This window comes from Pantoea sp. X-Soil-YNGN-775, assembly GCF_059730575.1.
Genome location: NZ_AP035945.1, coordinates 3207688 through 3323030, shown reverse-complemented (window position 1 = coordinate 3323030; position 115343 = coordinate 3207688). Strand labels below are relative to the sequence as shown.

Annotated in this window: 99 protein-coding genes and 8 tRNA genes (2 of these 107 only partly in view); 83 read left to right on the top strand and 24 right to left on the bottom strand. The window is 56.7% G+C overall.

Annotated features, from left to right (window positions below; translation table 11 throughout):
• The 3 genes from recJ to lysS form a co-directional block, all read left to right on the top strand.
• Positions 1-216, top strand: the 3' end of a protein-coding gene (gene recJ, locus AC6I8I_RS15440) for a single-stranded-DNA-specific exonuclease RecJ (RefSeq protein WP_497828041.1). 1521 nt of this gene lie to the left of the window's left edge; only the last 216 of its 1737 coding nucleotides appear in the window; its start codon lies off the left edge, out of view; the stop codon is at positions 214-216.
• Between the two features lie 218 nt (positions 217-434).
• Positions 435-1533, top strand: a protein-coding gene (prfB, locus tag AC6I8I_RS15435; RefSeq protein WP_312056019.1) for a peptide chain release factor 2 whose coding sequence is annotated in 2 segments (ribosomal slippage) — positions 435-509 and positions 511-1533 — 1098 coding nt in all. Because the reading frame shifts where the segments join, the coding sequence is not laid out codon by codon here.
• Between the two features lie 9 nt (positions 1534-1542).
• A complete protein-coding gene (gene lysS / locus AC6I8I_RS15430; RefSeq protein ID WP_312056020.1) occupies positions 1543-3063 on the top strand; it encodes a lysine--tRNA ligase in 1521 nt (506 codons plus the stop codon).
• An 81-nt stretch (positions 3064-3144) separates the two neighbouring features.
• On the opposite strand, the gene AC6I8I_RS15425 is transcribed toward lysS, so the two are convergent.
• Positions 3145-3771 carry a serine protease gene (locus tag AC6I8I_RS15425; RefSeq protein WP_312758438.1) on the bottom strand — a complete coding sequence of 209 codons (627 nt, stop codon included), beginning with the start codon at positions 3769-3771 and terminating at the stop codon, positions 3145-3147.
• On the opposite strand from AC6I8I_RS15425, the gene AC6I8I_RS15420 reads away from it, so the two are divergent.
• Positions 3758-4072 (top strand): hypothetical protein, encoded by a 315-nt coding sequence (locus AC6I8I_RS15420; RefSeq protein ID WP_497828040.1) that lies wholly within the window; start codon positions 3758-3760, stop codon positions 4070-4072. The two genes, AC6I8I_RS15425 and AC6I8I_RS15420, sit on opposite strands and share 14 nt — an antisense overlap.
• A gap of 66 nt (positions 4073-4138) precedes the next feature.
• Positions 4139-5302 (top strand): MFS transporter, encoded by a 1164-nt coding sequence (locus AC6I8I_RS15415; RefSeq protein WP_312056022.1) that lies wholly within the window; start codon positions 4139-4141, stop codon positions 5300-5302.
• Here the strand turns inward: AC6I8I_RS15415 and AC6I8I_RS15410 are convergent.
• Positions 5299-6219 (bottom strand): LysR family transcriptional regulator, encoded by a 921-nt coding sequence (locus tag AC6I8I_RS15410; RefSeq protein ID WP_312056023.1) that lies wholly within the window; start codon positions 6217-6219, stop codon positions 5299-5301. The genes AC6I8I_RS15415 and AC6I8I_RS15410 overlap by 4 nt on opposite strands.
• A 102-nt stretch (positions 6220-6321) precedes the next feature.
• On the opposite strand from AC6I8I_RS15410, the gene lysA reads away from it, so the two are divergent.
• Positions 6322-7578, top strand: coding sequence for a diaminopimelate decarboxylase (gene lysA / locus AC6I8I_RS15405; protein WP_497828039.1), 1257 nt, complete (start codon positions 6322-6324; stop codon positions 7576-7578).
• A gap of 8 nt (positions 7579-7586) precedes the next feature.
• Here the strand turns inward: lysA and AC6I8I_RS15400 are convergent, their stop codons facing one another.
• Positions 7587-7919: a PTS lactose/cellobiose transporter subunit IIA gene (locus AC6I8I_RS15400; RefSeq protein WP_312056025.1), complete on the bottom strand. Its 333-nt coding sequence runs from the start codon at positions 7917-7919 to the stop codon at positions 7587-7589.
• Between the two features lie 179 nt (positions 7920-8098).
• Here AC6I8I_RS15400 and AC6I8I_RS15395 point away from each other — a divergent pair, with 179 nt between their 5' ends.
• The 5 genes from AC6I8I_RS15395 to AC6I8I_RS15375 all read left to right on the top strand — a co-directional run bounded on the left by AC6I8I_RS15395 (position 8099) and on the right by AC6I8I_RS15375 (position 12523).
• Complete coding sequence (locus AC6I8I_RS15395) at positions 8099-9448, top strand: PTS sugar transporter subunit IIC (RefSeq protein ID WP_312056026.1); 1350 nt, start codon at positions 8099-8101, stop codon at positions 9446-9448.
• Positions 9445-10872, top strand: coding sequence for a glycoside hydrolase family 1 protein (locus tag AC6I8I_RS15390; protein ID WP_312056027.1), 1428 nt, complete (start codon positions 9445-9447; stop codon positions 10870-10872). Before AC6I8I_RS15395 ends, AC6I8I_RS15390 begins: the two co-directional genes overlap by 4 nt.
• 15 nt (positions 10873-10887) lie before the next feature.
• Positions 10888-11205, top strand: a complete 318-nt coding sequence (locus AC6I8I_RS15385; RefSeq protein ID WP_312056044.1) for a PTS sugar transporter subunit IIB — start codon at positions 10888-10890, stop codon at positions 11203-11205.
• Positions 11206-11300: 95 nt separating this feature from the next.
• On the top strand, positions 11301-12074 hold the full coding sequence (locus AC6I8I_RS15380) for an FCD domain-containing protein (RefSeq protein WP_033733824.1): 774 nt from the start codon (positions 11301-11303) through the stop codon (positions 12072-12074).
• On the top strand, positions 12074-12523 hold the full coding sequence (locus tag AC6I8I_RS15375) for a GNAT family N-acetyltransferase (protein ID WP_312758433.1): 450 nt from the start codon (positions 12074-12076) through the stop codon (positions 12521-12523). Before AC6I8I_RS15380 ends, AC6I8I_RS15375 begins: the two co-directional genes overlap by 1 nt.
• A 40-nt stretch (positions 12524-12563) precedes the next feature.
• On the opposite strand, the gene AC6I8I_RS15370 is transcribed toward AC6I8I_RS15375, so the two are convergent.
• The 4 genes from AC6I8I_RS15370 to mutH form a co-directional block, all read right to left on the bottom strand.
• Positions 12564-13604 carry an NADP(H)-dependent aldo-keto reductase gene (locus AC6I8I_RS15370; RefSeq protein ID WP_312056029.1) on the bottom strand — a complete coding sequence of 347 codons (1041 nt, stop codon included), beginning with the start codon at positions 13602-13604 and terminating at the stop codon, positions 12564-12566.
• 140 nt (positions 13605-13744) lie between these two features.
• A complete protein-coding gene (locus tag AC6I8I_RS15365; protein WP_031376196.1) occupies positions 13745-13963 on the bottom strand; it encodes a YgdI/YgdR family lipoprotein in 219 nt (72 codons plus the stop codon).
• Between the two features lie 118 nt (positions 13964-14081).
• Positions 14082-14792, bottom strand: coding sequence for a TerC family protein (locus AC6I8I_RS15360; RefSeq protein ID WP_031376195.1), 711 nt, complete (start codon positions 14790-14792; stop codon positions 14082-14084).
• A gap of 99 nt (positions 14793-14891) precedes the next feature.
• Positions 14892-15569, bottom strand: coding sequence for a DNA mismatch repair endonuclease MutH (gene mutH / locus AC6I8I_RS15355; RefSeq protein WP_312056030.1), 678 nt, complete (start codon positions 15567-15569; stop codon positions 14892-14894).
• A 684-nt stretch (positions 15570-16253) separates the two neighbouring features.
• On the opposite strand from mutH, the gene rppH reads away from it, so the two are divergent.
• The 12 genes from rppH to recD all read left to right on the top strand — a co-directional run bounded on the left by rppH (position 16254) and on the right by recD (position 34703).
• Positions 16254-16781 (top strand): RNA pyrophosphohydrolase, encoded by a 528-nt coding sequence (gene rppH, locus AC6I8I_RS15350; protein ID WP_031376193.1) that lies wholly within the window; start codon positions 16254-16256, stop codon positions 16779-16781.
• 12 nt (positions 16782-16793) lie between these two features.
• A complete protein-coding gene (ptsP, locus tag AC6I8I_RS15345) occupies positions 16794-19040 on the top strand; it encodes a phosphoenolpyruvate--protein phosphotransferase (protein ID WP_312056031.1) in 2247 nt (748 codons plus the stop codon).
• Between the two features lie 263 nt (positions 19041-19303).
• Entirely contained in the window at positions 19304-20185 is an 882-nt protein-coding gene (gene lgt / locus AC6I8I_RS15340; protein ID WP_312056045.1) for a prolipoprotein diacylglyceryl transferase, read from the top strand.
• Positions 20182-20976, top strand: coding sequence for a thymidylate synthase (thyA, locus tag AC6I8I_RS15335; protein ID WP_069728874.1), 795 nt, complete (start codon positions 20182-20184; stop codon positions 20974-20976). The genes lgt and thyA overlap by 4 nt, the downstream gene beginning before the upstream one ends.
• A 190-nt stretch (positions 20977-21166) precedes the next feature.
• Positions 21167-21637, top strand: coding sequence for a prepilin-type N-terminal cleavage/methylation domain-containing protein (locus AC6I8I_RS15330; RefSeq protein WP_312056032.1), 471 nt, complete (start codon positions 21167-21169; stop codon positions 21635-21637).
• On the top strand, positions 21634-22161 hold the full coding sequence (locus tag AC6I8I_RS15325) for a prepilin peptidase-dependent protein (RefSeq protein ID WP_497828038.1): 528 nt from the start codon (positions 21634-21636) through the stop codon (positions 22159-22161). The genes AC6I8I_RS15330 and AC6I8I_RS15325 overlap by 4 nt, the downstream gene beginning before the upstream one ends.
• The gene (locus tag AC6I8I_RS15320) at positions 22158-22562 is read left to right on the top strand and encodes a DUF2509 family protein (protein WP_312758422.1); all 405 of its coding nucleotides are present in this window, start codon (positions 22158-22160) and stop codon (positions 22560-22562) included. Before AC6I8I_RS15325 ends, AC6I8I_RS15320 begins: the two co-directional genes overlap by 4 nt.
• Positions 22537-22848 (top strand): prepilin-type N-terminal cleavage/methylation domain-containing protein, encoded by a 312-nt coding sequence (locus AC6I8I_RS15315; protein WP_312758419.1) that lies wholly within the window; start codon positions 22537-22539, stop codon positions 22846-22848. The genes AC6I8I_RS15320 and AC6I8I_RS15315 overlap by 26 nt, the downstream gene beginning before the upstream one ends.
• A gap of 103 nt (positions 22849-22951) precedes the next feature.
• A complete protein-coding gene (gene recC, locus AC6I8I_RS15310) occupies positions 22952-26329 on the top strand; it encodes an exodeoxyribonuclease V subunit gamma (RefSeq protein ID WP_497828037.1) in 3378 nt (1125 codons plus the stop codon).
• A gap of 108 nt (positions 26330-26437) precedes the next feature.
• Complete coding sequence (gene ptrA / locus AC6I8I_RS15305) at positions 26438-29329, top strand: pitrilysin (protein WP_497828036.1); 2892 nt, start codon at positions 26438-26440, stop codon at positions 29327-29329.
• On the top strand, positions 29326-32865 hold the full coding sequence (recB, locus tag AC6I8I_RS15300) for an exodeoxyribonuclease V subunit beta (RefSeq protein WP_497828035.1): 3540 nt from the start codon (positions 29326-29328) through the stop codon (positions 32863-32865). Before ptrA ends, recB begins: the two co-directional genes overlap by 4 nt.
• Positions 32862-34703 carry an exodeoxyribonuclease V subunit alpha gene (gene recD, locus AC6I8I_RS15295; RefSeq protein WP_312056039.1) on the top strand — a complete coding sequence of 614 codons (1842 nt, stop codon included), beginning with the start codon at positions 32862-32864 and terminating at the stop codon, positions 34701-34703. The genes recB and recD overlap by 4 nt, the downstream gene beginning before the upstream one ends.
• A gap of 51 nt (positions 34704-34754) precedes the next feature.
• Here the strand turns inward: recD and argA are convergent, their stop codons facing one another.
• Complete coding sequence (argA, locus tag AC6I8I_RS15290) at positions 34755-36095, bottom strand: amino-acid N-acetyltransferase (protein ID WP_312758410.1); 1341 nt, start codon at positions 36093-36095, stop codon at positions 34755-34757.
• Between the two features lie 232 nt (positions 36096-36327).
• Here argA and amiC point away from each other — a divergent pair, with 232 nt between their 5' ends.
• On the top strand, positions 36328-37572 hold the full coding sequence (gene amiC / locus AC6I8I_RS15285) for an N-acetylmuramoyl-L-alanine amidase AmiC (RefSeq protein WP_312758408.1): 1245 nt from the start codon (positions 36328-36330) through the stop codon (positions 37570-37572).
• A gap of 109 nt (positions 37573-37681) precedes the next feature.
• Here amiC and AC6I8I_RS15280 read toward each other — a convergent pair.
• The 3 genes from AC6I8I_RS15280 to AC6I8I_RS15270 form a co-directional block, all read right to left on the bottom strand.
• Positions 37682-37758, bottom strand: a tRNA-Met gene (locus AC6I8I_RS15280).
• Positions 37759-37835: 77 nt separating this feature from the next.
• Positions 37836-37912 (bottom strand) — tRNA-Met (locus AC6I8I_RS15275).
• Positions 37913-37970: 58 nt separating this feature from the next.
• A tRNA-Met gene (locus tag AC6I8I_RS15270) sits at positions 37971-38047 on the bottom strand.
• A 203-nt stretch (positions 38048-38250) separates the two neighbouring features.
• Between AC6I8I_RS15270 and mltA the strand changes: the two genes are divergently transcribed.
• Both mltA and tcdA read left to right on the top strand, forming a co-directional pair.
• The gene (mltA, locus tag AC6I8I_RS15265; RefSeq protein WP_312056309.1) at positions 38251-39399 is read left to right on the top strand and encodes a murein transglycosylase A; all 1149 of its coding nucleotides are present in this window, start codon (positions 38251-38253) and stop codon (positions 39397-39399) included.
• Between the two features lie 48 nt (positions 39400-39447).
• Positions 39448-40248 (top strand): tRNA cyclic N6-threonylcarbamoyladenosine(37) synthase TcdA, encoded by an 801-nt coding sequence (gene tcdA / locus AC6I8I_RS15260; protein ID WP_312760542.1) that lies wholly within the window; start codon positions 39448-39450, stop codon positions 40246-40248.
• Here the strand turns inward: tcdA and csdE are convergent.
• Both csdE and csdA read right to left on the bottom strand, forming a co-directional pair.
• Entirely contained in the window at positions 40239-40694 is a 456-nt protein-coding gene (gene csdE, locus AC6I8I_RS15255; protein ID WP_497828034.1) for a cysteine desulfurase sulfur acceptor subunit CsdE, read from the bottom strand. The two genes, tcdA and csdE, sit on opposite strands and share 10 nt — an antisense overlap.
• 2 nt (positions 40695-40696) lie before the next feature.
• On the bottom strand, positions 40697-41905 hold the full coding sequence (csdA, locus tag AC6I8I_RS15250) for a cysteine desulfurase CsdA (RefSeq protein ID WP_497828033.1): 1209 nt from the start codon (positions 41903-41905) through the stop codon (positions 40697-40699).
• 209 nt (positions 41906-42114) lie between these two features.
• Between csdA and AC6I8I_RS15245 the strand changes: the two genes are divergently transcribed.
• The 4 genes from AC6I8I_RS15245 (at position 42115) to rlmM (ending at position 45130) form a co-directional block, all read left to right on the top strand.
• Positions 42115-42339 (top strand): YgdI/YgdR family lipoprotein, encoded by a 225-nt coding sequence (locus AC6I8I_RS15245; protein WP_031374716.1) that lies wholly within the window; start codon positions 42115-42117, stop codon positions 42337-42339.
• Between the two features lie 334 nt (positions 42340-42673).
• Entirely contained in the window at positions 42674-43591 is a 918-nt protein-coding gene (locus tag AC6I8I_RS15240; RefSeq protein ID WP_031374717.1) for a transcriptional regulator GcvA, read from the top strand.
• Between the two features lie 50 nt (positions 43592-43641).
• Positions 43642-44037 (top strand): DUF423 domain-containing protein, encoded by a 396-nt coding sequence (locus AC6I8I_RS15235; protein ID WP_031374718.1) that lies wholly within the window; start codon positions 43642-43644, stop codon positions 44035-44037.
• The gene (gene rlmM, locus AC6I8I_RS15230) at positions 44030-45130 is read left to right on the top strand and encodes a 23S rRNA (cytidine(2498)-2'-O)-methyltransferase RlmM (protein WP_497828032.1); all 1101 of its coding nucleotides are present in this window, start codon (positions 44030-44032) and stop codon (positions 45128-45130) included. Before AC6I8I_RS15235 ends, rlmM begins: the two co-directional genes overlap by 8 nt.
• A 24-nt stretch (positions 45131-45154) precedes the next feature.
• Here the strand turns inward: rlmM and xni are convergent, their stop codons facing one another.
• The 3 genes from xni to queF form a co-directional block, all read right to left on the bottom strand.
• Entirely contained in the window at positions 45155-45910 is a 756-nt protein-coding gene (gene xni, locus AC6I8I_RS15225) for a flap endonuclease Xni (RefSeq protein ID WP_497828031.1), read from the bottom strand.
• Positions 45911-45944: 34 nt separating this feature from the next.
• A complete protein-coding gene (ppnN, locus tag AC6I8I_RS15220; protein WP_497828030.1) occupies positions 45945-47309 on the bottom strand; it encodes a nucleotide 5'-monophosphate nucleosidase PpnN in 1365 nt (454 codons plus the stop codon).
• Between the two features lie 169 nt (positions 47310-47478).
• A complete protein-coding gene (gene queF, locus AC6I8I_RS15215) occupies positions 47479-48324 on the bottom strand; it encodes an NADPH-dependent 7-cyano-7-deazaguanine reductase QueF (RefSeq protein ID WP_497828029.1) in 846 nt (281 codons plus the stop codon).
• Positions 48325-48386: 62 nt separating this feature from the next.
• Between queF and syd the strand changes: the two genes are divergently transcribed.
• The 4 genes from syd (at position 48387) to AC6I8I_RS15195 (ending at position 51092) form a co-directional block, all read left to right on the top strand.
• Positions 48387-48932, top strand: coding sequence for a SecY-interacting protein (gene syd / locus AC6I8I_RS15210; protein WP_497828028.1), 546 nt, complete (start codon positions 48387-48389; stop codon positions 48930-48932).
• A 592-nt stretch (positions 48933-49524) separates the two neighbouring features.
• Positions 49525-49854 (top strand): YqcC family protein, encoded by a 330-nt coding sequence (locus AC6I8I_RS15205; protein WP_031374723.1) that lies wholly within the window; start codon positions 49525-49527, stop codon positions 49852-49854.
• On the top strand, positions 49854-50633 hold the full coding sequence (gene truC / locus AC6I8I_RS15200; protein WP_497828027.1) for a tRNA pseudouridine(65) synthase TruC: 780 nt from the start codon (positions 49854-49856) through the stop codon (positions 50631-50633). Before AC6I8I_RS15205 ends, truC begins: the two co-directional genes overlap by 1 nt.
• 12 nt (positions 50634-50645) lie before the next feature.
• Entirely contained in the window at positions 50646-51092 is a 447-nt protein-coding gene (locus AC6I8I_RS15195) for a flavodoxin (RefSeq protein WP_497828026.1), read from the top strand.
• Between the two features lie 106 nt (positions 51093-51198).
• On the opposite strand, the gene garD is transcribed toward AC6I8I_RS15195, so the two are convergent.
• Complete coding sequence (garD, locus tag AC6I8I_RS15190; RefSeq protein WP_497828025.1) at positions 51199-52758, bottom strand: galactarate dehydratase; 1560 nt, start codon at positions 52756-52758, stop codon at positions 51199-51201.
• 605 nt (positions 52759-53363) lie between these two features.
• On the opposite strand from garD, the gene AC6I8I_RS15185 reads away from it, so the two are divergent.
• The 6 genes from AC6I8I_RS15185 (at position 53364) to AC6I8I_RS15160 (ending at position 60344) form a co-directional block, all read left to right on the top strand.
• Positions 53364-54710 (top strand): MFS transporter, encoded by a 1347-nt coding sequence (locus AC6I8I_RS15185; RefSeq protein WP_312056295.1) that lies wholly within the window; start codon positions 53364-53366, stop codon positions 54708-54710.
• Positions 54711-54721: 11 nt separating this feature from the next.
• Positions 54722-56068, top strand: a complete 1347-nt coding sequence (locus AC6I8I_RS15180) for an enolase C-terminal domain-like protein (protein ID WP_497820447.1) — start codon at positions 54722-54724, stop codon at positions 56066-56068.
• Positions 56069-56078: 10 nt separating this feature from the next.
• Entirely contained in the window at positions 56079-57410 is a 1332-nt protein-coding gene (gene gudD, locus AC6I8I_RS15175) for a glucarate dehydratase (RefSeq protein ID WP_312056293.1), read from the top strand.
• 44 nt (positions 57411-57454) lie between these two features.
• Complete coding sequence (gene garL / locus AC6I8I_RS15170) at positions 57455-58225, top strand: 2-dehydro-3-deoxyglucarate aldolase (protein WP_031374730.1); 771 nt, start codon at positions 57455-57457, stop codon at positions 58223-58225.
• A gap of 19 nt (positions 58226-58244) precedes the next feature.
• Positions 58245-59129, top strand: a complete 885-nt coding sequence (gene garR, locus AC6I8I_RS15165) for a 2-hydroxy-3-oxopropionate reductase (RefSeq protein WP_497828024.1) — start codon at positions 58245-58247, stop codon at positions 59127-59129.
• Positions 59130-59204: 75 nt separating this feature from the next.
• Entirely contained in the window at positions 59205-60344 is a 1140-nt protein-coding gene (locus tag AC6I8I_RS15160) for a glycerate kinase (protein WP_497828023.1), read from the top strand.
• 110 nt (positions 60345-60454) lie between these two features.
• Here the strand turns inward: AC6I8I_RS15160 and barA are convergent, their stop codons facing one another.
• Positions 60455-63184 carry a two-component sensor histidine kinase BarA gene (gene barA / locus AC6I8I_RS15155; RefSeq protein ID WP_497828022.1) on the bottom strand — a complete coding sequence of 910 codons (2730 nt, stop codon included), beginning with the start codon at positions 63182-63184 and terminating at the stop codon, positions 60455-60457.
• 92 nt (positions 63185-63276) lie between these two features.
• Between barA and rlmD the strand changes: the two genes are divergently transcribed.
• From rlmD to queE, 6 genes are all read left to right on the top strand, one after another.
• Entirely contained in the window at positions 63277-64605 is a 1329-nt protein-coding gene (rlmD, locus tag AC6I8I_RS15150) for a 23S rRNA (uracil(1939)-C(5))-methyltransferase RlmD (RefSeq protein WP_497820443.1), read from the top strand.
• Between the two features lie 20 nt (positions 64606-64625).
• Positions 64626-66857 carry a GTP diphosphokinase gene (gene relA / locus AC6I8I_RS15145; RefSeq protein ID WP_312056286.1) on the top strand — a complete coding sequence of 744 codons (2232 nt, stop codon included), beginning with the start codon at positions 64626-64628 and terminating at the stop codon, positions 66855-66857.
• A 115-nt stretch (positions 66858-66972) separates the two neighbouring features.
• The gene (gene mazG / locus AC6I8I_RS15140) at positions 66973-67761 is read left to right on the top strand and encodes a nucleoside triphosphate pyrophosphohydrolase (RefSeq protein WP_031374735.1); all 789 of its coding nucleotides are present in this window, start codon (positions 66973-66975) and stop codon (positions 67759-67761) included.
• 229 nt (positions 67762-67990) lie between these two features.
• Complete coding sequence (gene pyrG / locus AC6I8I_RS15135) at positions 67991-69628, top strand: glutamine hydrolyzing CTP synthase (RefSeq protein WP_312760557.1); 1638 nt, start codon at positions 67991-67993, stop codon at positions 69626-69628.
• Between the two features lie 76 nt (positions 69629-69704).
• Entirely contained in the window at positions 69705-71000 is a 1296-nt protein-coding gene (gene eno / locus AC6I8I_RS15130) for a phosphopyruvate hydratase (RefSeq protein WP_069728892.1), read from the top strand.
• 417 nt (positions 71001-71417) lie between these two features.
• The gene (gene queE / locus AC6I8I_RS15125; protein WP_497820440.1) at positions 71418-72089 is read left to right on the top strand and encodes a 7-carboxy-7-deazaguanine synthase QueE; all 672 of its coding nucleotides are present in this window, start codon (positions 71418-71420) and stop codon (positions 72087-72089) included.
• A gap of 132 nt (positions 72090-72221) precedes the next feature.
• Here queE and queD read toward each other — a convergent pair whose 3' ends face one another.
• Complete coding sequence (queD, locus tag AC6I8I_RS15120; protein WP_312056283.1) at positions 72222-72581, bottom strand: 6-carboxytetrahydropterin synthase QueD; 360 nt, start codon at positions 72579-72581, stop codon at positions 72222-72224.
• A gap of 299 nt (positions 72582-72880) precedes the next feature.
• Here queD and cysJ point away from each other — a divergent pair, with 299 nt between their 5' ends.
• From cysJ to AC6I8I_RS15105, 3 genes are read left to right on the top strand one after another with little or no spacing between them, the layout of a single operon-like run.
• Positions 72881-74689 (top strand): NADPH-dependent assimilatory sulfite reductase flavoprotein subunit, encoded by a 1809-nt coding sequence (cysJ, locus tag AC6I8I_RS15115; RefSeq protein WP_312760560.1) that lies wholly within the window; start codon positions 72881-72883, stop codon positions 74687-74689.
• On the top strand, positions 74689-76410 hold the full coding sequence (gene cysI / locus AC6I8I_RS15110) for an assimilatory sulfite reductase (NADPH) hemoprotein subunit (protein ID WP_031374741.1): 1722 nt from the start codon (positions 74689-74691) through the stop codon (positions 76408-76410). The genes cysJ and cysI overlap by 1 nt, the downstream gene beginning before the upstream one ends.
• The gene (locus AC6I8I_RS15105; RefSeq protein ID WP_497828021.1) at positions 76407-77141 is read left to right on the top strand and encodes a phosphoadenylyl-sulfate reductase; all 735 of its coding nucleotides are present in this window, start codon (positions 76407-76409) and stop codon (positions 77139-77141) included. Before cysI ends, AC6I8I_RS15105 begins: the two co-directional genes overlap by 4 nt.
• Positions 77142-77192: 51 nt before the next feature.
• Here AC6I8I_RS15105 and AC6I8I_RS15100 read toward each other — a convergent pair whose 3' ends face one another.
• A complete protein-coding gene (locus AC6I8I_RS15100; RefSeq protein WP_312056278.1) occupies positions 77193-77477 on the bottom strand; it encodes a YciI family protein in 285 nt (94 codons plus the stop codon).
• A 9-nt stretch (positions 77478-77486) separates the two neighbouring features.
• A complete protein-coding gene (locus AC6I8I_RS15095; protein ID WP_312056276.1) occupies positions 77487-78500 on the bottom strand; it encodes an aminopeptidase in 1014 nt (337 codons plus the stop codon).
• Positions 78501-78875: 375 nt separating this feature from the next.
• Between AC6I8I_RS15095 and cysG the strand changes: the two genes are divergently transcribed.
• The 13 genes from cysG to rpoS all read left to right on the top strand — a co-directional run bounded on the left by cysG (position 78876) and on the right by rpoS (position 90248).
• Positions 78876-80291, top strand: coding sequence for a siroheme synthase CysG (gene cysG / locus AC6I8I_RS15090; protein WP_046289599.1), 1416 nt, complete (start codon positions 78876-78878; stop codon positions 80289-80291).
• Positions 80292-80300: 9 nt separating this feature from the next.
• The gene (gene cysD / locus AC6I8I_RS15085) at positions 80301-81209 is read left to right on the top strand and encodes a sulfate adenylyltransferase subunit CysD (RefSeq protein ID WP_031374746.1); all 909 of its coding nucleotides are present in this window, start codon (positions 80301-80303) and stop codon (positions 81207-81209) included.
• 11 nt (positions 81210-81220) lie between these two features.
• On the top strand, positions 81221-82648 hold the full coding sequence (gene cysN, locus AC6I8I_RS15080) for a sulfate adenylyltransferase subunit CysN (RefSeq protein ID WP_312056272.1): 1428 nt from the start codon (positions 81221-81223) through the stop codon (positions 82646-82648).
• Positions 82648-83253 (top strand): adenylyl-sulfate kinase, encoded by a 606-nt coding sequence (cysC, locus tag AC6I8I_RS15075; RefSeq protein ID WP_497828020.1) that lies wholly within the window; start codon positions 82648-82650, stop codon positions 83251-83253. Before cysN ends, cysC begins: the two co-directional genes overlap by 1 nt.
• Before the next feature lie 54 nt (positions 83254-83307).
• Entirely contained in the window at positions 83308-83628 is a 321-nt protein-coding gene (locus AC6I8I_RS15070; protein ID WP_031374749.1) for a DUF3561 family protein, read from the top strand.
• A 178-nt stretch (positions 83629-83806) separates the two neighbouring features.
• Positions 83807-84124: a cell division protein FtsB gene (gene ftsB / locus AC6I8I_RS15065; RefSeq protein ID WP_031374750.1), complete on the top strand. Its 318-nt coding sequence runs from the start codon at positions 83807-83809 to the stop codon at positions 84122-84124.
• A 3-nt stretch (positions 84125-84127) separates the two neighbouring features.
• On the top strand, positions 84128-84844 hold the full coding sequence (gene ispD / locus AC6I8I_RS15060) for a 2-C-methyl-D-erythritol 4-phosphate cytidylyltransferase (protein WP_312760567.1): 717 nt from the start codon (positions 84128-84130) through the stop codon (positions 84842-84844).
• Positions 84844-85326: a 2-C-methyl-D-erythritol 2,4-cyclodiphosphate synthase gene (ispF, locus tag AC6I8I_RS15055; protein ID WP_031374752.1), complete on the top strand. Its 483-nt coding sequence runs from the start codon at positions 84844-84846 to the stop codon at positions 85324-85326. Before ispD ends, ispF begins: the two co-directional genes overlap by 1 nt.
• On the top strand, positions 85323-86363 hold the full coding sequence (gene truD / locus AC6I8I_RS15050) for a tRNA pseudouridine(13) synthase TruD (protein WP_497828019.1): 1041 nt from the start codon (positions 85323-85325) through the stop codon (positions 86361-86363). The genes ispF and truD overlap by 4 nt, the downstream gene beginning before the upstream one ends.
• 191 nt (positions 86364-86554) lie before the next feature.
• A complete protein-coding gene (gene surE, locus AC6I8I_RS15045; protein WP_497828018.1) occupies positions 86555-87316 on the top strand; it encodes a 5'/3'-nucleotidase SurE in 762 nt (253 codons plus the stop codon).
• The gene (locus AC6I8I_RS15040; protein ID WP_031374755.1) at positions 87310-87936 is read left to right on the top strand and encodes a protein-L-isoaspartate(D-aspartate) O-methyltransferase; all 627 of its coding nucleotides are present in this window, start codon (positions 87310-87312) and stop codon (positions 87934-87936) included. Before surE ends, AC6I8I_RS15040 begins: the two co-directional genes overlap by 7 nt.
• Positions 87937-88098: 162 nt before the next feature.
• The gene (gene nlpD, locus AC6I8I_RS15035) at positions 88099-89199 is read left to right on the top strand and encodes a murein hydrolase activator NlpD (RefSeq protein ID WP_497820438.1); all 1101 of its coding nucleotides are present in this window, start codon (positions 88099-88101) and stop codon (positions 89197-89199) included.
• 56 nt (positions 89200-89255) lie between these two features.
• Positions 89256-90248 (top strand): RNA polymerase sigma factor RpoS, encoded by a 993-nt coding sequence (gene rpoS, locus AC6I8I_RS15030; RefSeq protein WP_031374757.1) that lies wholly within the window; start codon positions 89256-89258, stop codon positions 90246-90248.
• A gap of 432 nt (positions 90249-90680) precedes the next feature.
• Here the strand turns inward: rpoS and mutS are convergent, their stop codons facing one another.
• Both mutS and narL read right to left on the bottom strand, forming a co-directional pair.
• Positions 90681-93242 (bottom strand): DNA mismatch repair protein MutS, encoded by a 2562-nt coding sequence (gene mutS / locus AC6I8I_RS15025; RefSeq protein WP_312056260.1) that lies wholly within the window; start codon positions 93240-93242, stop codon positions 90681-90683.
• A 301-nt stretch (positions 93243-93543) separates the two neighbouring features.
• The gene (gene narL, locus AC6I8I_RS15020) at positions 93544-94191 is read right to left on the bottom strand and encodes a two-component system response regulator NarL (RefSeq protein ID WP_312056259.1); all 648 of its coding nucleotides are present in this window, start codon (positions 94189-94191) and stop codon (positions 93544-93546) included.
• 319 nt (positions 94192-94510) lie between these two features.
• On the opposite strand from narL, the gene AC6I8I_RS15015 reads away from it, so the two are divergent.
• From AC6I8I_RS15015 to AC6I8I_RS14985, 7 genes are all read left to right on the top strand, one after another.
• Positions 94511-95902, top strand: coding sequence for a NarK family nitrate/nitrite MFS transporter (locus AC6I8I_RS15015; protein ID WP_312056258.1), 1392 nt, complete (start codon positions 94511-94513; stop codon positions 95900-95902).
• A 101-nt stretch (positions 95903-96003) separates the two neighbouring features.
• Positions 96004-99765 (top strand): nitrate reductase subunit alpha, encoded by a 3762-nt coding sequence (locus tag AC6I8I_RS15010; RefSeq protein ID WP_312056257.1) that lies wholly within the window; start codon positions 96004-96006, stop codon positions 99763-99765.
• Complete coding sequence (gene narH / locus AC6I8I_RS15005) at positions 99762-101306, top strand: nitrate reductase subunit beta (protein WP_312056255.1); 1545 nt, start codon at positions 99762-99764, stop codon at positions 101304-101306. Before AC6I8I_RS15010 ends, narH begins: the two co-directional genes overlap by 4 nt.
• Entirely contained in the window at positions 101303-102031 is a 729-nt protein-coding gene (narJ, locus tag AC6I8I_RS15000; RefSeq protein WP_312056254.1) for a nitrate reductase molybdenum cofactor assembly chaperone, read from the top strand. The genes narH and narJ overlap by 4 nt, the downstream gene beginning before the upstream one ends.
• Entirely contained in the window at positions 102028-102705 is a 678-nt protein-coding gene (gene narI, locus AC6I8I_RS14995) for a respiratory nitrate reductase subunit gamma (RefSeq protein WP_312056253.1), read from the top strand. Before narJ ends, narI begins: the two co-directional genes overlap by 4 nt.
• Before the next feature lie 148 nt (positions 102706-102853).
• The gene (gene mltB / locus AC6I8I_RS14990; protein WP_312056252.1) at positions 102854-103936 is read left to right on the top strand and encodes a lytic murein transglycosylase B; all 1083 of its coding nucleotides are present in this window, start codon (positions 102854-102856) and stop codon (positions 103934-103936) included.
• Between the two features lie 78 nt (positions 103937-104014).
• Entirely contained in the window at positions 104015-104350 is a 336-nt protein-coding gene (locus tag AC6I8I_RS14985; RefSeq protein WP_312056251.1) for a zinc ribbon domain-containing protein YjdM, read from the top strand.
• 35 nt (positions 104351-104385) lie between these two features.
• Here the strand turns inward: AC6I8I_RS14985 and AC6I8I_RS14980 are convergent, their stop codons facing one another.
• Entirely contained in the window at positions 104386-105273 is an 888-nt protein-coding gene (locus AC6I8I_RS14980) for a dihydrodipicolinate synthase family protein (protein ID WP_312056250.1), read from the bottom strand.
• A gap of 167 nt (positions 105274-105440) precedes the next feature.
• Between AC6I8I_RS14980 and tam the strand changes: the two genes are divergently transcribed.
• The 14 genes from tam to gshA all read left to right on the top strand — a co-directional run.
• Positions 105441-106217, top strand: coding sequence for a trans-aconitate 2-methyltransferase (gene tam, locus AC6I8I_RS14975; protein ID WP_312056248.1), 777 nt, complete (start codon positions 105441-105443; stop codon positions 106215-106217).
• Positions 106218-106321: 104 nt separating this feature from the next.
• Positions 106322-106816, top strand: coding sequence for a nicotinamide-nucleotide amidase (gene pncC / locus AC6I8I_RS14970; RefSeq protein ID WP_312056247.1), 495 nt, complete (start codon positions 106322-106324; stop codon positions 106814-106816).
• Positions 106817-106912: 96 nt separating this feature from the next.
• On the top strand, positions 106913-107983 hold the full coding sequence (gene recA / locus AC6I8I_RS14965) for a recombinase RecA (RefSeq protein WP_031374767.1): 1071 nt from the start codon (positions 106913-106915) through the stop codon (positions 107981-107983).
• Between the two features lie 125 nt (positions 107984-108108).
• A complete protein-coding gene (locus AC6I8I_RS14960) occupies positions 108109-108627 on the top strand; it encodes a regulatory protein RecX (RefSeq protein ID WP_312760585.1) in 519 nt (172 codons plus the stop codon).
• Between the two features lie 133 nt (positions 108628-108760).
• The gene (gene alaS / locus AC6I8I_RS14955; RefSeq protein ID WP_497828017.1) at positions 108761-111388 is read left to right on the top strand and encodes an alanine--tRNA ligase; all 2628 of its coding nucleotides are present in this window, start codon (positions 108761-108763) and stop codon (positions 111386-111388) included.
• 250 nt (positions 111389-111638) lie between these two features.
• On the top strand, positions 111639-111824 hold the full coding sequence (csrA, locus tag AC6I8I_RS14950) for a carbon storage regulator CsrA (protein ID WP_008927091.1): 186 nt from the start codon (positions 111639-111641) through the stop codon (positions 111822-111824).
• Positions 111825-112109: 285 nt separating this feature from the next.
• A tRNA-Ser gene (locus tag AC6I8I_RS14945) sits at positions 112110-112202 on the top strand.
• Positions 112203-112210: 8 nt separating this feature from the next.
• Positions 112211-112287 (top strand) — tRNA-Arg (locus AC6I8I_RS14940).
• A gap of 215 nt (positions 112288-112502) precedes the next feature.
• Positions 112503-112579: transfer RNA gene (locus tag AC6I8I_RS14935), tRNA-Arg, on the top strand.
• 190 nt (positions 112580-112769) lie between these two features.
• Positions 112770-112846: transfer RNA gene (locus AC6I8I_RS14930), tRNA-Arg, on the top strand.
• 193 nt (positions 112847-113039) lie between these two features.
• Positions 113040-113116 (top strand) — tRNA-Arg (locus AC6I8I_RS14925).
• A 594-nt stretch (positions 113117-113710) separates the two neighbouring features.
• Positions 113711-114277 carry a fructose-1-phosphate/6-phosphogluconate phosphatase gene (gene yqaB / locus AC6I8I_RS14920; protein WP_497828016.1) on the top strand — a complete coding sequence of 189 codons (567 nt, stop codon included), beginning with the start codon at positions 113711-113713 and terminating at the stop codon, positions 114275-114277.
• A complete protein-coding gene (locus tag AC6I8I_RS14915; RefSeq protein ID WP_312057288.1) occupies positions 114274-114702 on the top strand; it encodes a YqaA family protein in 429 nt (142 codons plus the stop codon). Before yqaB ends, AC6I8I_RS14915 begins: the two co-directional genes overlap by 4 nt.
• A gap of 31 nt (positions 114703-114733) precedes the next feature.
• Positions 114734-115343: the start of a glutamate--cysteine ligase gene (gene gshA, locus AC6I8I_RS14910; RefSeq protein ID WP_312057286.1), read on the top strand. 998 nt of this gene lie beyond the right edge of the window; the window shows 610 of its 1608 coding nt (coding positions 1-610); its start codon is at positions 114734-114736; the stop codon falls past the right edge of the window.

The window sequence follows — 115343 nt, the reverse complement described above, 5'->3', positions numbered from 1 at the left end:
CAGCAGCGGCTGGTCGGCGAGCGGCACCTGAAAGTAATGGTGGAACCGCTGGGCGGCGGCCCGCTGATCGATGGCATCGCCTTCAATGTCGACACCACGCTGTGGCCCGACACCAGCGTGCGTCAGGTTGAGCTGGCCTACAAACTGGATATCAATGAGTATCGCGGTAACCGCTCGGTGCAGCTGATCATTGATCATCTCTGGCCAATAAACTGACCACTGGCGGCGGTTGCACATCAGCTGTGTGCGGCCGACCGCCTGGCTCAGGGCCGCCTTCTTTTCTTCACGCCAGTCTCCACGTGAAACACCCCTCGCCACGCGGTTAATCGATCGCCGCGCCACCACCGCATCAGCGCTACAAACTGTCGTCAGTTTCGGGTAAACTTATGCGTTAATTTTCCTGTCCCATCGAACGCTAAAAAGACGCTAAAGCCATGTTTGAAATCAACCCGGTCAAAAACCGTATTCAGGACCTCAGTGAGCGCAGCGACGTTCTTCGGGGGTATCTTTGACTACGATGCCAAGAAAGAACGCCTCGAAGAAGTAAACGCCGAGCTGGAACAGCCAGACGTGTGGAACGAACCGGAACGCGCCCAGGCACTGGGCAAAGAGCGCTCCTCGCTTGAAGCGATTGTTGACACTCTCGATCAGATGACGCAAGGCCTGGAAGATGTCCAGGGTCTGCTGGAGCTGGCAGTCGAAGCGGACGACGAAGAGACGTTCAACGAAGCGGTGGCCGAGCTGGATGTCCTCGAAAGCAAACTGGGCGAGCTCGAATTCCGCCGCATGTTCTCCGGTGAGTACGACAGCGCCGACTGCTATATCGATCTGCAGGCGGGCTCCGGCGGTACCGAAGCGCAGGACTGGGCCAGCATGCTGATGCGTATGTATCTGCGTTGGGCTGAAGCTCGCGGCTTCAAAACTGAAATTATTGAAGAGTCTGAAGGCGAAGTAGCGGGTATTAAATCCGTGACCATTCGCGTGTCAGGCGACTATGCCTTTGGCTGGTTGCGAACCGAAACCGGCGTGCATCGCCTGGTGCGTAAGAGCCCGTTCGACTCCGGCGGTCGTCGTCATACCTCCTTCAGCTCAGCCTTTATCTATCCGGAAGTGGATGACGATATTGATATCGACATCAATCCGGCCGATCTGCGCATTGACGTCTATCGCGCCTCCGGTGCCGGCGGCCAGCACGTTAACCGGACGGAATCCGCGGTACGTATTACCCATATTCCAACCGGTACCGTGACCCAGTGTCAGAACGACCGTTCCCAGCACAAGAACAAAGATCAAGCGATGAAGCAGATGAAGGCGAAGCTGTACGAGCTTGAGATGCAAAAGAAAAATGCTGAGAAACAGGCGCTGGAGGACAACAAGTCCGACATCGGCTGGGGCAGCCAGATTCGTTCTTACGTGCTCGATGATTCGCGCATTAAAGATCTGCGTACCGGTGTGGAAACGCGCAACACCCAGGCGGTGCTGGACGGCGATCTGGATCGATTCATTGAAGCTAGTTTAAAAGCAGGGTTATAAGGAACCGACATGTCTGAACAACAACCGCAGAGCGCTGACGCCGCACTTGAGTTAAACAACGAACTGAAAACGCGTCGCGAAAAGCTGAGCGCGCTGCGTGCAAATGGCGTGGCGTTTCCTAACGATTTCCGTCGTGACACCCTCTCGAACCAGCTGCATGAACGCTATGACGAGAAGAGCAACGAAGAGCTGGAAGATCTCGGCATTGAAGTCAGCGTTGCCGGACGCATGATGACCCGTCGTATTATGGGTAAAGCATCATTCGTTACTCTGCAGGACGTCGGCGGACGCATTCAGCTTTATGTTTCGCGTGACGATCTGGCCGAAGGGATCTACAACGAGCAGTTCAAAAAGTGGGACCTCGGCGATATCCTCGGCGCGCGCGGCAAGCTGTTCAAAACCAAAACCGGCGAACTGTCGATTCACTGTTCTGAGCTGCGTCTGCTGACCAAAGCCCTGCGTCCGTTACCGGATAAGTTTCACGGCCTGGCTGACCAGGAAACCCGTTATCGTCAGCGTTACCTCGATCTGATCGCCAACGACGAATCACGTAACACTTTCAAAATTCGCTCAAAAATCATGGCCGGTATCCGCCAGTTCATGGTCAGCCGCGACTTTATGGAAGTGGAAACTCCGATGATGCAGGTGATCCCAGGCGGCGCATCGGCGCGTCCGTTCATCACCCATCACAATGCGCTGGATATCGATATGTACCTGCGTATTGCTCCGGAACTCTATCTGAAGCGCCTGGTGGTGGGGGGCTTTGATCGGGTGTTCGAGATCAACCGTAACTTCCGTAACGAAGGCATTTCGCCACGTCATAACCCTGAGTTCACCATGATGGAACTCTATATGGCGTATGCGGATTACAAAGATCTGATCGAGCTGACCGAAAGCCTGTTCCGTACGCTGGCGCAGGATGTGCTGGGCACCACCGTGGTGCCGTATGGCGAACATCAGTTCGATTTCGGCAAGCCGTTTGAAAAACTGACGATGCGCGAAGCGATCAAGAAGTATCGTCCGGAAACCGACCTGGCCGATCTGGAAGACTTTGATAAAGCGGTAGCGATTGCTGAATCGCTGCACATTAAAGTTGAGAAGAGCTGGGGACTGGGCCGTGTGGTCACCGAGATCTTCGAAGAGACGGCAGAAGCACATCTGATTCAGCCAACCTTCATCACCGAGTATCCGGCTGAAGTGTCACCGCTGGCGCGTCGTAACGATCAGAATCCGGAGATCACCGATCGCTTTGAGTTCTTCATCGGCGGCCGTGAAATCGGTAACGGCTTCTCCGAGCTGAACGATGCGGAAGATCAGGCTGAGCGTTTCCTGCAGCAGGTGAATGCCAAAGATGCGGGCGATGACGAAGCGATGTTCTACGACGAAGATTACGTCACCGCGCTGGAACACGGTCTGCCGCCTACTGCGGGTCTCGGTATCGGTATCGACCGTATGGTGATGCTGTTTACCAACAGCCACACCATCCGCGACGTGATCCTGTTCCCGGCGCTGCGCCCGGGTAGCAAGTAACTCACTTTGCGTTAAGCAGAATGCAGAAAGGCCGGAGATTCCGGCCTTTTTTTCGCCGCTGTCCGGCTCAGACACCGACGGTCACGACTTCACTACGCCATCCAGCCACTGCTGAAACCGCGCATAAGGTACATACAGCGCCACGTTCTTATACAGAGTTTTGCCGCTGGTATTGTCATTAATACGGTCGCTGTAGCCGATGATCACTCCCGCCAGCGTATCGTCAGAGGCGTTATACACCGCGCCGCCCGACATCCCTTTCACCACGCCGGCATTGGCCGCCACCACCACACAATCCGCTTTGTTCCAGCTGTTTGCCAGCGTGGTATTAATCAGGTTCTGGCCGCTGGAACTGACCGGCATCGCCGAAATAAAGCTGTAGCCGTAGAGATTGACCTGGTCGCCGATATGGCTGTTGCGAAAGCTGGGCGGCAGGCTCGCTTCGCTGTTTTTGTGGTAGACCACCGCCAGATCGCATTGCGGATGCCAGGCTTTGACCCGGTAAAGTGAAAATTTCGCCACGTGCGCGGCGGTCAGACTGTATTCCGCCGTCAGCGGAATGGTGGTACCCAGCGTGCCTAAGCCGAGCACGGTAGGAATGCCGGTCACGGTCATATCGACCCGCTTTTCGGCCTCTCTGCTGTACTCATAGTGGCCAACCGAGCAGCCGGTTAAAGCAAAAACCATCAAGGCAATGAGCCGTTGCATTCTTTCTCCCCGCGTCAGAATTCGATCACATCACCTGGCGTTTCATAATGGGGTTATCGGCAACGCTAAAATTTTATTTATTGTTAACACATTAAAAAGCGTAACCGGTGACAGGCAAATGACAACCAGAGATTGCCTGCGGGGGGGATTCCTGGAATTTTCCGGCCCGCTGGCGGTGACCGGCGGGCTGAGGGGCGACAGAAATTATTGCGGGTGTGGCAATAATCCTTTGCTGCTATTGGGGTATATGGGCTTCATCGGCTGTGCTGTAATAGCCAGCGTGACGCAGATCAAATTTTAATAAGCGTCGATTGGGCCACGCGTTCGCGTGGTTCACCTGCATTTTCATGGTATTGGGAGAAATGTTATGCCTGTAGCGTTACTGGCGCTGGCGTTGAGTGCATTCGCCATCGGCACCACTGAGTTCGTCATTATGGGGCTGCTGCCGGACGTGGCGGCCGATCTTCAGGTGTCGATTCCGTCAGCGGGCTGGTTAATCAGCGGCTATGCGTTGGGCGTGGCGATTGGCGCACCGATTATGGCGCTGCTGACCGCCCGGCTGCCGCGTAAAAAGACGCTGACGCTGCTGATGGTGATCTTCATCGTCGGCAACCTGCTGTGCGCGCTGGCGTACAACTATAACCTGCTGATGCTGGCGCGCATTGTAACCGCGCTGTGTCACGGTGCTTTCTTTGGCATTGGTGCGGTGGTCGCAGCCAGTCTGGTCGCACCAGGTCGTCAGGCTTCTGCCGTGGCGCTGATGTTTACTGGCCTCACGCTGGCGAACGTGCTGGGCGTGCCGCTCGGCACCTGGTTTGGTCAGCTGTTTGGCTGGCGTGCCACCTTCTGGGGCGTAGCGATCATCGGCGTACTGGCCTTTATCGCCCTGATTGTCAGCCTGCCGAATAACAAGCAGGAAAAACCGGTCGACCTGGCGAGTGAAGTGAGCGCGCTGGCCAACGGTAAACTGTGGCTGTCACTGCTGATGACGGTGTTTTTTGCCGCGGCGATGTTTGCGTTGTTCAGTTATATCGCGCCGCTGCTGTTACAGGTGACCGGCATCAGCGACCGTGGCGTCAGCTGGACGCTGTTCCTGATTGGCGCAGGGCTGACGGTCGGCAATATTCTGGGCGGCAAGATGGCGGACTGGAAAGTTTCTTTCAGCCTGATCCTCAGCTTTTCGCTGATTGCGATCTTCTCCCTGCTGTTTAGCTGGACCAGCCATGCGCTGTGGCTGGCGGAGATCACCCTGTTCCTGTGGGCGATGGCTACCTTTGCTACCGTGCCGGGCCTGCAGATTAACGTGGTGCGCCACGGTAAAGAGGCACCCAACCTGGTGTCGACCCTGAACATTTCTGCATTTAACGTTGGTAATGCACTGGGAGCCTGGGTCGGTGGAGCAGTAATTGGTCGGGGCTACGGCCTGACGGCGGTGCCGGTTGCCGCCGCCGCACTGGCACTGATCGGTCTGCTGGTCTGCCTGATCACCTTCCGCAAATCGGGTGGCGCGACGTCTGCGGTGCGCGCTTAAGCTAAGCGGGCGGCGATACGTGCCGGAAAGTCAGCCACCTGCTGCTGCAGATGGCTGACAAACGCATCGACCAGCGCCGAGGCGGGGCGGTGATGCGGTCTGACCAGGCTGACGGTAAAGGGTACCGAAACGCTGAATCGCCGCATTACCACACCGCTGTCGGCGTAATCGAGCGCTGTCAGCGGGTTAACGATCGATACCCCGACGCCCGCCCTGACCATCGCGCACACCGATGCGGCGCTGTGGGTCTCCAGCACCAGACGACGTTCAACCCCCTGCTCATGAAACAACGCGTCCAGCAGCTGGCGATAGCTGTCGGTGCGCGACAGGCTGACATAATTCTCACCGGCAAAATCCTGCGGCGTCAGCACGGCCCGCTGGCTCAGCGGATGCTGCGGCGGCAACACGCAGACTTCATCGCAGGTTAAGAGCGCATGGCGGTCAGTGCCGGCCGGCGCATGCTGGGTTTCGGTTAAGCCGAGGTCATAGCGCTGTGCTGACAGCCACTCCTCCAGCAGCGGCGACTCCTGCGGGATCACATTCAGGCTGACATCCGGGTAGCGCTGCAAAAAAGGCTGACACAGCGGTGGCAGCAGCGACTGCGAAAACACCGGCAGACAGGCGACAGAAAGCTCACCCTGACGAAACTGACGCAGATTATCAGCCGCCTCCATAATGCGATCCAGCCCGTACCAGGAACGCTGAACCTCTTCAAACAGGCGCAGCCCCTGTACCGTAGGCTGCAGACGTCCGCGTACCCGACCAAACAGCTGTAGCCCCAATTGCTGCTCCAGCCGCGCCAGTTCCCGACTGACCGTAGGCTGAGAGGTGTGCAGCAGGGTGGCGGCCTGCGTCAGGTTGCCGCTGGTCATCACCGCGTGAAAAATTTCGATGTGTCGCCAGTTAATGTTCGCCATCGGATTAGGCCATATCAATTTTGCATAGATGCTATTAAAACAGATATTTTTCGCTATGACACGATTCTGGCTTAATGCGCTTATCGCCACAGGAGAATCCTTATGCCCCGTTCCTTACAGAGTACTGAAACCGCGCTCAACGTCACTCATCTGCTGCCGCTGGCACGCCGCTATGCCGGGCCTTTCTGGGCCTACGATGCGCAAATCATTCAGGCACGCATCGCCCAGCTGCAGGCGTTTGATGTGGTGCGTTTCGCCCAAAAATCCTGTTCGAATATTCATATCCTGCGCCTGATGCGAGCGGCCGGAGTAAAGGTTGATTCGGTATCGCTGGGTGAGATTGAACGCGCACTGGTGGCGGGATATCAGCCGGGCGGAGATGAAATCGTCTTTACCGCTGATCTGTTTGATCAGCCGACGCTGGAGCGGGTTGCGGCGCTGCAGGTGCCGGTTAATGCCGGTTCGGTCGATATGCTGCATCAGCTGGGCGCTGTTTCTCCGGGTCATGCGGTATGGCTGCGGGTGAATCCCGGTTTCGGGCACGGCCACAGTCAGAAAACCAATACCGGCGGCGAAAACAGCAAGCACGGAATCTGGCATGGCGATCTGGCTTTAGCGCTGGCGGCAATCCAGCAGTACGATCTGCGGCTGGTGGGCATTCATATGCACATCGGTTCCGGCGTCGATTATGCGCATCTGCAACAGGTGTGTGATGCGATGGTCAGCCTGGTGGTGGAGTTTGGTCAGGATCTGACGGCGATCTCAGCGGGCGGCGGCTTGTCGATTCCTTATCGTTACGGTGAAGAGGCGATCGATACCGGGCACTATTTTGGCTTGTGGGACGCTGCGCGTCAGCGCATTGCTCAGCATCTGGGCCACGCCGTCAAACTGGAGATTGAGCCGGGCCGTTTTCTGGTGGCCGAGTCGGGCGTGCTGGTGTCGCAGGTACGGGCGGTCAAAGCGATGGGCAGCCGTCACTTTGTGCTGGTCGATGCCGGTTTCAACGATTTAATGCGGCCGTCAATGTATGGCAGCTATCACCATATCTCGCTGATGGCGGGCGATGGGCGGCAGATTGATGAGCAGCAGACCCTCGACAGCGTGGTGGCGGGGCCATTGTGTGAATCAGGCGACGTCTTTACCCAGCTGGAAGGCGGCAAAGTCGATACCCGAGCGATTCCGGCTGCGCAGGTCGGCGATTATCTGGTATTTCATGACACCGGTGCCTATGGCGCATCTATGTCATCGAACTACAACAGCCGCCCCCTGATCCCGGAAGTGCTGTTCGAACAGGGGCAGCCGCGCGAGATCCGTCGCGCGCAGACTATTCAGGAGTTACTGGCGCTGGAAGGCGGCTAACCGCCCGCTCAGGCGGTATCCGCTGCCGCCTGAGCGCTAAACAGCTCTTTACGCAGTATCACCATCTCCTCCGCCAGATCGCGACACAGCATCGCATTCATTAAGTGATCCTGTGCATGCACCAGGATCAGCGTCACCGGCAATTTGCCGCTGCCTTCATCCGCGCCAATCAACTGCGTCTGAATCTTGTGCGCCTGTTTTGCTGCGGTATCGGAAGCAGCCAGCGCCGCATCGGCAGCCGGCCAGTCACGCTGGCGCGCACACTGGATCGCCATCATCGCTGACGATCGTGCTTCACCTGCATTGATCAGCAACTCCATCATGGTTTGTTCGAAATCCATACACTCCTCATTATTGGTATGCCAAATTCAGTTTTTTCATCTTACTGGAATGCCAAAAAACGTTTCCGGGAGCTTTGTCACAGAAAGGATGGTTAAGAATCGTCATTTTGGTATGCCACTAACCGGGAAGATAGTGACCACTACTGGAATGCCAATCTTACATCTCTGAGGGTTGACCCATGTCTCTACAGGACCGCCTTATCGATTCCCTGGGCAGCTTTGCCACCCGCTTCAATAGCTATCGCTACATCATGGCGATCAAAGCCTCGTTCATCACCCTGATGCCGGTGATCATCGTTGGCGCTTTCTCGGTGCTGATCTCTAACATGGTGCTGGACAGCAAAAATGGCCTCGCCAGCTTCGCTGCGCTGGGGTTTTTAGCCGACCTGAAACCGATCACCAGCAGCATTAACTATGCCACGCTCAGCTTCCTCAACATTGGCGCGGTGTTCCTGATTGGCATTGAGCTGGGCCGCATCAACGGCATCAAAACCTTGTTCCCTGGTCTGCTGGCGATCATCTGCTTTGTCTCCGTGACGCCGACCACTTTACAGATGATGGTCGACGGTCAGATGCATCTGGTTACCGACGTTCTGGCCAAACAATTCTCTGATACCAAAAGCCTGTTCCTCGGCATGTTTATTGCCATTCTGTCGGTGGAGATCTATTGCCGCCTCGAACAGGTTGAGCGGCTGAAAATTAAGATGCCTGACACCGTGCCGCCCAACGTTGCCGCCTCTTTTTCCGCCCTGATCCCGTCGATTATCACCGTGACGCTGGTCGCCTCCTTTGGCTTTATTTTCCATCGCGTTACCGGCATGTATCTGTATGACGCGGTCTATCAGGTGGTGCAGCAACCGCTGGAGTCGGTGGTGCAGAGCCTGTGGGGGATTCTGATCCTGATGTTCGTCGCCCAGCTATTTTGGGTGATCGGCATTCACGGCAATCAGATGGTGAAACCGATTCGTGAACCGCTGCTGCTGGGGGCGATTATGGTCAATATGACCGCCTTTGAGCAGGGTAAAGAGGCGCCGAATATCATCACCATGCCGTTCTGGGATGTTTATATGAGCATCGGCGGTTCCGGGCTGACCATCGGGCTGCTGACCGCGGTGATGCTGGCGACGCGTCGCAAAGAGATGCGCGAAATCGCCAAACTCTCGTTCGGCCCCGGCATTTTCAATATCAATGAGCCGGTAATATTTGGCATGCCGATTATGCTCAATCCGATCCTGGCGATCCCATTCATCATCACGCCGCTGGTAACCGGCACAATCGGCTATTTCGCCACGGTGATGGGGTTTGCCGGCAAAGCGGTGGTGATGGTGCCGTGGACCACGCCGCCGATCATTAACGCCTGGCTGTCGACTGCGGGATCGATGGGCGCGGTGGTGACCCAGATTATCTGCATTATGGTGTCGGTGCTGATCTACCTGCCGTTTGTCAAAGTGGCAGCCCGTCGCGCCGATGCCGCCGAAGCGAAGAATCAACAACCTGAACTGGCTCGCAACCAATCGGAGGTGTTATGAGTCGCCAGCTTATTCAGATCCCGCAGAATTTTATCCTGGGCGCCGCTGCGTCAGCCTGGCAAACCGAGGGCTGGAGCGGCAAAAAAGCCGGGCAGGACTCGTGGCCGGACGCCTGGTATCAGCAGGATCGGCACGTCTGGCATCAGGGCTATGGCCCGGCCGTGGCGACCGACTTCATCAACCGCTTTGCCGAAGATGTGGCGCTAATGAAGGCCAGCGGGCTGACCCACTATCGCACCTCGATCAACTGGTCGCGCTTTCTCACCGATTATGAAAACGCCACGGTGGATGAGGAGTACGCGGCTTACTATGACCGGCTGATTGACGAAATGCAGCGCCAGGGCATTGAACTGATGCTCTGTCTGGAGCATTACGAATTGCCCGCTACGCTGCTGGAGCAGTATGGCGGCTGGCAGTCAAAGCACGTGGTTGAACTGTTTATCCGTTACGTCGAACAGGTGTTTAAACGCTATGCCGGTCGGGTAACGCGCTGGTTTGTGTTTAATGAGCCGATTGTGGTGCAGACCCGGGTCTATCTCGACGCGCTGCGCTGGCCATACGAGCAAAACACCCATAAATGGATGCAGTGGAACCACCACAAAAATCTCGCCACCGCCCGGGTGGTGCAGCTGTTCCGCCAGCAGGGCTATGCCGGTCGCATCGGGACCATCCTCAACCCGGAAGTGACCTATCCACGATCGTCGGCCGCGCATGACCAGCAGGCGGCGCAGATCTACGACCTGTTCTATAACCGGATGTTTCTCGATCCCGCCATCAAAGGCGAGTACCCGGCGGAGCTGCTGGCGCTGCTGGATAAACATCAGATTGAGTGGCAGGCCACGCCGGAGGAGCTGGCGATCATCGCCGCCAATACCGTCGATGAGGTCGGGCTTAACCTTTACTATCCACACCGCGTGAAGGCGCCGTCCCGTGCCTGGCATCCTGATACGCCGTTCCATCCTGCCTGCTATTACGAGCACTTTGAGCTGCCGGGCCGGCGGATGAACCGTTCACGCGGCTGGGAAATTCAGCCGGAAATCATCTGGGATATGGCGCAGCGGATGCGCGATGAGTATGGCAACATCCCGTGGTTTGTCGCCGAGAGCGGAATGGGCGTCGAAAACGAAGCGCAATTCAAAAACGCTGAGGGAGAAATTCAGGACGACTACCGCATTCACTTTATCAGCGAACACCTGCATCAGGCGATCCGCGCGCATCAGGCGGGCATCAACTGTCAGGGCTATATGCTGTGGGCCTTCACCGATAACGTCTCGCCGATGAACGCCTTCAAAAACCGCTATGGCCTGATTGAAATCGATTTAGATAACCAGCGCCAGCGTCGCATGAAGAAATCCGCCCACTGGTTCCGGGCGCTGCGCGACAGTCAGCAATTTACCCTGTGGCTTGATGATGAGCCGAAATAACAAGAGGAAGCGATGATGAAACGTATTGTGCTGGCCTGTGCCGCAGGCATGTCGACCTCAATGGTGGTAACGCGGATGGAAAAAGAGGCCGCCGCGCGTGGATTAGCCTTCCACATCTACGCGATTCCCGAGCAGAATCTGCAAGAGGAGCTGCAAAATTACGGCAACGAGGTGGTGGCGGTGCTGCTGGGGCCGCAGGTGCGCTTTAAGCTGGAAGCGAACAAAAAACTGACCGACAGCTATCAGTTGCCGATTGCGGTAATCGATTCTGTTGCCTATGGCACTCTGAATGGTGCAAAGGTACTCGATCAGGCGCTGGCTTTGATACACTGAGTCTCAGTTTGCGGGTCACTTCTCTGGCTCGCAGGCATTGTCGCGCAGGGAACGGCGGCAATGCCGTTAGCGCAATGATTGCAAAGGGTGACAGCGTGGACAAAGCCGAAGCGCCGCAAGAAAAAAAGCAGTATCAGGAAATTGGTCAGCATCTGCGCCAGCAAATCAGCGACGGACACTATCCGGTGGGATCGCGCCTGCCGCCTGAACGTCAGCTGGCTGAAACCTGGGGCGTCAGCCGGACCATCGTCCGCGAAGCGCTATTAATGCTGGAGCTGGAAGGGACGGTGGATATTCGCCAGAGTTCCGGCGTCTATGTGATGCGCATTCCCTCCGCCAGCGATGATGAAGAAGAGGCCTTTTTCCGCAGCGATGTCGGCCCGTTCGAAATGCTGCAGGCGCGTCAGCTGCTGGAGAGCAACATCGCCGCGTTTGCCGCTAAAATGGCCACCAAAGCGGATATTGAAAACCTGCGCCGCACGCTGGAGCAGGAACAGCGCGCCATCGCCGCCAACGACAGCAGTCAGGATAACGACAAGTTATTTCACCTATTGCTGGCGGGAGCCAGTCAGAATCAGATGCTGCTCGACACCGTCACCAGTATCTGGCGTCATCACGACAGCAGCCCGCTGTGGCAGCAGCTACGCCCTCAGTTTGAAACCCGCGCCTACCGGCTGAAATGGCTGGGCGATCACCAGACCATTCTGGCCGCGCTGCGTCGCCGCGATGTGATGGGCGCATGGCAGGCCACCTGGCAGCACCTGGAAAATGTGAAAAACACCCTGCTTGAGCTGTCGGATGCGGATGCGCCAGACTTCGACGGTTACCTGTTTGATTCAGTGCCAATCTTCCAGGGAAAACTGATGTAATGGAGATTGTGCCGCTCAGCGCCGTGCCCCATTTTGCCGATCAGATCACCGAATGGCAGTGGCGCGCTTTCGGCGACCCCAACAGCCGTGACTTCTTCGCCAGCATCGTCGCCAGCAGCCTGAGCGGCGCCGATTTCCCGGTCACCTTTGTCGCCGTCGAGGCGGGCAGGGCGATCGGCACGGCAGGCTTCTGGCGATGCGATCTGATCAGCCGTCAGGATCTGTTCCCGTGGCTGGCGGCACTCTATGTCGATGCGCCGGCGCGCGGCAAAGGCGTCAGCGACGCGTTGCAGCAGCGGGTGATTACACACGCCCAGGATCAGGGGTATTCGCGGTTGTGGTTATGGTCGACCTTCAGCGGCTACTATGACCGTTTTGGCTGGCAGCCGCAGGGCGAGGCGCTGGAGTATCCCGATAAGCGCGTGCAGCTCTATTATCGGGATATATAAGGTGTGCCAGCCGCACTCGTGGCGGCCGGCAGCGGAGGGCTCAGGGTGCCGGATAGGTATAACGGCGGTGGATCGCCTCAATGCCTTCCAGGATCTCTGCATTTAACGTCAGATTGAAGCTGTCGATGTTGGTCTGCAGCTGCTCAAGCGTGGTCGCACCAAGCAGGGTGCTGGCAACAAACGGCTGCTGACGCACATAGGCCAATGCCATCTGTGACGGATCAATCTGGTGCTGGTGGGCTAACGCCACATACTCGGCAATCGCCTGCTGCGACTGCTCGCCGCTGTAGCGGGTAAAGCGACTAAACAGCGTATTACGGGCACCGGCAGGCTGCGCGCCATTCAGATACTTACCGCTCAGGGTACCGAACGCCAGGCTGGAGTAGGCCAGCAATTCAACCCCTTCATGCTGGCTGATTTCGGCCAGACCCACTTCAAAGCTGCGGTTCAGCAGGCTGTACGGATTCTGGATGCTGATGATGCGCGGCAGTTCATGCTTCTCCGCCAGTTGCAGATAGCGCATCACGCCCCATGCGGTTTCATTCGACACCCCGATATAGCGAATCTTACCGGCGCGAACCTGCTCGGTCAGCGCTTCCAGCGTCTCCAGCAGCGTCACCTGGGCGGTAGTTTCACTGTACTGATAGCCCAGCTTGCCAAAGTAGTTGGTCTGACGCTGCGGCCAGTGCAGCTGATAAAGATCGATATAGTCGGTATTCAGGCGTTTCAGGCTGGCATCCAGCGCTTCACGGATGTTCTTGCGGTCCAGCGCCATGTTAGGGCGAATCGACGCATCATTACCGCGCGACGGGCCCGACACTTTGCTGGCCAGAATGATTTTGTCACGGCTGCCGCGCTGCTTCAGCCAGCTGCCAATGTACTGTTCGGTCAGACCCTGGGTTTCCGGACGCGGTGGTACCGGATACATTTCGGCGGTATCAATAAAATTAATGCCGGAACGAATAGCCAAATCCAGCTGGGCATGGGCGTCGGCTTCACTGTTCTGCTCGCCAAACGTCATGGTGCCCAACCCCAGCTGACTCACTTCCAGCGTGCTATGGGGAATACGATGATAGTGCATTGCCAGCTTCCTTTTCTTTATGGAATGGAATGTTGTGTCCTCAGGGACTATAGCGCGAGCAATGGCGGGGAAGGAAGGGGGAAAAGTCGGGGAAATCGCCTGCCAGTGGGGAATCTGTGGCAGGCGAGACAATTTCGCACTTAGCGTTCAATGATGGTCGAAACCTCATCGCCGTTAATCTGTACTGCGTGACCCGACTGATCGGTGTACTGCACCAGCCCGGTCTCTTTATCAATGGTCGGCTTACCTTCGGTCATAATCATCCGGCCATCTTTCGTTGCCATCACATAATCAGAACTGCATCCGCTTAACATCGCTGCGGTTAGTGCCACAATGGCGATACCTGCCCATCCTTTCATCACGCCTCATCTCCACACATCATCGACTGCAAAAAGTGTAGTAATAAATCGTTTTGCCGGCCGGAGTAATCGTAGGAATCTGAAAATTTGCGGGCGAGCACGCTCGCCCTTGACATTTCTATGCGGTTTTTTTCTTACTGCGCATCAGGTTAAGGCACTCAACCGCCATTGAGAAGAACATGGCGAAATAAATGTAACCTTTTGGTACATGCACCGCGAAACTCTCCAGAATCAGGGTAAAACCGACCAGAATCAGGAAAGCTAACGCCAGCATTTTAACCGACGGATGGCGCTCAACGAACTCACCAATGCTGCGGGCAGCGAACATCATCATCAGCACCGCGATCACCACGGCCGCCATCATGATAAACAGATGATCGGAGAGGCCGATGGCGGTAATCACCGAATCCAGACTGAAAATAATATCCAGCAGCATGATCTGCACGATCGCACCGAGGAACGAATGGACGTTAGATTTTTGTTCCGCTTCGTTACCTTCGATGGTTTCGTGGATCTCCATGCTCGATTTCCACAGCAGGAACAGACCACCAGACAGCAGGATCAGATCGCGGGCAGAGAACGCATGGTCCATCAGGGTAAACAGCGGATTCGTCAACCGGGCGACCCAGGCGATAGAGGCCAGCAGGGCCAGACGCATTAACATTGCGCCCAACAAACCGATACGGCGCGCGCTGGCTTGTTGATGCTTTGGCAGTTTAGCGACCACTAACGACAGGAAAATAATGTTATCAATACCCAGTACCACCTCAAGGATGGTCAGGGTTCCCAGTGCCAGCCAGGCGTTGGGATCGGCAATCCACTCAAACATACCTACATTCAATCCTAAACGAAAATTAAACGGGGATTATACGCATTGAATTTGCTTCTCTCCCACAAAATTGCGCCACATCAGATCAGAATGTCATTGTTAAAGCAGGAAGTGGCGCGCCAGCAGCGGTCCGGTAAAACTTTTTTTCAGGTAGAAACCGCGCGGTAAGGTTAGGATCGGTTGGCCGCGATCGCCAATTCCTTCGGTCAGGGCTTTACTGTTGGCTGCTTTGGGACGGATTTGCAGCCAGGCACCGTGCCGTGCCGTGATCTGCTCAACCCTGCCCAGCACGATCATATCCATCAGCTCCTCCCAGTCCTGCCGTAACATCTCATCTTCTTCCGCGTCGGGGCTCCAGAGTAACGGCGCGCCGACCCGGCGCTGCCGCAGCGGAATATCCCGCTGGCCTTCAACCGGGATCCACAACACCCGCGACAGTTTGTGTCGCACGTGGCTGTTCTGCCAGGTGACGCCACTGTTGCCGGTGAGCGGGGCGACGCAGACAAAGGTGGTTTCCAGCGGTTTGCCACTGGCATCAATCGGAATGGTTTTCAGTTCAATGCCGAGATGGGCGAAGTCCTGTTCGGCTTTGCTGCCGGCGCTGGCCCCGAGATGCAATTCCAGCAGCATACCGACCCAGCCTTTATCGCGTTTCAGATCGGCAGGCATCGTCAGGCCCGCCCGTTCGGCCAGCGTTTCCAGCGTTAACCCGGCTAAATCCTGCGCCCTGGCCAGCAGGGTGGCTTCATCTTCAGGCGGTGCTGGCAGGTAGTTCATATTAATGACTCGCAGTGCTCAAAAAATGTACAGGATGTTGCACAGTGGGTTTACCCGAAATATTTACCGTGCTGAGCGGGGATAATAACATGATAGATCGTGCTTTTTTTACTGATTGACCCTGGCAATATTATGGGACGCTTCAGGTTATCCCAACTTACTCGCAACAATGAACAGGATCTCATACCGGGTTATCCACAGAAAAATGGGATAACCGGCCTGACTGTGCGGTACTGGTTCCATTTACAGCCTTGACTTTCGCACTTTTGGGCATAATTTGCCCGCTCTGGCCTAAGGCTGAGCGATTCGTTGTGGATAAGATGCTGGCTGGTTAAAATTCGCTCAACTGTAAGGGGGGAACAGTTTTATCGGTCGATTAGCCGAGCCGGGATTTATCAGTTAGCTTGTTTTCATTATAATAATCATGATGATAATAAATTTTCCTTTTTTGGTATTACAGACGCATCCCGCAAGGTTATTCAGTTAACTCCCGCGTTCTGCACAAAGCTATCCACAGAAAAGGTGAATAAGATCGACTTTTCTGGCTGCGATTGTTTATAACTAGCGGCTTCTCTGTGAGTTATCCCGAAGTTTTGCGCTTAACACCCCGTGAATCCAGTGGTTTACCGCCTGTAAGGAGTGTGAAACAATCAGGCTATTCAAATTTAGCTTTGAGGTAGTCCGGTGATCGATGATGATGGCTACCGCCCGAATGTTGGTATCGTAATTTGTAACAGGCAGGGACAAGTGTTATGGGCCAGGCGCTTTGGACAGCACTCCTGGCAATTTCCTCAGGGAGGCATCAATCCCGGTGAAACCGCTGAACAGGCGATGTATCGCGAACTGTTCGAAGAAGTAGGGTTACACCGTAAAGATGTTCGAATACTTGCATCTACCCGTAACTGGTTGCGCTACAAGTTGCCAAAACGTTTGGTGCGTTGGGACACAAAGCCGGTATGTATCGGCCAGAAACAAAAGTGGTTTCTTCTGCAGTTAATGTCTAATGACGCGGATATCAATGTGCAGCACAGCAGCACGCCTGAGTTCGACGGCTGGCGCTGGGTGAGCTTCTGGTATCCGGTGCGTCAGGTTGTCTCCTTCAAGCGCGACGTCTATCGTCGGGTAATGAAGGAATTCGCTGGCGTGGTGATGTCTATGCAGGAGAGTGCGGGGCAGCGAAACAATCCTGCCCATCGACGTAAGAGAGGATAGGCCACGCCCTTTATGCTCACTCAGTTGCGCGAAATTGTAGAAAAAGTGGCGAGTGCGCCGCGTCTGAATGAAGCACTCGACATTCTGGTCAATGAGATCTGTCTGGCGATGGAAACGGAAGTCTGTTCCGTTTACCTCGCCGATCACGATCGTCGCTGCTATTACCTGATGGCGACGCGCGGACTGAAAAAGCCGCGCGGCCGCACCGTGACGCTGGCGTTTGACGAAGGCATTGTCGGGTTAGTCGGCCGTCTGGCCGAGCCGATCAACCTTGCTGACGCGCAGAGTCACCCCAGCTTTAAATATATCCCCGCAGTTAAAGAGGAGCGCTATCGCTCCTTCCTCGGCGTGCCTGTTATCAGCCGTCGCCAGTTGCTTGGCGTGCTGGTGGTCCAGCAGCGTGAACATCGCCAGTTCGACGAGAGTGAAGAATCGTTTCTGGTGACGCTGGCCACACAGATGGCGGCGCTGCTGTCGCAATCGCAGATGGGCCAGCTGTTTGGCCAGTTCCGCCAGACCCGGGTGCGCGCGATTGCGGCAGCACCCGGTGTGGCGGTGGCACCGGGCTGGGTCGATGAGACGCAGCCGCTGCTCGATCAGGTTTCCGCCGCGTCCACGCTGGACGTTCAGCGCGAACGTGAACGCCTGTCGCTCGCCATGAGCGAGGCCGCCAGTGAGTTCCGCCGCTTCAGTAAACGATTTAGCGCCAGCGTGCAGAAAGAGAGCGCGGCGATCTTCGACCTTTACTCGCATCTGTTAACCGATGCCCGGCTGAAAAAAGATCTGTTCGATGAGATCGAACGCGGATCGGTGGCGGAGTGGGCGGTTAAACAGGTAATCGAGAAGTTTGCCGAACAGTTCGCCCGGCTGACCGACAGCTATCTGCGCGAACGCGCAGGCGATCTGCGGGTGCTCGGTCAGCGGCTGCTATTTCACCTTGATGATTCGCTGGTGGGCACCAATGCCTGGCCGGAGCGCTTCGTGCTGGTGGCCGATGAGCTGACCGCCACCTCGCTGGCTGAACTGCCGCACGAACGGCTGGCTGGGGTAGTGGTGCGCGACGGCGCGGCCAACTCTCACGCGGCGATCCTGACGCGCGCTATGGGTATCCCGACGGTGATGGGCGCCGATATTCTGCCGCATCAGCTGAATAAACGGTTGCTGATCGTCGATGGTTACCGTGGCGAGCTGTTAATCGACCCCGAACCGGTGCTGGTGCAGGAGTATCAGCGTCTGATCAGCGAAGAAAATGCGCTGAGCAAGATGGCGGAAGGAGTAGTCGATCAACCAGGTGAGCTGAAAAGCGGCGAGCGCATACAGGTGATGCTCAATGCTGGTTTAAGTCCGGAGCATGAACAGGCGCTGGGCAGTTGGGTTGACGGCATCGGTCTTTATCGTACCGAAATTCCCTTCATGCTGCAGAATGGCTTCCCGTCAGAAGAGGAGCAGGTGGCGCAGTATCAGGGCATGTTGCAGCTGTTTCACAACAAGCCCGTCACGCTGCGCACCCTCGATGTCGGTGCAGATAAACAGCTGCCCTACATGCCGATCAGTGAAGAAAATCCCTGTCTGGGCTGGCGCGGCATCCGCCTGACGCTTGACCAGCCGGAAATTTTTCTGGTGCAGGTCCGGGCGATGCTGCGGGCGAATGCGGCATCCGGCAATCTCAGTATTCTGCTGCCGATGATCAGTCATATTGATGAAATCGACGAAGCGAAACGGCTGATCGACCGCGCCGGTCGTGAAGTAGAAGAGATGCTGGGCTATGCCATCCCCGCGCCGCGCATTGGCATCATGATCGAAGTGCCGTCGATGCTGTTTATGATCCCGCATCTGGCGTCGCGCGTAGATTTTGTTTCAGTCGGCACCAACGATCTGACCCAATATCTGCTGGCGGTGGACCGCAATAACACCCGCGTGGCCAATCTTTACGACTCGCTGCACCCGGCGATGCTGCGCGCGCTGCACGCCATTGCGTATGAAGCCCGTCTGGCCAATCTGGAACTGTGCCTGTGTGGTGAAATGGCGGGCGATCCGATGTGCGTCGCGCTGCTGGTGGGCATGGGTTATCACCATCTCAGCATGAACGGTAAAAACGTGCCGCGGGTAAAATACCTGCTGCGCCATCTGGATCATGAAGAAGCGCAAAAGTTGAGTGAGCAGGGAATGAATGCGCATACCGCCACCGAGGTGCGTCATCTGGTTTCGACCTTTATGGAGCGTCGTGGACTGGGCGGATTAATCCGCGGCGGTCGCTAAGCGCCACTTCAGGCTATTTTATTTGCCATTCTGCTCCTGGGCAGTGCTCACAATCCTCACGTACCGCGTGTACGCTCCGGTTGTTGCGCGCTGTCCGTGACCAGACTGGCTGCAACAATATACGCCTGAAGGGTCAGACTCTGGGCGTTATCCGCGTTTACATTTGCGGGACAATTCACAAAACCGGCTGTGCTATGATGCGCAGCCTTAATTTATGTGCCTGACAACGCCCCTTTTCAGGGCTGAAAAATAGACGGTGAATGATGAATAACGGCTATATTGCATTTCCGCAGTTCGATCCGGTGATCTTCTCAATCGGGCCGGTTTCGCTGCACTGGTACGGTCTGATGTATCTGGTAGGTTTCGTTTTCGCCATGTGGCTGGCGGTGCGCCGTGCCAATAAGCCCGGCAGCGGCTGGAAAAAAGAGGAAGTGGAAAACCTGCTGTATGCCGGTTTCCTCGGGGTGTTCCTGGGCGGGCGTATTGGTTACGTGCTGTTCTACAATTTACCGCTGTTCCTCGAAAATCCGCTCTATCTGTTCAAAGTCTGGGATGGCGGCATGTCGTTCCACGGTGGCCTGATCGGGGTGATTGTGGTGATGCTGGTGTTCGCTCGCCGTACCAAACGCAACTTCTTCCAGGTGGCTGATTTCATCGCGCCTCTGATCCCGTTTGGTCTGGGTGCGGGCCGTCTCGGCAACTTCATTAATGGCGAGCTGTGGGGCCGTGTCGATCCGGGCTTCCCGTTTGCCATGCTGTTCCCTGGCTCACGCAGCGAAGATGTGGCGCTGGCCGCCACCAACCCACAGTATCAGGCGCTGCTCAACACCTACGGCGTCCTGCCGCGTCATCCTTCACAGCTTTATGAACTGATTCTGGAAGGGGTGGTGCTGTTTATCATCCTCAACCTGTTTATCCGTAAGCCGCGCCCGATGGGCAGCGTCTCTGGCCTGTTCCTGATCGGCTACGGTGCATTCCGTATTATCGTCGAGTTCTTCCGCCAGCCGGATGCCCAGCTAGGCCTGTTTGAAGGCGGGATCAGTATGGGGCAGATTCTCTCCGTTCCGATGATTATCGCCGGTATTGCCATGATGATTTGGGCCTATCGTCGTCGTCCACAGCCACAATTTCGCGAGGAAAAATGAAACAGTATCTGGACCTGATGCAACATGTGCTGAATGAAGGCACGCCAAAAGCTGACCGCACCGGTACCGGCACGCTTTCAATTTTTGGTCACCAGATGCGTTTCAATCTGCAGGAAGGTTTTCCTCTGGTCACCACTAAAAAATGCCACATCCGTTCGATCATTCATGAACTGCTGTGGTTCCTGAAAGGTGACACTAACATTGGTTATCTGAAGGAAAATAACGTTTCTATCTGGGATGAGTGGGCGGATGAACAGGGCGATCTTGGCCCGGTTTATGGCAAACAGTGGCGCAGCTGGGGCACGGCCAGCGGCGAGCAGATCGACCAGATCAGCAAGGTGATCGCGCAGCTGAAAAGCGACCCCGACTCACGCCGGATTATCGTTTCAGCCTGGAACGTCGGTGAACTGGATCAGATGGCGCTGGCACCGTGCCACGCGTTTTTCCAGTTCTATGTGGCTGACGGCAAACTCTCCTGCCAGCTTTACCAGCGCTCCTGCGATATCTTCCTCGGCCTGCCGTTTAATATTGCCAGCTACGCGCTGCTGGTACACATGGTGGCGCAGCAGTGCGACCTGCAGGTCGGCGACTTTGTCTGGACCGGCGGCGATACCCATCTCTACAGTAATCATCTGGAGCAGGCACGCCTGCAGCTGACCCGTGAGCCGCGACCGTTGCCGAAGCTGGTGATCAAGCGCAAGCCCGCCTCGCTGTTTGACTACCAGTTTGATGACTTCGAAATTGAAGGTTACGATCCGCATCCGGCGATCAAAGCGCCTGTCGCAATCTGATGCCTGCTGTGAAAAGCCCCGGCGCTGCCCTGCACGCCGGGGCTTTTTTTTAGCTAGCTGCGGCAAAATATGCGGCATGGCTCGCAGCGTCATGCCAGTAAATGTCGGATGATCGCCTTCTTTGTGACCCCTTTTCCAGCCGTATAACAACCCGCTTGTCCCCGCTTTATCCACCCGGCACGCTAGCCCGATGAAAACACACTTGTTACGCGGCTTTACCCTGCCGGAACTGCTGGTGGTGATGGTGATTGCCGGAATACTGAGCCTTGGCGCTCTTCATGGCTGGCAGCGCTGGCAGCAACGGCAGCAGCTACGCGACACCGCTCAGCAACTGCAGGGGTTTCTGTTGCGGCTCCGTGCGCAGGCTTACCGGCAAAATCGCGACCTGGTCCTGTGGGCACGGCCGGGAAAGCCCTGGTGTATTGGCGGCGGCAGTCTGCCGATCGGCGGGTGTCAGGCCGGAAAGCGCCTGCATTTTATCGCACCCTATGCTGGGGTGAGGTTATACGCGCTGCGCGGTGAGCCGGGCTTTTACGGCCGTCGCAACGTCGCCCGGGCGGGCAGTATTGAACTGGAGAATGAGGCTGGAGGGCTGCGGCTGATCATTTCCACCCGCGCGCGCATCCGCTTTTGTTTTACCGACGCCGGGGCCTGCCGTTGAAAACCGCCGGCTTCAGCCTGCTGGAAATGCTGATGGCGATGGCGATCGGCGCAGTCCTGATGGTCAGCGCCGGACGTTTTTTACCGCTGCTGCTGGGCGAGAATGTCGGGATGCTGCAACGGGCACAGTTGCGTCAGGAGCTGCAGCAGATCATCGCCACGCTGGAAAAGGCAGTGCGACGCGCAGGCTATTGCCACGGTGAGTGCGGCAACGGCGCGCTGACCCTCAGTGAGAACTGCCTGTTACTGCGCTCGGATGAAAACAGCAACGGTCAGTGGGACGGGGTTAACCAGCCGGACAGCGATTACTACGGTTATCGCCTGCGGTTGCAGCAAATGGAGATGCAGCGCGGGGTTAATGACTGTCGCGCGGGCGGCTGGGAACGGCTTTCCGATCCGGCTTTCCTGACGCTGGAGCAGTTCAGCGTAACCCGCCAGCAGAGGCAGATCCACCTGCGGCTGCAGGGACGGGCCGGGCGCTGGCTGGAAACGGTAGAAAGCTGGGTGGAGGCTGAAAACCTGTGAAGCAGCAAGGCAGCAGTACGCTGGGGATGGTGTTGATGCTGTTAGTGATCGGCAGCCTCACGCTGCACGCCAGCCGGAAAATGTTAGAACAGGGGATGCTGCTGCTGGCTGATGAGCAGCAGTTTATTCAGGATTTCTGGCGGGCGCAGTCAGCGCTGCAGTGGGGCCTGGCCCTTAGCTGGCCAGCGGGCGAAACGGTTCGTTGCCAGCATGACGAACGCCAGGGATGGCGCAGTTGCTTACAGCGAGGTGAAGATGGAGAAGGTCTGCTTAAAGGTGAAGCCAGTGACAGTGGAACGGCGGTATGGCAATGGGTCACTATCCAGCAGAGCCGTATCCGGCCGCTACCGCACGGCTGGCTCGACTACTGCCCGCATGCCAGAGTGGACGACTGCCTATGAGACAGCAGGATTCAGCCTGCCAGAAGCGTTATTTGCTCTGCTGTTAATGGCATTAAGCAGCAGCGCCCTGTTGCAGTATCATCGCGCGCTCACGCTCGGATTCAGCCAGCAGTGGAATCAGCGTGAGGCGTGGCGGGTGGCGGAACAGCGGCTGATCGGGCATGAGACACCCGGCTGGCGCGCTACCCTGCAAACCCGGAGCGGCCCGGCGGGCTGCCGACTGGAACGCGCCGACGTGCTGGGGCCGCAGCAGCGCAGCGCCAGCCTGACGCGATTACGCTGTTAAACCACCCGACTGACGCCCTTTTTATGGGCTTCAACCGCGATACGCGGTAGAGTTACCGGGCCGCAATACCGCAGTAATGTTATGAGTCACCACAGGAGTTTTCATGTTTCACGTTTATCACTCTAATCAGCTTGATGTGCTGAAGATTCTGGCGGCTGCGGTGATTAAACATGATCCTCTGGATGATCCTTTCGCCTCTGAAATGGTGCTGGTGCAAAGTCCGGGTATGGCGCAATGGCTACAAATGGAGCTGGCGCAGACCTTTGGTATCGCAGCTAACATTGAATTCCCGCTGCCGGCCAGTTTTATCTGGGAGATGTTCGTCCGGGTGCTGCCTGATATTCCGGTCGAGAGTGCCTTCAGCAAAGCCAGCATGAGCTGGAAGCTGATGCATCGGTTGCCGGTGATGCTGGAGCATGAGGAGTTTATCTCGCTGCGTCACTATCTGCACGACGATGGCGATAAGCGAAAACTGTTCCAGCTGAGCTCACGAGTGGCGGATCTGTTTGACCAGTATCTGGTTTATCGCGCCGACTGGCTCAACAGCTGGGAGCGCGGTGAAACCATTGACGGGCTGGGCGAGGCGCAGCGCTGGCAGGCGGCGCTGTGGCGCGATCTGGTCAGTTATACCGAAACGCTGCGTCAGCCAAAATGGCACCGCGCCAATCTCTATGCGCGATTTATCCAGACGCTGGAGCAGGCGCAACACACGCCGGAAAATCTGCCGAAACGGGTCTTCATCTGCGGCATCTCCGCGCTGCCGCCGGTCTATTTACAGGCGTTGCAGGCGCTGGGCCGCCACATAGATATTCATTTGCTGTTTACCAACCCCTGCCGCGATTACTGGGGCGATATTCAGGATTATGCCTTTCTGGCTAAGCTGCAAAGCCGCCAGCGTCGGCGTCATGGCGCGGATGAGCCGCGCGGATTGTTCCGCGATGTGGCACAGGCGCCCGCGTTATTCAATGATGCCGGCGAACAGCAGCTGACCAATCCACTGCTCGCCTCATGGGGCAAACTGGGACGCGACAATTTGTTTCTGCTTAGCCAGATGGAGGCCAATGACGACATTGACGCCTTTGTCGAGGTGGAAGAAGACAATCTGCTGCACTGCCTGCAGTCCGATCTGCTTAACCTGCAGGACAACGCCGTGATCGGACTCGACGCTGCGGAACTGTCGCACAGCGATCAGAAACGCCGGCTCGATCCGCAGGATCGTTCGGTGGCGGTGCAGGTCTGCCACAGTGCTCAGCGTGAAGTCGAAGTGTTACAGGATCATTTGTTAGCGCTGATGGAGGCTGACCCGACGCTGAAAGCGCGTGACATTATTGTCATGGTGGCCGATATCGACGCCTATGCACCGTTTATTCAGGCGGTTTTCGCCAATGCCTCGGCAGATCGTTATCTACCCTTTGCCATTTCGGACCGCCGCGCCAGTCAGGCGCATCCGGCAATTGTGGCATTCCTGCATTTGCTGGCGCTGCCGGACAGTCGGTTTGTCTCGGAGGATGTGCTGGCGCTGCTGGATGTGCCGGCGCTGGCCAGCCATTTCGCCATTGATGAAAGCGGGCTGCGCCTGTTGCGGCGCTGGGTCAGTGAATCGGGCGTGCGCTGGGGGCTGGATGACGCCAGCGTAGAAGCTTTATCATTGCCGATTACCGGTCAGCATACCTGGCGTTTTGGTCTGCAACGCATGCTGCTGGGCTACGCGATGGAGAGCCACAACGGGGACTGGGAAGGGATTCTGCCGTACGATGAATCGAGCGGCCTGGTGGGTGAACTGGCTGGCCATCTGGCGGAGCTGTTGTCGCGGCTTAACCACTGGCGGCAACTGCTGGCCGAGCCGCGGCCACTGCAGGCGTGGCTGCCGCTATGCCGGGAATTGCTGAACGCATTTTTCAGCCCCGATGCCGAAACCGAAGCGGCGCTGCTGCTGGTGGAAGAGCAGTGGCAGACGCTGATCGAATATGGCATGGATGCCAGGTTTGAAGAGGCGATTCCGGTCACGCTGCTGCGTGACGATCTTCGCAGCCGGCTGGATCAGCAGCGTATCAGTCAGCGATTCCTGGCCGGGCAGATCAACTTCTGTACCCTGATGCCGATGCGTTCGATCCCGTTCAAAGTGGTCTGTTTACTGGGCATGAATGATGGCGTCTATCCGCGCACTTTAGCGCCGTTAGGTTTCGATCTAATGCAGCAGCAGTCACGCAAAGGCGATCGCAGCCGCCGTGATGATGATCGTTACCTGTTTCTTGAGGCGCTGATTTCTGCACAACAGCAGCTCTACATCAGCTATATCGGCCGGGCAATTCAGGATAATACGGAACGCTACCCGTCGGTGCTGGTCACAGAACTGCTGGATTATATCGGGCAGAGTTTTTATCTGGACGGCGATGAAGAACGCGATCTGGATGAGAGCGCTGAGCGGGTGCGGGACCATCTGCAACATCTGCACAGCCGGATGCCGTTTGCTGCCGAGAATTTCCAGCCTGCCGCCAGGCTGCAGAGCTTTGCCCGCGAATGGTTACCTGCCGCACAGGGCGCAGGCCAACCGCAACCCGATTTCGTTCAGCCGCTGGACGCGCCGTCGATTGAGGCGTTGACGCTGGAGGCGTTTCTGCGCTTCTGGCGTCATCCGGTGCGGGCGTGGTTTCATCAGCGGCTCGGGGTCAATTTCTGGCTGGAAGAGAACGAACTGCCCGACAGCGAACCGTTCGCCCTCGACAATCTGGAGCGCTATCAGATTAACGCGCAGTTGCTGAATGCGCTGGTGGAAGGAGAGGATACCCAGCGGCTCTATGCGCATCACCGTGCGGCGGGTAATCTGCCTTACGGCGCATTTGGCGAACTGTTCTGGCAGGCGCAGCGTGATGAGATGCAGGAAGTGGCGGCAGAAGTGGTGACGCAGCGCAGTGAAGGCGAGAGCTGGGAAGTCAATCTGCAACTGGAACAGGTCAGCCTGACCGGCTGGCTCACCCAGGTGCAGGACGACGGCCTGTTGCGCTGGCGGCCTGGCGTGCTGAACATGAACGACGGGCTGCTGCTCTGGCTGGAACATCTGGTCTATTGCGCACTGGGCGGCACCGGCAGCAGCCGGATGTTTGGCCGGCAGCAGAGTCGCTGGCGCTTTCTGGCGCTAAACCCGCCAGCGGCCGTCGCGGCACTGAATGACTATGTGGCGGGCTATTTCGCCGGCATGCGTCAGCCGCTGATGCTGCTCAACAAAAGCGGCGGGGCCTGGTTAACGGCCAGCTATGACAAAAAAAGTCAGCAGCTTCTGACCGATGAAGCGACCCAGCTTAAAGCGCGTAATCGCCTGCTGACCGCGTGGTCAGGCAGTTATCAGGTCGAGGGAGAAGGCAGCGATCCCTACCTGCAACGCCTGTGCCGCGTGCTGGATGAAACACAGCTACAACAGATAACTGAGGCGGCACAACGCTGGTATTTACCGGTGCTGGCTGCACATCAGGATGATGAATAGCAGGCCAGACAGCAGATTTGCTCACTGGCCAATTACACAGAAAGTTTGCTCTGCTTTGAGCCGCGGTGTCAGGCACCGCCGGTTTATTGGGTAACGTAAGGGGTTTACATGCGGACATACGCACGCTGGTTTGCGGCGCTTCTGATAGGCCTGGTGGCTTGTGCTGCCATGGCGCAGACCGAATCGGGCTGGCAGCCGATTAACGACATCATTCGCAAGAGTGAACACGATCCCCGTCAGTATCAGGCTATCCGGCTCGACAATGGCATGACGGTATTACTGGTTTCCGATCCGGTTGCCCCCAAATCGCTGGCGGCGCTGACCTTACCGATTGGCTCACTGGACGATCCTGACCAGCAGCTCGGTCTGGCGCACTATCTGGAGCATATGGTGCTGATGGGATCAACCCATTATCCGCAGCCGGACAATCTGGCGGAGTTCCTGAAAAAGCACGGCGGCAGCCACAATGCCAGTACCGCCTCTTACCGCACCGCCTTTTATCTGGAAGTGGAAAATGCTTCGCTGGAGCCGGCGGTGGATCGTCTGGCAGATGCAGTTGCCGCGCCGCTACTCGATCCGGTCAACGCCGATCGGGAACGCCATGCGGTCAACGCTGAACTGACGATGGCGCGCTCGCGCGACGGGTTACGCATGGCGCAGGTCGGGGCAGAAACGCTCAACCCGGCCCACCCGGCGTCGCGTTTTTCCGGCGGTAATCTCGATACGCTCAAAGACAAACCCGACAGCAAACTGCACCAGGCGCTGCTGGATTTCTACCATACCCATTACTCCGCCAATCTGATGAAAGCGGTGATCTACAGCAACAAAACTTTGCCGGAGATGGCGTCAATTGCGGCCAAAACCTTTGGTCGGGTGGCTAACCATAACGCCAGCGTACCGGCAATCAGCGCGCCGGTAGTGACGGCTGAGCAGCAGGGCATTCTGATCCATTACGTTCCGGCTCAGCCACGCAAACAGCTTAAGATTGAGTTTCGCATTGCTAATAACAGCGACCGTTTTCGCAGCAAAACCGACACCCTGATTAGCTACCTGATCAGCAACCGCAGTAAAAATACCCTGACCGACTGGCTGCAAAAACAGGGCTTAGCCGACGGGGTGAATGCCGGTGCGGACCCGATGACCGATCGTAACGGCGGCGTGTTTGCGATTACCGCCTCGCTGACCGACAAAGGGCTGGCGCAGCGTGATGAAGTGGTCGCGGCCATTTTTAGCTATATCAACCTGCTGCGTGAGCAGGCAGATGATAAGCGTTATTTCGATGAGGTCTCTCACGTACTGGCGCTCGACTTCCGCTATCCCTCAATTACCCGGGATATGGATTACATCGAATGGCTGGCAGACACCATGCTGCGGGTGCCGGTTGAGCACACGCTGGATGCGCCTTATCTGGCGGATCAGTATGATGTCGCGGCCATCAAAGCACGACTGGATCAGATGACGCCACAGCAGGCGCGCATCTGGTATATCAGCCCGCAGGAACCGCACAATAAACAGGCGTACTTTGTTGATGCGCCGTATCAGGTTGAAAAAATTACGCCGTCGACCTTTGCCGACTGGCAACGACGCAGCAGCCAGATTGCGCTTTCGATGCCCACGCTGAATCCGTATATTCCGGATGACTTCACCCTGCTGCCGGCGGACGATAAGCACTATTCACATCCGGTCAGGCTGGAAAATGATGCCGGTATGCGTATCTACTGGATGCCCAGTCAGTTTTATGCCAGCGAGCCAAAAGCCGCGATTACCCTGGCGCTGCGTAACAAGAACGCCATCAGTGATGCGCGCCAGCAGGTACTGTTTGGCCTCAATGACTACCTCTCCAGCCTGGCGCTGGATGAGCTGAACTCGCAGGCATCGGTCGGCGGCATCAGTTTTTCAACCGGCGAAAATGAGGGGCTGGTGTTTAGCGCCAGCGGCTTTACTCAGCGCCTGCCAACCCTGCTGAAGAAGCTGGTTGAAGGCTATGCTCACTTCCAGCCGACGCAACAGCAGCTGGAGCAGGCCAAATCCTGGTATCTGGAACGGCTGGAGGCAGCGGACAAAGGTAAAGCTTTTGAACAGGCGATTCAGCCGATGCAGCTGCTGTCGCAGTTGCCCTACACTCAGCGGGAAACGCGTCGCAAGTTAGTCAGTGCTATCACACTTAATGATGTCACCACCTATCGCGATGAACTGTTCCACGCGGCAACGCCGGAAATGATGGTGGTGGGTAACCTGAGTGCGGACAGCGTGATCCAGCTGGGGCGTGAACTGAAGCAGCAGATGCAGAGCACCGGCACTGACACCTGGCGCAGTAACTATGTGACATTCGAAAAACCGCTTAAAGCTAACCTGCAACAGAAGGGCAGCAGCACCGATTCTGCCTTAGCGGCGCTCTATATACCGCTCGGCTATGGCGAATACCAGAGCATGGCGAACAGCTCGATGCTGAGTCAGATTGTGCAGCCGTGGTTCTACAACCAGCTACGCACCGAAGAGCAACTTGGCTATGCGGTGTTTGCCTTCCAGATGCCGGTAGGCCGTCAGTGGGGGATCGGTTTCCTGCTGCAGAGCAACAGCAAACAACCGGCCTGGCTGCTGCAGCGTTATCAGGCCTTCTATCCGCAGGCGGAGAAACGCCTGCGCACGATGAGTCAGGCCGATTTTGCCCAGTATCAGCAGGCGATGATCAATGATTTGCAGCAGCGTCCTCAGACGCTGGACGAGGAGGCGGATCGCTATAGCCGCGACTTTGACCGCCAGAATGACGACTTTGACACCCGCCAGAAAGTGATTGCGCAGATTAAACAGCTGACCCCTGCCAGCCTGGCTGATTTCTTCCAGCATGCGGTGATACAACACACCGGTATGGTGATGACCTCGCAGATCGCGGGCAACAGCAATGAAAAAGTGGCCTTTGCCCAGCTGCCAGGCTGGAAAACCTGGAATGAAGTAGCGCAGTTGCAGCAGTCGCTGCCGGTAAAGAGTGAGACCCAATGACGCAGTTACCTGCCGAATCCCTGAATCCCTTAACGCTGCCGCTCCGGGGTGAGCGGCTGATTGAGGCCTCAGCGGGGACCGGAAAAACCTTTACCATTGGTTTGCTCTATCTTCGTCTGCTGCTGGGATTAGGCGGCGAAAATGCTTACAGCCGTCCGCTGTCGGTTGAAGAAATTTTAGTTGTGACCTTCACCGAGGCCGCGACCGCTGAACTGCGCGGCCGTATCCGCGAGAATATCCATCAGCTGCGGCTGGCCTGTATCCGCGGTCACAGTGGCGACCCGATGCATCAGCTGCTGCTTGATCAGATACCGGATTTCGCGCACGCCGCAGCGCAACTGCTGGCGGCCGAGCGGCAGATGGATGAAGCGGCGATCTTTACTATCCACGGTTTCTGCCAGCGGATGCTCAACCTCAACGCGTTTGAATCGGGCATGCTGTTTGAGCAGGAGCTGATTGAAGATGAGCAGGCGCTGCTGAAGCAGTCGACGGCCGATTTCTGGCGGCGGCAGTGCTACCCGCTGTCGCTTGACGTGGCGCGGGTGATTGCGGCGGAATGGAGCGGGCCGGACAGCCTGCTGACCACGCTGCGTCCCTGGCTACAGGGTGAATCGCCCAGCCTGAAGCGGCCGCCTGCTGCCGATGAAACGCTGGCGTCACGCCATGCTCGCAATCTGGCGCGCATTACCTCAATCAAGCAGCAGTGGCTGTCGCTCAGTGCCGATGTTGAAGGCATCATCAGCGCCTCCGGTGTCGATAAGCGCAGCTACAGCAGTAAAAATTTGCCGATCTGGGTGGCGAAAGTCACACAGTGGGCCAACAGCGAAACGCTGGATTACCAGCTGCCGAAAGAGCTGGAGCGTTTTGGTCAGCAGGTGCTGGAGGAGAAAACCAAAAAAGGTGAAGCCCCGCGTCATGCAGTGTTTGACGCCATCGATCGGTTTCTGGCGGAACCGCTGTCGCTGCGTGATGTGATCATTGCACAGGCGCTGACTGACGTGCGCGCCACCGTCCAGCGTGAGAAACGGCTGCGGGCGCTGTTAGGCTTTGATGATCTGCTGAGCAAGCTGGATGAGGCGTTGCAGCAGCCGGGCGGCATCCTGCTGGCTGAGACCATTCGGGCACGGTTCCCGGTCGCCCTGATCGATGAATTCCAGGATACCGATCCGCAGCAGTACCGCATTTTCCGCACGCTGTATATCAACCAGCCAGAACAGGCGCTGTTGCTAATCGGTGACCCTAAGCAGGCGATTTATGCCTTCCGCGGCGCGGATATTTTTACCTATCTGCGCGCGAGAAGCGAAGTTAGCGCTCACTACACGCTCGATACTAACTGGCGCTCGTCACCGGAAATGGTCGATAGCGTTAACCGGCTGTTTTCTCAGCTGGAATCGCCGTTTCTGTTCTCCGCTATTCCTTTCCTGCAGGTCAAAGCGGCGGCACCGAATCAGGCGCTGAAACTAATCTATGACGATCGGCCGCAACCGGCGCTGCGCTTCTGGTTACAGCCCGGGGCAGGCGTCGGCAGCAGCGATTATCAGCAGTTTATGGCGCGTCAGTGTGCGGCGGATATCAGCCGCTGGCTGGTGGCCGGACAGCAGGGACGTGCCAGCTTAGGAAAGGGGGAGTCGCTGCGTCCGGTGCGTGCGTCCGATATCACCGTGCTGGTGCGCAGCCGTAACGAAGCGGGTTTGATCCGCGATGCGCTCAATGCACTGTCGATTCCCTCGGTCTATCTCTCCAGTCGCGACAGCGTCTACACCACGCCTGAAGCGCGGGAACTGCTGTGGCTGCTGCAGGCGATCCAGGCACCGGAGCAGGAGCGGCTGGTGCGCAGTGCGCTGGCGACTTCTATCTTCGCCATTGACGCCGCCACGCTCGATGCGCTGACCCAAAATGAGCGCGAGTGGGATGCGCTGGTCGAGCAGTTTGCCGTCTGGCAGCAGCTGTGGCACCAGCGTGGTGTGTTGCCGATGCTGCGCGACGTGATGATCAAGCGTCAGCTGGCTGAAAATATGCTGGCCTCCGAAAACGGTGAGCGCCGCCTGACCGATCTGATGCATCTGGGCGAACTGCTGCAGGAAGCCTCAGTACAGCTCGACAGCCCGCACGCGCTGGTGCGCTTTCTGGCCCAGCAGATTGCCCGACCCAATAGCCAGGCGGCCAGCCAGCAGCTGCGGCTGGAAAGCGATCGCCATCTGGTGCAAATCGTCACCATCCATAAATCGAAAGGGCTGCAATATCCGCTGGTCTGGCTGCCGTTTGCCGCTGGCTACCGTGAGGCGGCCAGTGCGCTTTATCACGATCGTGAAAGTTTTGCCGCCTTGCTGGATGTGCAGGGTGATGCCCAGAGCATGGAGCTGGCCGAAGAGGAGCGACTGGCGGAGGATTTGCGTCTGCTCTATGTGGCGCTGACCCGCTCGGTTTATCACTGCAGCGTCGGCATTGCGCCGTTGATCAAGGGAACGCGTAAAAAAGAGGGTGACAGCGATCTGCACAACAGCGCACTCGGTTATCTGGTGCAGCGGGGTGAAGCGGCCGATGCGCAACAGCTCAGCCAGCGGTTAGCGGCGTTAAGCGGCAACGGGATTGAGGTGATCGCTGACGACCTGCGGCCGGGTGAAGTCTGGCAGGATCGGCCGACCGGCGATCAAGCCTTAAGCAGCAGAGAAGTGACGCGCGCGCTGGCCGATGCCTGGCGGGTCACCAGTTACTCTGGCCTGCAACAACACCACAGCTCCGCACTGCTGGATGCGCTGCCGAATTTCGATATTGATGCGGCAGGCGAAGAGGAGAGCGGCGAAGAAGCGGCTCTCACGCCTCATCACTTTCCACGCGGTGCCGCACCGGGCACCTTTTTGCACGGTCTGTTTGAATCGATCGACTTTGCCGAACCGCCGGATGCGTTCTGGCTGGAAGATCAGCTGCAGCATCATGGCTATCCGCTGAGCTGGTTACCGGTGATCCAGCAGTGGATTGAGCGGGTACTGCATACGCCGCTCAATGATGACGGCCTGACGCTGTCGGCGATAAACAGCAGTGACCGGCTGATCGAGATGGAATTCTATCTGCCGATTAATAATCTGCTGACCGCTGCCGATCTTGACGATCTGCTGCGCCGTCACGACCCGCTGTCACAGCAGGCGGCAGCACTCGATTTTCGTCAGGTGCAGGGCATGCTAAAAGGCTTTATCGATCTGGTGTTCCGCTGGCAGGGAAAATATTATCTGCTCGACTACAAGTCGAACTGGCTGGGAGAGAGCCACGCCGCGTATACCCCAGAGGCGATGGCACAGGCGATGATCGACCACCGCTACGATTTACAGTATCAGCTGTATACCCTGGCGCTGCATCGCTATCTTCAGCACCGTCTGCAGGATTATGATTATCAGCGCCACTTCGGCGGAGTGTTTTATCTGTTTTTACGCGGGATGGATGGCAGTTCCCCGGATAACGGTATTTTTGCCACCCGTCCCAGCGAAGCCTTTATTGAAGAGATTGATGCGTTGTTTGGTCACACCAGGGAGATGTCATGAGTGAAATGCTGAGCTTGCTGCTTCAGGCGGTAGAGAAGCGTCTCCTGCGGCCGTTAGATATTCAGTTTGCTCGTCTGCTGGCGGATGAGTCGCAACCGGCACGGCTGCTTGCGGCGGCCTGCGTCAGCGCGGAAGCGGGGGAAGGCCATGTCTGTCTGCCGCTGGATAACCTGAGCGAAGCGGGCCTGTTTGCGGGCCGTCAGCCCGCGCTGGCGCAGGCTTTGTGGCAGGCTGCCGGCGCGCCGGATGACTGGCCATCACTGCTGGCCGACTGGTCTGCGGTCAGTGACGGCAGCCTGGTCACCCCGCTGGTACTCAGTAATCGCCGTCTCTATCTGCATCGTCTGTGGCACAGCGAGGGCAGAGTGGCGAGCTTCTTTGCCCTGCAGGAGGTGAAATCGGCGTTTGATGCCGGGGCGGCCAGTGAGGTGCTGAATACCCTGTTCGGCAATCGTCCGGATGACTGGCAGAAAATCGCGGCCGCTGTCGCGCTGACCCGCAAGACCGCCGTTATTTCTGGCGGGCCCGGCACCGGGAAAACCACCACGGTCGCTAAGCTCCTCGCCGCGCTGATTCGGCTTAATCCTGGCAATTTACGCATTCAGTTAGCCGCGCCAACCGGCAAAGCCGCGGCGCGCCTTACCGAATCGCTTGGCAACGCGTTGCAGAATTTAGCGGTCAGCGAGGAAGAACGTCAGCGCTTTCCGACGGAAGCGACCACGCTGCATCGCCTGCTGGGCGCGCAGCCGGACACCCAGCGTCTGCGCTACCACGCCGGTAACCGGCTGCATCTCGATGTGCTGGTGGTCGATGAAGCCTCTATGGTCGATCTGTCGATGATGGCGAAGCTGATCGCCGCACTGCCGGCCCATGCTCGGGTGGTGTTTCTGGGCGATCGTGACCAGCTGGCTTCGGTCGAGGCGGGGGCGGTGCTGGGCGATATCTGTCGCTGTAGCGAAAGCGGCTATAGCCTGGCGCGCGCGGAACAGCTCGCCTTGCTGACCGGATGTTCGCTGCAGGGCAGTGACGATCGGCTGGCACCTGCGGTTCGCGACAGTATCTGCCTGCTGCAAAAAAGTTACCGTTTTGACGCTAAATCGGGCATCGGCCAGCTGGCTCAGGCGATTAACCTCGGCGATGCACAGCAGGTGAAGGCAGTGTTCGCTGCGGGCTACCAGGACCTCAGCTATCAGCCGTTAACCAGTGGCGAAGCCTATCAGGCGATGCTGGATGAGGTGGCGCAGGGCTATCAGCCTTATTTGCAGCTGATCAGGCAACAGGCGTCTCCTGCCGAAGTGCTGGCCGCCTTTGGTCGCTATCAGCTGCTGTGTGCATTACGTGACGGGCCCTTTGGCGTGCAGGGCCTTAACCAGCGGGTTGAACAGCGGCTGATGCAGCTGCAGCGAATCCGACGCCCCGCAATCGGCGGGCGCTGGTATGCCGGACGTCCGGTGATGATCACCCGTAACGACAGCGCGCTGGGGCTGTTCAATGGCGATATCGGCATTACGCTGCGTGACGAAGAGGGCAACCTGAAAGTCTTTTTCCCGCTGCCGGATGGCAGCATCAAAGCGATTCAGCCGAGCCGCTTACCCTCGCATGAAACTGCCTGGGTGATGACGGTACACAAATCGCAGGGGTCGGAGTTTGAACATACTGCGCTGGTGATGCCAACCCAGTTTCTGCCGGTATTGACCCGTGAGCTGGTTTACACCGCGATTACGCGCGCCCGTAAACAGCTGACGCTCTACAGCGATCCAGCGGTGTTTCAGCGCGCCGTTCAGCTGCAAACGCAGCGGCGTAGCGGTCTGGTTGAGCGGCTGGGCGAGGCAGGATAAATCACAGGAAAAGCGGGCCGGGCGGCATCAACCGCCCGGTCCTGCTGGCGCTTATAGCGTGTTGCGGCTCAGATCGGCCATCAGAACTTTTGAGCGACGCTGATAGTTATACATCTCTTTTTTACTCTCAGGCAGCGACTCAATATCAACCGGCGTAAAGCCGCGTTCCTGGAACCAGTGAATACTGCGGGTGGTTAACACAAACAGCTTCTGCAGCCCCATCTGGCGCGCCTGCAACGCCACGCGCTGCAGCAACATTTCACCGCGCGATGAACTGCGGTAGTCGGGATGGACCGCCACGCAGGCCATCTCACCGATTTTCTCATCCATAAACGGATAGAGCGCGGCACAGGCGATGGTCAGATTGTCGCGCTGAATGATGGTGAATTTATCGATCTCCATCTCCAGCTGTTCGCGTGAGCGACGCACCAGAATCCCCTGTTGCTCCAGCGGCCGGATCAGTTCGAGAATACCGCCGATATCATTAATATTGGCACGACGAATCTGCTCAGCCGACTCCATCACAATCTGGGTACCGATGCCGTCGCGTGAGAACAGCTCCTGCAACAGCGCGCCATCTTCCTGATAGCTGATCAGATGGCTACGCCGCACGCCGCTGCGGCAGGCTTTAACCGCGCCGCGCAGGAAACGGACGGTGCCGGAGAGATAATCACCGCCGCTTTCAATCTCATCAATGCGCGCCTGGGCATCATTCGGGAACAGTTCGGAGATAATATTGCCTTCGCTGTCCAGTGCGCCCTGTTCAGAGCAGAAGCCGATCATCTTTTCTGCTTTGAGTTTGATCGCCAGCTGGGTCGCGACCTCTTCTGAAGTAAGATTGAAACTCTCACCGGTCACTGAAACCGCCACCGGACCAAGCAGCACAATCGCATCGTTATCCAGCTGACGATGAATCGCCTCTTCATCGATACGACGAATACGCCCGCTGTGACAATAATCGACGCCATCATCGACACCCAGCGGCTGCGCAATAATGAAGTTGCCGCTGACCACATTGATATGCGCGCCCTGCAGCGGGGTATTGTTGAGGCTCATCGACAGACGGGCGGTGATATCTAACTGCAGACGACCGGCCGCCTGCTTCACCAGTTCCAGCGATTGCGCGTCGGTAACCCGGGTAAACTTGTGATAAACCGGCTCCAGCTGGTGTTCCGCGAGGCTGGCATCAATCTGCGGACGAGCGCCATAGACCACCACCAGGCGGATACCGAGGCTGTGCAGCAGGCCTATATCATTAACGATGCCCGAGAAGTTCTCATGCTCAATCGCCTCGCCGCCCAGCATGATGACAAACGTCTTACCCCGGTGGGCATTGATATAGGGAACGGTATGGCGAAAACCCTGAACCAGTTCAGTACTACGTTCCTTCACAGCCAGCCCTCAGTGAATGTTTATTCGAATTTTTTGTATTTTTATTCTTTTCACTGCGATTTTGCAAGCGCTAATCCTGACGAAAATTTACGTTTTTTCGGGTGTCAAAGCCGCTAACAGCCTGCATTATTTAGGGTTTCCGGGGTGACATCACCTTCTGGATTGGATAAAGTTTTCGCCGCCATTTGATTAACTGGCGCTTTTTTAGACATTACACAGCAGCTGGAGCGGCATGTCGGATTTTAATTCCCACTTTTCACGCAGACGATTTTTACAAGGAACCGGCGCGTTACTGATGTTAAGCGTCAGCCGGGTCGGTATGGCCGCTAAAAACCATATCGTCGCGGTACGCATCTGGCCATCATCAACCTATTCCCGTATGACGCTGGAATCGAATGTGGCGCTGAAATATAAGCAGTTTGCCCTGAGTCATCCGGAACGGCTGGTGATCGATATTGAAGGCCTGCACCTCAATACGGTACTGAAAGGGGTCGATAAGCAGGTGAGGGTAGATGATCCCTTCATTAAAAATGCACGTGTCGGCCAGTTTGACAGCAATACGGTGCGGGTGGTGCTGGAGCTAAAGCGCAGCGTAGCACCGAAGATCTTTAACCTGTCGCCGGTGGCGGGGATCAATCACCGGCTGGTAGTGGATCTCTATCCGAGCCAGAATCAGGTTGAAGACGATCCGCTGCTGGCGTTGCTGAGGGACTATAATCAGGGCGATCTTGAGAAAAATGAAACGGTGCAGGCGCCGCTACCGGGTAAAGCCGGGCGCGATCGTCCGATCATTATCATGATCGATCCCGGCCATGGCGGCGAAGATCCGGGCGCGCACGGCAAATATAAAACCCGTGAGAAAGATATTGTGCTGAAGATCGGCCGACGGCTGAAAGCGTTGATCGATAAAGAAGCCAACATGAAGGCCTACATGACGCGCAATGAAGATGTGTTTATTCCGCTGCGCGTCAGAGTGGCCAAAGCCCGTAAGCAGCGCGCCGATCTGTTTGTTTCAATCCATGCCGATGCGTTCACCAGCCGGGCGGCGCGCGGTTCGTCGGTGTTTGCACTCTCTACCAGCGGCGCGACCTCAGCCGCGGCCCGCTTCCTGGCACAGACCCAGAACGAATCTGACCTGATTGGCGGCGTCAGCAAAAGCGGCGATCGTTATCTCGACCATACCATGTTCGATATGGTGCAGCGGCAGACCATCCATGACAGCCTGAAGTTCGGTAAAGAGGTGCTGCACCGCATGGGGCGGATCAATCATCTGCATAAGCGTACGGTGGATCAGGCCGGGTTTGCGGTTCTGAAAGCGCCTGATATTCCGTCCATCCTGGTGGAGACGGCTTTTATCAGTAACGTGGAAGAGGAGCGTAAGTTGCGCACCACCCGTTATCAGCATCAGGTGGCAGAGGCGATTTTGCAGGGAATCAAAGCATACGTGCAGAGTGGGGCGGCGCTGGCGCACCGTTAAAGGGTGGCGGGTAGCAGGTGCTATCCGCAGCCGCTTAACCGCGGACAGGGGAAAAAAGAAATCAGGAGCGGCAGAAACAAAAAAACACCCTCTCAGGTGTTTAAATGATTGGTTGCGGGGGCCGGATTTGAACCGACGACCTTCGGGTTATGAGCCCGACGAGCTACCAGGCTGCTCCACCCCGCGTCCGTATTACTCTTTTTCACTTATTTTGCGCTTAGCGTTTTTCACCTTGCTACTTCGGTAAAAGGCTACAGAAGTATTGGTTGCGGGGGCCGGATTTGAACCGACGACCTTCGGGTTATGAGCCCGACGAGCTACCAGGCTGCTCCACCCCGCGTCCGTATTGCGCTTAGCGACTTTCACATTGTCACTTCTGTAAACGGCTACAGAAGTATTGGTTGCGGGGGCCGGATTTGAACCGACGACCTTCGGGTTATGAGCCCGACGAGCTACCAGGCTGCTCCACCCCGCGTCCGTGGATGCGCACTATACTCCGCGCGTTATTTGATGCAACCCCTTTTTGCACATAAAGGTCAAATTTACAGTCAGTTGCTGAAGGAATCAACCATCTGGCCAATTATTGAACTGATGGCGAAGCGCAGAAAGCGGATGGATTTCATTCTGTCGGGCGCTTTGCTATCGTCGCGGGACGAACATTTATAAAAAGAGACAATAATGAAAGCACACTGGGCCAGGATTGCACTGACCGGCGCACTCATCGCGCTGCTGGCGAGCTGTAGTTCTAAACCGACCGATCGCGGTCAGCAATATAAAGATGGCAAACTGGAACAGCCACTGGCGCTGGTTAATCAGCCGAATGCCAAAGGTCGCCCGGTGAATGGCCGGGACTTTGGCGAGCAGGTGCGTCAGATTCAAGCTGCCTCGTCAGGGCTGTACAGCCGTCAGAACGGTACGTATAGCGCCATCGAAAGCTGGCTGATGGCCGGTGCTGATACTCGTCAGCTGCAGCAGTTTGGCCTGAATGCCTGGCAGATGGAAGGAACCGATAACTACGGTAACGTGCAGTTCACCGGCTACTACACGCCGGTCGTTGAAGCGCGCTATACCCGTCAGGGCGAATTCCAGTACCCGATTTATCGCATGCCGCCGCGTAAGCGCGGAGAAAAACTCCCGAGCCGCGCCTCTATCTATAGTGGCGGCCTCGACGATCGTTATGTCATCGCCTACAGCAACTCGCTGATTGATAATTTCATGATGGATGTGCAGGGCAGTGGTTACGTCGACTTTGGTGATGGCCGCCCGATGAGCTTCTTTGGCTACGCCGGCAAAAATGGCTGGGGTTACCACAGTATCGGTAAAGAGCTGATCGATCGTGGCGAAGTGAAGCGTGAAGATATGTCGATGCAGGCGATTCGTCAGTGGGCGCAGGAACATTCGCCGCAGGAAGTGCGTGCTCTGCTGGAAACCAATCCGTCATTCGTCTTCTTTAAGCCAGAGCCGTTTACGCCAGTGCGGGGTGCCAGCGCGGTGCCGCTGGTGGCAAAAGCGTCCGTTGCATCTGACCGCTCGATCATTCCGGCCGGTACGACTCTGCTGGCAGAAGTGCCGCAGTTAAATGAGAAAGGCAAATTCAACGGCAAATATGAGATGCGCCTGATGGTGGCGCTGGATGTAGGCGGCGCGATTAAAGGCCAGCATTTCGACATCTATCAGGGGATCGGGCCGGACGCCGCCCATCTGGCCGGTTTCTATAACCACTATGGCCGCGTCTGGGTACTGAAAGCTGCACCGGGTGCCGGACAACCGCTGTTCTCCAGCCCGCAAAACGGTAATAATGGCTCACTGCTACTCGGTTCCAACTAATTTCTTCTCTGCGGGCCTGCGGGCCCGCACGACGTTACAGGTTCAACTATGAAAGTGTTAAATGACGCCTGGCACCAGCGGTTTGGTGGCACGGCGCGTCTGTATGGTCAGGATGCGTTGCAGCGTTTTGCAGATGCGCATTTCTGCGTCATCGGTATTGGCGGCGTCGGCTCCTGGGCGGCCGAGGCGCTGGTGCGCACCGGGATTGGCAAAATCACCCTGATCGATATGGATGATGTCTGCATCACTAATACCAACCGGCAGATTCACGCGCTTAATGGCAACGTCGGCAAAGCCAAAACCGAAGTTATGGCGGAACGCCTGCGCGCAATTAATCCCGATTGTGAGGTGATCTGCGTCGATGACTTTATCACGCCGGACAACACCGCAGAGCTGATGGCGGCCGGATTCGATTATGTGATCGACGCCATCGACAGCGTGCGGCCTAAAGCGGCGCTGATCGCCTGGTGCCGCCGAAACAAGATCCCGCTGATCACTACTGGCGGAGCGGGTGGTCAGATCGATCCCACTCAGATCCAGGTCGCCGATCTGGCAAAAACCATTCAGGATCCGCTGGCGGCAAAGCTACGTGAGCGGCTGAAAACCTTCGGCGTGGTGAAAAACAGTAAGGGCAAACTCGGTATCGACTGCGTCTTTTCGACCGAGGCGCTGGTCTATCCGCAGCCGGACGGCAGCGTTTGTGCCTCACGCAGCACGGCAGAAGGACCGAAAAGAATGGACTGCGCCGCCGGCTTTGGCGCGGCCACCATGGTGACCGCCACTTTCGGCTTTGTCGCCGTCTCTCACGCGCTGAAGAAATATCTGGCGCGTGCCGCCCGTCAGGCCTGATCGCACGCCTGACGCGCCGCCTGCTGTACCGCCGAGGAAAGCGCCTGCAAACCGCTGCTGCGCGAGGCGCTAAGCTGGGCGCGCAGGCCCAGCTGATCGAACAGCGCCAGCGGATCGTTTTCAAGCAGCGCGTGCGGCGTCTGACCTTCCACTGCGGTCAGCAGCACGGCCAGCAGACCACGCACGATGCGGCCTTCACTGTCGCCATAGAAGTGCAGGGTGCCATCCGGACGCAACTGGCTGCTCAGCCAGACCCGGTTTTCACAACCACTCAGCTCAATCTCCGCTTTTTTTAGCGCTTCGGGTAATGCCGGGAGCTGGCGGCTCAGCTGAATCAGCTGACGATAGCGATCCTCCCACTGATGAAAGCGGCTAAACGTCTCCTTCAGGCTGGCAACCGTAATCAGCTCGCCAAACGGGTGTGGCGCTAACAGCGGTGAACTCATGATTAAAACTCCGATAACAGCGAAATGGCGCTGCGCATAGCGCGCACCAGGGCATCAACATCCTGCAAATTATTATAGGGCGCAAATGAGGCGCGAAGCGTCCCGCTAACGCCGAGCGCCGCCAGCAGCGGCTGAGCGCAGTGCTGACCGGCACGTAAAGCGATACCCTGCTCAGCCAGCAGAGTGACGATATCGCTGTGGTGCAGTCCGGTGAATTCAAAGGCTAACAGGCTGGCATGGCCGCAGCGGAAACTGCGAAAGCCCGGTAATTCAGCCAGCTGCTCCTCCGCCAGGCTGGCGAGTTGCTGACTCCAGCTCTCCGCTTTAGCCTGATCGTGCTGACCCAGCCAGCTTAGCGCCGCGCTTAATCCCACCACGCCCGCCACGTTAGGCGTACCCGCTTCGAAGCGCCACGGCACCGGCTGAGGAGTAAAGCCGTTGAAATCGACTTCAGTCAGCATTTTGCCGCCACCCTGCCACGGTGCCATCTCCTCCAGCAGCTCGGCTTTGCCATACAACACGCCAATCCCCATCGGGCCATAGATTTTGTGACCGGAGAAAGCGTAGAAGTCGATATCCAGCGCCTGCACATCGGGCGGGCAGTGCACCACGCCCTGTGCGCCATCCACCATCACTTTGGCGCCGACCGCATGCGCCAGCTGAATGGCCTGGACGAGGTCGGGACAACCGCCGGTGACGTTGGACATCTGACTCACCGCCAGCAAACGGGTGCGGCTGTTCAGCAATGCCGGCAGCTGGGTGATATCCGGTAACCGATCGGCACCCAACGGCCATTTGACCACCCGGGCGCCGCAGGCCTGTGCCGCCATCAGCCACGGCACCAGATTCGCGTGGTGTTCTGCTTCGCTCACCACGATCTCGTCGCCTGGCTGTAAGCGAGGTCGCAGCCAGCTGTTCGCCACCAGATTAATGGCTTCAGTGGTGCCCCGCGTCCAGACAATCTGATGGCCATCAGCGGCGTTAAGCCAGTGCGCCACCTGGCTACGTGCCTGCTCATAACGCTCGGTTAAGGCGCGCGCCGCAGCAAACTGACTGCGGTGCACGGTACCGGCGCTCAGGCTGTAGAACTGCTGGATGCTGTCGATTACCGCCTGCGGCTTCAGCGTCGTCGCTGCGCTGTCGAGGTAGACGCCGGCATCGGCCAGTGCCGGAAACTGCTGGCGAAACGCGGTTGGGTTAAATACGGTCATACGCGGCCCATGATGAGAATAAATAGGACCAGACTGAAAGAGTGGTCTCTGTCTGGCAAAGCTGGAAAAGCGCGTTATGCTGATTATTGCAAGGTTTAAACCAAACCCGCACAACGATCGAACAATATTTGGTCGATCACACTTATCTGCTGCCTATGGTTAGCGTAACGCGGGTGGTTTGATGCAATCAATCTGCAAGGAGATAGAAGATGAAAAAACTCACCGCAGTGCTGGCCGTCTGTACTCTGGCCTTTACCCTGACTGCCTGTTCCAGCAACTATGTGATGCACACCAATGATGGACGCACCATTGTTGCCGACGGCAAACCTAAGGTAGACGATGAAACCGGTATGATCAGCTATAAAGATGCCAATGGCAACGAGCAGCAGATTAACCGCACCGATGTCAAAGAAATGGTTGAGATGGGTCAGTAATTAAGCAAAAAAAAGCACCGCAATTTGCGGTGCTATTTAAAAATCACTATGGACAGACAGGGTAAATCTACAGGAATTAAGAGCTTGATCCGCAACAGTCGGATCAAAAATTGCAAACACAACATCACGACCACAAGCCAAAAGCTTTCAGAAAATCTGCGAACTCACTCACAATTCTAAAAACTTTTCGTTCCGGCTCAGGAAGTGCGGCAACTATAGGTATTTGCTGGAGGTTCCTCAACGGACAAATTATAATGCCTCGGATTAAAAATTCTAATACGTAAAGGCTGCGTATAAGCCTGCGTATTTTTCGCCGATCCGGATACGGAAAACCATGTCGAAACGCCTTCCTCCTCTCAACGCACTGCGGGTATTTGATGCCGCCGCACGCCATTTAAGCTTTACTAAAGCCGCTGAAGAGCTTTTCGTCACCCAGGCAGCTGTAAGCCATCAGATTAAATCTCTGGAAGATTTTCTCGGTCTGAAGCTGTTTCGCCGGAGGAATCGTTCGCTTTTGTTGACCGAAGAAGGGCAAAGCTACTATCTGGATATCAAAGAGATCTTCTCGGCGCTCAACGAAGCTACCCGCAAACTGCAGGCACGCAGTGCCAAGGGCGCGCTGACCGTCAGCCTGCTGCCCAGCTTTGCGATTCAGTGGCTGGTGCCACGCCTCTCCAGCTTTAATATGGCTTATCCGGGAATCGACGTGCGTATTCAGGCGGTCGACCGTGATGAAGAGAAGCTGGCCGATGATGTCGACGTGGCAATTTTTTACGGCCGCGGTAACTGGCCAGGCCTGCGGGTTGAGAAACTCTACGCAGAATATTTATTGCCGGTCTGCTCGCCTTCGCTGATGACCGGCGAAAACCCGCTTAAAACGCCGATGGATCTGTCGCGATTCACGCTGCTGCACGATGCTTCACGACGTGACTGGCAGTCGTATATCCGTCAGCTTGGCCTGCAGCACATCAACGTTCAGCAAGGTCCTATTTTCAGCCACAGTGCAATGGTACTGCAGGCGGCCATTCACGGTCAGGGCGTAGCGCTGGCCAATAATGTGATGGCGCAAAGCGAAATTGAGGCCGGCCGATTGATCTGTCCGTTCAACGACGTATTAGTCAGTAAAAACGCTTTTTATCTGGTTTGTCATGACAGCCAGGCAGAACTGGGTAAAATAGCCGCCTTTCGACAGTGGATCCTGGCAAAAGCTGCAACCGAACAAGAAAAATTCCGCTTTCGATATCAACAATAACGTCTTGATTTAATTGCATTGCGATGCAAACGCACTCTGAGGATCGTTTCATGTCCAGTCGTGCCATGTTTATTTTTGCTGCCATCAGCGGATTTTTGCTGGTGGCATTTGGTGCTTTTGGTGCCCACGTTTTGAGTAAATCGCTCGGGCCGGCGGAAATGGCCTGGATTCATACCGGGCTGGAATATCAGGCTTATCACACCTTAGCGGTGATGGGGCTGGGTGCCGCGATGTTACGCCGCGCCAATATCTGGTTTTACTGGAGCAGTGCGCTGATGGCGCTCGGCACCGTACTGTTCAGCGGCAGTCTCTACTGTCTGGCGCTGTCACATCTGAAATTTTGGGTTTTTATCACGCCAGTGGGAGGATTATGCTTCCTTGCGGGTTGGGTATTGATGTTGATTGGCGCGCTGCGTCTTAAACGAAGGGCAGAACGCCATGAATAAAGTTTTACTCTATTGCCGTCCCGGTTTTGAAAAAGAGTGTGCGGCAGAAATCAGTGCGAAGGCTGCTGAACGCGAAGTCTACGGTTTCCCACGGGTAAAAGATGACTCGGGCTATGTGCTGTTTGAGTGTTATCAGTTTGAGGACGCCGAACGGCTGGTACGGGAATTGCCGTTTGACGACCTGATCTTTGCGCGTCAGATGCTGGTGGTCGGCGAACTACTGCGCGACCTGCCGCAGGAAGACCGCATCACGCCAATCGTTGGCATGTTGACCGGCGTGGTTGAAAAGGGCGGTGAACTGCGCGTCGAGGTGCCAGACACCAACGAAGCGAAAGAGCTGACCAAATTCTGCCGCAAGTTCACCGTGCCACTGCGTTCCGCACTGCGCGAAAGCAAAATTCTGCTGAACTACGAAAGCCCGAAACGTCCGGTGGTGCATGTATTTTTCATTGCGCCGGGCACCTGTTACGTTGGCTATTCATTACCGGAAAACAGTTCGTCTTTTTATATGGGCATTCCGCGGCTTAAGTTCCCGTCCGATGCGCCGAGCCGTTCAACCCTTAAGCTGGAAGAGGCGTTTCACGTCTTTATTCCGGCGGACGAATGGGATGAACGTCTGGCCAGCGGCATGTATGCCGTCGATCTCGGTGCCTGCCCGGGCGGCTGGACCTACCAACTGGTGCAGCGCAGCATGATGGTGTATGCGGTCGATAACGGTCCGATGGCGCCGAGCCTGATGGAGACCGGGCAGGTGATGCATGAACGCGTTGATGGATTCAAATTCCGCCCGCCGCGCACCAACATTAGCTGGCTGGTGTGTGACATGGTTGAGAAACCGGTACGGGTAGCGAACCTGATGACCGACTGGCTGGTCAACGGCTGGTGCCGCGAGGCGATTTTCAACCTCAAGTTACCGATGAAAAAGCGTTACGAAGAGGTGACGCAGAATCTGGCGATGATTGAAGAACGTCTCCATGAGAACGGCATCAATGCGCAGATCCGGGCGCGTCAGCTCTATCACGATCGCGAAGAAGTTACGGTACACATTCGTCGTATCTGGGCGGCGGTCGGTGGCCGTCGCGACGAACGCTGATCAATCGGCTGAGTGTTCCTGCACTCAGCCGCTGTAACGCAAGGTATTCAGGTTGCCCTGCAACACCAAATCCCGCTTCAGCGTGGCCACCTGGCGGCTGATCTCCGCCATCTGCTGGCCGCTGACCAATTTGTCACGCCATTTTGTCGGCACCTGATCCAGCTGCTGATAGATGCCGTCCAGTGAATGAAACTCTGCCAGCAGTTGTTTTGCGCTTTTAGGACCGATACCGGCAATGCCCGGGATCTTGCTGCTGCTGATGCCACACAAACCCCAGAAATCGGGTAACAGTTGTGGCGCAACGCCATATTCAGCTTCAATAAACGGCAGATCGAGCCAGCGCTTCTGGAAGTAGTCACGAATACGGATTTCCGGCGCCAGTAGCTGACAGTAGCCTTTGTCCGTTGACACGATGGTGGCCTGATGTCCGGCCTGCGCCATTTTTACCGCCAGCGTCGCGGCTAAATCATCCGCCTCATCCTGATCGGCAATCCAGCAGCTGACGCCTGCGGCGCGAAAAGCCTGTTGCAGCGCCGGCATCTCCGCCTGCAAATCTTCCGGCATCGGCGGTCGGCCACTTTTGTAATCCGGTAATAACTGGTGACGCCAGCCCTGATGCCGGGTTTCACCATCAAACACCGCCACTACGTGGGACGGGCGAGTATGCCCCAATAGTTGACGCAGTGCCGCCACACAGCCATCGACGCACGGCGAGCCCTGTACTGCATGCAGACGGCGTATCAGGTTTAACGCATCAACGATAAGAAGATGAAAAGCCATGAGAATATCGGCAGCCCAGCGGCTGCCTCCTGGTTTATTTGATGATTTCGTAGCAGGGGATGTAGACGGTGCCTGGCAGCTTCATACGTTGCTGCGCGACAAATCCCTGTAGTAGTTCGTCCATGCGATGCATGATGTCGGCGTCGCCATGCAGCTTATAGCGTCCTTTCTCGCGGATTTCGCGGATTCCCATCTCTTTCACGTTACCGGCCACGATGCCTGAAAAGGCGCGACGCAAATCGGCGGCCAGTTTTTCTGGCGGCTGGTTAGTGTAGAGGTTGAGATTGGCCATATTTTCATGGGTCGGCAGGAAGGGCACCTGCAGATCCGGCGCAATACGAATCGACCAGTTAAAGCTGTAGGCGTCGCCGGTTTCGCGCCGATACTCTTTAACCTGCGGCATCGCCTGCTTCATCAGACGCGCCACTTCAGCAGCATCGTTAATGATGATCTGATAGTGCTTGCGCGCCTGCTCGCCCAGCGTACTGACAATAAAGTCATCCAGCACCCGGAAGTAATCAGCACTCTCTTCCGGTCCGGTCAGGATCAGCGGTAACACCTGATCGCTGTTGTGCGGATTCATCATGATGCCGAGCAGATAGAGCAGCTCTTCTGCGGTGCCGACCCCGCCAGGGAAGATGATGATGCCGTGCGCGATGCGGACAAAAGCTTCAAGACGTTTTTCGATATCCGGCATGATGATCAGCTCATTCACCAGCGGATTCGGCGGCTCGGCGGCAATGATTGACGGTTCTGTCAGGCCAATAAAGCGGCTGTCACGGTAGCGTTGCTGAGCGTGGCCTACCGCCGCTCCTTTCATCGGTGCTTCCATCACGCCCGGCCCGCAGCCGGTACAGATGTTCAGTTCACGCAGCCCCAACTGGGTACCGACGTTACGGCAATACTGATATTCAACGGCGTTGATCGAGTGGCCACCCCAGCACACCACGGTGTTGGGATACTCGCCAATGTGCAACGCCCGGGCATTACGCAGAATTGAAAAGACGGTATTGGTGATAGCGGCGGAATCATTCTCTTCGGCTGCGCTTAAACGGCCTGGAGCGTTGAGCTGGCCGCTGACAAACAGAATATCGCGCAGTACCGCAAACAGGTTGGCCTGCAGCGAACGGATGATGCGTCCATCAACAAACGCCTCTTCCGGTGGATTGATCAGCTCCAGTTTGACGCCGCGTTCACGACGCAGCACGTTGATATCAAAATTCTCAAAGCGGGAGAGTAATTCGTGGCTGCTGTCGGTCTGGCTGCCAGAGTTCAGCACCGCCAGCGAGCAGTTGCGAAACAGTTGGTACAGGTCGCTGCTGGCCGTGCGTTTCAGTATATCGACTTCCAGCTGCGAGAGCAGATCCATTGAGCCAAGAGGGCTGATATGGGTAATCAAATGAACTCCTTTACACCCGCCTGGGTGACAGTTGACACTGCAATCGCAGTGACGAAAATCCCTGGTCGGCAACCCGCAGATTGCCGCCATCTCCAGAGTAGCCTTGTCGGCCAGCGTAGCTCAAGTGGAACCGCGCCTGCAGCGCACAGCCTGCGAGAGATCTCGCAAACTACTGACGAACCAGCCGTGAATAGCCGGGCGAGAAGGGCACATTGCTGCGCCACGGGTTAATATCGAGTCCGCCACGGCGCGTATAGCGTGCATAAACCGTCAGCGCCTCAGGGTGGCAGAAACGCAGCAGGTCATTAAAGATGCGCTCTACGCACTGTTCGTGAAATTCGTTGTGCTGGCGGAACGACACCAGATAGCGCAGCAGCGCTTCACGGTCGATACGCGGGCCTTTATAACGAATCATCACTGAACCCCAGTCAGGCTGATGGGTGATCAGGCAGTTCGATTTGAGCAGATGGCTGACCAGCGTCTCTTCGACGATCTCGCTGCCGGTGGCATCGGCCAGGTAGTCGGCATTGAAGCGGTAATCGTCAATCGCGATATCCTGCTCATCGATGCAGTAGCCGTCGAAATGGCCGATCGGCTGTCCTTCGACTTCGTTCAGCCGGAACAGCGCGACCCGCACCTCACCTGCAGCGCAGGCGCTCAGATCGCGTTCCAGCGTCTGGCGTACTTCGCCCCAGTCGGCGAAGTGGGTCTGGTTGAAACTGTTAAGATAGAGCTTAAAGCTTTTCGATTCGATCAGATTGCGGCTTTGCGCATCCAGCACCACTTCACCGACGGCGACCTGTGGCAGCCCTTTGCTGTTAAGCCACGACAGTTCATATAAGGTCCAGATGTCACCGCCGGTAAACGGCAGGCTATCAGGATACAGGCCGAGCGGTTCACGGTTCAGGCTACGCGGCACCGCCTGCAACAAACTGTTGTCATAGCGATCGTGATAGGCTGTGGGTTTGCCCAGCGTCAGGTTGCTGAGGGCCTGATCCTGTTCGTGAGTAGTCATTGCGGTTACCACCAAAATTAATCAAAGTGGCTAAGTGTAACCTATCAGAAGTGAGAATATGAATGACGCAGCAAACTGCCGCCGCACTGCGCGACTTTACTAACCGCTATTGCCAGCACTGGCAGCAGCACACGGGCCATGCGCCAGCCAGCAGCGATCTGTATGGCGTGCCATCGCCTTGTGCGCTGGAAGATCGTGACCAGCGCGTTCTGTGGCAGCCGCAGCCCTTTAGCCTGCCGCCCAGCCTTGACGCGGTGGAGCGGGCGATCGACCTCCAGTTGCAGCCGCAGATTACCCCTTTCTATACCACCCAGTTTGCCGGGGATATGCAGGCCCGTTTCCAGCAACGAAACCTGACGCTGTTGCAGGTGTGGAGTGAAGAGGACTTCGTGCGACTGCAGGAGAATCTGATTGGCCATTTGCTGATGCAGCGCCGCCTGCGCCAGTCGCCAACGCTGTTTATTGCTACCACCGACTCAGAGCAGGAGATCGTCTCGCTATCGAACCTCAGTGGGGAAGTGGTACTGGAGCAGCCTGGACGTAAACAGCGTGAGGTTTTAGCCGAAAGTCTTGAGATATTTCTTAAGTCATTACAGCCGGTTACCTGATGATTTGCAGTGATCGCCTGCATTGCTTGTGAGATATCTCTTACAAGCGTTGTGCGAGATCGTCGGATGTGACTTGAGACATCTGGACGTCCGTGATGTAAAAATATTGTGAATCATCGACTTAATGGCATTATTCTGAAATTGTCTCGCTAAGAGACCGAACTTACGGTTTTAGTCCCTTGTATGCACAATTAGTTCTGTCAGAATGTCTCGCACTGGCAGGATGCTGGGGACAAAGATATCGTCAGGACGAGGATAAGCCAGGAGGCGGGAACGTAACGGAGTTTACGGCACACGGAAGGTTTCAGGGTGAAACAGGACCGCTCAGGATTGAGCAAGGGACACCTCCAGGATGGAGAATGAGAGCCCCTCAGAAGAGGCGGTGGGCCAGGAGGCTAAGGATTCATCAGGATGATGCGCGACGGGAGTTCGCACTGGACAAGTTGTCATGGAAGAGCAGGGAGCATAAACGTAGCGGGATGGCTGCAAACGAACCGGGAGCACTGTTTTTACAGTGCTCCCTTTTTTTGTGCCTGCGCCAACAAGTGATATGCTTGCCGCCCGTTTTTTTACTGTCCGCTGGAGGTGGCGCATGACGCCCGAACAATTGATTACGCAGCGGCTGGAGCAGGTTGAAGCGGTGTTGCGTGAGCACGATCTCTGGCAAAGCACACCCCCTGATGCCAGCGCTTTCGACAGCCGCGAGCCGTTTTGCCTTGATACGCTCGAACCGCTGCAATGGCTGCAATGGGTGTTGATTCCCCGAATGCACGCCCTGATTGCGGCCCGGCATCCACTGCCGCAAAACTTCGCTGTTGCCCCCTATTATGAAGTGGCGCTGGTGCCTGACCAGCCCGGTGTTGCGCCGCTGTTACTGACGCTGCGTCAGCTTGATGCGTTACTGAAGGATGCGGCGGTCTGATGCTGGAAATTATTTATCAGGACCGCTGGCTGGTGGCGGTGAACAAACCGAGCGGCTGGCTGGTGCATCGTAGCTGGCTGGATCGGCATGAGACGGTGTTTGTGATGCAGACGGTGCGCGATCAGATCGGTCAGCATGTGTTTACCGCGCATCGTCTGGATCGTCCTACCTCCGGCGTGCTGCTGATGGGATTGTCCAGCGAAGTCGGACGGCTGCTGTCGCAGCAGTTTGAGCAACAACAGATGCAAAAAACCTACCATGCGGTAGTACGCGGCTGGCTGGAAACCAGCGGCAGGCTGGATTATCCGCTGGTAGAAGAGCTGGACAAAATAGCCGATAAGCATGCCACTGAAGAACGTACGGCGCAGCCGGCGGTCACCGACTATCAGTCACTGGCCACGGTGGAGATGCCGGTGGGTATTGGCCGCTATGCGACATCGCGCTATAGCCTGGTTGAACTGTCGCCGAAAAGCGGTCGCAAACATCAGCTACGCCGGCACATGTCGCACCTGCGTCATCCAATCATCGGCGACTCTGCACACGGCGATCTGCGGCAGAACCGTGGTGCTGCACAGCACTTCGGCGCTAACCGCCTGATGCTGCATGCCAGCAGCCTGGCGCTGACCCATCCGGTCACCGGCGAGCCGCTGCTGATCCGTGCCGGGCTGGATAGTGTCTGGCAGAATCTGATGACACAGTTTGGCTGGCAGGATCGCATTCCTGAGGTGCCGCGGGTTGAGTTTGCGGCGGCGCCAGGACAGGATAACGTTTCAGAATAAGGGAGAAGGCAGATGGCAAAGATTGGCATTTTTGTGGGCACGGTATACGGCAATGCGTTGCTGGTGGCGGAAGAGGCAGAGCCGATTCTGCAACAGCAGGGCCACAGCGTGACGGTGTTTGAAGATCCGACGCTGGCAGACTGGCAGGCTTATGCCAGCGATGTGGCGTTGATTGTCACCTCTACCACCGGACACGGCGATTTTCCCGATACCATTTCGGGGCTATTCCACGCGGTAAAAGATAAGCTGGGTTATCAGCCGACGCTGCGTTATGGCGTCATTGCGCTGGGTGACAGCAGCTATGAGCATTTTTGTGGCGCGGGCAAAACCTTTGATGCGCTGTTGCAGGAGCAGAGTGCGCAGCGCGTGGGTGAGGTCCTGCTGGTTGATGCCGGTGAAAATCCCGAGCCGGAAGCAGTCACTTCTCCGTGGGTTGAGGCCTGGGGCACGCTGCTGTAATCCGCCGCGGCTTGGCGCGCAGCGTTGGTCGCGACAATCCGTCGCCGTGACGGCGGGCAAGAGCCGGCCCGGATAGCCGCCATGGCCATCCGGGCGCAGCCTGGGATCAGGTAATCGGTGCCGGGTTAAATACCGCCAGCTGGTTACGTATTCCCCAGCGATCTGACCAGGTCTGTTTGCGGCCGCTGGCAATATCCAGAATCAACTCAAACAGTCGCCAGCCCACCTGCTCAATACTCTCCTCGCCGGTTGCAATAGTCCCGGCATTAATATCCATCAGATCGTGCCAGCGCTCGGCCAGCGCATTACGCGTTGCCATCTTGATCACCGGAATGGCCGCCAGCCCGTAAGGCGTACCGCGCCCGGTGGTAAACACCTGCAGGGTAATGCCGGAGGCCATCTGTTGGGTACCGCAGACGAAATCACTGGCGGGGGTGGCGGCGTAGATTAATCCGCGACGGGTAGGGCGCTGTCCCGGTGACAGCACTTCTGCAATCGCGCTGCGGCCCGATTTCGCAATGGAGCCGAGCGCTTTTTCCACCACGTTGGCCAGCCCGCCTTTTTTATTGCCGGGCGAAGGGTTAGCGCTGCGGTCAGTCTGACCCTGATTGAGATAGTCGTCATACCAGGCCATCTCCTCCAGTAAGCGCTTACCAACCTCCTCATTAATCACTCGCGGCGTCAGCAGATGAATCGCATCACGGACCTCCGTGACTTCAGAGAACATCACGGTGGCGCCACAGCGCACCAGCAGATCGGAGGCGAAACCCACGGCGGGATTGGCGGTTACGCCAGAGAAGGCATCGCTGCCGCCACACTGCATACCGACGATCAGCTCTGAGGCGGGACAGGTTTCACGCTGGCGCTGATTAAGCCGCTTAAGGTGACGCTCGGCGACCTGCAAAATTTCGTCAACCATGGCGCCGAATCCCACCAGCTTCTCATCCTGCAGACGCACAATGTCATGCTCTTCCAGCGAGATTGGCTGTACGTCTGGCGTGCCGGTCAGCAGCCTTTCCGGCTGTAATTTTTCGCAGCCCAGACTGACAATCATCACTTCGCCGCCGAAATTAGCATTCAGCGCCAGGTTGTGGATGGTGCGAATTGGCACCACTGCCGCCGGCGCATTGATCGCCACGCCGCAGCCATAAAGATGATTCAGGGCGACAACGCCATCGACGTTGGGATAGCGCGGCAGTAAATCACGCTCAATCAATTGCACAACATGATCTACCACGCCCGCCACGCAGTGCACGCTGGTGGTGATGCCGAGCAGGTTACGCGTTCCGACGCTGCCATCGGCGTTGCGATAGCCTTCAAAGGTATAGCCTTCCAGCGCAGGCAGTTCAGCAGGGACCTGAGTCGCCAGCGGCAGGCTGGCCAGCGGCGGCGCTTCTGGCAGCGTCACCAGCGACTCATCAATCCAGCTGCCCTCGGCAATGTCGCGCAGCGCATAACCAATGATTTCGCCGTAGCGCACGATTGCTGCGCCCTGCGCGATCGCGTTGAGCGCAACTTTATGCCCTTGCGGCACATGCTCAGTCAGCGTCAGGCCATCAGCAAAGCGGGTGCCGGCTGGCAGTCCGAGGCTGTTGACCACAATCGCGACATTATCGTGCTCATGGACTTTGATATAGAGCGGTTGTTCAGTTGTTGTAGGGGTCATCGCTCACCTTCCCGTCTGTCGTACCGTACTTGTGCGGTGCGTTGTTGTCGTGTTGTTACCCGTCAGTCGCTCACTATTTGCCAGCTTCAGTATAAGGAGGCGCTGTGGGCTGTACATTGTGCAATTGACCGGCTTTGAAAAGATTTATAGCCACGTTTTGGGTCGATTAACCAAAAGCAAGTGAAGACCCTCACAAACAGCGTGGGAAACCGGCTTTCTGGCTGGTTAAACGACCGATATTTACAGGTTCCGTGAGCCATGCCGCAGGATTCTGTGCAAATGCCAAATAATCCCGTAAACATCGATTCCATTCCAGGGCGATGCTCCAATGTCATCGCTGCGGGCTGTTCTTATACTGATTTTCGTTAACCAGATCAGGTTATCCGTCACGACGCTTTACCCATTTGTTGCCTGCCGCACCGGCCTTATCCGCCTGCGCTGATGAGGGCTGTTAACCGGCAGGCTGCCGCTGAAACGGCAAAAGGGTAATAAAGATTTGCCAAAAAAAAAGATCGCCGTGTTTAACCTTATTTCTCTCTGATACCCAACGCGATGTGTATGCAGTCAGAGCGAATGTAGCTCACGCTATATTTCAGGAGTGCATCATGAATAGTTTCAGCCAGACAGCGGAAGCGGTGCAGAAGCGCACCAACGCCCGTTACTGGATTGTGGTGATGTTATTTATTGTCACCTCATTCAACTACGGCGACCGCGCAACCATTTCGATTGCCGGTTCAGCGATGTCCAAAGATATTGGCCTCGATTCAGTCGGACTGGGCTACATCTTCTCTGCCTTCTCATGGGCTTACGTTATTGGTCAGATTCCGGGTGGCTGGCTGCTTGACCGCTTCGGCTCAAAACGGGTCTATTTCTGGAGCATTTTTACCTGGTCGCTGTTTACTTTTCTGCAGGGCTTCGTCGATCTGTTCAGCGGCTTCGGTATCATCATGTCGCTGTTCATCCTGCGTTTCCTGGTAGGGCTGGCCGAAGCGCCATCCTTTCCTGGTAACAGCCGCATCGTTGCGGCCTGGTTCCCGGCGCAGGAGCGCGGCACCGCAGTAGCGATCTTCAACTCGGCGCAATACTTCGCCACCGTCATCTTCGCACCGATCATGGGCTGGCTGGTCTCTTCAGTGGGCTGGGCGCACGTGTTCTGGTTCATGGGCGGCCTCGGCATCATCCTCAGCTTTATCTGGCTGAAAGTCATCCACGACCCTACCGATCATCCCGGCGTGAATAAAGCCGAGCTGGAGTATATGGAGCAGGGCGGTGCGCTGATCAATATGGATGTTAAAAAGGAGAGCCGTAAAGTGAGCTGGAACGAGAAGTGGTTCCAGATCAAACAGCTGCTGACTTCACGCATGATGTTAGGCATCTATCTCGGTCAATACTGCGTTAACGCCTTAACCTACTTTTTTATTACCTGGTTCCCGGTCTATCTGGTCCAGGCACGCGGCATGTCGATTCTGAAAGCGGGCTTTATTGCCTCGATTCCGGCGGTGTGCGGCTTCCTTGGTGGCGTACTGGGCGGGGTAATCTCTGACTGGCTGATGCGCAAAACCGGCTCGCTGAATATCGCCCGTAAAACGCCGATAGTGCTCGGCATGCTGCTCTCCATTTCGATGGTGATGTGTAACTACACCGAAACCGAATGGGTGGTGGTGTTCTTCATGGCGCTGGCGTTCTTTGGTAAAGGGATTGGCGCACTGGGCTGGGCGGTGATGGCAGATACTGCACCGAAAGAGATCAGTGGCCTGAGCGGCGGTCTGTTCAACATGTTCGGTAACCTCTCTGGCATTGTGACGCCGATCGCCATCGGTTACATCATCGCCACCAGCGGATCCTTCGAAGGTGCGCTGATCTATGTGGGTATTCACGCCTTTATGGCCGCATTCAGCTTCCTGGTGATTGCCGGTGATATCAAACGTGTCGAACTGAAAACCCGGCCATAAGAGGACGCAACATGCATACGCAAAGTTCACCGGTAATCACAGAGATGCAGGTTATCCCGGTCGCCGGTTATGACAGCATGCTGCTTAACATCGGCGGAGCACACAATGCCTGCTTCACCCGTAACATCGTGGTGCTCACCGACAGCGCCGGCCATACCGGCGTTGGTGAAGCGCCAGGCGGCGATACCATCTATCAGACGCTGGTTGAGGCGATTCCGCAGGTCAAAGGCCAGCAGATTGCCCGGATGAACCGGCTGGTGCAGCAGGTGCACAAGGGCAACCAGTCGGCTGACTTTACCACTTTCGGTAACGGGGCCTGGACCTTTGAGCTGCGGGTCAATGCGGTGGCGGCGCTGGAAGCGGCGCTGCTCGATCTGCTGGGCCAGTGCCTCGGCGTACCGGTGGCGGAGTTACTCGGTCCCGGCAAGCAGCGTGATGAAGTTACGGTGCTGGGCTATCTGTTCTACCTCGGCGACCGTCGCAAGACCGATCTGCCTTACCTGAGTGGTGAACAGGCCAGCCATGAGTGGTATCACCTGCGTCATCAGGAAGCACTGAGTAGCGAGGCGGTAGTACGACTGGCAGAGGCGGCGCAGGACAAATATGGCTTTAAAGATTTCAAACTCAAAGGCGGCGTGCTGCCAGGCGAACAGGAGATCGCGACCGCCGCGGCGCTGAAGCAGCGCTTCCCGGATGCGCGTATTACGGTTGATCCCAACGGCGCCTGGCTTCTGGATGAAGCCATCGCCCTGTGCAAAGGCATGGCGGAGGTGCTGAGCTACGCCGAAGATCCCTGCGGTGCGGAGCAGGGCTACTCAGGGCGCGAGGTGATGGCGGAGTTCCGGCGCGCCACCGGCTTACCGGTCGCCACCAACATGATCGCCACCAACTGGCGCGAGATGAACCACGCGGTGATGCTCAACGCGGTCGATATTCCGTTAGCCGATCCACACTTCTGGACGCTGAGCGGTGCGGTGCGGGTGGCGCAGCTGTGCGATGAATGGGGCCTGACGTGGGGCTGTCATTCTAATAACCACTTCGACATTTCGCTGGCGATGTTTACCCATGTAGGCGCTGCGGCACCGGGCAATCCGACCGCCATTGATACCCACTGGATCTGGCAGGAGGGCGATCAGCGCCTGACCAAAAATCCCCTTCAAATCCGCAACGGCAAAATCACGGTGCCGGACGCGCCAGGCCTCGGCGTCGAGCTCGACTGGGATCGCGTGCATCAGGCCCATCAGCTTTTCCAGTCACTGCCTGCGGGCGCCCGCAATGACGCCACAGCGATGCAATATCTGATTCCCGGTTGGACATTCGACCGTAAGCGCCCGGCATTTGGCCGCGCAACAGCATAAGGAGCAGGAGATGAGTTCAACACCGAAAGTTACTGCCATGCAGGTTATTCCGGTTGCCGGCCACGACAGCATGCTGCTTAACCTCAGCGGCGCGCACTCGCCGTTCTTTACCCGCAACATTGTGATTATCAAGGATAACGCTGGCCATACCGGCGTTGGCGAGATCCCGGGCGGCGAAAAAATCCGCCAGACGCTGGAAGATGCGGCTTCGCTGGTGATCGGCAAAACCGTGGGCGAGTACAAAAATATTCTCAGCCTGGTACGCAGCACCTTTGCCGATCGCGATGCCAGCGGACGCGGCACCCAGACGTTTGATCTGCGCACCACTATTCATGTGGTGACCGGCATTGAAGCGGCGCTGCTCGACCTGCTGGGTCAGCATCTGGGGGTTAACGTCGCCTCGCTGCTGGGTGACGGACAGCAGCGCGATCGGGTTGAGATGCTCGGCTACCTGTTCTATGTCGGCGACCGTCGCAAAACCTCCCTGCCATATCAGAGCCAGCAGAACGATCCCTGTGACTGGTATCGCCTGCGCCATGAAGAGGCGTTAACCCCGGAGACGGTGGTGCGGCTGGCGGAAGCGGCTTACGAAAAATATGGCTTCAACGATTTCAAACTGAAGGGCGGCGTCCTGCGCGGTGGCGAAGAAGCCGAAGCGGTTACCGCGCTGGCGAAGCGCTTTCCCGAGGCGCGTATTACCCTCGATCCTAACGGTGCCTGGTCGCTTAACGAAGCGATCATGCTGGGTAAGCAGCTGAAAGATGTGCTGGCTTACGCGGAAGATCCCTGTGGCGCGGAGCAGGGCTACTCCGGCCGGGAAGTGATGGCGGAGTTCCGTCGTGCTACCGGTATGCCGACCGCCACCAATATGATCGCCACCGACTGGCGGCAGATGGGGCACACGCTGTCATTGCAGTCGGTCGATATTCCGCTGGCCGACCCGCATTTCTGGACCATGCAGGGCTCGGTGCGGGTCGCGCAGATGTGCCACGACTTTGGTCTGACCTGGGGTTCGCACTCAAATAACCACTTCGACATTTCGCTGGCGATGTTTACCCACGTTGCCGCCGCCGCGCCGGGCGCAATCACCGCCATTGATACCCACTGGATCTGGCAGGAGGGCAATCAGCGCCTGACCAAAGAGCCGTTCCAGATTAAAGGCGGCATGGTACAGGTTCCGCAGAAACCGGGTCTCGGCGTTGAGCTGGATATGGATCAGGTGATGCAGGCCAATGCGCTGTATCAGAAGCAGGGGCTTGGCGCACGCGATGATGCTCAGGCAATGCAATTTCTGGTGCCGGGCTGGACCTACGACAATAAGCGTCCCTGCCTGGTACGTTAATCTTTTCGGCTCCCCGCGGGGAGCCACCGCCACAGGAGTTAACCATGAGTAATGCAGCCTGGCCGAATGGATTTCGTCGTCGTTTATTAGCGGGTGAAACCCTGATCGGCAGCTGGTGTGCGCTTGCCAGCCCGATTTCTACCGAGATTTTAGGCCTGGCCGGTTTTGACTGGCTGGTACTGGATGGCGAACACGCGCCAAACGACATCACAACTTTTGTGCCGCAGCTGATGGCGCTGAAGGGCAGTCACAGTGCGCCGGTGGTGCGTCCGCCCTGCAATGAGCCGGTGATCATCAAGCGGCTGCTCGACATCGGCTTCAGTAACTTCCTGGTGCCGTTTGTTGAGACGGAAGAGGAAGCGCTGCGCGCGGTGGCATCAACCCGCTATCCTCCCGCCGGCATTCGCGGCGTGTCGGTGTCGCATCGCAGCAACATGTACGGCACCCTGCCGGACTACAACAGCAGCATCAACGACAACATCACCGTACTGGTGCAGATTGAAACCCAGCAGGCGGTGGACAACATCGACGCCATCGCGGCGGTAGACGGGGTTGACGGCATCTTCGTCGGCCCGGGCGATCTCTCCGCCGCCCTTGGTTATCTCGGTCAGCCAGCACACCCTGAGGTGCTGAAAGTGATTAAACACATCTTCGAACGCGCCAAAGCCGCTGGCAAACCCAGCGGCATTCTGGCACCGGTGGAAGCCGATGCGCGCCGCTACCTGGAATGGGGCGCGACCTTTGTGGCGGTCGGCAGCGATCTCGGTGTGTTCCGCAACGCCACGCAGGCGCTTTGCGACAAATTTAAGCGCTAATCAATCAAGAGGAAACGCAATGAAAATCGGATTTATCGGCCTGGGCATCATGGGCAAACCAATGAGTAAAAACCTGGTGAAAGCCGGTTATTCGCTGGTGGTGCGTGACCATCATTCTGAGAACGAAGCGGAACTGGTTGAGCTGGGCGCGACCGTGGCGAAATCACCGAAAGCGCTGGCTGAGCAGTGCGACATCGTGATCACCATGGTGCCTAACTCGCCACAGGTTAAAGATGTCTGTCTCGGCGAAGAGGGCATTATCGCCGGGGCAAAACCGGGCTTGATTGTCATCGACATGAGTTCAATCGCCCCGCTTGCCAGCCGTGAAGTCCATGATGCGCTGGCGGCAAAGCAGATCAAAATGCTGGATGCGCCGGTCAGCGGTGGCGAACCCAAAGCGATCGAAGGCACGCTGTCAGTGATGGTCGGCGGCGACAAAGCGGTCTTCGATCACTGCTATGACATCATGAAAGCGATGGCGGCATCGGTGGTTCATACCGGTGACATCGGCGCGGGCAACGTCACCAAGCTGGCGAACCAGGTGATTGTGGCGCTGAATATTGCTGCAATGTCAGAGGCGTTATCGCTGGCAACCAAGGCGGGGGTAAATCCGGATCTGGTTTATCAGGCGATTCGTGGCGGCCTGGCGGGCAGTACCGTGCTGGATGCTAAAGCACCGATGGTGATGGATCGCAATTTCAAACCTGGCTTCCGTATTGATCTGCACATCAAAGATCTGGCGAATGCGCTGGATACCTCACACGGCATCGGCGCGCATCTGCCGCTGACGGCGGCGGTGATGGAGATGATGCAGGCACTGCGTAATGATGGTCAGGGTTCAGCCGACCACAGTGCGCTTGCCTGCTATTATGAGAAGTTAGCGAAGGTTGAAATCGCCCGCTAAAACCCGGAGCCGGCGTCTGCGGATGCCGGACTGGTTTCAGCGCATTTCAATCACTTAACAGCGCTCGGATTGCCTATGAAAATCGTAATCGCACCGGATTCATATAAAGAGAGTTTATCCGCCCTGGATGTGGCATCGGCAATAGAAACGGGTTTCCGTGAAATTTTTCCCGATGCGCACTATGTGAAAATACCGGTCGCCGACGGAGGCGAAGGCACGGTAGAAGCGATGGTGGCGGCGACGAAGGGAAAAATCGTCAGGTTAAAGGTTACCGGGCCGCTTGGCGCGCAGGTCGACGCTTTTTATGGTTTGTCCGGTGACGAGCGCACCGCCTATATCGAAATGGCGGCCGCCAGTGGCCTCGAACGGGTGCCCGCCGCGCAGCGCGATCCGCGCGTGACGACCTCCTTTGGCACCGGCGAACTGATTAAAAACGCGCTGGATAAGGGCGTCGGACATATCATCATCGGCATCGGCGGCAGCGCCACCAATGACGGCGGATCGGGCATGATGCAGGCGCTTGGTGCCCGGCTGCTGAACGCCCAGGGCAGTGAAATCGGTTATGGCGGCGGCGCATTGCCCGATCTCGCCTCGATTGATATCAGCCAGCTGGATAGCCGCATTGCACAGTGCCGGATCGAGGTGGCCTGTGATGTGACTAATCCGTTGACCGGTAAAGAGGGCGCTTCGGCGATTTTCGGCCCGCAAAAAGGGGCGACGCCGGCGCTGGTAGAGCAGCTTGACCAGGCGCTGGCCCACTACGCGGCGATTATTCACCGCGATCTGGATATTGATGTGCTGCATATTCCCGGCGGTGGCGCGGCAGGCGGTATGGGCGCGGCGCTGCATGCGTTTTGCCAGGCCGATCTCCGGCGCGGTATTGAGATTGTTACCGAAGCGCTGGGGCTGGCGGAACAGGTTAAGGATGCCGATCTGGTGATTACCGGTGAAGGGCGCATCGACAGCCAGAGTATTAATGGCAAGGTGCCGATTGGCGTTGCCAGCGTGGCAAAGCGCTTCAATAAGCCGGTGATCGGCATCGCTGGCAGCCTGACGGCAGATGTCGGCGTGGTGCATCAGCACGGTATTGATGCGGTGTTCAGCGTGCTCTACAGCATCTGTTCACTGGACGAGGCGCTGGCCAGCGCCGGCAGGAACGTCCAGCTGACCGCGCGTAACGTCGCGGCGACGCTGAAACTGGCCGGTTTCCGCTAATCTGTCCGGGCAAGCCCGCGCGTCGGCATGGCTGCTGGCGCGCGCTGGCGGATGCAGGCTGAATAACCAATCGGTGCAGCAGCAGGGCGACGCCATGCCGGTATTGCTGGTTATTCAACGCCCAGTATCCGCCGGGCTTCTCTGGCGACATTCTCCATCTCATCCTGCAACTCCAGCAGCTCAGGTTCCAGCGCAGCAATGTCGCTGGCCTGATGCAGCTCGCGCTCCAGCTGATGACAAAGTTGCTTCATGCGTGGCACGCCGCTGTAGCTGGCGCTGCCGTGCAGCTTGTGAATGATCTCACGTAGCGCGCTCACCTCATTGCTGGCCATAAACTGCGCGATTTTTGCGTGGACCTCTGGTAAAAACTCAAGCAGCATCCGCAGCAGATCGCGCGCCAGCTCCGGCTTGCTGGCCGCCTGTCGCAGCGCCAGCTGCCAGTCGAGCGTCGGCAGAATGTGCGGCAGTTCCGGTACAGCGGCGGCAGGCGGCGGCGTGTAGCGCGCCAGCAGCTGGCTCAGCTTACTTTCATCAATCGGTTTCGCCAGATAGTCATTCATCCCCGCTTTAATCAGCTGTTCGCGCTCGCCGTCAATTGCATGGGCGGTGACCGCGACAATCGGCGTACTGGCATGATGTGGCAGGCCACGGATGATTTCGCTGGCGCGAATTCCGTCAATATCAGGCATCTGGATATCCATCAGGATCACATCTAGGGCCTGCTGACGGGCTTCGCGAATTGCGTGTTCGGCGCTGTTGCACAGCACGATACGCTGTACCTGCTCCTCAAGTAAGGCACCGATCAGCTTGAGGTTGGCCGGATTGTCATCCACCGCCATCACCGTTAACGGCAGGCGCGGCGAAAGCGGCAGTTCACTGGTCTGGCGGGTGTGCAGGTCCAGCAACATCGGCAGCAGGCGGGTGAGGGAAATGGGTTTAGCGACACAGCTATCAATGCCGCGCACCTTCAGCTCATCGGCCAGCAGCATCATTGGGCTGGGCAGCGCCATCAGCACATGATCGGCCCGATCCAGCAGGGCATTAATCTGGCTTTCCGCCAGTAACTGATGCTGGCTGATATTGACCGGCATCGCCATCAGCAGCAGCGGATAGTGCGGCTCGCTTAATCCCTCCAGCGTCTCGCTGTAATCGATCTGCAGCGGCGTGGCGCTTAACATCTCCAGCGCCGCCCGGGCTACGCTGGGGTTGGCTTCCACATAGGCGATACGCGCATGCGACAGCGCCTCCAGCACCCGCGGCATACCTGGCGCATTCGGATTGAGATCCAGCTGCACCCGAATCACGAAGGTGGAGCCGTGATCGGGCTGGCTGCTGAAGGTGATTTCCCCGCCCATCTCCCGCACCAGTTTCTGGGTAATCACCAGTCCCAGCCCGGTGCCGCCGTGGCGGCGTGAAATGCTGGCATCAGCCTGACGAAAGGCCTGGAACAGTTGAGTCTGCTGCTGTTCAGAGATGCCGATGCCGGTATCCTCGACCTGAATTTCCAGCTCGACCCGGGTATGGGTGATCACCCGCTGCCCGACGCGCAGGCCAATGATGCCTTTTTCGGTGAATTTAATCGCGTTGCCAATCAGGTTGATCAGGATCTGCTGCAGGCGCAGCGCATCGCCAATCACGTTATCCGGTACGCTGCTGTCGCACACCACCGTCAGCTCCAGACCTTTGTCATGGGCCGACGGAGCCAGCAGCACCAGCGTTTCATCCAGCGTGGCGCGCAGCGGGAAGGGAATTGCTTCCAGCATCAGCTTGCCCGCTTCCAGCTTCGAAAAGTCGAGTACGTCGTTGATAATACTGAGCAGGTTATTGGCCGAGCGCTCAATGGTCTGCATGTAATCGCGCTGGGTGGCGCGCAGCTGGGTCTTAAGCATCTGACGGGTAAAACCGAGCACGCCATTCAGCGGCGTGCGCAGTTCATGCGACATATTGGCTAAAAACTCTGACTTGATGCGGGCGGCTTCCTGCGCCCGTTTTTTCGCCAGGTCCAGCTCAACGTTCTGGATCTCCAGCTGTTCCAGCGTCTCGCGCAGGTCGTAGGTCGCCTGATCGATATTATGCTGCATCTCTTCGTGGTAGGCGGTAAGCGACATCGCCATCGCGTTGATGCCGTTTTTCAGAATGCTCAGCTCACCCAGCATGTAGCCTTCAACCCGGCTGTCGAGCTGACCGCGACGAATCCGGTCCACGGTGGTGACCATATTGCGGATCGGGCCGGTGACGTCGCGCATCAGGCGATAGGCGAACAGCATCGCAATACAGAGACAGAACAGCAGCATCAGCGTGGCGACAAACACCTCTTTGTACTGCTGCAGCCGCACCGACTGCAGATCCAGCTCGATCGCCACATAGCCCAGCGGATTGCCCGCCGGTTTGGCATCTTCATCCGGCAACTCATCCACGTCATAGCGTTCGGTGGTAATCGGGGTTCGCAGAATCAGCAGGCTGCCGTGCCGTTCCATGGAGACATCATCCGGCAGGGCGCGGATATCATCCTGCTGCAGCAGGCTGAGGTTCTGCTTGTGGTTGGAGGTAACGTAGAGCTGGTTATGGTTGTCGAACACCGAAATCGCCCGGACAATACCGGAGTGGCGACGGTGCAGCAGGCTGACCAGTTCGCGCATCGCATCGCGATTATGCCAGGTCATGCTGTATTCGCTGGAGATCGCCAGCGGTTCGATGATGTTGGCGCCGGCATCCATCACCTGCCGTTGCAGTTCGTTGTAGCGATGCACCACAAAAAATGAGCTGAGCAGCAGGCCAACCATCAGCGTGGGTGCCAGGATTAAAATCATCATTCGCGCCCGCAGGCTGTATTTGGTCATAATAGTCGCCTGGCTACTCCGGCTTAACGTCCTTGTGCATCCGTCGACAAAGCTGTGCACATCGTTTTTAGAGAAAGAGAATTAACAACACTATGGCGCAATTTTACGCTGCAAAACAGCGCGTGGCGACGCAACAACGCCTTACCGTCACCATTGAACAGCTTGATCCGTTCGGGCAGGGCGTGGCGCGTCATCAAGGCAAAACCATTTTTGTCAGCGGTGCGCTGCCTGGCGAACAGGCAGAAATCACGCTGACAGAGGATAAACGGCAATTTGCCCGAGCGAAAGTGACGCGGCTGTTAAACACCAGTCCGGCACGCGTCACGCCGCGCTGCCCGCATTTTCAGCGTTGCGGCGGCTGCCAGCAGCAGCATGTGGACGTGGCACTGCAGCAGCAGAGCAAAGCCCAGGCGCTAAGCCGGATGCTGAGCCAGGCGGCACAGCAGCCGGTGGCGGTGGATGAGGTGATTGCCGCTGAGCCCTGGGGCTATCGCCGTCGCGCCCGGCTGGGCCTGCAGTGGCATAACAAGCAGCAGCGCCTGCAGATGGGATTCCGTCAGGAGGCAAGCAACGATCTGGTCGATATTCAGCAATGCCCCATTTTGATGCCCGAACTTGAGGCATTGATCACGCCGCTGCGTCAGTGCCTGAGTGGCTTACGCGCCGTCAGGCGTCTCGGCCATGTTGAGCTGGTGCTGGCAGACAACGGCCCGCTGATGATCCTGCGCCATCTTGATGCGCTGCAGGCGGAAGACCGTGAAAAGCTGGAACAGTTTTCGCATAAGCATCAGCTGATGCTGTTACTGGATGCGGGCGATGAGACATTAACGCCGTTAACCGAAGCGAAGCCGTTTTATCACTCTCATCAACTTAAGCTAACCTTCAGTCCACAGGATTTTATTCAGGTTAATGATGCGGTGAACCAGCAGATGGTGGCGCAGGCGATAAGCTGGCTCGATCTGCAGCCGGAAGACCAGGTGCTGGACCTGTTTTGCGGTATGGGAAACTTCACACTTCCTATCGGAATCTTCGTACAAAATGTCGTTGGTGTGGAGGGCATTGCAGCATTAGTGCGGCAGGCAGCGTATAATGCTGAGCTGAATAATCTTAAAAATGTTCGCTTTTTCCAGCATAACCTGGAAGAGGATGTGTCGCGCCAGCCGTGGGCGGCACAGGGATTTAACAAGGTATTACTCGATCCGGCACGTGCCGGGGCTGCTGGCGTTATGGCGCATGTGGTTAAACTTGCACCAGAACGCGTGGTCTATGTTTCGTGTAATCCCACCACACTCGCGCGTGACAGCCAGACATTGCTGTCAGCGGGTTACCAATTGGAAAGGGTCGCGATGCTGGATATGTTTCCTCATACCCGTCATCTCGAATCCATGGTGCTGTTCAGAAAAACAGAAGCGATGGGCTAAGTCGCTGTGCAGGAGAGGATATGGTTGCGGTCAGAAGTGCGCATTTAAATACTGAGGGGGATTTTGCCCTCGACCAGTGGATCGCCAGTCTCGGTATTGCTAACCCGCAATCATGTCAACGCGTCGCCGAAACCTGGCGCTACTGTGAAGCGCAAACCAAAGGCCATCCCGATCAGTCGCTGCTGCTGTGGCGCGGCATTGAGATGGTCGAAATCCTCTCAATGCTCAGTATGGATATTGAAAGCCTGTGTGCGGCGCTGATCTTCCCGCTGGCTAACGATGAAGTGGTGAGCGAAGAAGATCTGGAAAAAACCATCGGCAAAGGCATCGTTTCGCTGGTGCATGGCGTGCGCGATATGGACGCGATCCGTCAGCTGAAAGCGATCCACAATGACTCGATGGCGTCTGAGCAGGTGGATAACGTCCGCCGGATGCTGCTGGCGATGGTGGAAGATTTCCGCTGCGTGGTGCTTAAACTGGCCGAACGCATCATGAACCTGCGCGAAATGAAAGATGCGCCGGAAGATGAGCGGGTACTGGCGGCCAAAGAGAGCACCAATATTTATGCACCGCTGGCCAACCGGCTCGGCATCGGGCAACTGAAGTGGGAGCTGGAAGATTACTGCTTCCGCTATCTGCATCCCGACGAATACAAACGCATCGCCAAACTGCTGCATGAACGGCGCATTGACCGTGAGCAGTACATCGACAATTTCGTCAGCAACCTGCGTAAAGAGATGGCCAAAGAGGGCGTACGCGCTGAAGTCTATGGCCGGCCGAAACATATCTACAGTATCTGGCGCAAGATGCAGAAGAAGTCGCTGGCATTCGATGAGCTGTTCGACGTGCGGGCGGTGCGCATCGTGGCCGAACGCTTACAGGATTGCTACGGCGCGCTGGGTACGGTCCACACGCTTTATCGCCATCTGCCGAGCGAGTTTGACGACTACGTGGCGAACCCCAAGCCGAACGGTTACCAGTCGATTCACACCGTGGTGTTAGGCCCGCAGGGTAAAACGGTGGAGATCCAGATCCGTACCCGCCAGATGCACGAAGATGCCGAACTGGGCGTGGCGGCGCACTGGAAATACAAAGAAGGGCCGACCTCCAGCAGCGCGCGCGGCGCGGCGGGGCACGAAGAGCGTATCGCCTGGCTGCGTAAGCTGATCAGCTGGCAGGAAGAGATGGCGGATTCCGGTGAACTGCTGGAAGAGGTGCGCAGCCAGGTGTTCGATGACCGGGTGTACGTGTTTACACCGAAAGGGGATGTGGTGGACTTGCCCGCCGGCTCAACGCCGCTCGACTTCGCTTACCATATTCACAGTGACATCGGTCACCGCTGCATCGGCGCAAAAATCGGCGGCCGTATAGTGCCGTTTACCTATCAGCTGCAGATGGGCGATCAGGTTGAAGTGATCACTCAGAAACAGCCGAACCCGAGCCGGGACTGGCTCAACCCTAACCTCGGCTATATCACCACCAGCCGCGGCCGGTCAAAGATTCACAACTGGTTCCGCAAGCAGGATCGCGATAAGAACATCATCGCCGGACGGCAGATTCTGGATAACGAGCTGAATCAGCTGGATATCAGCCTGCGTGAAGCGGAGAAGCTGCTGCTGCCGCGCTATAACGTTACTTCTCTGGAGGAGTTGCTGGCGGCGATTGGTGGTGGTGATATTCGCCTTAACCAGATGGTTAATTTCCTGCAGGCCCGGCTCAACAAGCCGAGCGCCGAAGAGCAAGACCGCGAAGCGCTGCGCCAGTTGACCCAGAAGTCCTACACGCCACCGTCGCGCAAAGAGAGCGGGCGCGTGGTGGTCGAGGGCGTGGGCAACCTGATGCACCACATTGCACGTTGCTGCCAGCCGATTCCGGGCGACGATATCGTCGGCTTTATCACTCAGGGACGCGGTATTTCGATTCACCGTGCCGACTGTGACCAGCTGGCTGAGCTGATCTCCCATGCGCCGGAACGCATCGTTGACGCGGTATGGGGTGAAAGTTACTCCAGCGGTTATTCGCTGGTGGTACGGGTGACAGCCAACGATCGCAGCGGCCTGTTGCGCGACATCACCACTATCCTCGCCAATGAAAAAGTCAATGTACTGGGCGTGTCGAGCCGCAGCGATACCAAAAAGCAGCTGGCGACCATCGACATGGATATCGAGATTTATAACCATCAGGTGCTGGGACGGGTACTGGCACGCCTGAATCAGGTCTCTGATATCATCGACGCCCGCCGTTTACACTGACACTACTGGCCGCCGGTCCGGTTTTCGCCGCAGAGGCGAACGGCCGGGCTGGCGTGCTGCACTTCAGGCGCCGTATACGCGCCACTTCAAGACCAACCGCAAAGGATTTTCCTGAATGAACGCCATCGATCGCCTGCTTGGCATTATGAAAACCCTGCGCGATCCGCAACACGGCTGTCCGTGGGATCGTGAGCAGACCTTCGCCACCATCGCCCCGTATACGCTGGAGGAGACCTATGAAGTGCTGGACGCTATCCAGCGCGAGGATTTTGACGATTTGCGCGGCGAACTGGGCGATCTGCTGTTCCAGGTGGTGTTTTATGCCCAGATGGCCAGCGAGCAGGATCGCTTTACCTTCGAGGATATCTGCCACGCCATCAGCGACAAGCTGGAGCGCCGTCATCCGCATATTTTTGCTGACGCCAGCGCGGAAACCAGCGGCGAGGTGCTGAAAAACTGGGAAGCGATAAAAACTGCCGAGCGGGCGGAGAAAGCTCAGCATTCGGCGCTGGACGATATTCCCAGAGCATTGCCGGCGCTGATGCGCGCCCATAAAATCCAGAAGCGTTGCCACAATGTCGGCTTTGACTGGGACACGCTGGGGCCGGTGGTGGCCAAAGTGCACGAAGAGATCGATGAAGTGATGCACGAGGCGCAGCAAAGTGTGGTGGACAGCCAGAAGCTGGAGGAGGAGATCGGTGACCTGCTGTTCGCCACGGTGAACCTGTCGCGCCATCTTGGCAGCAAAGCTGAAACCGCGCTGCAAAAGGCCAATGACAAGTTTGAGCGCCGCTTCCGCCAGGTTGAAGCGATCATTGCCGCGCAGGGGCTGAGCATGCCTGGCGCCACGCTGGAACAGATGGAAGCGGCCTGGCAGCAGGTGAAAATCAGCGAGAAATGCTGATTATTCCAGCGCTGTGTATAAAATCGCCGCTTGAGCTTACACGATTCAGCGCGGCGACAACTTTGTGACGTACATCAACATTTCATTAACGGCTATCCGCTATGTTAGCCGCAGCACTGCGTTGGAGGATGGCTGTGATTCATCAATTGTGGCTGATAGCGGTTTCCAGTATACTGTTTTCCCGTCCTGGTTATTCCACCGTCTTTAAACCTAAACTCTCAGGTTCAGCATGACAACGAATTATATTTTTGTGACCGGCGGGGTCGTATCCTCTCTGGGTAAAGGCATTGCCGCAGCCTCCCTCGCAGCCATTCTCGAAGCCCGTGGTCTTAACGTGACCATCATGAAGCTGGACCCGTATATCAACGTGGATCCAGGCACCATGAGCCCGACTCAGCACGGTGAAGTTTTCGTCACTGATGATGGGGCTGAAACCGATCTGGATTTGGGTCACTACGAGCGCTTCATTCGCACTAAAATGTCGCGTCGTAACAACTTCACCACTGGCCGTATCTACTCTGAAGTGCTGCGTAAAGAACGCCGCGGCGACTATCTGGGTGCCACGATTCAGGTAATTCCACACATCACCAACGCCATCAAAGAGCGCATCATTGAAGGCGGCGAAGGCCACGATGTGGTGCTGGTCGAAATCGGCGGCACGGTCGGCGATATCGAATCACTGCCGTTCCTTGAAGCCATTCGTCAGATGGCGGTGGATGTGGGTCGTGAGCACACCATGTATATGCACCTGACGCTGGTGCCGTATATGGCGGCAGCCGGTGAAGTGAAAACCAAACCGACCCAGCACTCGGTCAAAGAGCTGCTCTCTATCGGTATCCAGCCTGACGTGCTGATCTGCCGTTCTGACCGCGCCGTTCCAGCCAACGAACGCGCCAAAATCGCGCTGTTCTGTAACGTGCCGGAAAAAGCGGTTATTTCGCTGAAAGATGTCGATTCGATTTACAAGATTCCGGGCATGCTGAAGTCGCAGGGCCTGGATGACTACATCTGCAAACGCTTCAATCTGAATGCACCGGAAGCCAATCTGGCCGAGTGGGAGCAGGTAATTTACGAAGAAGCCAATCCGGGCGGTGAAGTCACCATCGGGATGGTCGGCAAGTACGTTGAACTGCCTGATGCTTATAAATCAGTGATTGAAGCGCTGAAGCACGGCGGCCTGAAAAATCGCGTCACCGTGAACATCAAACTGATCGACTCGCAGGATGTCGAATCACGCGGTGTCGAATTACTGAAAGATTTGGATGCGATTCTGATTCCAGGTGGCTTCGGTTACCGTGGCGTCGAAGGCAAGCTGATGACCGCGCAGTACGCACGCGAAAATAACGTGCCGTATCTCGGCATCTGTCTTGGCATGCAGGTGGCATTGATGGAGTTCGCCCGTAACGTTGCCGGGATGGAAGGCGCCAACTCCACTGAATTTGTGCCAGACTGTAAATATCCGGTAGTGGCGTTAATTACCGAATGGCGTGACGAAAACGGCAACGTTGAAGTGCGCAGCGAGCAGAGCGATCTGGGCGGCACCATGCGTCTGGGCAGCCAGCAGTGTCAGTTAACCCCGGGCAGCCAGGTTCACCAGCTGTACGGTTCTGACACCATCGTTGAGCGCCATCGCCATCGTTATGAAGTTAACAACATGCTGCTGAAGCCGATTGAAGCAGCCGGTCTGCGGGTTGCGGGTCGCTCAGGGGATGATCAACTGGTTGAGATTATCGAAATCCCGAACCATCCATGGTTTGTGGCTTGCCAGTTCCACCCGGAGTTTACCTCAACACCACGTGATGGCCATCCGTTGTTTGCCGGCTTTGTCAAAGCGGCACATGAGCATCAGAAGCGTTTAGCGAAGTAAGATTCACGAGCAGCGCGCGAACTTTTCGCGCGTTGTTTGTCTTAGGATTGACTAACTTGTACTGAGGAAAAACGTAATGTCCAAAATCGTAAAAGTCATCGGTCGCGAAATTATCGACTCACGTGGTAACCCGACTGTTGAAGCAGAAGTGCATCTGGAAGGCGGTTTCGTTGGTCTGGCAGCAGCGCCATCAGGAGCTTCTACCGGTTCACGCGAAGCACTGGAACTGCGTGACGGTGACAAATCTCGTTTCCTGGGCAAAGGCGTCACCAAAGCGGTTGCTGCGGTAAACGGCCCGATTGCTGAAGCGGTAAAAGGCAAAGACGCGAAAGATCAGGCGAACATCGATAAAATCATGATCGACCTGGACGGTACTGAGAACAAATCCAACTTCGGTGCTAACGCCATTCTGGCGGTGTCACTGGCGGCGGCGAAAGCGGCAGCAGCCTCTAAAGGTCAGCCACTGTATGAGCACATCGCTGAACTGAACGGCACCCCAGGCAAATATTCTATGCCACTGCCAATGATGAACATCATCAACGGCGGCGAGCATGCCGACAACAACGTTGATATCCAGGAATTCATGATTCAGCCGGTTGGCGCTTCAAACGTGAAAGAAGCGATCCGTATGGGTTCTGAAGTATTCCATAACCTGGCGAAAGTGCTGAAAAGCAAAGGCATGAGCACAGCGGTAGGTGACGAAGGTGGCTATGCGCCAAACCTGGGTTCCAACGCTGAAGCGCTGGCGGTTATCGCTGAAGCGGTAAAAGCAGCAGGCTACGAGCTGGGCAAAGACATCACGCTGGCGATGGACTGTGCGGCCTCTGAGTTCTACAAAGATGGCAAATACGTGCTGGCCGGTGAAGGCGGTAAAGCCTTTACTTCAGAAGAGTTCACTCACTTCCTCGAAGATCTGACTAAGCAGTATCCGATCGTCTCTATCGAAGATGGCCTGGACGAATCTGACTGGGATGGCTTCGCGTATCAGACTAAAGTTCTGGGCGACAAAATCCAGCTGGTGGGTGATGACCTGTTCGTGACCAACACCAAAATCCTGAAAGAAGGTATCGAAAAAGGTATCGCTAACTCCATTCTGATCAAATTCAACCAGATCGGTTCTCTGACCGAAACGCTGGCAGCGATCAAAATGGCGAAAGATGCGGGCTACACTGCGGTGATCTCTCACCGTTCAGGCGAAACCGAAGATGCAACCATCGCTGACCTGGCGGTAGGTACTGCAGCGGGCCAGATCAAAACCGGTTCAATGAGCCGTTCTGACCGTGTTGCTAAGTACAACCAGCTGATCCGTATCGAAGAAGCGCTGGGTTCTAAAGCGCCATTCAACGGTCTGAAAGAAGTTAAAGGTCAGTAATAACTGTGCGTTGATGTCGCGTTAAGTGACATTATCGGCCTCTGAAGCCCCGCCTTGTGCGGGGCTTTTTGTTGGTGGCGGTGTGCAGACGCGGATGGCAAGGCCCGATCGCAAAGATGCAAAAGTGGCATCCCTGCTGGCTCGGCCCGCGCGATTACGCACCTCATCCCTGAGGTGCGCCCGTTACCGGGCCATCGCTTTGCGTTGTTCAAAAACGCCCCCGGCGTTTATGTCCTAAGCGCGTGACGCTTTGCTCTTCGATCCTTGCCATCCACGTTTTGAGCCTGTTAGCCGTCTGAAGCCCCTCTTTGTGACGTTTTAGCTTTTGTCCGGCGCGGAGAAAAGGCACAACGCGTGGTTGAGCTGCGCGACAAATCTGCCATAATCAGCGCCCTGTTTTTTTCAAGCGAGTCCGTAATGCAATACCCGATTAACGAAATGTTCCAGACGCTGCAGGGCGAAGGTTTTTATACCGGCGTACCCGCCATCTTCATCCGCTTACAGGGATGTCCGGTGGGCTGTAGCTGGTGTGATACCAAACATACCTGGGAAAAGCGGGCGGATCGGGAAACGTCGCTGGGCGATATTTTAATTAAAACCGTGGAAAGTGATGCCTGGGGCGATGCCGATGCGGCAACCTTGCTGAACGCCATCCAGCAGCAGGGCTGGACCGCGCGCCATGTGGTAATCACCGGCGGTGAACCGGCGATCTACGATCTGCGTCCGTTAACCACGGTGCTGGAGCAGCACGGCTTCCAGTGCCAGATTGAGACCAGCGGCACCCATCAGATCGATTGTTCTGACCAGACCTGGGTAACGGTTTCACCCAAGGTTAATATGCGTGGCGGCTATGATGTGCTGCCGCAGGCGCTGGTTCGGGCTGATGAAATCAAACATCCGGTGGCGCGCCAGCGTGATGTCGAGGCGCTGGATGCGCTGCTGGCCAGCCTTGATGACGCGAAACCGCGCATCATTGCCTTACAGCCGATCAGCCGCAAAGATGAAGCGACCCGACTCTGTATCGAGACCTGTATTGCGCGCAACTGGCGTTTGTCGATGCAAACTCACAAATATCTCAATATCGCCTGACAGAAGCGGGCGGCAGGCAGCGGCACCTCAGCCATGGGGTGTCCCGCCAGGCAAGCGGTCCGCAGGGGAGTTGGCCGTTTCGGGGATTCAGGGAAGCAGCAGCGCCGGATCGAAGGGTTCGATCCGACAGCGTTAACCGCGGTAGACGCAACCGGCAGTACAGGTCTCTTTGATCATCACTGCGCTGAGCAGCGGCAGGCGAGGCTTCATCTGATCCCAAATCCATTTTGCCAGCACTTCGCTGGTCGGGTTTTCCAGCCCAGGAATATCATTGAGATAGTAGTGATCGAGACGATCGTAGACCGGCTTAAACGCCGCTTTTAATTCGGCAAAATCGATCACCCAACCGGTGTGCGCATCCACTTCGCCGGTAACCTCCAGACGAACCAGGAAGGAGTGACCGTGCAGACGACCGCATTTGTGTCCGGCCGGCACGTTAGGTAAATGGTGTGCGGCTTCGAACTGGAACTCTTTAAATAAAGTGGTAGACATAGTGGATCTCAGACATTAAAAAACCGCTGAATTCTACCTGATAACCGCATTTTTCGCACTCAGATCACACAATGCGCTCGCGTTGTGGCCGATTTCCCGCTCTGGTCCCAGCTAATTAACTGATATATCGCCGCTTTGCTTACCACTTTTGCCGATTAATCCTACCAGGAAAACCATTTAGTCATTTTGGTTATTTGATATGTCGAAGGTGTATTTAATCGTTAATATACGGGCCGGTAACCTACGCACTCTTCCGCCATTTTACGGTCCGGACTTCTGATACTGGAATTTTTAACGCGATGACGACTCAGGCACCAGGTTCACTGCTTCCGCTCTCCCCGGAACAACTCGCTCGCTTACAGGCGGCGACGACCGATTATTCCCCCACCCAGCTGGCGTGGCTGTCAGGTTATTTCTGGGGCAGGGTAGAACAGACCCCAGGTAACGCAGTGGCCAGCGCCCCGGCACCGGCCGCTGCCGAAGCGCCAGCGATTACGCTGCTCTCTGCTTCGCAGACCGGCAATGCCCGCCGCCTGGCTGAACAGTTGCGTGATGACCTGCAGGCAGCCAGACTGAATGTAAACCTGGTCAATGCCGGTGATTATAAATTCAAACAAATCGGTCAGGAAAAGCTGCTGGTGGTGGTGACATCCACCCAGGGTGAAGGGGAGCCGCCGGAAGAGGCGGTTGCGCTGCATAAATTCCTGATGTCGAAAAAGGCCCCGAAAATGGACGGCGCTGCGTTTGCGGTGTTTGGTCTGGGCGATACCTCTTATGAGTTTTTCAGCAAAGCGGGCAAAGATTTTGACAGCCGGCTGGCGGAGCTGGGCGCAGAGCGGTTGCTGGATCGGGTAGATGCTGACGTTGAGTATGCCGATCAAGCCACGGCCTGGCGCAGTGCGCTGACAGAGATTTTAAAGCAGCGCGTGCCGACCGAATCCGCGACGCAGGCCGCCGCCACCGCTGCGGGCAGCGTCAATGAAGTCACCACCAGCCCCTACACCAAAGAGGCGCCGCTCAGCGCCACGCTGGCGGTGAACCAGAAAATTACCGGTCGCGATTCTGACAAAGATGTCCGCCACATCGAAATCGATCTGGGTGAGTCAGGTCTGCGCTACCAGCCCGGCGATGCGCTGGGTGTCTGGTATGAAAACGATAGCGCCCTGGTCAGCGAACTGCTGGAACTGGTCTGGCTGAAAGGGGACGAGCCGGTTGAGGTGCAGGGCGCGACCCTGCCGCTGGCCGAAGCGCTGCAAAAACATTTTGAGCTGACGGTTAATACGGCGCAGATCGTCGCGCAGTATGCCCAGCTGTCGCGTGATGCCGAGCTGCTGGCGCTGGTGGATGATAAAGCCCGGCTGCAACAGTATGCGCAGCGCTATCCAATTGTTGACATGATCCGGCTGGCGCCGGCGGAGCTGAGTGCAGCGCAGCTGACCTCACTGCTGCGTCCCCTGACGCCGCGGCTCTACTCTATCGCTTCTTCACAGGCGGAAACCGATACTGAAGTGCATATCACCGTCGGTGCAGTACGCTTTGATATTGAAGGTCGCCAGCGCGGCGGCGGCGCCTCAACCTGGCTGGCCGATCGGGTCGAAGAAGAGGGCGAAGTGCGGGTGTTTATCGAGCACAACGATAACTTCCGCCTGCCCGCTAACCCGGAGGCACCGGTGATCATGATTGGACCAGGCACCGGTATCGCGCCGTTCCGCGCCTTTATGCAGCAGCGCGAAAACGACGGCGCCAGCGGCAAAAACTGGCTGTTCTTTGGCAATCCGCACTTCACCGATGATTTCCTCTATCAGGTGGAGTGGCAGAAATATGTGAAAGAGGGTCTGCTGACCCGAATCGATCTGGCCTGGTCACGCGATCAGGCAGAGAAGGTGTACGTACAGGATAAGATCCGCGCCAACGGAGCGGAAGTGTGGCGCTGGTTGCAGGAAGGCGCGCACCTTTACGTCTGCGGCGATGCAAATCGCATGGCAAAGGACGTTGAGCAGGCATTACTGGATGTGGTGGTCGAGCACGGCGGAATGGATCGTGAAGCGGCCGACGAATTTTTAAGTGAGCTGCGCATTGAGCGCCGTTATCAGCGAGACGTTTACTAATGAGCGAAAAACACCCTGGACCGCTGGTTGTAGAAGGCAAATTAGCCGACGCTGAGCGCCTGAAGAAGCAGAGTAACTATCTGCGCGGCACCATTCGTGAAGATCTCGAAGAGGGCCTGACCGGCGGCTTTACCGGCGACAACTTCCTGCTGATCCGTTTTCACGGTATGTACCAGCAGGACGACCGCGATATTCGTGCCGAGCGTGCTGAGCAGAAGCTTGAGCCGCGTCATGCGATGATGCTGCGCTGCCGACTGCCGGGCGGGATTATCACCCCAACGCAGTGGCTGGCGATCGACAAGTTTGCCAGCGAGAAGACCCTGTATGGCAGCATCCGTCTGACCAACCGTCAGACCTTCCAGTTTCACGGCATTCTGAAAAAGAACGTTAAACCGACTCACCAGATGCTGCATGAAGTCGGACTGGATGCGCTGGCAACCGCCAACGATGTTAACCGCAACGTGCTTTGCACCTCTAACCCGGTGGAGTCGGAACTGCATCAGGAAGCGTACGAGTGGGCGAAAAAACTGTCGGAGCATCTGCTGCCGCGGACCCGCGCCTACGCTGAGATCTGGTGGGATCAGGAGAAAGTCGCGACCACCGATGAGGAGCCGATCCTCGGTGAGACTTACCTGCCGCGTAAATTTAAAACTACCGTGGTGATCCCACCGCATAACGATGTGGATCTGCACGCCAACGATCTCAACTTCATCGCCGTGGCCGAGAAGGGCAAGCTGGTGGGCTTCAACCTGCTGGTCGGTGGTGGGCTGTCGATTGAGCACGGTAACAAAGCCACTTACGCCCGTACCGCCAGCGAGTTTGGTTATTTCCCGCTGGAGAAGATCCTTGATGTGGCCGAAGCGGTGGTGACCACCCAGCGCGACTGGGGTAACCGCACCGATCGTAAGAATGCCAAAACCAAATACACCCTGGAACGTGTCGGCGTTGATACCTTCAAAGCGGAAGTGGAGAAGCGGGCTGGCGTCACCTTTGAACCGATTCGTCCATACGAATTCACTACCCGTGGCGATCGGATTGGCTGGATTAAAGGCATCGACAATAAATGGCACCTGACGCTGTTTATTGAGAATGGTCGTCTGCTGGACTATCCCGACCGTCCGCTGAAAAGCGGTGTGGCCGAGATTGCCAAAATCCACCAGGGCGATTTCCGCCTGACGGCCAACCAGAACCTGATTGTGGCGGGCGTGCCGGAAAGCGAGAAAGCGAAGATTGAAGCGATTGCCCGTGCGCATGGGCTGATGGAAAACGTCTCGGCGCAACGTGAGAACTCAATGGCCTGCGTCGCGTTCCCGACCTGTCCGCTGGCGATGGCTGAAGCTGAACGCTTCCTGCCTGCCTTCGTGACCAAAGTCGAAGCGATCATGCACGGTCACGGCGTGGGTGATGAGCACATAGTGTTACGCGTTACCGGTTGTCCCAACGGCTGCGGCCGTGCCATGCTGGCTGAACTCGGTCTGGTTGGCAAAGCGCCAGGCCGCTACAACCTGCATATCGGCGGCAATCGCATCGGCACACGCATTCCGCGGATGTACCGTGAAAATATTAACGAAAACGAAATTCTCGCCACCATTGATGAACTGGTGGGACGCTGGGCCAAAGAGCGCCATGCCGCTGAAGGCTTTGGTGACTTCGTGATCCGCGCGGGCATCGTTGCGCCTGTGCTGGACCCGGCGCGCGATTTCTGGGAGGAGGCAAAATGAGTCAGATTGACCTCGCAGCACTGAATGAAATGTCCAAAGTCCAGCGCGCGATGGCGCTGGCGGCCACCAATGCGCAGCTGGAGAAGTCGTCTGCTGAAGCGCGTGTGAGCTGGGCGCTGGAGAATCTGCCGGGCGCCTATGTGCTCTCCTCCAGCTTCGGCATTCAGGCGGCGGTGTCACTGCATATGGTGACGCGTCAGCAGCCCGATATCCCGGTGATCCTCACCGATACCGGCTACCTGTTCCCGGAAACCTATCGCTTTATTGATGAGCTGGCAAATCAGCTCAATCTTAACCTCAAGGTGTTCCGTGCTGAGACCTCACCGGCCTGGCAGGAAGCGCGCTACGGCAAGCTGTGGGAGCAGGGCGTTGAGGGAATTGAGAAGTACAACGACATCAATAAAGTGGAACCGATGAATCGCGCCCTGGAAACGCTTGGTGCGCAAACCTGGTTTGCTGGCCTGCGTCGCGATCAGTCCGGCAGCCGGGCCAATCTGCCGGTGCTCGGCGTGCAGCGCGGGGTGTTTAAGCTGCTGCCGATCATCGACTGGGATAACCGCCAGATTCATCAGTATCTGCAGCAGCACAATCTGAAATACCATCCGTTGTGGGACCAGGGATATCTGTCGGTAGGCGATACCCACACTACCCGCAAATGGGAGCCCGGGATGGCAGAAGAAGAGACGCGCTTTTTCGGCCTCAAGCGCGAGTGCGGCCTGCACGAAGGGTAACGGTTTTGTGTCCGGCTTCTCTGCGGATACGCCGCCAGAGAAGCCGGTTGTTTACTGACCTTTCAGGCCCGCAAACTCCGCCGCCGCCCGCGTAACGTTCACCCGGGTCACCGTGTAGTGCGCCACCTCAACAAACGGATCTTCCGCCAGCAGCGCATCCAGCTGCTGGCGCGGCATCTCCTTCATCAGCAGTAATCCGCCGGTTCGCGGATCTTTACGTCCCGCCGCGATCACCGCCCCAGCATCAAAATAGCGATCCAGCCACGCAATATGCGCCGCCAGCAACGCTTCTACCTCATCCATCGGACGAAAATAATCGAGAGAGACCACGTACATAACCGTTCCTTAGACTTTAGGGTTGGTGAGTTCACTCAGCAGCGGCAGCAAAACGTTGACGCTGTCGCGGGTGCGGACGGTAATCCGGCCGGGCAGCCAGCGGTCGAGGTAGCTGAGGTTATCCCGATCGGTCTGATGTCGGGTGGTGCCTTCAGGAAAATGGCTACTGCGATGACGCTGCTGCGCCCCGTCCTGGTTGCCCAGCGTCCAGTTGCTGGCCGTGACATCAAGTAGCGGAAAGCCCGCTTTATCAAAAGCGTTCAGGCCGTCGACATCCTTGCGGTTTAACTGATGGCTGGCAGCAGAAATGCCGTGCTGACGCGCCAGCAGCAAGGCGCGTTCGCTGGTCTGCTTGCGTACCGCTCGTGGCGTATTCATTCCGCTGTTGAAATAGAGGTGATCGCCGGTAATCAGGCTGTTGAGATCGATCACCAGTAGGGTGTTTTTCTTCTCTCTGGCGCTCATCCGTTCAACATAATCGTCCATGCCGTGCATCTCCGCCTCACCGGCGCTGAGCGCTACGAAGCGCACGCCATAGTGCAGCGGTCGCTGGCTGAGCTGTTGCGCCAGTTCCAGCATCACGCCGAGACCCGAGGCATTATCATCCACCCCCTGCAGGCGAAGGCCGCCGAGGTTGTGGTTGGTCTGACTGCTGTTGTGCGGCGTCCAGGTATCCAGATGCGCGACGATCAGAATCTCCTGCGGTTCACTGCCGGCACGGGCCGCAATCACCGAGGTCGCCGTCAGCTTATGCCAGCGTAACGTGCCGTCGTTTTCCTGCCAGTTGTAGCCGGTGTTGAACTGTCGGGTATTGGTTTTGAAACCGAGTGCGGTAAATTGCTGCTGCAGATAGTCGGCCGCCATCAGTTCGGCCGGACTGCCGGTCATCCGGCCAGGAAAATAGGTAGCGATGTGACGAACCTGCTGTTCGGCAAAGTGGCCGGGCTGGCTGGCAAGCGCCAGTGGCGAAATTAGCGCGCCAATTAAAACCGCCGCTGCCCTCAATCGGAGGGAAAAAAACATAGTGCATCCTTTTTCATTTTTCAGATACCGGTCCGGCATGCTGCATCGTCCCGTCATGCCGGGCGCTATTATAGCCTTTTTGTTGCGGCGCACTATCGACAGAATCAGACCGGCAGGCGCAGCGTACCGGGCTGCGGCTGGCAGTTTTCTGTTTTTGAGGAAAGTCAGCCGGATTTTTACGGCTTTCATTAGCTGATAATCTGTGAGCAAGGTCACGGATAAACCATTAATTATCCGTCGTTAAGATCAAATTGTTCTGTGCTTTGCGGGCCCGTTATTCCATTCGGTAACTACTCATTCCAATTCGTAATTTCATCTGGATAAACTCAGGGACGTATAGTCGCGTTAACGCAAAGTTACAACACTAAGGTTAACGTGGACTATCTGCCCCTTTTTGCCGATCTCTCTGGCCGCCCGGTTCTGGTTGTCGGCGGTGGAGATATCGCAGCACGAAAAATTGAACTGCTGCGTCGTGCGCGTGCGCGCGTGCAGATTGCCGCGCGAGAACTCTGCCCTGAACTGCAGGCGCTGCTTGAGACGCAGCAGCTGGAGTGGCTGGCGACCGCGTTTGATCCTGCCCAGCTCGACGGCGTCTTCCTGGTGATCGCCGCCACCGATGACAATGCCCTTAACGCGGCGGTCTTCGAGGCGGCCAACGCGCGCCAGAAGCTGGTGAACGTGGTGGACGATCAACCGAAATGCAGCTTTATCTTCCCCTCGATTGTTGACCGCTCACCGCTGGTGGTGGCGATCTCCTCCAGCGGCACCGCGCCGGTGCTGGCGCGCATGCTGCGTGAAAAGCTGGAGACGCTGCTGCCCGCTAACCTCGGCCAGATGGCTGAGGTGGCCGGACAGTGGCGTGACAAAGTTAAACAGCGTTTTCACCGCATGTCTGACCGCCGCCGTTTCTGGGAGCGGGCATTCAACGGCCTGTTCGCCAGCCAGATGTCGGCCGGCAATGTGGATGAGGCGAAACGTACGCTGGACCGTGAGCTGCTCGATGAACCAGGCCGACAGGGTGAAATTATTCTGGTGGGTGCCGGTCCGGGCGACAGCGGTCTGCTGACGCTGCGCGGCCTGCAGGTGATGCAACTGGCCGATGTGGTGCTGTATGACCATCTGGTCAGTGACGAGGTGCTGGAGCTGGTTCGCCGCGATGCCGATCGCATCTGCGTCGGTAAACGGGCGGGCGCGCATTCGGTGCCGCAGGAAGAGACCAATCAGATGCTGGTTAAGCTGGCGCTGCAGGGCAAGCGGGTGGTGCGCCTCAAGGGGGGCGATCCGTTTATCTTTGGCCGCGGCGGCGAAGAGCTGCAGGCGGCACAGCAGGCTGGCATTCCGTTCCAGGTGGTGCCGGGCGTCACCGCCGCCGCCGGAGCCACCGCTTACGCCGGTATTCCGCTGACTCACCGCGATTACGCGCAGAGCGTGATGTTTATTACCGGTCATTGTCGTCCGGATGGTGACGACATTGACTGGCCGTCGCTGGCGCGTGCGCGTCAGACGCTGGCGATCTATATGGGCACGGTGAAGGCGGCGCTGATTAGCGAAGCGCTGATTCAGCACGGCCGCGCGCCGTCGACGCCGGTGGCGGTGATCAGCCGCGGCACCCGTCAGGATCAACAGGTAGTGACCGGTACCTTAGAACAACTCGAGGCGCTGGCCGCCTCGGCACCCACTCCGGCACTGCTGGTGATCGGAGAAGTGGTCAATTTGCACGGGCAACTCGCCTGGTTTCAACATTCGGCACAGCAGGGGGCTCGCGAGTCCGCCGTTGTCAATCTGGCTTGAGGGAAAATCATGGACCAAAAACGACTCACTCATCTGCGTCAGCTGGAGGCGGAGAGTATCCACATCATTCGCGAAGTGGCGGCGGAGTTCAGCAACCCGGTGATGATGTACTCAATCGGTAAAGACTCCTCAGTGATGCTGCACCTGGCGCGTAAAGCCTTTTATCCTGGCACGCTGCCGTTCCCGCTGCTGCATGTGGACACCGGCTGGAAATTCCGCGAAATGTACGAGTTTCGCGATCGCACCGTCAAAGCGATGGGCGCGGAGCTGCTGGTTCACCGCAACCCGGAAGGGGTGGCGATGGGCATTAACCCGTTTGTGCACGGCAGCGCCAAACATACCGACATCATGAAAACCGAAGGGCTGAAGCAGGCGCTGAACAAATACGGTTTTGATGCTGCTTTCGGTGGCGCACGTCGTGATGAAGAGAAGTCGCGCGCTAAAGAGCGTATCTACTCGTTCCGTGACCGCTTTCATCGCTGGGACCCTAAAAACCAGCGTCCGGAGCTGTGGCACAACTACAACGGCCAGATTAATAAGGGCGAAAGCATCCGCGTTTTCCCGCTGTCGAACTGGACTGAACTGGATATCTGGCAGTACATCTTCCTGGAAAACATTGAGATCGTGCCGCTTTACCTCGCCGCACCGCGTCCGGTACTGGAACGCGATGGCATGCTGATGATGATCGATGACGATCGTATCAACCTGCAGCCGGGCGAAGTGATCAAACAGCGCATGGTGCGTTTCCGTACTCTCGGCTGCTGGCCGCTGACCGGCGCGGTGGAATCTGAAGCGCAGACGCTGCCGGAGATCATTGAAGAGATGCTGGTCTCCACCACCAGTGAGCGTCAGGGGCGGGTGATCGACCGCGATCAGTCCGGTTCGATGGAACTGAAAAAACGTCAGGGTTATTTCTAAGGAGACGCCAGATGAATACCGTAATTGCACAACAGATTGCCGACCAGGGCGGCGTTGAAGCCTGGCTGACCGCTCAACAACACAAAAGCCTGCTGCGTTTTCTCACCTGCGGCAGCGTCGATGATGGCAAAAGCACCCTGATTGGTCGCCTGCTGCACGACACCCGTCAGATCTATGAAGATCAGCTCTCTTCGCTGCATAACGACAGTAAACGTCACGGTACCCAGGGCGAAAAGCTCGATCTGGCACTGCTGGTAGACGGCCTGCAGGCAGAGCGGGAGCAGGGCATCACCATTGATGTTGCCTATCGCTATTTCTCTACCGAAAAGCGCAAGTTTATCATCGCCGATACCCCGGGCCACGAGCAGTACACCCGTAACATGGCAACCGGCGCGTCAACCTGCGATCTGGCGATCCTGCTGATTGATGCGCGTAAAGGGGTGCTGGATCAGACCCGTCGTCACAGCTTTATCTCGACGCTGCTGGGCATCAAGCACCTGGTGGTGGCGATCAACAAGATGGACCTGGTGGACTACAAACAGGATACCTTCGAGCAAATCAAACAGGATTACCTCGATTTTGCCGCCCAGCTGCCGGAAGATCTTGATATCCGCTTTGTGCCGATGTCGGCGCTGGAAGGGGATAACGTGGCGTCAGCCAGCCAGACCATGCCATGGTACAGCGGCCCGACGCTGCTTGACGTGCTGGAAACGGTTGAGCTGAAGCGGGTGGTGGATCATCAGCCGATGCGTTTCCCGGTCCAGTACGTCAACCGCCCGAACCTCGATTTCCGTGGCTATGCCGGTACGCTGGCGTCGGGCAGCGTGCAGGTCGGACAGCGGGTCAAAGTGCTGCCATCTGGCGTCGAATCCAGCATCGCCCGCATTGTGACCTTTGATGGCGATCTGCAGGAAGCCGGGGCCGGTGAAGCGATTACGCTGGTGCTGCAGGATGAGATTGATATCAGCCGTGGCGATCTGCTGGTGGATGCCAGCGCTGAGCTGAGCGCCGTGCAGTCCGCCAGCGTGGATGTGGTGTGGATGGCGGAACAGCCGTTGCAGGCTGGTCAGAGCTATGACGTGAAAATCGCCGGCAAAAAAGCGCGTGGCCGGGTTGAGAAAGTGCTGCACCAGGTGGAGATCAACTCGCTGGAAACGCGCCATGTCGATTCGCTGCCGCTCAACGGCATTGGTCTGATTGAGATGACCTTTGATGAGCCGATGGTGCTCGACAGCTATCAGCAGAATCCGGTGACCGGCGGCATGATCTTTATCGATCGCCTGAGCAACGTCACGGTGGGTGCCGGCATGATCCATCAGCCGAAACAGGATGCGCCAGCCCATCAGGGGCAATTCAGCGCCTTCGAGCTGGAACTGAATGCGCTGGTGCGCCGTCATTTCCCACACTGGAATGCGCGTGATCTGCTGGGCGGTCAATAATGGCCGGCCACGATGATAATGTGGTGTGGCATGACCATCCGGTGACCCGCGCCGCCCGTGAGCAGCAGCACGGCCATCAGGGCGTGGTGCTGTGGTTTACCGGGCTCTCTGGCTCGGGTAAATCAACCGTGGCGGGCGCGCTGGAGCAGGCGCTGCACCGCATTGGCGTCAGCACCTACCTGCTGGATGGCGACAACGTGCGTCACGGGCTGTGCCGCGATCTCGGCTTCAGCGATGACGATCGCAAAGAGAACATTCGTCGGGTCGGCGAAGTGGCGAAACTGATGGTGGACGCCGGACTGGTGGTGCTGACCGCCTTTATTTCGCCGCACCGCGCCGAGCGTCAGATGGTGCGCGATCTGCTGGAACCGGGCCAGTTTATTGAGGTGTTTGTCGATACGCCGCTGGCGGTATGCGAAGCGCGCGATCCCAAGGGACTCTATCGCAAAGCACGCGCTGGTGAACTGCGTAATTTCACCGGCATCGACAGCATATACGAGGCGCCAGAAAGCCCGGATATCCAGCTGGAGGGCGAACAATTGGTTACAAAACTTGCCGCCCAATTGTTAGACCTGCTGCGTGACCGCGATATCATCAGATCCTGAACAGACAGCGGCAAATCGAAGCTGATTTGCCGCCTTCGCGTCAACAGGACCCCTATGCAAAACATTACCCCCATGCTGGCCCGCAAAGATGAACGCACCCCGGATGAGCCGCACTCATCGCTGCCGGGCGGCATTATCGGCTTTGTTGCTTACTGGTGCGCGCTGGCCATACCGTTCCTGTTGTACGGCTCTAACACCCTGTTTTTCTTTCTCTACACCTGGCCGTTCTTCCTTGCGCTGCTGCCGGTGTCGGTGCTGATGGGCATCGCGCTTAACACGCTGCTGCGTGGTCAACTGCTGTGGACCACGCTCGCCACGGTGATTCTGGTGATTTGCCTGTTCTGGTTAATGTTCGCCTTTCTCTCCGGCTGGTAACCGCCATTGCCGGCACGCTGATGTGCAAACGCATCGGCAGGTTACAAAACTTTTCCCGTCTGGTTTACCCCACTGATTCATATTTTGCGCAGACGCGCAGCAAAGCGCGCCATTTTCGCCGCTGGTGTGGAGTCCTGCGCAAAGTTATGGGATGATTGGGCCGTTTTTAGGGGGCGGGATGGGAAAACTGACGTTACTGCTATTGGTGCTGCTTGGCTGGCTGCAATATTCATTGTGGCTGGGAAAAAATGGCATCCATGACTATACGCGCGTCAACGATGACGTCGCAGTGCAACAGGCGAATAACGCCAAACTTAAATCGCGTAACGATCAGCTGTTTGCCGAAATTGACGATCTCAATGGCGGCTCTGAAGCGATCGAGGAACGCGCACGCAATGAATTGGGCATGATCAGGCCTGGTGAAACCTTCTATCGCCTGGTGCCTGACCAGAACAAACGCAACGCGCAACAAGCAGCGCTTAACCAACAACGATAAAACATGAACAATCTGTCCTCCCTTGCGGATGTGATTGCCGTGGTGCCCGCTGCCGGAATCGGCAGCCGGATGCAGGCAACCTGTCCTAAACAGTATCTGACGATTGGTCAGCACACCCTTCTGGAACACAGCATTGCACGCCTGTTTTCCCATCCCGCTATCAAACAGGTGATTGTCGCCCTGAGCCCCGATGACCAGCATTTTGCCGCGCTGCCGCTGGCACGCGATCCGCGTGTGGTGCGGGTCACCGGCGGAGAGACGCGCGCAGAATCGGTACTGGCCGGACTGCAGGCCGCGACAGGCTCCGCCTGGGTACTGGTGCACGATGCGGCGCGCCCCTGCCTGCATCCCGACGATCTTCAGCGTCTGCTGAACGTCCGGCATCAGAGCCACGTCGGCGGGATTCTCGCTGCCCCGGTGCGCGACACCATGAAGCGGGGCGAGCCGGGCAAAGCGGCCATCGCCCACACCGTGGAGCGCGAGGATCTGTGGCACGCCTTAACCCCGCAATTTTTCCCGCATGCGTTGCTCACCGCCTGCCTGACGCGCGCGCTGAATGAAGGCGCGTCCATCACTGATGAGGCGTCGGCGCTGGAGTACTGTGGCTACCATCCGGAGCTGGTGAGCGGACGCAGCGATAACATCAAAGTCACCCGGCCAGAAGATCTGGCGCTGGCGGCTTTTTATCTGAGTCAGATTCAATTAAAGGAGAGCGCATGATGCGTATCGGTCACGGTTTTGACGTTCACGCCTTCGGTGGAGAGGGTCCGCTGGTGATTGGCGGCGTGCGGATCCCTTTTGAACACGGTTTTATCGCCCATTCTGATGGCGACGTAGCGCTGCATGCGCTGACTGACGCGCTGTTAGGCGCGGTGGCAATGGGCGATATCGGGAAGCTGTTCCCGGATACCGATCCCGCCTTCAAAGGTGCGGACAGCCGCGGCCTGCTGCGAGAAGCCTGGCGACGTATTGAAGCCAAAGGCTACCGCATCGGCAACGTCGATGTCACCCTGATTGCCCAGGCGCCGAAAATGCTGCCGCACGTGCCGCAAATGCGCATCAATATCGCTGAAGATCTCGGTTGCCATATGGACGCGGTCAACGTGAAAGCCACCACCACCGAAAAGCTCGGCTTTACCGGTCGTGGCGAAGGCATCGCCTGTGAGGCGGTCGCCCTGCTGCTCAAAGCTGACAGCCAGTGATGCTGCATTATCTGCACGGCGTGCCTGCTGTTACCGGCGTAATCAAAGCTAAGCCGGAAGATTTTGTGGTGGTTGAGGATCTCGGCTATGGCGCGGATGGGGAAGGCGAGCATCTGCTGGTGCGCATTCGCAAAGTGGGTGCCAATACCCGCTTTGTCGCTGAAGCGCTGGCCAAATACCTCGGCATTCACCCGCGTGATATGAGCTACGCCGGCATGAAAGATCGGCATGCGGTTACCGAGCAGACGCTTTGTTTTCGCCTGCCGGGCAATGCGATGCCGGATCTGCGTGGTTTTGCACTGGAAGGGGTAGAGATTCTGCAGGCGGTGCGCCACAAGCGTAAGCTGCGCATCGGCGCGCTGGCGGGCAATGCCTTCCGGCTGGTGATCCGCCAGATCAGCGATCGTCAGGCGGCGGAAGCCCGGCTGGTGCAGATACGCGATGCTGGCGTGCCAAACTATTTTGGCGAGCAGCGTTTTGGCCGCAACGGCAACAATCTGATTATGGCTGAGAAGTGGGCGCGTAATGAGATTGTGATACGCGACCGGAATAAGCGCAGCCTGCTGCTGTCATCTGCGCGCAGTGCGCTGTTTAATCAGGTCACCAGCGCGCGGCTGCAACAGCAGGGCGGACTCAGCCAGGTTGTGAACGGTGACGCGCTGCAGCTTACCGGCCGCGGCAGCTGGTTCGTCGCCCAGCCCGATGAGCTCGTGTCGTTACAGACTCGCGTCGATCAGCACGAGCTGCGCATTACCGCTCCGTTGCCAGGAGGTGGTGAAGCCGGGCCACAGGCCGATGCGCTGGCTTTTGAGCAGCAGGCGCTGGCTGATGCCACCACCTTACTAAGCCTGATGACGCGCGAACGTGTCGATGCCGCGCGTCGGGCGATGCTGGTAGTGCCGCGTGATTTGCACTGGAACTGGTGTGATGAGGCGACGCTGGAAATGGCTTTCTGGCTGCCTGCGGGCAGCTTTGCCACCAGCGTGGTGAGAGAACTGCTCACTCACGCCGATGCGCTTGATAATATTGACGAGTAATCCCTGCTGCAACATTACCCCGATTGTGGGTATTGTTGCGGCAAACCCCCGCAGTAGTATGATTTACGCCTACCACTTCGTTGCGTGCCTCGCTAGAATGCAAAAATCGCTGTCCGGTCTTCACCTGTTGCCATGCAGTTCAAACGGGTCCAGTCACGGCGACCAGTCGAATAAAAAAAGGTCAGAACAAAATGCGGATATTGCTCAGCAACGATGACGGCATTCACGCGCCAGGTATTCAAACGCTGGCGAAAGCCCTGCGGCACTTTGCTGACGTGCAGGTCGTTGCGCCCGATCGTAACAGAAGCGGCGCCTCGAACTCATTAACCCTGGAAACGCCGCTGCGCACCTTCACCCATGAGAATGGCGATATTGCGGTGCAGATGGGCACCCCGACGGATTGTGTCTATCTGGGCGTCAACGCGCTGATGCAGCCGCGCGCCGACATTGTGGTATCAGGTATCAATGCCGGTCCTAACCTGGGCGACGATGTGATCTACTCCGGCACGGTAGCGGCGGCAATGGAAGGGCGGCATCTGGGCTTACCCGCCGTCGCGGTGTCGCTGAATGGCCACCAGCACTATGCCACTGCGGCAGCCGTCACCTGCGCTATCCTTAAGGCCCTGACGCAGCAACCGCTGCGCACCGGCCGCATTCTTAACATCAACGTGCCGGACCTGCCGCTGTCTGAGCTGAAGGGCATCCGCGTGACGCGTTGTGGCAGTCGTCATCCGGCCGATCAGGTGATTGCTCAGCAGGATCCGCGCGGCAATACGCTTTACTGGATTGGCCCGCCGGGTGAGAAACTGGATGCAGGACCGGATACCGACTTTGCTGCGGTTGACCAGGGCTATGTGTCGATCACGGCTCTGCATGTCGATTTGACCGCGCACAGTGCGCAGGATGTGCTGACTGACTGGCTGGCTAAAGCTGAGGTGAATCTGGCATGGTGAATCGGCGTATTGAGACATTGCTGTCACAACTGCGTCAGCAGGGGATCGATGATGAAAACCTGCTGAAAGCCATCAGCGATGTGCCACGTGAGCGTTTTATCGATGAGGCCTTTGAACACAAGGCCTGGGATAATGTGGCCCTGCCGATCGGCTCCGGCCAGACCATCTCGCAACCTTATATGGTGGCGCGAATGACCGCGCTGCTGGCGCTGAACCCGCACTCACGGGTGTTGGAAATCGGCACCGGTTCCGGCTATCAGACCGCGATACTCGCCCATCTGGTGGATCATGTTTATTCAGTTGAACGCATCAAAGGGTTGCAGTGGCAGGCCAAACGCCGACTGAAGCAGCTCGATCTGCATAATGTCTCAACCCGACATGGCGATGGCTGGCAGGGCTGGCCGTCACGCGGGCCGTTCGACGCCATCATTGTCACCGCAGCGCCGCCTGAAATTCCGATTGCGCTGATAGCGCAACTGGCAGAAGGCGGCATTATGGTGCTGCCGGTTGGTGAAGACCAGCAGGTGCTGAAGCGTCTGCGTCGTCAGGGCGAAGAAATTATTGAAGAGACGATTGAGCCGGTGCGGTTTGTACCGCTGGTTCAGGGTGATCTCGCCTGACCCGCTTCGTATTTCTTCACAACTGTTTCATAGCACCACGTACTTGATATTGTTACTATCCATTTTAATCAACGAAAACGCAGATTTTATCGCGCCGTGCAGAGTAATCTGCTGGCAAGTACAGTGAAACAGGTACATCAGGGTTGCCATCACGGGGGATCAATGAGCACGGGAAGCACAATTTTTCAGTTACGCCGTCTGGCGGCGCTTTCACTGGTAGGTTTTTGGCTGGCAGGCTGTAGCTCCAGCGACAACACACAAGCACCCATTAGCCGCGTTGGTGATGATGGCGGCATGAACAGCAGTCAGAGTGGTGCGGCAAGCGCCTCAGGCGGAGTTCCCGCTATGCCAGGGCAGGGAGGAATGTTAAGTGGAAATGCAGCATCTGCGCCCAGCAATGGTGGAATTATTAGTGCCAATAATAATGTTGAGACGCAAAACGGCCGGATTGTGTACAACCGCAGTTATCAGAATATTCCTAAAGGTAGCTACTCCGGTGAAACATATACCGTAAAACGCGGCGACACATTGTTTTACATCGCCTGGATTACCGGCAACGATTTCCGCGATTTAGCCCAGCGTAACAACGTTCCAGCGCCTTATAGCCTGAATGTCGGGCAAACTTTGCAGATCGGCAACGGTTCCGGCCAGCCGATCACCGGTGGCAATGCCATTACCGTTGCTGATGCAACGCAGGGCGGCGTCCCGACCACGCCACAAATTAAATCTGCCGCTGTTGCACAGCAACCTGTTATTACGTATTCTGATGATTCAGGTAGTTCGGGTGGCAGTAAACTGCTGCCTTCGAAAGGAGCAAATGTTGCAACGACAACAGCTCCAGTGGTTACCGCACCGCCAACGGTCAGCAGCACAACCAATAGCTCTACGCCGGTAGGAAGCTGGCGTTGGCCGACCGATGGGAAGATTATCGATAACTTCTCTGCCGCCGAAGGGGGCAACAAGGGTATCGATATCGCCGGAACGCGCGGACAGTCTGTCGTCGCCACCGCTTCAGGAAGGGTGGTATACGCAGGTAACGCACTCCGGGGTTACGGTAATCTGATCATCATTAAACACAATGATGATTACCTGAGTGCCTATGCCCATAACGATACAATGCTGGTCCGGGAACAACAGGAAGTTAAGGCGGGTCAGAAGATCGCGACGATGGGTAGCACCGGAACCAGTTCAGTAAGATTGCACTTTGAAATTCGTTACAAGGGGAAATCCGTAAACCCGTTGCGTTATTTACCGCAGCGATAATCCGGCAGAACGCACCTTTTGATGTTCTGCCCTGGAATCACGGGTAGGAGCCACTTATGAGCCAGAATACGCTGAAAGTAAACGAGTTACATGAGAACGCGGAATTCGAGGAGAATGGAGCTGAGGTTTTTGATGAGAAGGCTCTCGTCGAAAACGAACCTGGTGATAACGACGTAGCGGAAGAAGAGTTGTTGTCCCAGGGTGCGACGCAGCGTGTATTAGATGCGACGCAGCTCTATCTCGGGGAGATTGGCTATTCTCCGTTGTTAACGGCCGAGGAAGAAGTGCTCTTTGCTCGCCGTGCATTGCGAGGTGACATCCCTTCCCGTCGCCGCATGATCGAAAGTAACTTACGCCTGGTAGTGAAGATCGCCCGTCGTTACAGCAATCGTGGTTTAGCGCTACTGGACCTGATTGAAGAAGGTAACCTCGGCCTGATCCGTGCTGTTGAGAAGTTTGACCCGGAGCGCGGGTTCCGTTTCTCAACTTATGCTACCTGGTGGATTCGTCAGACCATTGAACGGGCGATCATGAATCAAACCCGTACTATTCGTCTGCCGATTCATATTGTTAAAGAACTGAATGTTTATCTGCGTACTGCGCGTGAACTCTCCCACAAGCTTGACCATGAGCCAAGCGCGGAAGAGATTGCAGAGCAGCTGGATAAACCGGTTGATGACGTAAGCCGTATGTTGCGTCTCAACGAACGCATTACGTCAGTTGATACGCCATTAGGCGGCGATTCTGAAAAAGCGCTGCTGGATATTCTGGCCGATGAGAAAGACAACGGTCCGGAAGACACCACGCAAGACGATGATATGAAACAAAGCATCGTCAAATGGCTGTTCGAACTGAACGCCAAGCAGCGTGAAGTGCTGGCACGTCGTTTCGGCCTGTTAGGCTATGAAGCGGCAACGCTTGAAGATGTGGGCCGTGAGATCGGTTTAACCCGTGAGCGTGTCCGTCAGATTCAGGTTGAAGGTTTGCGCCGTCTGCGCGAAATCCTGCAGGCGCAGGGCCTCAATATTGAAGCACTTTTTCGGGAATAATCGCGTCGTGATTAACTGATTCAGATGCCAATCAAAAAAGCGGTGGTGAAAACCACCGCTTTTTTTATGCCTGCAGGAAAGTGATTTGCCAGCAGAAAGATGATTTATGTTCAGGGAGCTGATTTGCGTGCCGATATGTGATGTGTTTGCACAGATCTGATTGACGTGCAGAAAGGTGTTTTACCAGTAGATAAGCGTTTTGCGTTCAGATAACTGATTTGCGGCAGACAACTGATTTGCACGCAGACAACTGATTTGCGGCAGAAAAACGATTTGCACGCAGAGAACTGATTTGCGGCAGAAAACGGATTTCCATTTAGAAAATGCTTGGCAGCAGATAAGCGACTCACCCGCAGAAGAAGTGCTCAGCGCCTTAGCCAGGCGCGCCAGCGAGCCTGCGCGCATCGGGCTTCAGCCCGATGCGCGCAGTTATTACACCAGTGACTTAAGACGATAGATCCAGTCCAGCGCCTGACGTGGCGTCAGAGTATCCGGGTCCAGCGCTTCAAGGGCTTCCACCGCTGGCGAGGTCTCTTCAACCAGCAGCGGGAGCTGCGATCCATCTACCGTCGATGAGGCGGTATGATGTGAAACCGTCTCCAGCTCCTTCAGCTTGTTACGCGCCCGCTTGATCACTTCTTTCGGTACGCCCGCCAGTGCGGCGACAGCAAGACCGTAACTTTTGCTGGCCGCGCCATCCTGCACGCTGTGCATAAAGGCGATGGTGTCACCGTGCTCCACTGCATCAAGATGCACATTGACCACGCCCTCCATTTTTTCCGGCAGGGTGGTCAGCTCAAAGTAGTGCGTTGCGAATAGCGTCATCGCCTTGATGCGGTTTGCCAGATTTTCGGCACAGGCCCAGGCCAGCGACAACCCGTCGTAGGTTGAGGTACCACGGCCAATCTCATCCATCAGCACCAGACTGTTTTCAGTGGCGTTATGCAGAATGTTGGCCGTTTCGGTCATCTCTACCATAAAGGTCGAGCGGCCGGACGCCAGATCGTCAGCCGCGCCGACACGGGTGAAGATACGGTCAAGCGGCCCAATCAGCGTCTCATCAGCCGGCACAAAGCTGCCGATCCAGGCCATCAACGCAATCAGCGCGGTCTGCCGCATATAGGTACTTTTACCCCCCATGTTGGGGCCGGTAATGATCAGCATCCGGCGCTGCGGCGCCAGCGAAAGCGGGTTAGCAATGAACGGCTCTTTCAGGACCTGTTCAACCACCGGGTGGCGGCCGCCGCTGATTTTGATCCCCGGTTTGTCCTGCAACACCGGACGGCAATAGTTGAGTGACCAGGCGCGTTCCGCCAGGTTGCTCAGCACGTCCAGCTCAGCCAGCGCGGCGGCGCTAAGCTGCAACGCTTCCAGATGCGGCAACAGCTGATCAAACAGCGCCTCATACAGGCTTTTTTCCAGCGCCAGCGCCTTGCCTTTCGAGGTGAGCACCTTATCTTCGTACTCTTTCAGTTCCGGAATGATGTAGCGCTCGGCGTTTTTCAGCGTCTGGCGGCGGACATAGTGCATCGGTACCTGATGACTCTGACCGCGGCTGACCTGAATGTAGTAGCCATGGATCGCATTGAAGCCGACCTTAAGCGTATCCAGCCCCAGCTTTTCGCGCTCACGGATCTCCAGCTTATCGAGATAATCGGTGGCTCCGTCGGCGAGGGCGCGCCACTCATCCAGCTCAGCATTGTAGCCAGGCGCGATCACTCCGCCGTCGCGGATCAGCACCGGCGGCGACTCAATTACCGCCTGCTCCAGCAGTTCGCGTAAAGCGGTAAACTCCCCCATCTGAGTACGCAGCTGTTTTAACTGGGTCGACTCAACCTCAGCCAGCAGCTGATTCAGCTCGGGCAGCTGCTGGAACGCATGGCGCATCCGCGCCAGATCGCGCGGACGTGCGGTACGCAATGCCAGACGCGCCAGGATACGTTCGAGGTCACCGACCTGGCGCAGCACCGGTTGCAGGGTTTCGCTGAGATTTTGCAGCTCGGCGATCGACTCCTGACGCTGGTTAATGATACGCGCATCGCGCAGTGGCATGTGCAGCCAGCGCTTCAGCATCCGGCTGCCCATCGGGGTGACGGTTTTATCCAGCACCGCTGCCAGGGTGTTGTCGGTGCCGCCGGCCAGATTCTGGGTAATCTCCAGATTACGGCGGGTCGCCGCATCCATAATGATGCTGTCCTGCTGCCGCTCCATACTGAGGGAACGGATGTGGGGCAGGGTGGTGCGTTGGGTATCTTTCACATATTGCAGCAGACAGCCCGCCGCACTTAAGCCGAGATGCGCGTTTTCGACGCCAAAACCGTTCAGGTCACGGGTGCCGAACTGCAGATTTAGCTGCTGACGTGCGGTATCAATCTCAAATTCCCACAGCGGACGACGACGCAGGCCACGACGCTGATCGATCAGCGACATCGCCTGAAAATCTTCCGGATAGAGCAGTTCGGCAGGATTGGTGCGCTGCAATTCAGCTGCCATGGTTTCCGCATCGCCCGGTTCACTCAGACGGAAACGGCCAGAACTGATGTCCAGCGTTGCGTAGCCAAAGCCGCGCGGACTCTGAACAATCGCCGCCAGCAGGTTGTCGTGACGCTCCTGCAGCAGCGCCTCATCACTGATGGTGCCGGGCGTAACGATGCGCACCACTTTGCGTTCAACCGGCCCTTTACTCAGGGCAGGATCGCCAATCTGCTCACAGATGGCGACGGATTCGCCCAGCTGCACCAGCTTCGCCAGATAACTCTCAACGGCGTGATAGGGCACGCCAGCCATCGGAATCGGTTCGCCAGCCGAGGCGCCGCGTTTGGTGAGTGAAATTTCCAGCAACTGCGAGGCGCGCTTTGCGTCGTCATAAAACAGCTCGTAGAAATCGCCCATCCGGTAAAACAGCAGAATGTCAGGATGTTCCGCCTTGAGTCGCAGGTACTGCTGCATCATCGGCGTATGGGAAGGAAAATCCTTTTCGGTTGGCTCTTGCATAGGGTTTTAACTCATTTTTAAAGCGGTAAGGTTCTGGCTGCCGACGTCACCGGACCGAAGCGGCTCAGCGTCAGCGTGCAGGATAAGCAGATGATAACGAATAGGGCGGGGCATATACCAGCCTGATGCATCACCGTTACCGTCGGCCGCTTTCGCCTGAGCGGCACCCTATCAGACACCAGGCACGGCTGGCGACAGAAAAAAGCGTCTTTTCCGGCTGTTTTGCTGCGGCTGCGAGCATGCTCGCGAATTCAGCCGCGTGAACCTGATACCGCAGGTCTCACGTTCTGACCGCAGTTACTTAACGCTGTCCGCTCTGTAACGCCCAGACGGCCGCTTCAAGTCGGGATTTCAGATTCATCTTTTTCAGCAGGTATTTGACGTGAACTTTGACCGTGCTTTCACTGATGTTCAGTTTACGGGCAATGGCTTTATTGGTCATTCCAGCGCTGATCAGCTGCAGGATATCGCGCTCGCGGCGGGTCAGCTGATTGATATCCCGGGCCGGAGCGGGTCGATCTTCCCGTAAGCGGGCCACCAGTATCGGGGTTAAGGTTTCGCTGAGGACGGTCTGACCGGCCGCCGCCTGGTGCAGGGCTTTCAGCAGCGCTTCCGGCTCCATATCTTTCAGTAAATAACCGTCGGCACCGCGTTTTAAGGCGGTGACCACATCGTCTTCATCATCAGAAACGCTGAAAACCACCACCCGACCCGAGAGCGGCGTTTCGCGCAGCCGGGACAGCGTATCCAGACCATTGAGGCCCGGCATATTGAGATCGAGCAGGATCAGGTCAGGATCGTGTTGCTGTGCCAGCGCCACCCCATCAATACCATTACCCGCCTCGGCCACCACCTGCAGTCTTTCATCCAACGCGATCAGCTGTTTCAGTCCGTTACGTAGCATGGGATGGTCATCGATAAGTAAGAGCGTAAATTTTTCTGTCGTCACATCTCTGCTCCTGCTCAGTGGATTCGCGCTTCGCGAAGTGAGGTAAAGGCGTATCTTACCGGGGAAGTTGGGTGGCTATATACCCCTTATGGACTACTCCTTTATTTCCGGTTGCCGACGCGCTTATGACAGGAATTATTCAACTGTTTTAAAAACCACTGATTCACAAAGGTTATTTGCTGGCCGGTCATCTACTTAACCGGGATAGCCGCGCGCCAGTCAGGCATAACTACCTGCTTTGCCGTTGATTTGTATCAAGCTGCTCACCAGGTCGGATGCGCAGGATATGCACAATTGATATCCCATAGATGAGAACGCTATGACCCAACCTGTTCCTTTGCAAACCGACACCCGCCGCGCGGTAATCCAGGACTGGCAGCCTGAAAATGAGGCTTTCTGGCAGTCGCACGGTAAACGAATCGCCAGCCGTAACCTGTGGATTTCCGTCTTCTGTCTGCTGCTCGCCTTCTGCGTCTGGATGTTGTTCAGCGCCGTTGCGGTCAACCTGAACAAAGTCGGCTTCAGCTTCAGTACCGATCAGCTGTTCCTGCTGACGGCGCTGCCGTCGGTTTCCGGCGCGCTGCTGCGCGTTCCTTACTCTTTCGTCATCCCGCTGGTCGGGGGACGTCGCTGGACCGCCTTTAGCACCGGCATTCTGATGATCCCTTGCCTGTGGCTCGGTTTCGCGGTGCAGGATAGCCAGACGCCGTTCAGCACCTTTGTGATTATTTCTCTGCTGTGCGGTTTTGCCGGGGCTAATTTCGCCTCCAGCATGGGCAACATCAGCTTCTTCTTTCCAAAAGCCCGTCAGGGCGGGGCGCTGGGCATCAATGGCGGCCTCGGTAACCTCGGTGTCAGCGTGATGCAGTTTGTCGCGCCGCTGGCGATCTCCTGTGCCATCTTCGGTTTTTCGGATGCGGGTCAGACCACCATTAATGGCGAAGCGATCTGGCTGGAAAATGCCGCCTGGATCTGGCTGCCGTTGCTGGCCGTCGCCACGCTGGCCGCCTGGCTGGGAATGAATGACCTGGCGGCGGCGAAATCATCGCTGCGTGAGCAGTTGCCGGTTCTGAAGCGGCCGCACCTGTGGGTGATGGCGCTGCTCTATCTGGCAACGTTCGGCTCGTTTATCGGCTTCTCGGCCGGTTTCGCCATGCTGACCAAAACGCAGTTCCCGGACGTGGTGATTCTGCACTATGCCTTTTTTGGTCCGTTTATTGGCGCGCTGGCCCGCTCAGCCGGCGGCATCATTTCTGACCGTTTCGGCGGCACCCGCGTCACCCTGATCAACTACGTGCTGATGGCGCTGTTTGCCGCACTGCTGTTCTTCACCTTACCAGGCGCTGACGGTAACGGCTCGTTTATCGCTTTCTTCGCCATCTTTATGGGGCTGTTCTTCACCGCCGGACTGGGCAGCGGCTCAACCTATCAGATGATTGCGGTGATTTTCCGCAAGCTCACCCTGGAACGTATTAAAGCCGAAGGCGGCGACGATGCGCTGGCGCTGCGTGAAGCGGGAACCGAAACCTCCGCCGCGCTGGGCTTTATCTCTGCGATTGGCGCGCTGGGCGGCTTCTTTATTCCGCAGACCTTTGGCCTCTCGCTCTCCATGACCGGTTCGCCAGCCGGAGCGATGAAAATTTTCCTGGTGTTTTACCTCTGCTGTATCGCCATTACCTGGCTGGTTTACGGACGCAAGTCCCGCGCCTGATAACAACAATGCCGGCGTGGCGCGCCGGCCATTATTCACTTTCTGCGTCATTACCGACGCAGAGTTAGCAATGTCACATTAAGCCTTCAGGAGTATTCCGGATGAGCAAGTTTCTCGATCGGTTTCGCTATTTTAAACAGCTGGCGGAGCCTTTCTCTGGCGAACATGGCCAGTCACTCAACAGCAACCGCGACTGGGAAGATGGTTACCGCAGTCGCTGGCAGCACGATAAAATTGTCCGCTCGACGCACGGGGTCAACTGTACCGGCTCCTGCAGCTGGAAGATCTACGTAAAAAACGGCCTGGTGACCTGGGAGACGCAGCAGACCGACTATCCGCGTACCCGTCCCGATCTGCCAAACCATGAACCGCGTGGCTGTCCGCGCGGTGCCAGCTACTCCTGGTATCTCTACAGCGCCAACCGGCTGAAATATCCGCTGATGCGTAAAAAGCTGATTCAGCTGTGGCGCGAGGCGAAACAGCAGCACAGCGATCCGGTCGATGCCTGGGCTTCGATTATCAGCAACCCGGAAAAAGCCAAAAGCTACAAGCAGGCGCGCGGCCGCGGTGGATTTGTGCGGTCCAGCTGGCAGGAGGTCAATGAAATGATCGCCGCTGCCAATATCTGCACCGCGAAAACCTACGGTCCGGACCGGGTGATGGGCTTCTCACCTATCCCGGCGATGTCGATGGTTTCCTATGCGGCGGGTGCGCGTTATCTGTCGCTGATTGGCGGAACCTGCCTGAGCTTTTACGACTGGTATTGCGATCTGCCGCCTGCATCACCGATGACCTGGGGCGAGCAGACCGACGTGCCGGAATCGGCCGACTGGTACAACTCTTCCTACATCATCGCCTGGGGCTCAAACGTGCCGCAGACGCGTACGCCGGATGCGCACTTCTTTACCGAAGTGCGTTACAAAGGCACCAAAACCGTGGCGGTGACGCCGGACTATGCTGAGGTTGCCAAGCTGTGCGACCAGTGGCTGAATCCGAAGCAGGGCACCGACAGCGCGATGGCGCTGGCGATGGGCCACGTGATGCTGAAAGAGTTCCATCTCGAACGCGAAGTCAGCTATTTCAGCGACTACGTGCGTCGTTATACCGATATGCCCATGCTGGTGCTGCTGGAGCCGCGTGAAGATGGCTTCTACGCCGCCGGACGGCAGCTGCGTGCCAGCGATCTGGTCGACGGTCTCGGCCAGGAAAATAACCCTGAATGGAAAACGGTGGCGATCAACGAGGCGACCGGCCAGCTGGTGGCTCCGCAGGGTTCAATCGGCTTCCGCTGGGGTGAAAAAGGGAAATGGAACCTCGAGCAGCGTGACGGCACGACGCAGCAGGAAGTTCAGCTGCAGCTCAGCCTGCTGGGCAGCCATGACGAGGTGGTTGAGGTCGGTTTCCCTTACTTTGGCGGGATCACCAGCGAGCACTTCAACAGCGTCGCGCTGGATGAAATCCTGCTGCATAAGCTGCCGGTAAAACGTCTGCAACTGGCCGATGGCAGTGAAGCGCTGGTCACCAGCGTTTACGATTTGACGCTGGCAAACTATGGTCTGGAACGCGGACTGGGTGATGCCAACTGCGCGCAAAACTACGACGAGGTTAAAGCGTACAGCCCGGCCTGGGCCGAGCAGATTACCGGCGTTTCGCGCCAGAACATCATCCGCATTGCCCGTGAGTTTGCCGACAACGCCGAGAAAACCCGCGGCCGTTCAATGATTATCGTCGGTGCCGGTATGAACCACTGGTATCACATGGACATGAACTACCGTGGCCTGATGAACATGCTGATCTTCTGCGGCTGCGTCGGTCAGAGCGGCGGTGGCTGGGCGCACTATGTGGGTCAGGAAAAACTGCGTCCGCAGACCGGCTGGGCCCCGCTGGCGTTTGGCCTCGACTGGCAACGTCCGCCACGTCAGATGAACAGCACCTCGTTCTTCTATAACCACTCCAGCCAGTGGCGTTATGAAACCCTTGCCACCAGCGAACTGCTGTCGCCGCTGGCGGATAAAAGTCGCTACAGCGGCAGCCTGATCGACCTTAACGTGCGTTCCGAGCGCATGGGCTGGCTTCCGTCTGCACCGCAGCTGAACGTTAACCCGCTGCGTATCGCCGCGCAGGCGCAAGCCGCTGGCCTGTCGCCGCTGGATTACACCGTTGAGAGTCTGAAAAAAGGCACGCTGCGTTTCGCCGCCGAACAGCCAGACGATCCGCAGAACTTCCCGCGTAACCTGTTTGTCTGGCGCTCTAACCTGCTCGGCTCATCCGGTAAAGGCCATGAATATATGCTGAAGTACCTGCTGGGTACTGAAAACGGCATTCAGGGTAAAGATCTGGGTAAGCAGGGCGGCGTGAAGCCTGAAGAGGTGGAGTGGCTGGATCAGGGTGCCGAAGGCAAACTGGATCTGGTGGTGACCCTCGATTTCCGTATGTCGAGCACCTGTCTCTACTCCGATGTGGTGCTGCCAACCGCCACCTGGTATGAAAAAGACGACATGAATACCTCGGATATGCATCCGTTTATTCATCCGCTCTCTGCCGCGGTCGATCCAGCCTGGGATTCAAAAAGTGACTGGGAAATATATAAGGGCATCGCCAAAGCCTTTTCCGATCTCTGCCCTGGCCATTTAGGGGTAGAAACGGATGTGGTCACGCTGCCGGTACTGCACGATTCGCCAGCCGAACTGGCGCAGCCGTTTGACGCCAAAGACTGGAAGAAAGGCGAATGTGAGCTGATCCCCGGTAAAACCGCGCCGCATATTATGGTAGTAGAACGTGATTATCCGGCCACCTGGGCGCGCTTTACCTCACTGGGTCCGCTGCTTGATACCCAGGGTAACGGCGGCAAAGGCATCGGCTGGAATACCGAGAAAGAGGTCGATTTCCTTAAGCAGCTCAACTATGTCAAAGCGGATGGTCCTGCAGCGGGACGGCCGAATATCGACACCGCCATCGACGCGGCAGAAGTGATCCTGACGCTGGCACCGGAAACTAACGGTCAGGTCGCCGTTAAAGCCTGGCAGGCGCTGGGTGAGATTACCGGCCGCGACCATACCCATCTGGCGCTGAACAAGGAAGATGAAAAAATTCGCTTCCGCGATATCCAGGCACAGCCGCGTAAAATCATCTCCAGCCCGACCTGGTCAGGTCTGGAAGACGAACATGTTTCCTATAACGCCTGTTACACCAACGTTCACGAGCTGATTCCGTGGCGCACTCTGAGTGGCCGCCAGCAGCTGTATCAGGATCATGAGTGGATGCGTGCCTTTGGTGAAAGCCTGATGGTCTACCGTCCGCCAATTGATACCCGGGCCGCCAAACCGCTGCTCAACAGCAAACCTAACGGTAACCCGGAGAAGGCGCTGAACTTCCTGACGCCACACCAGAAGTGGGGCATTCACTCCACCTACAGCGATAACCTGCTGATGCTGACCCTGTCGCGCGGCGGACCGATTGTCTGGATGAGCGAAGATGATGCCCGTGAACTGGGGATTGTCGATAACGACTGGATTGAGGCGTTCAATGCCAACGGTGCCCTGACCGCGCGTGCGGTGGTCAGCCAGCGTATTCCGGCCGGGATGACCATGATGTATCACGCCCAGGAACGCATTGTGAATATTCCGGGTTCAGAGATCACCAGCCAGCGCGGCGGTATTCATAACTCCGTCACCCGCACCTGTCCGAAACCGACCCACATGATCGGCGGCTATGCGCAGCTCTCCTGGGGCTTTAACTACTACGGCACCGTCGGCTCTAACCGTGATGAGTTCGTGGTGGTGCGTAAAATGAACAACATCAACTGGTTAGACGGGGAAGGCAATGATGCCTGTCAGGGCAGCCAGCAGGAGGTAAAACCATGAAAATTCGCTCACAGGTCGGCATGGTGCTGAACCTCGACAAATGTATCGGCTGCCACACCTGCTCGGTAACCTGCAAAAACGTCTGGACCAGCCGTGAAGGAATGGAATATGCCTGGTTCAATAACGTAGAGAGCAAACCCGGCGTTGGCTATCCTCACGCCTGGGAAGACCAGCAGAAATGGAAGGGCGGCTGGATCCGCAAAATCAACGGCAAGCTGGAGCCGCGCATGGGAAACCGCGTCGGCGTGCTGTCAAAAATCTTCGCTAACCCGGACGTGCCGGCGCTGGATGATTACTACGAGCCGTTCGATTTCGATTACCAGCATCTGCACAATGCGCCAGCCGGTAAGCACCAGCCGATTGCGCGCCCGCGTTCACTGATCACCGGTCAGCGGATGAAGAAAATCGAAAATGGCCCGAACTGGGAAGAGATCCTCGGCGGTGAATTTTCCAAACGCTCGCAGGATAAAAACTTCGACAATATCCAGAAGGATATTTACGGCCAGTTTGAACACACCTTCATGATGTATCTGCCGCGCCTGTGTGAGCACTGTCTCAACCCCGCCTGCGTGGCGACCTGTCCGAGTGGCGCCATCTACAAACGTGAAGAAGATGGCATTGTGCTGATCGACCAGGATAAATGTCGTGGCTGGCGGATGTGCCTCACCGGCTGTCCGTACAAAAAGATCTACTTCAACTGGAAGAGCGGCAAATCAGAGAAATGCATTTTCTGCTATCCGCGTATTGAAGCCGGTCAGCCGACCGTCTGCTCGGAAACCTGCGTCGGCCGTATCCGCTATCTCGGCGTACTGCTGTATGACGCAGACCGCATCGAACAGGCCGCCTCGGCGGAGAACGAAAAAGATCTCTATCAGAGCCAGCTGGATATCTTCCTCGATCCACACGATCCGGCGGTGATCGCTCAGGCGCTGAAAGATGGCGTAGCGCAAAGCGTGATTGACGCGGCGCAACGTTCGCCGGTTTACAAAATGGCGATGGACTGGAAGCTGGCGCTGCCGCTGCACCCGGAATATCGCACCCTGCCGATGGTGTGGTATGTGCCGCCATTGTCACCGATTCAGTCGGCCGTCGACGGTGGCGCGCTGGCGCACACCGGTGTGCTGCCGGACGTTGAAAGCCTGCGTATTCCGGTTGAGTATCTGGCGAACCTGCTGACCGCCGGTGATACCGCGCCGGTGCTGCTGGCGCTGAAACGCATGCTGGCGATGCGTCATTACAAGCGGGCGGAAAGCGTCGAAGGTAAACGCGATCTCCGGGCGCTGGAGCAGGTCGGTCTGAGCGAAGAGCAGGCGCAGGAGATGTACCGTTACCTGGCTATCGCCAACTACGAAGATCGCTTTGTGGTGCCGTCCAGTCATCGCGAACTGGCGCGTGAAGCCTTCCCGGAAAGTAAAGGCTGCGGCTTTAGCTTCGGCGACGGTTGTCACGGCAGCGACAGCAAATTCAACCTGTTCAACAGCCGCCGGATCGATGCCATCGACATCACTAAACAAACCGTACGGCCGGAGGATGCATCATGATTGCGCTACGTGTGCTGTCGCGCCTGCTGGATTACCCGGATGAGGCGCTGTTTAGTCATCATCAGAGCCTGATCGAGGCGCTGGAAAGCGCCCCTGAACTTGACTCAGAGCAGCGCGCACGGCTGGTGTGCGTTATCCGTCAGCTCTGCGCCCGGCCACTGCTCGACGTTCAGGCTGATTACTGTGAGCTGTTTGATCGTGGTCGCGCCACCTCGCTGTTGCTGTTTGAACATGTGCACGGTGAGTCACGCGATCGCGGTCAGGCGATGGTCGATCTGCTGGCGCAGTATCGGGCCGACGGGCTGGAGCTGGACAGCAAAGAGCTGCCCGATTATCTCCCGCTTTACCTTGAATACCTCGCCTGTAAAACGGCGGACGAGGTACGTCAGGGCTTAGAGGATATCGCGCCGATCCTGGCGCTGCTGGCGGCGCGGCTGGTGGAACGTGAAAGTCCCTATGCCGAGCTGTTCAGTGCGCTGTTAATGCTTTCGGGTACCGCTATCGAGCCGGATGCCTTACGGCCGCAGGTGGCACAGGAAGCGCGCGACGATACCCCGGCGGCACTGGATGCCGTCTGGGAAGAGGAGCAGGTTAAATTTCTTGGCGAACAGGGCTGCGCCTCGGCGCAACAGGCCGCGCATCAGCGCCGCTTCGCCGCAGCGGTTGCGCCGCAGTATCTGGATATCGCTCAGGCTACGACGCGCGCCACAGGAGAATCAGCATGAATTTTCTCAACACTTTCTTCTTTGATATTTATCCCTACCTTGCCGGGACGGTGTTTCTGGTCGGCAGCTGGCTGCGCTACGATTACGGGCAGTACAGCTGGCGCGCCGGTTCCAGCCAGATGCTGGATAAAAAAGGGATGCGGCTCGCGTCGAACCTGTTCCATATCGGTATCATTGGCATATTTTTCGGCCATATCGTCGGCATGCTGACGCCGCACTGGATGTATCAATCCTTTCTGCCGCTCGACGTGAAGCAAAAGCTGGCGATGATTGCCGGTGGCCTGTTTGGCGCGATGACGCTGGCCGGTGGCGCGCTGTTGCTGAAACGCCGTCTGACTAACCCTCGGGTGCGGGCAACCAGCAGCGTCGGCGATATCCTTATCCTGGCCTTACTGGTGGCGCAGGCTACCCTCGGCCTGCTGACCATTCCTTTCTCAGCACAGCATATGGATGGCAGCGAGATGATGAAGCTGGTGGGCTGGGCGCAGGCCGTGGTGACCTTCCATGGCGGCGCGTCACACCATCTTGATGGCGTGGCCCTGATCTACCGGGTGCATATGGTGCTGGGAATGACGCTGTTCCTGCTGTTTCCATTCTGTCGCCTGGTGCACATCTGGAGCGCGCCGGTCGAGTATCTTACCCGCCGTTATCAGCTGGTGAGAAACCGCCGCTGACGAAGTGACGGTCACCGGCACAGCGCGTCCGGTGACCGTTTTTTTGGGTGGTTTCTTGACGTTTTTTTAAGAATTTGACCTGTATGTCGTTGCGCTGAACGACTACTATTAGCGCATCTGAATCTACCCCCTCGTTTATGGATTACCGATGCGTCTCAAGCTAGCTCTCCTTGCGTTCATCCCGTTACTGGCCTCCTGCAGCAGCAAACCTGAAGTCCCCCAACAGCAAAAGATGCTGGCTGCACCGCAAGGTGGATTCTTGCTCCAGCCGTCGCACAGTGGATCCGCGATGTTTGGTGACTTTGCTGGCAACCCGGCGGCAGAACAATTTATCGATCAGATGGTGGAGAAGCACGGCTTCGATCGCCAGCAACTGCACAACATTATTGGTCAGGCAAAGCGGCTGGACTATGTGCTGCGCCTGATGGATCGCCAGGCACCGAGCTATACGCCGGCACCGGGACCGAACGGCGCCTGGATTCGCTATCGCAATAAGTTTATTACGCCGGACAACGTCCAAAACGGCGTCGCCTTCTGGGATCAATATCAGGATGCGCTGCAACGCGCGCAGCAGGTCTACGGCGTGCCGCCTGAAATCATCGTCGGCATCATTGGCGTTGAAACCCGCTGGGGGCGCGTGATGGGGAAAACGCGTATTCTGGATGCGCTCGCGACCTTATCCTTCAACTATCCGCGTCGCGCGGCTTACTTCAGCAGCGAACTGGAAACCTTCCTGTTGATGGCGCGTAATGAGCAGGACGATCCGCTGGCGCTGAAAGGCTCGTTTGCCGGGGCGATGGGCTATGGTCAGTTCATGCCATCGTCCTACAAAGAGTACGCGGTGGACTTCAACGGTGATGGCCACGCCAACCTGTGGGATCCGGTTGATGCCATCGGCAGCGTGGCGCACTACTTCCAGCAGCACGGCTGGCGCAGCGGCGAAAATATTGCGGTCCCGGCCAGTGGCCAGGCGCCCTTGCTCGAAGATGGCTTCAAGACCCGCTACAGCGTAGGCATGCTGGCTGCGTCTGGCCTGTCGCCGCAGGGATCGCTTAACGGCAACGATGAGGTGAGCCTGTTACGGCTTGATTTGGGCACCAGCTACCAGTACTGGTACGGCTTACCCAACTTTTATGTCATTACCCGTTATAACCACAGCACCCATTACGCGATGGCGGTGTGGCAGTTAGGCGAGGCCGTCAGCAAGGCGCGTCAGGGCGGGATGCTATAAAGGCTGTCCTTATCAACTGTAAGGTTATATGATGACGCCCTTTTCAGGCCATCTGCCTTTGTTATCTCTGGAGTCGTTATGTCTTTACCTGCCTGCCCAGCCTGTCACGCCGATTACACCTGGCAAGACGGCGATAACCTTAACTGCCCTTCCTGTGGTCATATCTGGACCGAGGCGGAAAGTGACAGCAGCAATCAGCCGCTGGAAGTGCGTGATGCTAATGGCAATCTGCTGGCAGATGGCGACAGCGTCACCGTAATTAAAGATCTTAAAGTGAAGGGCAGCTCTTCGTCGCTGAAGATTGGCACCAAAGTGAAAAGCATCCGTCTGGTTGAAGGGGACCACAACATCGACTGTAAAATCGACGGTTTTGGCCCGATGAAACTGAAGTCTGAGTTCGTCAAAAAGAACTAAGGCTGGCGGGCGCAGGGAGGCGCCCGTCCTGCTGGCTAGCTGAACAACCGATCGAGCGCCGCGTACTGTTGCGCGTCCAGCGTGCCGCCGTAATTACGTGATGCACTCAGCATTGAATCGTAGCGACGCGACACGGCGGTTTTAATCGTGGTCACAAAGTCATCACCGATGCTGTAAATCGCCATTAGCCGGCCAATCTGTTGCTGAATGCGCGTCAGTTCAGCGACGTCGCCGTCACGCCACGCCTGCATCATCCGGGCAAACATCTCCGGCACAATATTATTCAGTCCCGAAATCACCCCGGCACCGCCCGCCAGCAGATTGGGCAGCAGATATTCGTCATAGCCTGACAGCACCGCAAAATCGCTGCGCACCTTTTTCGTCTCGTCAATCATTGCCCGGTTATGTGACAGGCAGTCGACCGTATCCTTGATACCGATAAAATTCGGCAGTTTATCGGCCAGCGCGGCGACCAGCGCCGGGGAGAGATCGCAGCCGGTGCGCGCCGGAAAATTATAGGCGAACCATTTACCGCTTAACTGCTGATCGAGCGCTTCAAAATAATGCATCAGCTGGTTCTGCGTCTGGCCGTAATAGTAGGGCGGCAGAACCATCACCGCGTCGTAACCACTTTTCCATGCCGCCTCCGCCAGCGTCAGCATATCCGTCACGCAGGTGGCAGAGACGTTAGCCACCATCTTCAGCGGTGATAAGGGCCGGGCTTCTTTAATCAGCTGTAAACGTTCCTGCTGCGTCAGTGAGGCGAATTCGCCAATACTGCCCATGATCAGTAAGGTATCAATGCCTGAACGGTTGAGGCGGGCAAAATGGCGGCCAAGCGCATCGATATCGATTGCCCCCTGGGCATTAAATGGCGTAACAGAGGGGCACCAGACGCCGGCAAAGGCAGATTCTGCAGTCATGACTCACTCCTGAGTAGTGCTTCGGAAAAATGAAACAGTGTTTTAACTTAATTATTCAGGCTTCGCACCGCCAGCATTCGATTCAGAAATGAGCAACAGGTCGCACTTTTCCGCGTTTAAAGCGTCTTATCGATCGGTCACGTCAGATAACCCAACCGGAGGTGAGCATGAAAGAATGGGATCCTGTGTTGTATCGTAAGTTTGAGGCGGAACGCACCCGCCCGGCACGTGAGCTGCTGGCACGCATCAGCGTTGAAGAGGTTGAGCAGGTGACCGATTTGGGCTGCGGTCCGGGCAACAGTACTGAACTATTGGCCGAAGCCTGGCCGCTGGCCACCGTCTGCGGGCTTGACAGTTCAGCGGCGATGTTGACCCAGGCACGCCAACGGTTACCGCACTGCCGCTTTGTACAGGCGGATATTCGCAGCTGGCAGGCAGCAACGCCTCAGCAGGTGATTTACGCTAATGCGTCGCTGCAGTGGCTGGATAACCATGCGACGCTGTTTCCCCATCTGGTGGATCAGCTGGCACCCGGCGGCGTGCTGGCAGTGCAGATGCCCGATAATCTCAATGAGCCTTCGCATCGATTGATGCGGGAGGTGGCGGCATCTGAGCCCTGGCATTCCCGTATTGATGCTAAAACAGCGGACCGTAAACAGCTGTTGCCGACCGGCGACTATTACGATCTGCTCACCAGCGCTGGTTGTGAGGTGGATATCTGGCGCACCACCTATTATCACGTGATGACCGACGCACAGGCGATTATCAGCTGGCTACAGGCGACCGGCCTGCGCCCGTTTCTGGCCTCGCTGGATGAAGCCGGACAGGCGGATTTTCTGGCGGCCTATCATCAGCGTTTGCTCAGCGCCTATCCGGCGCAGCGCGATGATCAGGTGCTGCTCGCTTTCCCGCGTCTTTTTATCGTCGCCGTGAAAAAAACCTGAGGTTAAGGGAAAGCAGGCCGCAAAAGCGGGTAATACTTGAAGCAGGGCTTGAAAAAGTGGCGTTATTGCACCACGTTGATTGCACCACCTGAGGGAGAAATACGATGGATGATCGGCAGTTGCAGGCGCTTAGCGCGCAGATCGGTGAGAAGCTTAAGCAGCAACACGCCACCGTAACCTGTGCGGAATCCTGCACCGGCGGGTGGATTGCTAAGGTGTTTACTGACATCAGCGGCAGCTCTGCCTGGTTTGAACGCGGCTTCGTGACCTACAGTAATCAGGCCAAGCAGCAGCTGGTGGGCGTTCAGGCGACGTCGCTGGACCAGTACGGTGCGGTGAGTGAAGCGGTAGTGCGCGAAATGGCACTGGGCGCAAGGCACGCTGCCCAGGCAGACTACGCCATCTCGGTCAGCGGTATTGCCGGCCCGGATGGCGGCAGCGCGGAAAAGCCGGTCGGCACCGTCTGGTTTGGTTTTGCCGGTCCGCAGGATAAAGTCCTGACTTTTCAGCAGCATTTCTCCGGTGACCGTGAGGCGGTCCGCCGTCAGTCCGTCGCCTGGGCATTACAGCGGCTGTATGGCGAATTTCTGACAAATTAAACTTGATACTGTATGACTATACAGTATAATTGTCGGCAACAGAAAGAGTGCAGGCACCCCTGAGTGCGTGTTTACCCGGCTTGATTAGGAGTTGAAATGGCGATTGATGAAAACAAACAAAAGGCTTTAGCTGCCGCGCTGGGCCAGATTGAGAAGCAATTTGGTAAAGGCTCCATCATGCGCTTGGGTGAAGACCGCTCAATGGATGTGGAAACTATCTCTACCGGTTCGCTGTCGCTGGACATTGCGTTAGGCGCAGGCGGTCTGCCAATGGGCCGTATCGTTGAGATTTACGGACCGGAGTCTTCAGGTAAAACCACGCTGACCCTGCAGGTAATCGCGTCAGCACAGCGTAAAGGCAAAACCTGTGCTTTTATTGATGCTGAGCATGCACTGGATCCGGTGTACGCCAAGAAACTGGGCGTAGACATCGATAACCTGCTTTGTTCACAGCCCGATACCGGTGAGCAGGCGCTGGAGATTTGTGATGCGCTGGCCCGCTCAGGCGCGGTTGACGTAATCATCGTCGACTCCGTGGCGGCACTGACGCCGAAAGCGGAAATCGAAGGTGAGATCGGTGACTCACACATGGGCCTGGCGGCACGTATGATGAGCCAGGCGATGCGTAAGCTGGCCGGTAACCTGAAGCAGTCCAACACCCTGCTGATCTTCATCAACCAGATCCGTATGAAAATTGGTGTGATGTTTGGTAACCCGGAAACCACGACCGGTGGTAACGCGCTGAAGTTCTACGCCTCTGTCCGTCTTGATATCCGCCGTATCGGCGCCATCAAAGAAGGCGATAACGTGGTGGGCAGTGAGACCCGCGTTAAAGTGGTGAAAAACAAAATCGCGGCGCCATTTAAACAGGCAGAGTTCCAGATCATGTACGGCGAAGGCATCAATACCTTCGGCGAACTGGTCGACCTGGGCGTGAAGCACAAGCTGATTGAAAAAGCGGGTGCATGGTACAGCTACCAGGGCGATAAGATTGGTCAGGGTAAATCGAATGCCAGCAACTTCCTCAAAGAGAATGCGGCTGTCGCAAACGAGATTGATCTGAAGTTACGTGAAATGTTGCTGAACGGTGCTGACGATAAGCTTGCAGCAGAGCAGTCTGCTGACAAAGTTGAAAACGCAGCCAGTGAAGCGAACGAAGACTTCTAATCACTGACGCGGGAGTGGAGAAATCCACTCCCGTTGTTGTTTTACCGCTTACCCTCTCTTTCTTACCTTCCTTCTCTCCCGATCTGTCGCCATAATCCCTCTCCCGTTAGTACAAGGTGCGCAGTATGTCTGAACAATCCCAGCCCCAACCCAACATTGTCTCTTTTTCTCGTCTGCTTGACCGTGCGATGCGCATTCTTGGGCAGCGCGATCACAGCCGTGCCGAATTAGCCCGCAAGCTGCAACAGTCGGCGCAGCGTGCGGCGTGGGCACAGCAGAAAGAGCCAGAAATCATCACCGAAGAGCTGCTGGAAAAAGTGCTCAACTGGTGCCAGGAAAATGGCTGGCTAAACGACGCGCGTTTCACTGAACGTTTTATTCAGAGCCGCAGCCGCAAAGGTTTTGGTTCACAGCGGGTACGTCTGGAACTGGCGCAGAAGGGGATCGATCGCGAGGCGATTGATATTGCGATGGAAGAGACCGAGGTGGACTGGTCCGCCTGTGCTGCCCAGCTGGCTGAACGTAAATTCGGTCACCCGTTACCGAAAGAATGGAAAGAGAAAGCCAAAGTACTACGCTATCTACAGTCAAAAGGCTTCATGAGCGAAGATATTCAGTCCGTTTTCAGAAATTTTGACGACTAAAAGCCGATGTAATTTTACTTCCCACTGAAGAAAATTTATCTTATTCCCACTTTTTGTTCCTCTAATCAGGCGCCGCCAGGATGTGGCATCGCGGAAAAGATGGAACGTTCGTTAGCGTGATTCCAGGATATATATGAGCAAGAGCACTGCTGAGATCCGTCAAGCGTTTCTCGACTTTTTTCATAGCAAGGGACATCAGGTTGTAACCAGCAGCTCCCTCGTACCGAATAACGATCCGACGTTGCTGTTTACCAACGCCGGAATGAACCAGTTCAAAGATGTGTTCCTCGGCCAGGACAAGCGTGATTACTCGCGTGCGACCACGTCACAGCGCTGCGTGCGTGCCGGTGGCAAACACAACGATCTTGAAAATGTTGGCTACACCGCGCGTCACCACACTTTCTTTGAAATGCTGGGTAATTTCAGCTTTGGTGACTACTTCAAGAAAGAGGCAATCGCTTTTGCCTGGGAACTGTTGACGAGCGAGCAGTGGTTCGGCCTGCCAAAAGAGCGTCTGTGGGTCACGGTATATGAAACCGATGATGAGGCTTATGCCATCTGGGCCAACGAGATTGGCGTGCCGCACGAGCGCATTATCCGCATCGGTGACAATAAAGGCGGTGCTTACGCATCAGATAACTTCTGGCAGATGGGCGACACCGGTCCTTGTGGTCCCTGCAGCGAAATTTTCTACGATCACGGCGATCACATCTGGGGTGGACCGCCAGGCAGCCCGGAAGAGGATGGCGACCGCTACATTGAGATCTGGAACATCGTCTTCATGCAGTTCAATCGTCAGGCGGATGGCACCATGCTGCCGCTGCCGAAACCGTCGGTTGATACCGGCATGGGCCTTGAGCGCATTACTGCCGTACTGCAACACGTCAACTCTAACTATGAAATCGACCTGTTCCAGAAACTGATCCAGGCGGTAGCGCAGGTGACCGGAGCCACCGATCTGAGCAACAAATCACTGCGCGTGATTGCCGATCATATCCGCTCCTGTGCCTTCCTGATTGCCGATGGCGTGATCCCGTCGAATGAGAACCGCGGATACGTGCTGCGACGCATCATTCGTCGTGCCGTACGTCATGGCAACATGCTGGGCGCAAAAGACGCATTCTTCTATAAGCTGGTCGCGCCGCTGGTTGAGGTGATGGGTTCGGCCGGTGAAGAGTTACAGCGTCAGCAGGCTCAGGTTGAGCAGGTGCTGAAAAGCGAAGAAGAGCAATTCGCGAAGACCCTGGAGCGCGGCTTAGCGCTGCTGGACGAAGAGCTGGCGAAACTGCAGGGCGATACGCTGGATGGCGAAACGGTGTTCCGTCTGTACGATACCTTTGGCTTCCCGGCTGACCTGACGGCTGATGTCTGCCGCGAGCGCAATCTGAAGATCGACGAAGCGGGCTTCGAGCAGGCGATGGAGCAACAGCGCCAGCGCGCCCGTGAAGCGAGTGGCTTCGGAGCGGATTACAGCAACGTTATTCGTATCGATGCGGCGTCCTCGTTCAAAGGCTACGATCAGCTGGATTTAGCCGCGACGGTGAAAGCACTGTACGTGGCGGGCGAGTCGGTGAATGAAGTCACCCCAGGCCAGGAAGCGGTTGTGGTGCTGGATGAAACGCCATTTTATGGCGAATCGGGCGGTCAGGTCGGTGATACCGGCGTGCTGACAGGGAAGAATGCTGAATTTAGCGTTCAGGACACACAAAAATATGGTCAGGCAATTGGTCATATCGGTAAGCTGACGGCAGGGCAGTTACGTATCGGCGATCGCCTTGAAGCAAAAGTTGATGCGGCACGCCGGGCGCGTATCCGTCTTAACCACTCTGCAACCCACTTATTGCATGCCGCACTGCGTCAGGTATTAGGTGAGCATGTCGCGCAGAAAGGGTCTCTGGTTAACGACAAATACCTGCGTTTCGACTTCTCACATTTCGAAGCGATGAAACCTCAGGAGATTCGCCAGGTCGAAGATATTGTCAACGCGCAGATTCGCCGCAACTTGCCGGTTGAAACCGACGTGATGGATCTCGAGGCGGCGAAATCTAAAGGCGCTATGGCGCTGTTTGGCGAGAAATATGATCAGCGCGTGCGCGTTCTGACCATGGGTGATTTCTCGGTTGAGCTGTGCGGCGGCACGCACGCGGCGCGCACCGGTGACATCGGCCTGTTCCGTATTCAGTCTGAATCGGGCACTGCGGCGGGTATTCGTCGTATTGAAGCGATTACCGGCGAAGGTGCGCTGGCGCAGGTCAATGCCCAAAGCAGCCAGCTGCACGATCTGGCGCAGCTGGTGAAAGCCAACAGCAGTAACCTGAATGAAAAAGTACGCGGTCTGGTGGATCACGTACGGTCGCTGGAGAAAGAGTTGCAGCAGCTGCGCGATCAGCAAGCGGCGCAGGAGAGTGCTTCTCTGAGCAGCAATGCTATCGACGTGAAAGGCGTGAAGCTGCTGGTCAGTGAGCTGACTAACGTTGAGCCGAAAATGTTGCGTACCATGGTGGATGACCTGAAAAACCAGCTGGGTTCGGCCATCATTGTGTTAGCGACGGTTGCGGAAGGTAAAGTGTCGTTAATTGCTGGCGTGACCAAAGATCTGACTGACCGGGTTAAAGCCGGTGAGCTGATTGCCGGTCTGGCGCAGCAGGTCGGCGGCAAGGGCGGTGGACGTCCGGATATGGCGCAGGCTGGCGGAACCGATGCGGCGGCCCTGAAAGACGCGTTAGCAGGGGTTGAGGACTGGGTCAGCAGCCGTCTGTAAGTGAATTAAAACAAGGCATCGTATAAAGCGTCAGAACGGTTGTTCCGGCGCTTTTTCATACAGTGTCAGAGTAGCAAATGACAAAGTCAGGTTGATGTAGTGTATTTCGGCTAAACTAACTATCAGCAGAATGTATTAGCGCATCGATGTGCATTGGTGTATTTGTCATACTCATTGTGCAGCGTTAAATGATGGATAATGCCGGGAGCCTGTACAAGCCCGACTCTTTTAATCTTTCAAGGAGCAAAGAATGCTTATTCTAACTCGTCGAGTTGGTGAAACCCTCATGATCGGTGATGAGGTGACTGTAACGGTGCTGGGTGTTAAAGGTAACCAGGTTCGCATCGGGGTTAACGCTCCGAAAGAAGTGTCTGTGCATCGCGAAGAGATCTATCAACGCATCCAGGCTGAAAAAACGCAACAAACCAGCGTTTAACGGATTCAGCGTCTCGCACCTGTGCGAGGCGCTACCGCTTTATCGACCGATTCCCCCCTTTTTCTTTTGTTCCCCTTATTCCCTTTTTTGTTAACTCCATCATCTTTCATTGTTGATAATTCACTCTTTTTGCCGTCATTTTGTTCCAATTGACTGTCATTTGTTCAATCAAACAAACCTTCGGAAAAATTGTTTGACTTATAAGTGCGGGAAAGTAATATGTGCGCCACGCAGTGCCGATGAGCGGAAACAAAGTTCAGCGGCGCAGTTCGGAAGAACGCGTAAGGTGAGGTGGCCGAGAGGCTGAAGGCGCTCCCCTGCTAAGGGAGTATACGGTCAAAAGCTGTATCGAGGGTTCGAATCCCTCCCTCACCGCCATTTCCGATGCATCCATAGCTCAGCTGGATAGAGTACTCGGCTACGAACCGAGCGGTCGGAGGTTCGAATCCTCCTGGATGCACCATATTTTCGAATATGGAAAAGTGCCTCAGTGTGACATGACGCATTAGCGTTAAGACCGCACTAAGGAGGATAACGTTGCATTAGCAACGGCCCGCAGGGCGAAGCGCAAGCTGAGTAATCCTCCTGGATGCACCATCGGAATAAAAACAAAGTGAACTAGCAATTCCTTTCATGGTGAGTAGTTAGCACCCTGCGTTGTACAAGAATTAAACTAATGCATCCATAGCTCAGCTGGATAGAGTACTCGGCTACGAACCGAGCGGTCGGAGGTTCGAATCCTCCTGGATGCACCATATCTTCGGGTATGGAAAGTGCCTCAGTGTGTCATAGCGTGAAAAACGTCAGACTGCACTAAGGAGGATAACGTTGCTTCAGCAACGGCCCGCAGGGCGAAGCGAAAGCTGAGTAATCCTCCTGGATGCACCATTCTTCGTATCATTCCCAGGTTGATTTCTGAAAGTCCATAAAAAGTAATTCCTCAATGCATCCATAGCTCAGCTGGATAGAGTACTCGGCTACGAACCGAGCGGTCGGAGGTTCGAATCCTCCTGGATGCACCATATTTTCGAATATGGAGAAGTGCCTCGGTGTGTCATAACGTGAAAGCGTTCCGACAGCACTTACGAGGATAACGTTGTCTCAGCAACGGCCCGCAGGGCGAAGCGAAAGCTGAGAGATTATCCGCGATGCACTCTTCACTTTGCTGTTTTGCCGGTTAGCAACCTGCTCCGTAACTCCCCCCAGATTTTCAATGCATCCATAGCTCAGCTGGATAGAGTACTCGGCTACGAACCGAGCGGTCGGAGGTTCGAATCCTCCTGGATGCACCATTTCTTTCGATATCAAAAGCCCCCACAGTGTGTCATAGCGTGAAAATCGTCAGACTGCACTAAGGAGGATAACGTTGCTTCAGCAACGGCCCGCAGGGCGAAGCGCAAGCTGAGTAATCCTCCTGGATGCACCATTTCTTTCGATATCAAAACCCCCTCAGTGTGTCATAGCGTTCTCATCGTTCAGGCTGTACTAACGAGCATAACGTTGCTTCAGCAACGGCCTGCACGAATTCATCCTGCTAAACGTACCCTCTGCATTTCTCATCCTGCTGCTCCCGTTTGATCTCAACCTCAATCACATTATCGAGCCGACTGACACGCTGTCTGACCTGATTCTCTCTACAGGCTGTTAATGCTTAAACCTGCTTTTCTGTTGCGGGCGTTTCATTGATGCCAGCCGGGTCCGATTTAACCTCGGTGGTCAAAAAATGCTGCAATTTCGTACGGTTATTGCCGGTCGCAGACGATCACCTTTATCTGAAAAGAAAAATTGCTAATGCTTTCAAAGCATTTGCTGTTCATCCCCCCTGGCGACAACCTGTGCACATTAGGCTAAAGTAATGGCTCATTTGTTGGAGGTCCGGAGTGACTATGTACGATCAATACGACGCCCTGATTTTCGATATGGACGGCACCATTCTGGATACTGAGCCGACACATCGAAAAGCGTGGCGTCAGGTACTGGCGCGTTATGGAATGACGCTGGATGAAGCGCGTATCGTCGGCTTTAACGGTGCTCCAACCTGGCGACTGGCGCAGTTCATCATTGAAACGAATCAGTTGTCTCACGATCCTCATCGTCTTGCCGCCGAAAAAACCGCTGCGGTGAAAGCCATGCTGCTGGAAAGTGTTCAGCCGCTTCCTCTGATGGAGGTGGTGAAGGCTTATCACGGCCGTCGTCCGATGGCGGTTGGCACCGGCAGTGAACACAGCATGGCGGATGCGTTACTGACGCAGCTGGGCGTGCGTGAGCTGTTCTCCGCCGTGGTGGGCGCTGACGACGTACAGCGGCATAAACCTGAACCTGACACTTTCTTACGCTGCGCCGAACTGATGGGCGTGGCGCCAGAGCGCTGTGTGGTTTTCGAAGATGCAGATTTTGGCGTTCAGGCGGCGAAAGCGGCAGGAATGGATGTGGTGGACGTGCGCTTACTGTGAGTGAGTTGCTCGCCTATGCCTCATTGTTCGGCAGCAGTTTTTTAAGTGCGACGCTCCTGCCAGGAAGCTCTGAAGCACTGCTGATAGCACTATTGATTGCAAAAAAGACGTCAGTTTATGGGTTGCTTTTGGCCGCATCACTGGGAAACACCTTGGGCGGCTTAACCAACATTTTTCTTGGTCGCTTGCTGCCGTTAAAACGTCAGGGGCGATGGCATGACACAGCAATAACGTGGTTGCACCGACTAGGACCTGCAGCGCTGTTATTAAGTTGGTTGCCGGTGATAGGTGATCTGCTCTGCGTGCTTGCAGGCTGGTTACGCTTCGCCTGGTTACCGGCGATGTTGTTTCTCGCTGTCGGTAAAACGCTGCGTTATATCGTTATCGCGACCGCCACTTTACAGGGAATGCAATGGTGGCATTGATTCGCACAGATTCGAGGCTACGGTTAACATTATGCTGAACAAAAATAAATTATTCTCACAGCGGGAGGTTAATGTGATCCCGGACGTATCTAAAGCGCTCTCCTGGCTGGAAGCGCATCCTGATGCCCTCAAGGGTATCGGCCGTGGCATCGAACGTGAAACGTTGCGCGTGCAGGCAGACGGTAAGCTGGCGGAAAGTGGCCACCCCGAATCACTGGGCTCGGCGCTGAAGCACGACTGGATTACTACCGACTTTGCCGAAACGCTGCTGGAGTTCATTACGCCGGTGGATCACAGCATCGATCACATGCTGGCCTTCCTGCGTGACATCCATCGTCACGTCGCCCGTGAACTCGGCGAAGAGCGTATGTGGCCCTTTAGCATGCCGTGCGAGATTGACGATGCGAACAAGATTGAACTGGCGCAGTACGGAAAATCGAATATTGGCCAGATGAAAACGCTGTACCGTCAGGGGCTGAAAAACCGCTACGGCGCGCTGATGCAGACTATTTCAGGCATTCACTACAACTTCTCGCTGCCGCTCTCTTTCTGGCAGGAATGGGCTGATGTGAAAGATAAGGAAAGCGGGAAAGAGACCATCTCTGCCGGCTATCTGCGATTGATCCGTAACTATTATCGTT

Coding starts and splice junctions, on each gene's coding strand:
- lysS (WP_312056020.1), top strand. CDS start 1,543: ATGTCTGAACAACAACCGCAGAGCGCTGACGCCGCACTTGAGTTAAAC.
- AC6I8I_RS15420 (WP_497828040.1), top strand. CDS start 3,758: ATGAGCCGTTGCATTCTTTCTCCCCGCGTCAGAATTCGATCACATCAC.
- AC6I8I_RS15425 (WP_312758438.1), bottom strand. CDS start 3,771: ATGCAACGGCTCATTGCCTTGATGGTTTTTGCTTTAACCGGCTGCTCG.
- AC6I8I_RS15415 (WP_312056022.1), top strand. CDS start 4,139: ATGCCTGTAGCGTTACTGGCGCTGGCGTTGAGTGCATTCGCCATCGGC.
- AC6I8I_RS15410 (WP_312056023.1), bottom strand. CDS start 6,219: ATGGCGAACATTAACTGGCGACACATCGAAATTTTTCACGCGGTGATG.
- lysA (WP_497828039.1), top strand. CDS start 6,322: ATGCCCCGTTCCTTACAGAGTACTGAAACCGCGCTCAACGTCACTCAT.
- AC6I8I_RS15400 (WP_312056025.1), bottom strand. CDS start 7,919: ATGGATTTCGAACAAACCATGATGGAGTTGCTGATCAATGCAGGTGAA.
- AC6I8I_RS15395 (WP_312056026.1), top strand. CDS start 8,099: ATGTCTCTACAGGACCGCCTTATCGATTCCCTGGGCAGCTTTGCCACC.
- AC6I8I_RS15390 (WP_312056027.1), top strand. CDS start 9,445: ATGAGTCGCCAGCTTATTCAGATCCCGCAGAATTTTATCCTGGGCGCC.
- AC6I8I_RS15385 (WP_312056044.1), top strand. CDS start 10,888: ATGAAACGTATTGTGCTGGCCTGTGCCGCAGGCATGTCGACCTCAATG.
- AC6I8I_RS15375 (WP_312758433.1), top strand. CDS start 12,074: ATGGAGATTGTGCCGCTCAGCGCCGTGCCCCATTTTGCCGATCAGATC.
- AC6I8I_RS15370 (WP_312056029.1), bottom strand. CDS start 13,604: ATGCACTATCATCGTATTCCCCATAGCACGCTGGAAGTGAGTCAGCTG.
- AC6I8I_RS15365 (WP_031376196.1), bottom strand. CDS start 13,963: ATGAAAGGATGGGCAGGTATCGCCATTGTGGCACTAACCGCAGCGATG.
- AC6I8I_RS15360 (WP_031376195.1), bottom strand. CDS start 14,792: ATGTTTGAGTGGATTGCCGATCCCAACGCCTGGCTGGCACTGGGAACC.
- mutH (WP_312056030.1), bottom strand. CDS start 15,569: ATGAACTACCTGCCAGCACCGCCTGAAGATGAAGCCACCCTGCTGGCC.
- ptsP (WP_312056031.1), top strand. CDS start 16,794: ATGCTCACTCAGTTGCGCGAAATTGTAGAAAAAGTGGCGAGTGCGCCG.
- lgt (WP_312056045.1), top strand. CDS start 19,304: ATGAATAACGGCTATATTGCATTTCCGCAGTTCGATCCGGTGATCTTC.
- thyA (WP_069728874.1), top strand. CDS start 20,182: ATGAAACAGTATCTGGACCTGATGCAACATGTGCTGAATGAAGGCACG.
- AC6I8I_RS15330 (WP_312056032.1), top strand. CDS start 21,167: ATGAAAACACACTTGTTACGCGGCTTTACCCTGCCGGAACTGCTGGTG.
- AC6I8I_RS15315 (WP_312758419.1), top strand. CDS start 22,537: ATGCCAGAGTGGACGACTGCCTATGAGACAGCAGGATTCAGCCTGCCA.
- recC (WP_497828037.1), top strand. CDS start 22,952: ATGTTTCACGTTTATCACTCTAATCAGCTTGATGTGCTGAAGATTCTG.
- ptrA (WP_497828036.1), top strand. CDS start 26,438: ATGCGGACATACGCACGCTGGTTTGCGGCGCTTCTGATAGGCCTGGTG.
- recB (WP_497828035.1), top strand. CDS start 29,326: ATGACGCAGTTACCTGCCGAATCCCTGAATCCCTTAACGCTGCCGCTC.
- recD (WP_312056039.1), top strand. CDS start 32,862: ATGAGTGAAATGCTGAGCTTGCTGCTTCAGGCGGTAGAGAAGCGTCTC.
- amiC (WP_312758408.1), top strand. CDS start 36,328: ATGTCGGATTTTAATTCCCACTTTTCACGCAGACGATTTTTACAAGGA.
- mltA (WP_312056309.1), top strand. CDS start 38,251: ATGAAAGCACACTGGGCCAGGATTGCACTGACCGGCGCACTCATCGCG.
- tcdA (WP_312760542.1), top strand. CDS start 39,448: ATGAAAGTGTTAAATGACGCCTGGCACCAGCGGTTTGGTGGCACGGCG.
- csdE (WP_497828034.1), bottom strand. CDS start 40,694: ATGAGTTCACCGCTGTTAGCGCCACACCCGTTTGGCGAGCTGATTACG.
- csdA (WP_497828033.1), bottom strand. CDS start 41,905: ATGACCGTATTTAACCCAACCGCGTTTCGCCAGCAGTTTCCGGCACTG.
- AC6I8I_RS15245 (WP_031374716.1), top strand. CDS start 42,115: ATGAAAAAACTCACCGCAGTGCTGGCCGTCTGTACTCTGGCCTTTACC.
- AC6I8I_RS15240 (WP_031374717.1), top strand. CDS start 42,674: ATGTCGAAACGCCTTCCTCCTCTCAACGCACTGCGGGTATTTGATGCC.
- AC6I8I_RS15235 (WP_031374718.1), top strand. CDS start 43,642: ATGTCCAGTCGTGCCATGTTTATTTTTGCTGCCATCAGCGGATTTTTG.
- rlmM (WP_497828032.1), top strand. CDS start 44,030: ATGAATAAAGTTTTACTCTATTGCCGTCCCGGTTTTGAAAAAGAGTGT.
- xni (WP_497828031.1), bottom strand. CDS start 45,910: ATGGCTTTTCATCTTCTTATCGTTGATGCGTTAAACCTGATACGCCGT.
- queF (WP_497828029.1), bottom strand. CDS start 48,324: ATGACTACTCACGAACAGGATCAGGCCCTCAGCAACCTGACGCTGGGC.
- syd (WP_497828028.1), top strand. CDS start 48,387: ATGACGCAGCAAACTGCCGCCGCACTGCGCGACTTTACTAACCGCTAT.
- AC6I8I_RS15205 (WP_031374723.1), top strand. CDS start 49,525: ATGACGCCCGAACAATTGATTACGCAGCGGCTGGAGCAGGTTGAAGCG.
- truC (WP_497828027.1), top strand. CDS start 49,854: ATGCTGGAAATTATTTATCAGGACCGCTGGCTGGTGGCGGTGAACAAA.
- AC6I8I_RS15195 (WP_497828026.1), top strand. CDS start 50,646: ATGGCAAAGATTGGCATTTTTGTGGGCACGGTATACGGCAATGCGTTG.
- garD (WP_497828025.1), bottom strand. CDS start 52,758: ATGACCCCTACAACAACTGAACAACCGCTCTATATCAAAGTCCATGAG.
- AC6I8I_RS15185 (WP_312056295.1), top strand. CDS start 53,364: ATGAATAGTTTCAGCCAGACAGCGGAAGCGGTGCAGAAGCGCACCAAC.
- AC6I8I_RS15180 (WP_497820447.1), top strand. CDS start 54,722: ATGCATACGCAAAGTTCACCGGTAATCACAGAGATGCAGGTTATCCCG.
- gudD (WP_312056293.1), top strand. CDS start 56,079: ATGAGTTCAACACCGAAAGTTACTGCCATGCAGGTTATTCCGGTTGCC.
- garL (WP_031374730.1), top strand. CDS start 57,455: ATGAGTAATGCAGCCTGGCCGAATGGATTTCGTCGTCGTTTATTAGCG.
- garR (WP_497828024.1), top strand. CDS start 58,245: ATGAAAATCGGATTTATCGGCCTGGGCATCATGGGCAAACCAATGAGT.
- AC6I8I_RS15160 (WP_497828023.1), top strand. CDS start 59,205: ATGAAAATCGTAATCGCACCGGATTCATATAAAGAGAGTTTATCCGCC.
- barA (WP_497828022.1), bottom strand. CDS start 63,184: ATGACCAAATACAGCCTGCGGGCGCGAATGATGATTTTAATCCTGGCA.
- rlmD (WP_497820443.1), top strand. CDS start 63,277: ATGGCGCAATTTTACGCTGCAAAACAGCGCGTGGCGACGCAACAACGC.
- relA (WP_312056286.1), top strand. CDS start 64,626: ATGGTTGCGGTCAGAAGTGCGCATTTAAATACTGAGGGGGATTTTGCC.
- mazG (WP_031374735.1), top strand. CDS start 66,973: ATGAACGCCATCGATCGCCTGCTTGGCATTATGAAAACCCTGCGCGAT.
- pyrG (WP_312760557.1), top strand. CDS start 67,991: ATGACAACGAATTATATTTTTGTGACCGGCGGGGTCGTATCCTCTCTG.
- eno (WP_069728892.1), top strand. CDS start 69,705: ATGTCCAAAATCGTAAAAGTCATCGGTCGCGAAATTATCGACTCACGT.
- queE (WP_497820440.1), top strand. CDS start 71,418: ATGCAATACCCGATTAACGAAATGTTCCAGACGCTGCAGGGCGAAGGT.
- queD (WP_312056283.1), bottom strand. CDS start 72,581: ATGTCTACCACTTTATTTAAAGAGTTCCAGTTCGAAGCCGCACACCAT.
- cysJ (WP_312760560.1), top strand. CDS start 72,881: ATGACGACTCAGGCACCAGGTTCACTGCTTCCGCTCTCCCCGGAACAA.
- cysI (WP_031374741.1), top strand. CDS start 74,689: ATGAGCGAAAAACACCCTGGACCGCTGGTTGTAGAAGGCAAATTAGCC.
- AC6I8I_RS15105 (WP_497828021.1), top strand. CDS start 76,407: ATGAGTCAGATTGACCTCGCAGCACTGAATGAAATGTCCAAAGTCCAG.
- AC6I8I_RS15100 (WP_312056278.1), bottom strand. CDS start 77,477: ATGTACGTGGTCTCTCTCGATTATTTTCGTCCGATGGATGAGGTAGAA.
- AC6I8I_RS15095 (WP_312056276.1), bottom strand. CDS start 78,500: ATGTTTTTTTCCCTCCGATTGAGGGCAGCGGCGGTTTTAATTGGCGCG.
- cysD (WP_031374746.1), top strand. CDS start 80,301: ATGGACCAAAAACGACTCACTCATCTGCGTCAGCTGGAGGCGGAGAGT.
- cysN (WP_312056272.1), top strand. CDS start 81,221: ATGAATACCGTAATTGCACAACAGATTGCCGACCAGGGCGGCGTTGAA.
- cysC (WP_497828020.1), top strand. CDS start 82,648: ATGGCCGGCCACGATGATAATGTGGTGTGGCATGACCATCCGGTGACC.
- AC6I8I_RS15070 (WP_031374749.1), top strand. CDS start 83,308: ATGCAAAACATTACCCCCATGCTGGCCCGCAAAGATGAACGCACCCCG.
- ftsB (WP_031374750.1), top strand. CDS start 83,807: ATGGGAAAACTGACGTTACTGCTATTGGTGCTGCTTGGCTGGCTGCAA.
- ispD (WP_312760567.1), top strand. CDS start 84,128: ATGAACAATCTGTCCTCCCTTGCGGATGTGATTGCCGTGGTGCCCGCT.
- ispF (WP_031374752.1), top strand. CDS start 84,844: ATGCGTATCGGTCACGGTTTTGACGTTCACGCCTTCGGTGGAGAGGGT.
- surE (WP_497828018.1), top strand. CDS start 86,555: ATGCGGATATTGCTCAGCAACGATGACGGCATTCACGCGCCAGGTATT.
- AC6I8I_RS15040 (WP_031374755.1), top strand. CDS start 87,310: ATGGTGAATCGGCGTATTGAGACATTGCTGTCACAACTGCGTCAGCAG.
- nlpD (WP_497820438.1), top strand. CDS start 88,099: ATGAGCACGGGAAGCACAATTTTTCAGTTACGCCGTCTGGCGGCGCTT.
- rpoS (WP_031374757.1), top strand. CDS start 89,256: ATGAGCCAGAATACGCTGAAAGTAAACGAGTTACATGAGAACGCGGAA.
- mutS (WP_312056260.1), bottom strand. CDS start 93,242: ATGCAAGAGCCAACCGAAAAGGATTTTCCTTCCCATACGCCGATGATG.
- AC6I8I_RS15015 (WP_312056258.1), top strand. CDS start 94,511: ATGACCCAACCTGTTCCTTTGCAAACCGACACCCGCCGCGCGGTAATC.
- AC6I8I_RS15010 (WP_312056257.1), top strand. CDS start 96,004: ATGAGCAAGTTTCTCGATCGGTTTCGCTATTTTAAACAGCTGGCGGAG.
- narH (WP_312056255.1), top strand. CDS start 99,762: ATGAAAATTCGCTCACAGGTCGGCATGGTGCTGAACCTCGACAAATGT.
- narJ (WP_312056254.1), top strand. CDS start 101,303: ATGATTGCGCTACGTGTGCTGTCGCGCCTGCTGGATTACCCGGATGAG.
- narI (WP_312056253.1), top strand. CDS start 102,028: ATGAATTTTCTCAACACTTTCTTCTTTGATATTTATCCCTACCTTGCC.
- mltB (WP_312056252.1), top strand. CDS start 102,854: ATGCGTCTCAAGCTAGCTCTCCTTGCGTTCATCCCGTTACTGGCCTCC.
- AC6I8I_RS14985 (WP_312056251.1), top strand. CDS start 104,015: ATGTCTTTACCTGCCTGCCCAGCCTGTCACGCCGATTACACCTGGCAA.
- AC6I8I_RS14980 (WP_312056250.1), bottom strand. CDS start 105,273: ATGACTGCAGAATCTGCCTTTGCCGGCGTCTGGTGCCCCTCTGTTACG.
- tam (WP_312056248.1), top strand. CDS start 105,441: ATGAAAGAATGGGATCCTGTGTTGTATCGTAAGTTTGAGGCGGAACGC.
- pncC (WP_312056247.1), top strand. CDS start 106,322: ATGGATGATCGGCAGTTGCAGGCGCTTAGCGCGCAGATCGGTGAGAAG.
- recA (WP_031374767.1), top strand. CDS start 106,913: ATGGCGATTGATGAAAACAAACAAAAGGCTTTAGCTGCCGCGCTGGGC.
- AC6I8I_RS14960 (WP_312760585.1), top strand. CDS start 108,109: ATGTCTGAACAATCCCAGCCCCAACCCAACATTGTCTCTTTTTCTCGT.
- alaS (WP_497828017.1), top strand. CDS start 108,761: ATGAGCAAGAGCACTGCTGAGATCCGTCAAGCGTTTCTCGACTTTTTT.
- csrA (WP_008927091.1), top strand. CDS start 111,639: ATGCTTATTCTAACTCGTCGAGTTGGTGAAACCCTCATGATCGGTGAT.
- yqaB (WP_497828016.1), top strand. CDS start 113,711: ATGTACGATCAATACGACGCCCTGATTTTCGATATGGACGGCACCATT.